The sequence below is a fragment of the Streptomyces sp. NPDC018610 genome, assembly GCF_044391765.1.
In the GTDB taxonomy this organism is placed as follows: Bacteria; Actinomycetota; Actinomycetes; order Streptomycetales; family Streptomycetaceae; genus Streptomyces.
Genome location: NZ_JBISAL010000016.1, coordinates 1 through 100,865, shown reverse-complemented (window position 1 = coordinate 100,865; position 100,865 = coordinate 1). Strand labels below are relative to the sequence as shown.

The window sequence follows — 100,865 nt, the reverse complement described above, 5'->3', positions numbered from 1 at the left end:
GGTGTGGAGGTGGACTGGTCGCGGGCGTTCACCGGAATGGGTGCCGCTCGTGTCGACCTGCCGACGTACGCCTTCCAACGCCAACGCTACTGGCTGCAGGACGGCCCCGAAGCAGCCCTGGGCGACCTGACCGCCGTAGGGATGGCCGCCGGTGCACATCCCTTGCTGGGCGCGGTGTTGGACATCGCGGGGGAGGGGAGTCGTCTCTGTACCGCTCGCCTCTCGCAGCAGGCGCAGCCCTGGCTGGCGCGGCACCGTGTCGGTGAGGTCGCGGTACTGCCGACAACGGCCCTGGTCGATCTGTTGACGCATGTCGGCGAGCAGGTCGGTGCGCCGGTGATCGGGGAACTGACCGTGTCCGCGCCGATCGTGGTCCCGGACGTCGCGGGCACGGTCGTTCAGCTCGTCCTGGACGCACCGGACACCGACGGGCACCGTGCGCTGCGGGTGCACTCCCGCACGGACGCCACCACCACCGACCCGGACGGCTGGCAGGAACACGCCGTCGGCACGCTGCTCCCCTGGGACGGCGTCACGACACTGCCGCACGACCTCACCACCTGGCCCCCGCGGGACGCCGCCGAGGTGACCGCGCCCGAGGCCGACGGCGTGACGGCCGTCTGGGCGGCCGAAGGGCGGCTGTACGCGGAGGTGGCCCTGCCGGCGACCGCCGAGGACGAGGCGGACGCCGACCGGTACGGGGTACACCCGGCGGTGCTGGACGCCGCTCTCCGACTGGCCGGGCGGCTCGACGGCACGGCGTCCGTCGCCCCCGGCGAGGGACTCCTCGGCCACTCGGTCCGCGGTGCGCGGGCCCACGCGACCGGCGCCCGGTCCCTGCGCGTGTGTCTCACCACCGTCGGCGAGGGCACGGTGGCGGTCAGCGCGGCCGACGACGACGGCTCTCCCGTGCTCGGCATCGAGGCGGTGGCGCTGCGCCCGCTGACGGCGGAGGAACTGCCCGCCGGCGAGGCGTCATTCACCCGCGACTCGCTGTTCGAGGTGGAGTGGGTGCCGGTCCAGGCCGGGCAGGCGGATGCCGCGGTCGCGTGGAGCCTGTACGACGACCTGAGCGACCTGCCGGCCGACCGGGTGCTGCCGCCGGTCGTCGTGTTCGACCCCGCCGCCGACGATGATCCGAGGCGCACCCTGCCGGAACGCGTGCACACCGTCACGCAGCGCGTGCTGGAGGTGCTCCAGGGCTGGCTGGCCGACCCGCGGACGGCGGACTCCCGGCTCGTGGTGGTCACGCAGGACGGGCCGGCGGGATCGGACGCCGAGTTGGTGGCCGAGCCGGTGCGGGGACTGTTGCGTTCCGCGCAGTCGGAGAACCCGGGACGGTTCGCCCTGCTCCAGGCCGCCGCCGATGCCGCCGCCGACGCCACGGCGACCGAGCCGGCCGCCGCGCCCATCGGCACGGAGGCCCTCCGCGCGGGTCTCGCCGCGGGCCCCGACGAACCATGGGTCGCCGTCCGCGACGGCCGCCCCCACGTCGCCCGCCTCAAGACCGCCACCACCACCGCCGCCACCGGCGCCTCCACCGCGCCCGCCCCGGCATCCGCCACGCCCGCGGCACCGGCCCCCGTATCCACCACGCCCGCCCACGCGACGGCGACTCCCGAGACAGCGCCCCCCGCGACCATCACCACGGACCTGCGGCTCTCCGGCGGCGTAGCCCTGGTGACCGGCGCGACCGGCGGTCTGGGCCGGCTGGTGGTGCGCCACCTCGCCGACGCCCACGGCGTACGGGAACTGGTGCTGGTCTCCCGCTCCGGGCGGGACCCGCACTGGGCCGACGAGCTCGCCGCGCTCGGTCTGAACGTGCGCATGGTGGCCGCCGACGTCGCCGACCGCGAGGCCATGGCGGAACTGGTGGGCTCGATCGGGGACCGGCTGACCGCCGTGGTGCACACGGCCGGCGTCGTCGCCGACGGCCTTCTGAGCACTCTCACCGCCGACGACCTGCACGCCGTACTGCGCCCGAAGGTCGACGCGGCCTGGCACCTGCACGAGCTGACCGCCGATCTGCCCCTGCGCGCCTTCGTGCTCTTCTCGTCGGCGGCCTCGGTCTTCGGCGGCGCCGGACAGGGCAACTACGTCGCCGCCAACGCCTTCCTCGACGCCCTGGCCGCGTACCGGCACGCCCACGGCCTGCCCGCCGTCTCCCTGGCCTGGGGCCTGTGGGGCCCGGAACTCGGCGGCATGGGCGGCGGCCTCGGTGAGGTCGACCTGGCCCGGATCGCCCGCGAGGGCATCCTGCCGCTGTCCGCGGCACACGGTCTCTCCCTGTTCGACGCGGGCCTGACCTCGGGACGGGCCGCTCTCGTGCCCGTGCGGCTGGACCTGGCCGCCCTGCGCGCCGGCGACCACCTCCCGGCCGTACTGCGCGGCCTGGCTCCGCGCGCCACCCGCCGCGCCGTCACCCGGCAGCGCGCGGCAGCCGCCCAGGAGGGCCCGGCCCTGCCCCGGCGCCTGGCGGGCGTCGCCCCGGCCGACCGGCACAAGGCTCTGCTCGACCTGGTGCGCGAGAGCGCGGCGCAGGTGCTCGGCCATGCCTCCGTCGAGGCCGTCGGCGCCGTACGCCCCTTCAAGGACACCGGGTTCGACTCGCTGACCGGCGTCGAGCTGCGCAATCGGCTCGCCGCCGAGACCGGCCTGGCCCTCCCGGCCACCCTGGTCTTCGACTACGCCACGCCCACCGCGCTCGCCCGGCACCTGCACGCCGAACTCCTCGGCACGGTGGACGAAGCCGCCGGGTCCACCGCCCCCGCCGCCCCCGTCGCCACCGCGGCCACGACGACGGACGACGAGCCGATCGCCGTCGTCGGCATGGGCTGCCGCTACTCCGGAGGAGCGGACTCCCCCGAGGGGCTGTGGCGCATGCTGGCCGCGGGAGACGACACGATCGTGGAGTTCCCGGCCGACCGCGGCTGGGACATCGACAGCCTCTACCACCCGGACCCGGACCATCTGGGCACGACGTACGTGCGCACGGGCTCCTTCCTGGAGGGCGCCGGCGACTTCGACCCCACCTTCTTCGGCATCGCCCCGCGCGAGGCCGTCGCGATGGACCCGCAGCAGCGGCTGCTGCTGGAGACGTCCTGGGAGGCCATCGAGCGGGCGGGCATCGACCCCATGTCGCTGCGGGGCAGCAGGACGGGCGTCTTCGCGGGCACCAACGGCCAGGACTACAGCGCGCTGATGCAGCGCTCGCCCCGGGAGTCCGAGGGCTACCTGGCCACGGGCATCGCTGCCAGCGTCGTGTCCGGCCGCATCTCCTACACCTTCGGTTTCGAAGGCCCCGCCCTGTCGGTGGACACGGCGTGCTCGTCGTCCCTGGTCGCCCTGCACCTGGCCGTCCAGGCACTGCGCAACGGGGAGTGCGCCCTGGCTCTCGCCGGGGGTGTGAGCGTGATGACGAGCCCCGGCCTGCTGGTGGAGTTCAGCCGGCAGCGCGGGCTGTCGCCGGACGGCCGCTGCAAGTCCTTCTCCGACGACGCGGACGGCACGGGCTGGGGCGAAGGCGCCGGCATGCTGCTGCTGGAGCGGCTGTCGGACGCGCGCCGCAACGGTCACAACGTGCTGGCGGTCGTGCGCGGCTCGGCCGTCAACCAGGACGGGGCCAGCAACGGCCTCACCGCCCCCAACGGGCCCTCCCAGCAGCGGGTCATCCGGGCTGCCCTGGCGAACGCACGCCTCTCGGCGTCGGACATCGACGCCGTCGAGGCGCACGGTACGGGGACGACGCTGGGTGATCCGATCGAGGCGCAGGCGCTGCTCGCCACCTACGGGCAGGACCGCGACCGGCCCCTGTGGCTCGGCTCCGTGAAGTCGAACATCGGCCACACCCAGGCCGCCGCGGGCGTCGCGGGCGTGATCAAGATGGTGGAGGCGATGCGGCACGGTGTGCTGCCGCGGACCCTCCATGTGGGGACGCCGTCGTCGAAGGTGGACTGGTCGGCGGGTGCGGTGGAGCTGCTGACGGAGGCGCGGGAGTGGCAGAGTCCCGTCGATCGTCCGCGTCGGGCGGGGGTGTCGTCGTTCGGTGTGAGCGGTACGAACGCGCACGTCATCCTGGAGCAGGCCCCGGAGACCGAGCCGGCCGAGGAGGCTGGGCCGGCGGTTCCGGTGGAGCCGGTGGCGGTGCCGTGGTTGCTGTCCGCCCGGAGTGCGGATGCGCTGCGTGAGCAGGCGGCCAGGCTGCGGGCCCACGTCGAGAGCGGCGCCGACCTGTCGCCGGTGAACGTCGGCTGGACCCTGGCGAACCGTGCGCAGTTCGAGCACCGGGCCGTCGTCGTCGGGAAGAGCCGTGACGGACTGATCACTTCTCTGGGCGACGTGAACCCGGGGACTGTCGGTTCCGGTGGCCGGACGGTGTTCGTGTTCCCCGGTCAGGGCTCGCAGTGGGCCGGTATGGGCGCGGAACTCCTCGACACGGCTCCGGTGTTCGCGGCGTGCGTCGCTGATTGCGGCGAGGCGCTGGCGGAGTTCGTGGACTGGGATCTCGAAGCTGTGCTGCGGGGGGCCGTGGGTGCTCCGTCTCTGGAGCGGGTGGATGTGGTCCAGCCGGTTTCGTGGGCGGTGATGGTGTCGCTGGCCGCGTTGTGGCGCTCCTATGGTGTGGAGCCGTCGGCGGTGGTGGGGCATTCGCAGGGTGAGATAGCGGCTGCGTGCGTGGCCGGAGCGCTCTCGCTCCAGGATGGTGCCCGGGTGGTGGCGTTGCGGTCGCAGGCGATCGCTGCGGGTCTGGCCGGTCACGGCGGCATGGTCTCCCTGGCTCTGGATGCCGAGACGGCGGCCGCACGGATCACGGCGTGGGACGGCCGTATCGAGATCGCCGCGTTGAACGGGCCGACGTCGGTCGTCGTGGCGGGTGAGCCGCAGGCCCTGGACGAGCTGATCGCCTCCTGTGAGGCGGAGGAGATCCGGGCCCGCCGGGTCCCGGTGGACTACGCGTCCCACACCTCGCACGTGGAGCGGATCGAGGGGGAGCTGGCCAGGGTCCTGGCCGAGGTGCGCCCGCAGCCGTCCGGCATTCCGTTCTTCTCCACTGTCACCGGAGACTGGGCGGATACTACGGCTCTGGACGCCGGCTACTGGTACCGCAATCTCCGCCGGACCGTCCGCTTCCAGGAAGCCGTAACCGCCCTGGCAGCCCAGGACCACACCGTGTTCGTCGAGGTCTCACCGCACCCCGTCCTGGCGATGAGCATCCAGGACACGGTCGATGAAGCGGTCGTCACCGGCACGCTGCGCCGTGAGGACGGCGGCCTGGACCGCTTCCTCACCTCCGCCGGAGAACTGTGGACGCACGGCATCGACGTGGACTGGTCGCAGGCCTTCACCGGCACCGGCGCCCACCACACCGACCTGCCCACCTACCCATTCCAGCACCGGCGTTACTGGCTGAGCGTCGATGCCTCGACCGCGGGCGACGTCGCAGCCGTCGGTGTGGCGCCGGCCGGGCACCCGCTGCTCGGGGCGGCGGTGGAGTTGCCGGACGGGGAGGGGATCGTCCTGACCGGGCGCCTGTCCGCTCGGGCCCACTCCTGGCTCGCCGGCGAGGGCGGTGGCGTGCTGCTGCCGGCGGCGGTGTTCGTGGAGCTGGCCGTCCGGGCCGGTGACGAGGCCGGCTGCGACGTGGTGGAGGAGCTGACGCTCCAGGCCCCGCTGGTGCTGCCTGAGAAGGCCGGAGTCCAGCTGCGGGTGCGGGTGGCCGGGGCGGACGAGGAAGGGCGGTGCGCCGTCGCCGTCCACTCCCGGGCCGAGGACGCCGCCCCGGGCGCACCGTGGGCCTGCCACGCCACCGGCCGGCTGGCCCGTGCCGAAGCGCCGGTGGCCGGATGGGAGCCGGTGGCCTGGCCCCCGGCCGGGGTCACCCGGGTGGACAGCGTGGACAGCGACCGGGTGGACGCTCTGTGGCGGGGTGCGGACGGTGAGCTGTTCGCCGAGGTGAGCCTGCCGGACGAGCAGCGGACCGAAGCGGCACGCTACGGCCTGCACCCGGCGCTGTGGGACGCGGCGTTGCTGGACGTGGCGCTGGAGGCCGCCCGGCACGTGTCAGCCGGCGGTGACGCGGCGGACCGGCCGCCGGCGCCGGCCGGCTTGCAGGGCGTCGTCCTGCACGCGGGCGGCGCGGACCGGCTGAGGGTACGGATCACCGGCGCCGCCGGACGGCCGCGGGACCTGACGGTGGAGGCGGCCGACCCCACCGGCGCGGCCGTCGCGACGGTGCGCCGCGTGGCGCTGGAACCCTTGGACCTTCCGGAACTCGACGGACCGCGGACGCCGGACGGACCTGCCGGGCACACCGGCCCAGCCGTGCTCGCCGGACCCACAGGCCCAGCCGGGCAGGCGGACCCCGCCGGCCCCGCTCGCCCCACGACGGCGCACCCCGTTCCGGCGCGTCGTCCCGCTCCCGCCCGGCGCCGGGCGCGGTCCGCTCAGGACGGCACGGGTCAGGGTCTCGCGGCCCGGCTGACGGGACTGGCGGAGGCCGAGCAACTGCGCCTGCTCACCGAGCTGGTGCACACCGAGACGGCCGCGGTCCTCGGACTGCCCGGCCCGGACGCGGTCGAGACGCGGCGCGGCTTCTTCGAGCTCGGCTTCAACTCCCTGCTGGCGCTGGAACTGCGCAACCGGCTCAACGCGGCCACCGGACTACGCCTGCCGGCCTCGTTCCTCTTCGAGCACACCCGCCCGGCGGCCGTGGCCGCGCACCTGCGGCAGGAGCTGACGCGGGGCGCCGCCGGGGCGGCGGGGCCGGCGGCCGGCGGCATCGAGGAGATGTTCCGCCAGTCGTTCGCCGCCGGACGGCATGTCGCGGGAAACGAGCTGATCATGGCGGCCTCCCGGCTGCGCGACGCCTTCGACGCGGAGTCGGCGGGGGAGCACCTGCCCGAGCCGGTCCCGTTGGCCACGGGCGGGGCGCGGCCCCGGCTGTTCTGCCTGCCGGCGGTGGTGGCGACGGCCGGTCCCCAGCAGTACGCCCGCTTCGCCGAGCACTTCCGCGGCCGGCGGGACGTCACCGTGCTGCCCGAGCCGGGCTATCTGCCCGGCGAGCGCATCCCGGCCGACCTGGCGGCCCTGACGGAACTGCACGCGCGTGCGCTGCGGCGGGCCGCCGGCGACGAGCCGTTCGTCCTGGTGGGCCACTCGGCGGGCGGCCAGATCGCGCACGCCGTCACCGCGCACCTGGAGACCCTCGGCAGCCCGCCCGAGGCCCTGGTGCTGCTGGACGTGCCGTGGCCCGAGGACGACGCGGACAACGCGGAGGTCGGGGCGGCGATGCTCGGCGTCGCCTTCGACCGGGAGCGGAAGCTGGGCGGCGGCATCATGAACGACGTCCGGCTGACCGCCATGGGCGGCTACCACCGCCTCCTCGCCGACTGGCGGCCGGAGCCCGTCAAGACGCCCACCCTGCAGGTCCGGGCCACCGAACCGATGCCGTCGGCGTCCGGTGCGGTCGAGGACGACGCCGTGATGCTGCGCGTCGACTGGAAGCTCGACCACACCGCGCGGGACGTGCCCGGCAACCACTTCAGCATCGTCGAGGAGCACGCCGGAGCGACCGCCGGCGTCGTCGAGGAATGGCTGGCCGGGATCGCCGTGAACGGCGTCTCCGACTGATTGTCCCCGAAAGTCACGAACAGCGAGAGCAGAGCGGAAGTCAGGACCTTGAAGAAGCACATCGCCGTCCTCGGTGCCCCGTACCACGGACATGTGAACCACACCCTGCCCGTCGTAGCCGATCTCGTCGGCCGCGGGCACCGCGTCACCTACGTCACCACCGGCCACTTCGCGCCGTCGGTGGCCGTGGCCGGCGCGACGACCGTGACCTACGAGTCCGTGTGGCCGGCCAACCGGAGCGTGCCGCCCGAGATGTCGGCCGACGAGATGGCCGAGGGACCGCTCCAGCTGCTGCGGGAGAACATGGCGCTCACGGCCGCCGCCGAGCGTGAACTCAGTGCGGATCAGCCTGACTTGGTGGTGTACGACACCCTGATGAACTTCTCCGGCCGGGTGCTGGCGGAGAAGTGGGGCAGGCCCGCCGTCCAGCTGATCCCCATGCTCGCCTCCAACGAGCACTTCTCGGTCCTCGCCGCGCTGGCGGAGGAGTTCCCCGCGATGGACCCGCAGCACCCCTCGCTGATGGAGTTCGGCATGAAGCTGGCCGAGTTCCGGATCGGCCACGGCTTGGGCGCGCCCACCCCCGGTGACATCCTCGGCGTGCCGGAGGGCCTCAACGTCGTCTTCGTGGCCCGCGACTTCCAGCCGGCCGCGGACACCTTCGACGAGCGGTACGTGTTCGTCGGGCCGGGCGCGGTCGCCGGCGGTGACGACGCCGGGTCGTGGCAGCCGCCGCAGGACGCCGGCCCGGTGCTGCTGGTCGCCCTCGGAACACTGTTCAACGAGCGGCCCGACTTCTACCGCGCCTGCCTGAAGGCCTTCGCCGACCTGCCCTTCCACGTGGTGATCGCGACCGGCGAGCACGTCGACCCGGCCGACCTGGGCGCCGTACCGGCCAACTGCGAGGTGCACCGGCAGGTGCCGCAGCGCGCGGTGCTGGCGCACGCCCGGGTCTTCGTCACCCACGCGGGCATCCGCAGCACGATGGAGGCGCTCGCGGCGGGCACCCCGCTCGTGGCCGTCCCGCAGTCGGTCGAGCTGGACTTCACCGCGCGGCGCATCGCCGAGCTGGGCCTGGGCGTGCGGGTCGCACGCGCCGACGCCTCGCCCGAGGCCCTGCGCGAGGCGGTCCTGACGGCGGCCGAGGACCCGGGGATCCGGCGGCAGGCGGCCGCCATGGCGGAGCACGCGCGCGCGGCGGGCGGCGCGGCCCGGGCGGCGGACGCGATAGAGGCGTACGCGGAGCGGTCCTGAGATGGCGCGGGAGAACTGGGCGGGCCGTACGGTCCTCGTCACCGGCGGGCTCGGCTTCATCGGCTCCCACTTCGTGGAGGAGCTGCTGGAGCTCGGCGCGCGGGTGCTGTGCCTGTACCGCCGGGAGCGCCCGGAGACGCTGGCCGAGCTGCCCGCCGGCGACCGGCTGACGGCCCTGCGGACGGACGTCCTCGACGAGCGGGCGCTGCGGGAAGCCGCCGGCGCCTTCGAGCGGCTCGACATGATCGTCAACTGCGCGACCCTGGACGGGAACATGCAGTTCCTGCTGCAGGAGTCGGGCCGCATGCTCGACGAGAACGTACGCATCGCCTCCAACGTCCTCAACCTCGCGCGTGACCGCGCCGTCGCGGACGTCGTGCTGATCAGCTCGGCCGAGATCTACGCGTACGAGGGCACGCGGCCGGCGCGCGAGGAGGACGACCACCGGCGGCGCATGGAGTTCACGCCCAACGGCTACCGCATGTCGAAGATGTTCACCGAGGTGCTCGCGGACCTGTACCGCGAGCAGTTCGGGATGAGGATCTACACGCCCCGGCCCACGAACGTGTACGGGCCGCGGGACGACTTCGCCACGACGACGAACCACGTCGTCCCCAACATGCTGATGCGGCTGGCCGCAGGGCAGGACGTGGAGATCTGGGGCGACGGCAGCCAGCTGCGGACCTTCATCCATGTGCAGGACCTGGTGCGCGCGGTGCTGTGCATGGTGCGTTCCGGGGAGCACGAGACGCTCAACATCGGGACGCCGGAACAGGTGTCCGTCCGGGACCTGGCGTTCCTCGTCGCGGAGGCCGCCGGCCAGGAGCCGAGCCGGATCCGCTTCGCCCCCGACAAGCCCGTCGGCGCGGCCCGCCGGGCCCTCGACCTCGAGAAGTTCCACAGCGTCGTCGATTTCACGCCGCGGTCGTTGAAGGACGGCCTGCGGGACACCGCGCAGTGGTACCGGAAACACCTTCAGGAGACCCAGTGAAGATCTCGTTGCAGACGTTCGGGACGCGCGGTGACGTCCATCCGTTCCTGGCGCTGGGCATCGGGCTGAGCCGGCGCGGACACGACGTCGGCGTCGCCACCTCCACGGACTTCAAGGCGATGGTCGAGTCGGCGGGCCTGGAGTTCAAGGAGATACCCGGCAAGAGCGCCGACCACTTCGCCGACCCGGACGTGATCAGGTCGATCCGCAAGAGCGCCTCGTCGCTGCGGACGGCGCTGGCGATGAAGCGGCCCACCACGGAGGAGTTCGCGCAGTCGGTGGAGCGCATGCAGGAGGCCGCCGAGGGCGCCGACTTCGTGCTCACCTCGATGATCACCCGCGGTTACGGCTTCGCCGGGGCCAGCGCCCCTTGGGGCACGGTCAACTGGTGGCCCATGACGGCGACCCGGGAGTTCCGCGCCTACAAGACGCCCGACCTCCCGCTGGGCCCCGCCTACACGCGGTTCACGCACGCCATGTCCGCCCAGCTGGAGTGGGCCGTGCACCGTCCGGCCGTCAACAAGGTGAGGACCCGGCACGGCCTGTCGCCGCTGAAGAAGTCACCGATGGGCACGCTCGGCGTCGAGCATCCCGTCCTCTACCCCTACAGCCCCTCCTTCCTGCCACCGGCGTCCGACTGGCCGCAGCGCGCCCACGTCACCGGCTACTGGGTGTGGGAGCGCCCGGAGCAGGAGCCGCCCGCGGACCTCGTGGACTTCCTGGACAGCGGGTCCGCCCCCCTGGTCCTGGCCCTCGGCAGCGCGTGGCCGGTCTACGGCGAGGAGACCTTCCGCGCCGTACGGGACGCCGTGCGCGGGGCCGGGCGGCGCCTGGTCGTGGTCGGCGGTCCCGAGGGAACCGCCTCGGACGACGTGTTCCGCGTCCAGGAGGTCGACTACGGCTGGCTGTTCCCGAAGGCGGCCGCCGTCGTCCACGGCGGGGCCTTCGGCACCACGGCCGACACGCTGCGCGCCGGCGTGCCGCACGTGACGGTCCCGTGCTGGGCCGACGGACCGTACTGGGCGGCACGGCTCACCGAAGTCGGCGTGGCGGCACGGCCGGTGGCGTTCCAGAAGATGACCGGCGACCAGTTGAGCCAGGCCGTCGCCTCCGTCCTGGACGATCCCCGGCCCGCCGAACGGGCCGCCCGCCTCGGTGAGCGCGTCCGCGCCGAGCGGGGCGTGGAGACGGCCTGCGACCTCATCGAATCGGCGGTGGCCGCGGCCGTCTGAGCCGCACCCCCGACCCCCCACCACTCAACGCTTGGAGACCCACCCCACCCATGACCACGTACGTTTGGGACTACCTCCCGGAATACCAGGACGAGCGCGCCGACATCCTCGACGCCGTCGACAAGGTCTTCTCCTCCGGGCGTCTGGTGCTCGGCGAGAGCGTCAGCGGCTTCGAGTCCGAGTTCGCCGCCTACCACGGGGCGCGCCACTGCACCGGTGTCGACAACGGCACCAACGCCGTGAAGCTGGCCCTCGAAGCGGTCGGCGTCGGGCCCGGCGACGAGGTGATCACCGTCTCCAACACGGCGGCCCCCACGGTCGTCGCCATCGCCGGGGCGGGCGCCACGCCCGTCTTCGTCGACATCCGCGCCGACGACTTCCTGATGGACACCGACCAGGTCGCCGCCGCGATCACATCGCGCACCAAGGCCCTGCTGCCGGTGCACCTGTACGGGCAGTGCGTGGACATGGCGCCCCTGAAGGCGCTCGCCGCCGAGCACAGCCTCGCCCTCGTCGAGGACTGCGCGCAGGCGCACGGCGCCCGCCACCACGGCCGTCTGGCCGGCACGATGGGCGACGTCGCCGCGTACAGCTTCTACCCGACCAAGGTCCTGGGCGCCTACGGCGACGGCGGCGCCGTCCTCACCGACGACGCCGACACCGACGCCGCTCTGCGCCGCCTGCGCTACTACGGCATGGAGAAGGTCTACTACGTCGTCCAGACCCCCGGCCACAACAGCCGCCTGGACGAGGTGCAGGCCGAGATCCTGCGCCGCAAGCTGACCCGCCTGGACGCCTACGTCGCCGGCCGGCGCGCCGTCGCCCGCCGCTACGAGGAGGGCCTCGGCGACCTCACCGGCCCCGGCGGACTGCTGCTGCCCGCCACCAGCCCCGGCAACGAGCACGTGTACTACGTGTACGTGGTCCGCCACCCGCGGCGTGACCTGATCATCGAGCGCCTCAAGAACGAGTACGACATCTCGCTCAACATCAGCTACCCGTGGCCGGTGCACACCATGTCCGGCTTCGAGCACCTCGGTTACCGCAAGGGCGCGTTGCCCGTCACCGAGGCGCTCGCCGACGAGATCTTCTCGCTGCCGATGTACCCCTCGCTGCCCCTGGACCTGCAGAACACCGTCATCGGTGCCCTGCGCGACGTCCTCAAGTCGCTGTAGCCGCCCCCGTCGAGAAGGAGTCCCCGGTGAAAGCACTGGTGTTGTCCGGTGGCATGGGGCTGCGGCTGCGGCCCTTCAGCCACTCCATGCCCAAACAGCTGATGCCGCTCGCCAACAAGCCCGTCCTGCTGCACGTCATCGAGCAGTTGCGCTCCCTGGGCGTGACCGAGATCGGCATAGTGGTCGGTGACCGGCCCGAGAAGATCAGCGAACGCTTCGGCGACGGCTCGGAGTTCGGCGTACGGCTGACCTACATCGAGCAGGACGCCCCGCGCGGCCTGGCGCACGCGGTCGCCATCGCCCGCGACTTCCTCGGCGACGACGACTTCGTCATGTACCTCGGGGACAACCTGCTGCCCGAGGGCGTCGACGACATCGCGGCCGAGTTCCGCCGGCGGCGGCCCGCGGCCCAGCTCGTGGTGCACCGGGTCGCCGACCCACGCGCCTTCGGCGTGGCCGAGGTCAACGACAGCGGGCGAGTGCTGCGGTTGGTGGAGAAGCCCGAACAGCCCGTCAGCGACCTGGCCGTGGTCGGCGTGTACTTCTTCACGGCGGCCATCCACGAGGCCGTGGCCGCCGTGGAGAGCAGCGCCCGCGGCGAGCTGGAGATCACCGACGCCATCCAGTGGCTGGTCGCCCGGGGCGAGGAGGTGCGCGCCCGGACCTACTCCGGCTACTGGAAGGACGCCGGGCAGATCGACGACGTGCTGGCCTGCAACCGGGAACTCCTGGACCGGCTCAAGCCGTCCGTCAGCGGCGAGGTCGACGCGCACAGCGAGCTGATCGGCGCCGTCGTCGTGGAGGAGGGGGCCCGCATCGTGCGCTCCCGCATCACCGGGCCCGCCGTCGTCGGCGCCGGCGCGGTCGTCGAGGGCAGCTCCATCGGCCCGCACACCTCGATCGGCGAGGGCTGCCGGCTGCTCGGCGTGCAGCTGAGCGACAGCATCGTGCTGGAGCGCGCCAGCGTGCGGGGCGTCCAGTCGGTGCGCAGCTCCATCATCGGCCGCGAGGCCAGCGTGGACGCCGTCGGCGCCGAGGGCTCCCAGCGGCTGATCGTCGGCGATCACGCGCGGGTGGAAGTGGCCGCATGAGGATCCTGGTGACCGGCGGCGCCGGCTTCATCGGCTCCGCCTACGTCCGCACCCTCCTCGACGGCGGCTACGCGGGCTACGAGGACGCGTCGGTGACCGTCCTGGACAAGCTGACCTACGCGGGCGACCGGGCCAACCTGCCCGAGCGGCACGACCGCCTGGACTTCGTCGAGGGCGACATCTGCGACACGGGCCTGCTGCGGCAGCTGCTCCCCGGCCACGACGCGGTGGTGCACTTCGCCGCCGAGTCCCACGTGGACCGCTCGATCACGGACCCGTCCGTGTTCGTCCGAACCAACGTGATGGGGACGCAGAGCGTGCTGGAGGCCTGCCTGCACACCGGCGTCGAACGTGTCGTGCACATCTCCACCGACGAGGTCTACGGCTCCATCGACTCCGGCTCCTGGACCGAGGAGTGGCCGCTGGCCCCCAACTCGCCCTACGCGGCGTCCAAGGCGGGCAGCGACCTGATGGCCCGCGCCTACGCCCGCACCCATGGCATGGACGTGTCCGTGACCCGCTGCTCCAACAACTACGGGCCGCGCCAGCACCCGGAGAAGCTCATCCCGCTGTTCGTCACCCGCCTCCTCGCGGGCGAGACGGTCCCGCTGTACGGGGACGGCTCCAACGTCCGCGAGTGGCTGCACGTCACCGACCACTGCGCGGCCGTCCAGCTGGTCCTCACCCGTGGCCGGGCCGGGGAGGTCTACAACATCGGCGGCGGGACCGAGCGCACCAACCGCCAGATCACGGACCTGCTGCTGGAGCTGTGCGCGGCATCGCCCGAGCAGGTCCGGTACGTCACCGACCGCAAGGGCCACGACCTGCGCTACGCGCTGGACGACACCAAGATTCGTGAGGAGCTGGGCTACGCCCCGCGCATCGGCTTCGAGGACGGACTGGCCGCCGTGGTGGACTGGTACCGCGCCCACCCCGACCGGTGGCGGCCGGGCCCGGCCGACGGAAAGGCGGCCGCATGAGCGCCCCGGCCCGTCCGGCCGCGCTGCGCGCCTGCGAGGACCCCGGCCTGCCCGCCCGCCTCGCCCGCTCGGCGCGGGACCGGGACGGGACGCTGCTGCCCACGGACAAGGTGGAGGTCTGGCTGGACGAGCGCCGCGAGGCGCACCCCTTCCGGGTGGAGCGGGTCCCGTTCGCGCGGGCGGACGGCTGGAGCTTCGACGAGTCCACCGGCAACCTCCAGCACCGCAGCGGACGGTTCTTCACGGTGGAGGGGCTGCGGGTGGACGCGGCATCCGCCCGGTGGCGCCAGCCCATCATCCGGCAGCCGGAGGTCGGCATCCTCGGCATCCTCACGCAGGACTTCGACGGGGTGCCGCACTTCCTGCTGCAGGCCAAGATGGAGCCCGGCAACACCAACCTGCTGCAGCTGTCGCCGACCGTGCAGGCCACCCGCAGCAACTTCACCGGCGTGCACCGGGGGGCGCCCGTGCGCTACCTGGAGTACTTCGCCGGCCCCCGGCGCGGCCGGGTCGTCGCCGACGTCCTGCAGTCCGAGCACGGCGCGTGGTTCTACCGCAAGAGCAACCGCAACATGGTCGTGGCGGTGGACGACGACGCGGAAGTGCCCCTCGCGGACGACTTCCGCTGGTTGACCCTCGGCCAGATCCACGAGCTGCTCGCCCGGGACAACACGGTCAACATGGACACGCGGACCGTGCTGTCCTGCCTGGCCCCGTTCCTGAACCCGCCGGGCCCCGCCGGACAGGCGCTCACCCCCACCGCGGAGCTGCTGGGCTGGCTGACCGGACAGCGCAGCAGCCGCGACATGGAGGTGACCCGGATCCCGCTGCGGGAGACGGAGGCGGAGGGCTGGCACCGCGGCCCGGACGGGATAACCCGCCCGGACGGCCGCTACTTCGACGTGGTGGCGGTGTCCGTGCGGGCCGGCAGCCGCGAGGTGAGCAGCTGGCACCAGCCGCTGTTCGCGCCGCGCGGCCCCGGCGTGGTGGCCCTGGTGGTGCGGGAGTTCGGCGGCGTGCCGCACGTGCTGCTGCGCGCCCGGGCGGAGCCGGGGTTCCGCGGCGTCGTGGAGCTGGGCCCCACCGTCCAGTGCGTGCCCGAGAATTACGACCCCGCCGACCGGCCGCCGCTGCTGGACTGGGTACTGTCGGCCGACCCGTCGCGGGTGCGGTACGACACCGTGCACTCGGAGGAAGGCGGACGGTTCCTGGACGCGGTGGCCCGCTACACCATCGTCGAGGCCGACGCGACGCTGCCCGCCGAACTCCCCGAGGACTTCGCCTGGTTCAGCGTGGCGCAGCTGGGCGGTCTGCTGCGGCACGAGCACTACGTGAGCGTGCAGGCCCGCACCCTGCTGGCTTGTCTGAACGCGCTGCCCTGAGCCCGCCGGCAGCGCGCCGCGGGCACGTCCCGGTCCGTGTCCTCACCCCTGCTCCCCGTCCGCCGTCCGCGCATCCGCCGTCCGCGCATCCGCCGTTCCCCGTCCGCCGCAGACCGTGCGCACGACGCCGGTCATCGTCCGCCGTCCGTCGCCCGCACATCCGCGGTCCTATGCCGTCAGAGGAGGTCGTCGTGTTGTCCGTCCGCTCCGTCCGGGACGAGTGTGTCGCGGTCCCGCTCGGTGAAGCGTTCGCCCGTGCGCGGGCAGCGGAAGCGGCCGTCGCCCTCGTCCTCCAGGGGGACGCCGGCCCGCCCGACCCACCGCACTCGACGAGCCGGCGCCCCGGCCACCAGCGCGTAGTCGGGCACGTCCCGGGTGACGACGGAACCGGCGGCGACCAGGGCCCAGCGCCCGACCGTCACCGGCGCCACGCACACCGCGCGGGCGCCGATGGAGGCGCCGTGGCGGACGGTCACCCCGACAGGGGTCCAGTCCTGCGGGCCCTTGGGCGCCCCGGCGGGGGTCACGGCCCGCGGATGGGGGTCGTTGGTGAGCACGGCGGCCGGACCGATGAACACCCCGTCCTCCACCGTGGCCGGCTCGTACACCAGGGCGTAGTTCTGCACCTTGCAGCCGTCCCCGACCGTCGCGCCGGGCCCGATGTACACGCCCCGCCCGATGTTGCAGTCGCGGCCCACGACCGCGCCCTCCCGTATATGGGCCGTGCCCCAGACGGAGGTGCCGTCGCCCACGGTCGCCCTTTCGTCCACCTCGGCGCCGGGCGCAATGCGAATATTCACCATTTCTCCTTTGCCAGAAAAACCGCGCTGCTGCCGGTATACCGTACTGCCAAAATTCAGGTGTGATGCACATCACGTGGGGGATCGCCGATGGGTCGTCAACTCGACTTGACAGGGTGTTTGTTGCTGTAATTGGGTAGTCATTGTGAATGCGGGGGCATGAAGGGATTTCCGCGATGCAGGTAAATGGTGTCTACATTGACTCACTCGGCGTACACCTTTCTGAATGGGTGTCCGTCGCCGACGCGGAGGGCCCGGGGGATTATGAACGCGGTGAGTTCGCCGCAGCCGGCCTGACCGGCACCCACGTGGCCGGGGACGTGCCGGCCGTCGACATGGCGGTGCACGCCGCCCGTACCGCCGTCGAGCGCTCGGCGGTGGACCTGTCGGCGATCGACTCGCACATCCACGGCAGCGTCTACTACCAGGTGCCCGAGGGCGCCTACGCGCCGGGCTACATCCTGCGCGAACTGGGCGCCGGCCACATTCCGTCGCTGGACGTCCAGCAGGGGTGCGACGGGGTGCTCGGCGCGCTGGAGACGGCCGCCGGGCAGATCACCGGCGTGGCCCGCAGGCAGAACGTCCTGCTGACCACGGCCACGAACTTCAGCTCGCCGCTCATCAACCGCTGGCGTGATTTCGGGACGTCCTCCCTCTATTCCGACGGCGCCCTCGCGGCCGTCGTGAACGGCCGCGGCGGATTTGCCGAGGTGCGCTCCATGAATTCCGGTACGCTGCACAGCCTGGAGCAGTGGCACCGCGGCCAGGAATCCCTGCTCCCGCCGGACGGTCAGTCCCGCAAGTATTTCAATGTGGGGGAGCGGTCGCAGTATTTCGTGGACAATGTCATGGGCTTCGCCGAGCTCTTCGAGACGTTCACGAAATTCGACCTGGGGGTCATCAACGACTCCATCATCGACGCCGGAATGACCGCGGCCGACATTTCCAAGGTCATCACGATCAACGTCGACAAGCGCATGATCGAGCACGCCCTGCTCCGGCCGCTCGGCATCCCCGAGGACCGGCTGGTCTGGGAGTACGGCGCCTCCGTCGGCCACGCCGGCGGCGCCGACATCCTCATCTCGCTCGAGCACGCCGTGCGCACCGGCGAGGTCAGCCCCGGCGACCACGTCCTGGTGACCTCGCAGGGACCCGGCTGGGTCTGCTCGTCGGCCGTCCTCACGATCCGGGAGCTGCCCGCGTGGGCGCAGTAGACCCCGCCCAGTGGTTCCACCGGTACGAACCGGCGCCGCGGGCCACCCGCCGGCTGGTGTGCTTCCCGCACGCCGGCGGGGCCGCGTCGTACTTCGTGCCGGTGGCCCGCGCCATGGCGGGCCGGACCGAGGTCCTGGCCGTGCAGTACCCGGGGCGGCAGGAGCGCCGGCACGAACCGTGCGTCACCTCCGTCGAGGAGCTCGCCCGCGCCGCCGTCGACGCGCTCGCCCCCTCGCCCGACCGGCCCCTCACCCTCTTCGGGCACAGCATGGGCGCCATGGTCGCCTTCGAGGCGGCCCGCCTGCTCGAACGCGAGGGCAAGGGCCCCCGGGCGCTCGTCGTCTCCGGCCGCCGCGCCCCCTCCCGCGTCCGCCCCGCCCAGGACCTGGTGCATCTGCGGGACGACGAAGGGCTCATGGCCGAGATCCGGCGGCTCAGCGGCACCGACGACCGGATCCTCGCCGACGAGGAACTGCTGCGGATGATCCTGCCGGCCATCCGCAGCGACTACCGGGCCGTGGAGAGCTACCGCTACCGCCAGGGCCCGCCGCTGAGCTGCCCGGTCCTCGCCCTGATCGGCGACGACGACCCCCAGGTCACCCGGGACGAGGCCCAGGCCTGGGCCGAGCACACCACCGCACGGTTCGACATGACCGTGTTCCCCGGAGGCCACTTCTACCTCAACTCGCAGGGCGAGGCGGTCATCCGGGCGATCGAGGAGCACATGTCGGCGACGGGCTCCCCGGCAGCGTGCTGAGCGGCCCGGCCGCCGCAGCACCGCGTACACACGACGGAAGGTCAACCAGAAGTGAACCCCGACCGGGACGGTATAGCCGAGGCCGTCAAGCGCGTGGTCATCGCCGAACGCGGACTCGCCCTGCGGCCGTCGGAGCTCTCCGACGACGAGCCGCTCGGCGGCGAGACGCTGCGCATCTCCTCCATGGGCCTGCTGGGCATCTTCACCCGGCTGGAGGACGAACTCGACTCCCCCCTGCCCGACGACCTGTTCGCCGGCCGCTCCTACAAGACCGTCCGCGACCTCGTCGACCTGGCGGTCGAGGGCGCCGAGGGGAGCCCGGCGCGGTGACCGGCTTCCCCGTCCACGCGGAGCACCTGGACTGCCTCCAGGCCAACCTCGCCCTGCTCGCCGACCGCCACCACGGCGCGGGCGCCCACATCCGGCTGGGCAGCGTGCTGCGCTGCGCGCCGCGCCCCCTGACCGACGGCCCCCTGGCCGGCCTGCTCACCGTCGAGCCGACCCTCGACCAGCAGCTCGCCGACGCCGCGGAACTGCTCGGCCTGAACGTGGCCGAGCGCCGCCGGCACGCCCCGGGCGAGGCGCCGGACACCTCGGGCGGCCCGCTCTACGTCGTCGCCGACGCCTACCACCTGCCCTGGGTGCCCTACCACGGGACCAAGCACGTCGAACACAGTTTCGTCGTGGACGACGACGGCGGCGACACGCTCACCATCAGCGACGCCTACCACAACGACACCCAGTGGGGCAGAGCCCGCCCTCTCCGACTGCCCTTCTCCCGCGAGGACTTCACCGCGTTGTCCAAGGCGCTGCCGGAGGGCGCGGAGAGCGTGCGGTTCGCGCCCGGCCCGCTCGGCGCGCCGCCCGGGCCCCGGGTGGCGCCCGGCCCGGCGCCGGAGTACCTGCGCGGCTACGCCGGGCACGAGGACCGGCGCGCGGCGCTGGAGGCCTTCACACTGGAGACCTGGCTGCTCGCCCGCGCCCGGCGGCTGCACGCCGCCCACCTGGAGGAGCACGGCGCCGCGGGAGCGGAGCCGGAAGCGGTGCGGGAGCATCTGCGGCAGTGGGACGGGCTCGTCGAACACGCCTACCTGGCCTTCCGCCGGGTGGACCGCGGCCGGGCCGAGCCGCCCGGCCTGTTCGAGCGGGCCGGCGAGGTGCTGGCGCGGGACTCCGTGGTGTTCGGCGCCGGGTCGGGCGTGCGCGAGGCGGCCGTGCGCGAGGTGGTCGGATCGGTCTTGGGAATTCCCGAAGCGGCTCTGGTCGACGGCAGATTGACGGACCATCCGGAATTCAACTCCATCCGGATGGTGGAAGTCGTGGAGATCCTCGAAGAACGGTTCGCCGTGGAGTTCGCCCCGGCCGACCTGGTGCCCGAGAACCTGCAGAGCATCGAAGACCTGTGCGGGCTGCTGAACCGCGCGACCGATCGTGAATAGAACGAATTACCCCGAAGGGAAAGCTCTTCCGTGGACGCCCGCTTTACCGAGATGCTCAAGCCGTTCCTGCCCTTTCTCGGCGACCAGCCCATCACCGCGGACACCCCGCTGCGCGAACTCGGCCTGGACTCCATGCAGGCCATCGAGCTGATGTTCACCCTGGAGGACACCTTCGGCGTGCAACTGCCCGACGACGCCCTGACCGAGAACACCTTCGCCACCGCGGGCAACCTGTGGGACGCGGCGGTCAAGGCCATGCCCGCCGACGCCGCGGACACGCTGTGAAGGGCTTCGACCGCACCGGCTTCGACGCCCGGGCCGTGGAGGAGGCCGTCCGCCGCGTCAGCGAGACGGCCGCCCGGCACGCGGCGGCCTGCGACGAAGCCGCCGAGTTCCCCGTCGCCGCCCTCGACGAGATGCGCCGCACGGGACTGCTCGGCCTGATGGTGCCCACCGCCCACGGCGGGATGGGCGGCGGCGTGGACGACGTCCTGGACGCCGGCATCGCCCTCGGCCGCGTCGACATGTCCGTCGCCATGATCTTCACGATGCACTGCCAGCAGGTCGCCGGCATCGTCCGGCACGCGTCCCGCCGGCTCGCCGGCGAACTCCTCCCCGAGATCGCCGCGGGACGCCTCTACCTCGCCTCCGTCACCACCGAGGCCGGCAAGGGCGGCCACCTGCTGACCTCCGCCGCCGAACTGGCCACGGACGACGGGCGGCTGGTCGTCGACCGTTTCGCGCCGATCGTCACCGGCGGCGCCCACGCCGACGGCTTCCTGATCACCATGCTCAGCCCCACCGCCCGCTCCCCGCACGAGGTCTCCCTGGTCTACGCCCACCGCGACCAGCTCGACATCGACGTCTCCGGCGACTGGGACCCGCTCGGCATGCGCGCCAGCCACAGCGTCGCCCTGAAACTCACCGGCCAGGTGCCCGGTCACCAGGTCGTCGGCGAGCACGGCCAGTTCCGCAAGGTGGTCCTGGACACCTTCGGTCCGCTGGCCCACCTCGGCTGGGCCGCGACCTGGCTCGGCACCGCCGCCGGCGCCCTCTCGCGGGTGCTGCGCACGCTGCGCAGCCCGGCCGGCCGCAAGAGCGCCGACCTCGACTCCGAACTCCTGCTGACCCGGCTCTCCCGGGCACGCCAGCGGCTGGACACCGTGCACGCCCTGCTGCGGCACACCGCCACCACGCTGACCCGGGCGGCCGAGGACGGCGACGACCTGTCCCGCCCCCCGTACCAGCTGCTGGTCAACGCGCTCAAGATCACCGCCTCCGAGGAGTGCCACCGCACCGTCGAGGACCTGATCGACGCCGTCGGCCTGCGCCACGGCTACCTCAGGGACTCGCCCACCGGCCTCGAACGCGCCCTGCGCGACCTCAGGTCGGCCGCGCTCAACTACAAGAACGACCGCCTCCACCTCGCCGACGGCAGACTCGCCCTGCTCGACGCGGAGGTGCGTCTTGTCTGACCGGCAGCCGGGGCCGCCCGACGGCGACGCGGCCGGGATCCTCGCCGAGCTGGCCGCCTCCGGCACGCTCACCGAGCTCTACGGCAAGGAGCCGACCGGCCGTCTCGACCCGCTGCTGCTGCGCCGCATCCTGCGCGAGGCGGACGCGCGCGGCCCCCAGGGCACCGTCCTCGCGCTGCTCGTCCAGCTCGCCACCGCGACACCGCTGCTCGCCGACGCGGCCGACAGCCCGGCCACCACCGAGATCCTGCGCGGGGCCCTCGACGGCACCCGGCTGCTCGCCCTCGCGGCCACCGACGCCGCCTCGGCCGGCTCCGACCTCGCCGCACTCGGCACCACCGTCGACCTCCCCGACAGCGGCAACGACGGCGACCTCGTCCTGGACGGCGGCAAACGCTGGGTGACCTCGGCCCTGACCGCGGGCCACGCCCTGGTCCTCGCCCGGCACCGCCCCGGCCGCCACTTCACCAGCTTCACCTGGGTCCTGGTCCCGCTGACCGCCCCCGGCGTGACCGTCCGCCCGGCCGACACCGAACTCTTCCTGGGCGCGGGCCTCGGACACCTGGACTTCCGCTCCGTGCGCCTGCCGCGCGCGTACGTCCTCGGCCGCCCCGGCCGGGGACTGGCCCACTTCGCCCGGCACATGGCCGTGGAACGCCTGGCCTCCGCCGCCTGGGCGGTGGAGCTGTGCCGCAGGGTCGTCGCCGACACCGCCCACCGGCTCACCACCCGCACCGTCGACGGAACGCCCCTGCGCCAGTCGCCGTCCGTGCGCCAGCGGCTCGCCGGCTGCGCCGTGCGCGTCAGCGCCCTGGACGCGCTGTGGAACCAGTCCGCCGACCCCGTCGCCACCCGGTACGACGCCACCGCCGCCGCCACGCTCAAGGCCCTCTCCGGCATGACCGTCGAACACGTCCTCACCGAGTGCGGCCACCTGCAGGGGGCCGACGGCTTCGCGCGCGACGGCGTGCAGCGGCTGCGCGCCGAGGCCGCGGTGTTCGGCATCGGCGGCGGCACCACCGAACTGGTCCTCGACACCGTGGCCGAACGCCTCGACCAGGTCCTGGGCGGTCGGACGCGATGACTCCCGCCGGCGCCGACACCACCACCGGGACCCGCCTGCACACCGAGGCGGCCCCCGGTGTCTGGGTAGCCGTGGAACCGGCCGGCGACCCGGTCGCCGACCCGGCCGGCCTCACCCAGGACGACCTGGCCGGCGCCGCACACCTTCCCGCCTGGCGCGCCCGCGAGCACCTGGCCGCACGCCGGGCCCTGCGCGCCGTGCTGGCCGCCCGCTTCCCCGAGGCCCGGCACGCACCCGTCGCCTACGACGACCGGGGCGCCCCTCGCCTCGTCGGCCGGCCCCGCATCGGCGTCAGCGTCAGCCACGACGGCGACCGGGTCGCCGCCTGCGCCGCCCTGGACCACGCCGTCGGCGTCGACCTCCAGCACCCGCCCGACACCGTCTCCGACGCCATGCTGCGCCGCTGCGCCAAGGACCACACCGACCGGCTCGCCCAGCTGTCCATGGCCGAGCGAGCCACCGAGTTCGCCTGGCTGTGGACCGTGCGGGAGGCCATCGTCAAGGCCGACGGCACCGGCCTCGCCGGCGGGGTGTGGACGGCCGACGTCACGCCCTGGTCCCGGCACGGCAGATGGGGCCGCCACCGGTGGGTCAGCCTGCGCGACCTCTCACCGCTCCCGCTGAGCTGCGCCTACACCGCCCTGCCCGCACCCACGCCCCCGACGAACGCCTCAGGAGAGAACGACAGTGAGTGAGCCCCCGGCCGAGCTGAGCTGCTACACCGCGAGCCTGGTGGCCTACCTCGCGCCCCGGGTCCCGGACATCCGCGACCGGCTCGCGGCCGCCGTCCGCCTGCGGGTGCGCACCGACCCGCCCGAGGGGCGGCTGGCCTTCTCGCACCACACCCGCGTGGACATCGACGAGCAGGGCCGCGGACTCGCCTACCGGGGCGCCGGCGACTGGCCCGCGGCCCGCGCCGCCCTCGACGCCGAACTGGCCCGGCACGGCTCCGTGATCGCCGTCGGCAACACCCGCCACATCCCCTGGTCCCCGTCCTACGGCGCGGAGGAGACCTCGCACTGGGTGGTGCTCGGCCGGCACGGCGACGACGCCTGGTCCGTGCGCGACGACTTCGACGCCCTCACCCCGCGCGGCACCCAGACCCCGTACCAGGGCGTGCTCGACGACCGCGGACTCCGCGACCTCCTCGGCCCCCTGACCCGGACGACCGCCCAGGCCGTCAGCCGCGACCGCTTCGCCCTCGGGGAGGACGCCGAGCCGGCCCCGCACACCGGATACCGCTGGCTGGAACTGGCCGACGCCCCGAACACCACCGCCGACGAAGGCACCTGGGTGGAAGGCCCGCTGCCCGCGCTGCGCCACGTCGCCGACACGGTGAGCGCCGATCCGGAGGCCCTGTCCCGCTACGCCGACGACATCTGGACCGCCGCCCGCCACCAGCGTTTCCACCTGGCCTCGCGGCCGCGGACGGCGGCCGTCGAGGAGGCCGCGGCGGCCTGGGGCAGCCTTCCCCAGGCCGTGCGCTTCGGCATCGCCTCCGCCGAGCGCGGACGCTACCGCGCGGGAGCCGTGGGGACGGCCTTCGCCCAGGTGATCAGGACCGTGGAACGTCTGGAGGACGAACCCGTGGACAGCATGGAGAACGCCGCCCGATGAACCCGCAGGACACCCTCTACGCGCGGTTCGCGCGGTCGGTCCGCCGGCACCCGGACGCGGTGGCGCTCGAACTCGACGGCGTCCGCCACACCTACGCCGAACTGGACGCACTGGCCGGGCGCCTCGCCGCCGCCCTGACCGCGGCCGGCGCCGGCGACGGCCCGCGCCGCGTCGGTCTGCTCGCCCTGCGCACCCTGACCGCCTACGCCGGCTACCTCGCCGTACAGCGCCTCGGCGCCACCGTGGTCCCGCTGCACCCCGGCTTCCCGCCCCCGCGCACCGCGGCGACGGTGAAGGCGGCGGCACTGGACTGCGTCCTGGCCGACCCGGAACACGCCGCCACACCCCTGCCGGCGCCCGTGCTGGCACCCGACCTCACCACGCCCGCCGCCGAGGCCGAGGCACGGGCCGCGGGGCCGGACGACGTCTGCTACATCCTCTTCACCTCCGGCTCGACCGGCACCCCCAAGGGCGTCCCGATCCGGCACCGCAACGTCACGGCCTACCTGGACCATGTGACCGCCCGCTACGGCATCGGCGTCGGCGACCGGCTCTCGCAGACCTTCGACCTCACCTTCGACCTCTCCGTCTTCGACCTGTTCGCGGCCTGGAGCCGCGGCGCCACGGTCGTCGTGCCCGGCCGCGGCGACCTCCTCGCACCCGCCCGGTTCGTCAACCGCGAGCGCATCACCCACTGGTTCTCCGTACCGTCGGTGATCTCCCTCGCCCGGCGGCTGCGCGGCCTGGCCCCCGGCAGCATGCCCACGCTCCGCTGGAGCCTGTTCTGCGGGGAGCCGCTGACCGCCGCCCAGGCCGCGACCTGGCAGGCGGCCGCCCCCGACAGCGTCCTGGAGAACCTGTACGGGCCGACGGAACTGACCCTCAGCTGCACCCAGTACCGGCTGCCCGAAACCCCGGACGGGACCCTGGCGAGCGACACCGTGCCGATCGGACGGCTCCACCCCGGCCTGGAACAGCTCGTCGTGGACGACGAGGGCCGCCCCGCCGACGAGGGCGAACTGTGCGTCCGGGGCGCCCAGCGCTTCTCCGGCTACCTCGACCCCGCCGACAACGCCGGCCGCTTCTGGCGGTACGGACCCGGCGACGACCGGGCCACGGCGGCCGACGCCGAAGAGGCCCCGGACGAGCGGCTCTGGTACCGCACCGGCGACCGGGTGCGCCTCGCGGAGCCGGGCCTGATCCACCTCGGCCGCCTCGACCACCAGGTGAAGGTGCGCGGCTACCGCCTCGAACTCGGCGAGGTGGAGAGCGAACTGCGCTCCCACCCGAGCGTGCGCGACGCCGTCGCGCTCACCCTCCCCGGCCCGGGCGGCGAGACGCGCCTGGTCGCGGCCTGCACCGGCGACGACGCCGATCCGGCCGGCGTCCTCGCCGACCTGCGCGCCCGCCTGCCGGAATACATGGTCCCCGACACGCTCACCGTGCTGGCGGACCTGCCGCTGAACACCAACGGAAAGATCGACCGCCGCGCGCTGCGGGACACGCTCACCACCGCGCGCGCACGCTGAAACGGGGGAACCACGCTTGAACGACCAGACCATCCACTCCCTGCTGGACACCGCCGCCCGGGAGGTGCCGGACGCCCCGGCGATCCGGGACGCCACCGGCCGCTGGACCTACCGCGAACTGGCCGAGGCCGCCGAGGCGTTCGCCCACTGGCTGCACGGCCAGGGCATCGGCCGCGGCGACCGCGTGGTCGTGCAGCTGCCGACCAGCCGGGAACTGGCCGCGATGTTCTACGGCACCTCCCGGGCCGGCGCCGTCTTCGTCCCGCTCAACCCGGCGATGAAGGAGTTCCACCTGCGGTCCGTCGTCGGCAACGCGGAACCGAAACTCGTCCTCACCGACGCCGCGGGCGCCCCCGTGCTGCGCCGCGTCAGCACCGCCCCGGTGCACGACATGGCCGACGTACGTCCCGCCCTCGCGACACCCGGCGCGCTCGACGTCGCACCGAAGCCGGTCGCCGCCGACGACCTGGCCGTGCTGATCTACACCTCCGGCAGCACCGCGGCGCCCAAGGCCGTCGCCTGCCCCCACGCCCAGGTCGCCTTCGCCTGCCGGGCCCTGACCGAGGTGCTCGGATACCGCGAGGACGACGTCGTCTTCTGCCGCTTCCCCATGTCCTGGGACTACGGCCTGTGCAAGGTCCTGATGACCTGCGTCGCGCGCTGCGAGATCGTCCTCGCCGACGGCGAGTCCGACCTCGTCCTGCTGCGGCGCATGCGCGAGACCGGGGTGACCGTCGTGCCCGTCGTGCCGTCGCTCGCCTCCATGATCGTCCGCCTGGCCGGCCGGGACGACCGGCCCCTGCCGCCCGTGCGCATGTTCACCAACACCGGTGCCGCCCTGCCGCAGAGCACCATCGACGCCCTGCGCACCCGCTTCCCCGGCGCCCGCGTGGTGCGGCAGTACGGCCAGACCGAGGCCAAGCGCATCACGGTCATGCCGCCCGAGTCCGACGAGGAACGCCCCGACTCCGTCGGCCTGCCGCTGCCCGGCACCCGGGTGCTCGTCCTCGACGACGACGGCAGCCCGCTGAAGGCCGGCGAGGTGGGGGAGATCGTCGCCGCCGGACCCCATGTGATGGCCGGCTACTGGCGCAACCCCGAGGACACCGCCCGCTCCTTCCGCCGCGACCCCCGCACCGGCGAACCGCTCCTGCACACCGGCGACTACGGCTGGCTCGACGACGACGGCTACCTCTACTTCCAGGGCCGCCGCGACGACATGTTCAAGCACAAGGGCTTCCGCATGAGCACCCTGGAGATCGAGAGCGCGGCCATGGACATCCCCGGCGTGCGGGCCGCCGCCGCGCTCCCGCCCGGCGAGCGGCACGGGCTCGCCCTGTTCGTCGAGAGCGACCTCGAGGCCCACCAGGTCGTCACCGAGCTGACCCGGCGCCTGGAACTGCCGAAGGTGCCCACCGTCTGCCGCGTCCTGAAGGAGTTCCCGCTCACGCTGCACGGCAAGAACGCCCGTCGCGAACTCGAGGCCCTGCTCGAAGGGGAAGGCGCATGACCGAGCCCGACCGCCTGCGCGAACTGGCCGACGAGTTCGGCACCCCCCTCTACCTCTACGACCTCGACCGGCTCGACGACGCCCGCCGCGACCTGTTCGGCTGGCTGCCCGAGGAGTTCGAGGTCTTCTACGCCCTCAAGGCCAACCCGCACGTGGACCTCGTCCGCGCCCTGCGCGGGGGCGAGGGCCGCACCTGCCGCGCCGAGATCAGCTCCACCGGCGAACTCGCCGCCGCCCTGGAGGCCGGCCACGACCCCGCGCGGATCCTCTACACCGGACCCGGCAAGACCCCCGGCGAACTGCGCGAGGCGATCGGACTCGGCGTCCGGCTCTTCTCCGCCGAGTCGCTCGGCGATCTGGAGCACATCGGCGCGGCCGCGCTCGCCCAGGACGCGGTCGCCGAGTGCCTGCTGCGCATCAACGACGCGACGGCCCAGGCGGCCACCGGCGTACGGATGACCGGCCGGCCCACCCAGTTCGGCATCGACAGCGAGACCCTCGCCGACCTCGCGCCCCGGCTGCGCTCGGTGCCGGGCACCTCGCTCGCGGGACTGCACCTGTTCTCCCAGAGCAACGCCACCGACGAGGACGCCCTGATCGCCGAGTTCCGGCACACCATCGACGTCGCCGCCCGCATCGAGGCGGAACTCGGCGTGCCGCTGCGCCTGCTCGACATCGGCGGCGGATTCGCCTCCCCCTACGGACAGCACGGGCGGCGCACCGCCTACCCGAACCTCCGCGCCGCCCTCGAAGCCGCGCTCGACACGCGCTTCCCGCAGTGGCGGCAGGGCACTCCCCGGCTCGCGGTCGAGTCGGGCCGCTACCTGGTCGGCGACTGCGGCACGCTGCTGGCGTCCGTCACCAACGTCAAGACCGGTCGCGGCCGCACCTTCGTCGTCCTCGACGCCGGCATCAACACCTTCGGCGGGCTCTCCGGCCTCGGCCGCATCCTCCCGGTCTCCGTCCGCCCCGGCCCCGGCGGCGCCGCCGAGACCCGGCGCGTGACCCTCGCCGGACCGCTGTGCACCCCCGGCGACACCCTCGGCAGGGACGTCGAGGTCCCCGCCGACCTCGGCCCGGGCGACCGCGTCGCCATCCCGAACACCGGAGCCTACGGCCCCACCGCCAGTCTCCTGATGTTCCTGGGCAGGCCGGCCCCGGCCGAGGTCGTGGTGCGCGACGGCGACGTCGTCTCCGTCTCCCGCATCGAGCACGTACGGACCTACCGGAAGGTGGCAGGCGAACATGACTGATCCGCGCACCGTGCGGCGGCAGACCGTCGTCGTGACCTCGATGGCCTCCGACTCGCACACCTGGAACCTGGTCTACCTCCAGCTCCTCCTGGAGGAACTCGGCCACGACGTCGTCAACCTCGGCCCCTGCGTCCCCGACGACCTGCTCGTCGCCCGCTGCGCCGCGACCGGCCCCGCGTTCGTCGTCGTCAGCAGCGTCAACGGTCACGGCCACCAGGACGGCCTGCGCGTCATCCGGAAGCTGCGGGCCCACCCCGCCCTGCTCACCACCCCCGTGGTCATCGGCGGCAAGCTCGGCGTCGACGGCAGGAGCGCCGCCCGCGCCCACGCCCTGCGGGCGGCCGGATTCGACGAGGTCTTCGAGGAGGTCGCGGATCCGGCCGCCGCCCTGGCGGCCTTCGCCGCCTCCCTCTCCCACGCGGCGCCCCGGGACCTCGGCCCGGCCCCGCTGCGCGCCGCCCGATGAGCGGCCGGCCGGCCTCGGAATTCGGCGCGTACGTCAGGGCCGCGGCCGAGGCCGACCGGCTCGTCGTGCAGCCCCGGATGGGATTCGGCGACCCCGCCCTGATGCGCTCGGGACTGGCGGCCACCCGCGGGGCGGCCGCCCGCACCGTCGGCACCATCACGATCGACGCCCACACCCGGGTCGGTCAGCTGTCGGCCGTCGAGAGCGCCCTGCGCGACGGCGTGCCGCTCAACGGCTACCCCGTGGTCAGCCACCCGGCCGCGACGACCGCGTGGGTGCTGGCCGGCATCCGAGGGCCGGACTTCCCCGTCCAGGTGCGCCACGGCTCGGCGGACCCCCTCGGCATCTTCCGGGCCATGACCGCGGTGGGGCTGGGCGCCACCGAGGGCGGGCCGGTCTCGTACTGCCTGCCCTACGGCCGCACACCGCTGGCGGAGTCGGTCGCCAACTGGGCGCGCGGCTGCGAGCTGCTCACCCGGCTCCGCGACGGCGGCGTGGAGCCGCACCTGGAGACGTTCGGCGGCTGCATGCTCGGGCAGCTGTGTCCGCCCAGCCAGCTTGTGGCGATCAGTGTGCTGGAGGCGCTCTTCTTCGCCCAGCACGGCATCCGCAGCATCTCCGTCAGCTACGCCCAGCAGACCCACCCCGGGCAGGACCGCGAGGCCGTGGCCGCACTGCGGCGACTGTGCGCGGAGCTGCTGCCGGTGCACGACTGGCATGTCGTGATCTACACGTACATGGGTCTTTATCCGCAGACCCACGACGGCGCCTACCGTCTGCTCGGGCAGGCGGCGGAGCTGGCGGTCGAGGGCGGCGCGCAGCGGCTGATCGTCAAGACGGCGGCCGAGTCCCAGCACATCCCCAGCATCGAGGTGAACGTCCAGGCCCTGGAGTACGCGGCCCGGTCGGCCCGCCTGGCCCCGTGCCGGGCGGCCGACGCCGAAGCGGACTCCGCGACCTACGACGAGGCGGCGGCTCTGGTCCGCGCCGTCCTGGACCTCGACGCGGACGTGGGCCGTGCCCTCCTGCTGGCGTTCCGCCGGGGCCACCTGGACATCCCGTACTGCCTGCACCCGGACAACCGGGGCCGGACCCTGAGCTACATCGACGAGGAGGGGCGTCTGTGCTGGGAGTCGACGGGCGCGCTGCCGCTCAAGGCGCCCCGCCGGCTGCGCAGCCGGCGAGTCACCTCGGCGGGACTGCTCGCGGACCTCTCCTACATACGCCGCAAGTTCGACATCACACAGCGCGCTCACTAGCTCGCGGTAAGTGAGGACGGGTCCCCCGTGAGAGCGACGGCGGGGGCTCGTCGCGCCGCCTTCAAGGTAAGAATCTGACTAAAGCGTTGCCAAGTCGTGGGTGTACAAAAAGCCCCATAGCACAGCAAAGGCCTGCCGTTTCTGCACAGAAGCGCGCCATCACCCTCATGTGTGACAGCCAGCACAGGCGACGGGTAAAGACCTCATCAAATAGTTTGTGATACGGTTCACGAGAACCCGGATAGAGCCGAGAACCCAAGCAAGAGGGTCCCTTGGTGCTGAAGTTCCTCAGGCCGGCCCGGGACTACGCTCGTCCATGACGACACCCCTGCCCCCCTGCGAAAGCGGAGTTGCCGCCATGCCCTCCAATGACGTCCGGAACCTACTGCACACCGCCGTGCCCACCGCGGCCGCCGGTGTGGTCGCGGTTGCGGTCAGCGGTGCGGTGGCCGGCGGCAAAGGGGCGCTCGGCGCTGCAGTCGGCGTACTGCTGACCCTTCTCTACATGGGGATCGGCCTGTACGTGCTGCAGTGGACGGCGAGGACGCTCCCGCAGCTCTTCCAGGCGATGGGCCTCATGCTGTACGTGGCCCAACTCCTGCTGCTCCTGATCTTCTTGGCCCTCTTCAAGGGCACCACGCTCTTCAGTGCGAGGGCCTTCGCGTTCTCGCTCGTCGCCGCGACCGTCGTGTGGATGGCCGCACAGATCCGCGCGCACATGACGTCCAAGATCTTCTACGTCGAACCGGACTCCGAGAAGAGTGACAAGCCCCAGAAGACAGGGCCGTCGACGTGAGGGGTAGGCCCGGGATAAAGGCATGCGAGATCTCCTGCTATCGTCCGGTGCCAACTGCGGCATCGCGGGCGCGGGCATCTGAGCTGACGCCTGCTCGATCGCGAGGCTCGATGCCCGCCCGCCGTCCCCACATCCGTAACACCAGTCCGGTGCCGACCCGCGGCTGCCCGCCGCGCCGACCCAACGAGGTTGCCGTACCCATGCGCCACGCTGAAGGAGCCCGCGGTGAGTGCTGAACAGACCACGCTCGCCTTCGACTGGAGTTGCCGCGTCTTCGCCGACAACGGCTGCGGCTTTCCGTCGCCGGGCCTCCACTCCTTCCTGTTCCAGCCGATGTTCACGGTCGGCGGCTACGACTTCAACAAGCCGATGCTGCTCGCCATCATCACGACCGTGGTCGTGATCGGCTTCTTCTGGGCCGCGTTCGGCAAGGCCAAGGTGATCCCGGGCAAGCTGCAGATGGTCGGTGAGGCGGGGTACGACTTCGTCCGCCGCGGCATCGTCTACGAGACGCTCGGCAAGCGTGAGGGCGACAAGTACGTCCCGCTCATGGTCTCGCTGTTCTTCTTCGTCTGGATCCTGAACCTGTGGTCGGTCATCCCGGTCGCACAGTTCCCGGTGACGTCGATCATCGCCTTCCCGGCCGGTCTGGCCCTGGTGGTCTACCTGACCTGGCTGATCCTGACCTTCCGCAAGCACGGCTTCGTCGGCGGTCTGAAGAACATCACCGGCTACGACAAGTCCCTCGGCTGGGTTCTCCCGCTCGTCATGCTGATCGAGTTCTTCTCGAACATCTTCGTGCGGCCCTTCACCCACGCCGTCCGACTCTTCGGCAACATGTTCGCCGGCCACCTCCTGCTCGTGATGTTCACGGTCGCGAGCTGGTACCTCATGAACGGCTGGCTGGCCCCGGCCGGCGTGGTCTCGTTCGTGATGGCCTGCCTCATGATCATGTTCGAGCTCTTCGTCCAGGCCGTCCAGGCATACGTGTTCGTCCTGCTGGCCTGCACCTACGTTCAGGGCGCTCTCGCCGAGCACCACTGAGCAAGCCCGAAACGCCCCCAACAGACGTCCGGTGGCCAACCCCCACCGGTCCTTGAAAGAGAAGGAAGAATCAGCATGGCTGCCACTGAGACCCTTGCCGCCGTCACCGGCTCCATCGCCTCCGTCGGCTACGGCCTCGCCGCCATCGGTCCCGGCATCGGCATCGGCATCATCTTCGGCAACGGCACCCAGGCGCTCGCCCGCCAGCCCGAGGCCGCCGGCCTGATCCGTGCCAACCAGATCCTGGGCTTCGTCTTCTGTGAGGCGCTCGCCCTCATCGGCATCGTCATGCCGTTCGTTTACACCTACAAGTAAACCGACGGCGGACGACCCCACCCTTAGGGAAAGGCACTGATGACATGCAGCTGACACAGCAGATGGTGCAGCTGGCGGAGGAGGGTTCGCAGAACCCCCTCATCCCGCCGGGCCCCGAGCTGGTCATCGGCCTCGTCACCTTCGCCATCGTCTTCTTCGTCCTCGCGAAGAAGCTCCTGCCGAACATCAACAAGGTTCTGGAGGAGCGCCGCTCGGCGATCGAAGGCGGCATCGAAGAGGCCGAGGCCATGAAGGTCGAGGCCCAGAGCGTCCTCGAGCAGTACAAGGCCCAGCTGGCCGAAGCCCGGCACGAGGCCGCGCGCCTGCGCCAGGAGGCGCAGGAGCAGGGTGCGACGCTCATCGCCGAGATGCGGGCCGAGGGCCAGCGTCAGCGCGAGGAGATCGTCGCCGCTGGTCACGCCCAGATCGACGCCGACCGCAAGGCCGCCTCGTCCGCGCTGCGCCAGGACGTCGGCAAGCTCGCCACCGAGCTGGCCGGCAAGCTCGTCGGCGAGTCCCTCGAGGACCACGCCCGGCAGAGCCGCGTGATCGACCGCTTCCTCGACGAGCTCGAGGAGAAGGCCGAGGCCGCGCGATGAACGGAGCGAGCCGCGAGGCCCTGACCTCCGCACGTGAGCGTCTCGACGCGCTGACGGACTCCACGTCCGCCGACGCCGCGCGGCTCGCCGACGAGCTGGCTGCCGTCACCGCGCTGCTCCACCGCGAGACCGGCCTGCGTCGGGTCCTGACCGACCCGGCACAGTCCGGCGAGGCCAAGGCAGCGCTGGTCCAGCGCCTGCTCGGCACCCAGGTCGGCGGCGCGACCGCGGACCTGGTGTCCGGCATGGTCCGCTCGCGCTGGTCGCAGTCGCGGGACCTGGTGGACGCGCTGGAGGAGCTGGCGAACCTCGCCGACCTCACCACCGCCCAGCGGCGGGGCGCGCTCGACGAGGTCGAGGACGAGCTGTTCCGCTTCGGCCGGATCATCTCCTCCAGCACCGAGCTGCGCGCCGCGCTGACCGACCGGGCCGCCGGCGCCTCGGCCAAGGCCGAGCTGCTGCACAGCCTGCTCGGCGGCCGGGCCAACCGGATCACCGAGCGTCTGGTGACGCGCCTTGTGACCGCGCCGCGGGGACGTAGCCTGGAAGCGGGACTGGAGTCCCTGTCCAAGCTCGCCGCCGACCGCCGGGGCCGCATGGTCGCCGTCGTCACCTCGGCGGTGCCGCTGAGCGACACCCAGAAGCGACGCCTCGGCGCCGCCCTCGGCAAGCTCTACGGCCGTCAGATGCACCTCAACCTCGACGTGGACCCCGAGCTCGTCGGCGGGATCCGGGTGCAGGTCGGTGACGAGATCATCAACGGCTCCCTCGCGGACCGGCTCGACGACGCCGCCCGCCGCATGGCGAGCTAGCAGCAACTCAACACGCAAGACGTACACGACGGCCCTGGTTGGGCCGTGCAGAGGATTCACCTCTTATTGGGGGGAGTCCCGAACTCGTGGAACACCCCCCAAGTGAAACTTCGGGCCCAACAAGGAGAGCAGGGAACCCAGATGGCGGAGCTCACGATCCGGCCGGAGGAGATCCGGGACGCGCTGGAGAACTTCGTCCAGTCGTACAAGCCGGACGCGGCCTCGCGCGAGGAGGTCGGTACGGTCACCCTTGCCGGCGACGGCATCGCGAAGGTCGAGGGCCTGCCCTCGGCCATGGCCAACGAGCTGCTGAAGTTCGAGGACGGCACCCTCGGCCTCGCCCTCAACCTCGAGGAGCGAGAGATCGGTGCCATCGTCCTCGGTGAGTTCAGCGGCGTCGAGGAGGGCCAGCCGGTCACCCGCACCGGCGAGGTCCTGTCGGTCGCCGTGGGCGAGGGCTACCTCGGCCGCGTCGTCGACCCCCTCGGCAACCCGATCGACGGCCTCGGCGAGATCGAGACCGACAGCCGCCGCGCCCTCGAGCTGCAGGCCCCCACGGTCATGCAGCGCAAGTCGGTGCACGAGCCGATGGAGACCGGGTACAAGGCCGTCGACGCCATGACCCCGATCGGCCGCGGCCAGCGCCAGCTGATCATCGGCGACCGCCAGACCGGCAAGACCGCCCTGGCCGTCGACACGATCATCAACCAGCGCGACAACTGGCGCACCGGCGACCCGAACAAGCAGGTCCGCTGCATCTACGTCGCCATCGGCCAGAAGGGCTCCACCATCGCGTCGGTCCGCCGCGCGCTGGAGGAGAACGGCGCGCTGGAGTACACGACCATCGTCGCCGCCCCGGCGTCCGACCCGGCCGGCTTCAAGTACCTGGCGCCCTACACCGGTTCCGCCATCGGCCAGCACTGGATGTACCAGGGCAAGCACGTCCTGATCATCTTCGACGACCTGTCGAAGCAGGCCGACGCCTACCGCGCCGTGTCGCTGCTGCTGCGCCGCCCGCCGGGCCGCGAGGCCTACCCCGGCGACGTCTTCTACCTGCACTCCCGTCTGCTGGAGCGCTGCGCCAAGCTCTCCGACGACATGGGCGCCGGTTCGATGACCGGTCTGCCGATCGTCGAGACCAAGGCCAACGACGTGTCGGCGTTCATCCCGACCAACGTCATCTCCATCACCGACGGCCAGTGCTTCCTGGAGTCGGACCTGTTCAACGCCGGTCAGCGCCCCGCGCTGAACGTCGGTATCTCGGTCTCCCGAGTCGGCGGCAGCGCCCAGCACAAGGCGATGCGCCAGGTCTCCGGCCGTCTGCGCGTGGACCTCGCCCAGTTCCGTGAGCTCGAGGCGTTCGCCGCCTTCGGTTCCGACCTGGACGCGGCCTCCAAGGCCCAGCTGGAGCGCGGTCAGCGCATGGTCGAGCTGCTGAAGCAGAACCAGTACCAGCCGATGGCCACCGAGGACCAGGTCGTCTCCGTGTGGGCCGGCACCAACGGCAGGATGGACGAGGTGCCCGTCGCCGACATCCGCCGCTTCGAGAAGGAGCTCCTCGAGTACCTGCACCGCAAGGAGCAGGGCCTGATGACCTCCATCAAGGAGGGCGCCAAGATGTCGAACGACACGATCCAGGCGATCGACGACGCCGTCGCCGAGTTCAAGAAGCAGTTCGAGACCTCGGACGGCAAGCTGCTCGGCGAGGACACTCCGGCCGCTGCCGCCAAGTGACGTAAGGAAGGGACCTGACTCATGGGAGCCCAGCTCCGGGTCTACAAGCGTCGCATCCGATCCGTCACCGCGACCAAGAAGATCACCAAGGCGATGGAGATGATCGCCGCCTCGCGCGTCGTCAAGGCGCAGCGCAAGGTGGCGGCCTCCACGCCGTACGCGGAGGAACTGACCCGCGCGGTCACGGCGGTCGGCACCGGTTCGAACACCAGGCACCCGCTGACCACGGAGGCGGACAACCCGACCCGCGCCGCGGTCCTGCTCCTCACGAGCGACCGCGGTCTGGCCGGCGCCTTCAACTCCAACGCCATCAAGGCCGCGGAGCAGCTGACCGAGCGCCTGGAGCGCGAGGGCAAGCAGGTCGACACGTACATCGTCGGCCGACGCGGTGTGGCCCACTACAACTTCCGCGAGCGCAAGGTCGCGGAGTCGTTCACGGGCTTCACCGACGAGCCGACGTACGCGGACGCCAAGAAGGTCGCGGCGCCGCTGATCGAGGCCATCGAGAAGGAGACGGCGGACGGCGGCGTGGACGAACTCCACATCGTCTACACCGAGTTCGTCTCGATGATGACGCAGACCGCGGTCGGCCCCCGACTGCTTCCGCTGCGTCTGGACGAGGTCGCGGCCGAGACGCGGAAGAAGGACGAGATTCTTCCGCTGTACGACTTCGAGCCCTCGGCGGAGGACGTCCTCGACGCCCTGCTGCCGCGCTACGTGGAGAGCCGCATCTACAACGCGCTGCTCCAGTCGGCCGCTTCGAAGCACGCCGCCACGCGGCGCGCGATGAAGTCGGCCACCGACAACGCGGGCGAGCTGATCAACACGCTCTCCCGTCTTGCCAACGCGGCCCGCCAGGCCGAAATCACCCAGGAAATCAGCGAGATCGTCGGTGGCGCGAGCGCCCTGGCCGACGCGACCGCGGGGAGTGACAACTAATGACCACCACTGTTGAGCCGACCGCTGCGGCGGGCGTGGCCACCGGCCGCGTCGCGCGGGTCATCGGCCCGGTCGTCGACGTGGAGTTCCCCGTCGACGCGATGCCGGACATCTACAACGCCCTGCACGTCGAGGTCGCCGACCCGGCGAACGAGGGCCAGCTCAAGACGCTGACCCTGGAGGTCGCCCAGCACCTGGGCGACGGCCTGGTCCGCACCATCTCCATGCAGCCCACCGACGGTCTGGTCCGCCAGGCCCCGGTCACCGACACCGGCGACGGCATCACCGTCCCGGTCGGCGACTTCACCAAGGGCAAGGTGTTCAACACCCTCGGTGAGGTGCTGAACGTCGACGAGTCCTACGACGGCGAGCGCTGGTCCATCCACCGCAAGGCCCCGAACTTCGACGAGCTCGAGTCGAAGACCGAGATGTTCGAGACCGGCGTCAAGGTCATCGACCTGCTGACCCCGTACGTCAAGGGCGGCAAGATCGGTCTGTTCGGCGGCGCCGGCGTCGGCAAGACGGTGCTCATCCAGGAGATGATCTACCGCGTCGCCAACAACCACGACGGTGTCTCCGTGTTCGCCGGCGTCGGTGAGCGCACCCGTGAGGGCAACGACCTCATCGAGGAGATGTCCGACTCGGGCGTCATCGACAAGACCGCGCTGGTCTTCGGCCAGATGGACGAGCCCCCGGGCACCCGTCTGCGCGTCGCGCTGGCCGGCCTCACCATGGCCGAGTACTTCCGCGACGTCCAGAAGCAGGACGTGCTGTTCTTCATCGACAACATCTTCCGCTTCACGCAGGCCGGCTCCGAGGTCTCCACGCTGCTCGGCCGTATGCCGTCCGCGGTGGGTTACCAGCCGAACCTGGCCGACGAGATGGGTCTCCTCCAGGAGCGCATCACCTCGACCCGCGGTCACTCGATCACCTCGATGCAGGCGATCTACGTCCCCGCCGACGACCTGACCGACCCGGCCCCGGCGACCACCTTCGCCCACCTCGACGCGACGACGGTTCTCTCCCGTCCGATCTCCGAGAAGGGCATCTACCCGGCCGTGGACCCGCTGGACTCGACGTCCCGGATCCTGGACCCGCGCTACATCGCGCAGGACCACTACAACGCGGCCATGCGCGTGAAGAACATCCTGCAGAAGTACAAGGACCTGCAGGACATCATCGCGATCCTCGGTATCGACGAGCTCGGCGAGGAGGACAAGCTCGTCGTCCACCGTGCCCGTCGCGTGGAGCGCTTCCTGTCCCAGAACACCCACGTCGCCAAGCAGTTCACCGGCGTGGACGGTTCGGACGTGCCGCTGGAGGAGTCGATCGCCGCGTTCAACGCGATCTGCGACGGCGAGTACGACCACTTCCCGGAGCAGGCGTTCTTCATGTGCGGTGGTCTCGAGGACCTGAAGAACAACGCCAAGGAGCTGGGCGTCTCCTGAGCATCGCGCTCGACGTGAGCCACCAGGCTCACACCTGAGGGGGCGGGGCGTCCCGCCCCCTCACCCACGCCCATCGCTGTATCCCCGGGGACGACCCCGGATCCCCGGCCCCGCCGGGGCGGGCCCCGGCACTTGGTGCCGGAAGGCCTACTAGACTTGTTTCCAACACCCGGTGACCCCACCGGGTGGTGACCCGAGGAGCCTCCCTTGGCTGCTGAGCTGCACGTCGAGCTGGTCGCCGCCGACCGGCAGGTCTGGTCCGGCGAGGCCACCCTGGTCGTCGCGCGCACCACGTCCGGCGACATCGGCGTCATGCCCGGTCACCAGCCGCTGCTCGGTGTGCTGGAGTCGGGCCCGGTGACCATCCGTACGAGTGAAGGTGCGACGGTCGTCGCCGCGGTCCACGGCGGCTTCGTCTCCTTCGCCGACAACAAGCTGTCGCTGCTGGCGGAGATCGCCGAACTCTCGGACGAGATCGACGTCCAGCGCGTGGAGCGCGAGCTCGAGCGGGCCAAGTCGGAGGGCGACGCCTCCGCCGAGCGCCGCGCGGACGTGCGTCTGCGGGCGGCGACGGCGGCGCGCTGAACCGAGCGCGGATGCGATGACGTCACTCAGCCGCGGCCGGTACCGGAGCAATCCGGAACCGGCCGCGGCTGAGGTGGATGTGGGTGTTTTTTCCGTTCCATTACCTAGGAGACGAGGAGGTCGGTGCCGATGGTCCTCGCTCTGACTGTGTGCGGAGTCGTGGTCGCGCTCGTGGTGGTGGGACTGTTCGTCTTCGGTCTGCGGCGCAGGCTCATCCAGCGTTCCGGCGGCACCTTCGACTGCAGCCTGCGCTGGGACGTGCCGCAGGCGTCCGACACCAGCGGCAAGGGCTGGAGCTACGGCGTCGCCCGCTACAACGGCGACCGCGTCGAGTGGTTCCGGGTCTTCTCCTACGCCCCGCGCCCGCGCCGCACCCTGGAGCGGGCGTCGATCGAGGTGGCCGGCCGCCGGCTGCCCGAGGGCGAGGAGGAACTCGCCCTGCTGTCCGACGCCGTGATCCTCACCTGTCTGCACCGGGGCACCCGCCTGGAGCTGGCCATGAGCGACGACGCGCTGACCGGCTTCCTCGCCTGGCTGGAGGCGGCCCCGCCCGGACAGAGGGTGAACGTCGCGTAGGACCCGCTGTGCACGCAGGTCGCGCTGTGCACGCAGGACCGCCACGCACGCAGGACCCGCCGTGCACGCAGGTCCCGCTGTGCACGAAGAAGCATGAAGAAGCACGAAGAAGCTCCCCCGGACGAGGTCCGGGGGAGCTTCGGTGTTTCTCGGGGGCGGGCCGTGCTTACGACAGACCGCTGCTGAGGGCGTTCACCAGCTCGCCGTCGCTGGTGTCACCGCTGAACTCCCAGAAGAAGGCGCCGCCGAGGCCCTGGCCGTTGGCCCAGGACATCTTCGACTTGATGGTCGACGGGGTGTCGTAGGACCACCAGTTGCTGCCGCAGTGGGCGTAGGCGGTGCCGGCGATGGTGCCGGTGACCGGGCAGCTGGCCTTGAGGACCTTGTAGTCCTCGATGCCGGCCTCGTAGGTGCCCGGCGCCGCGCCGGTCGCGGTGCCGCCGGGGGCGTCCTGGGTGACGCCGGTCCAGCCGCGGCCGTAGAAGCCGATGCCGATCAGCAGCTTCTTCGCGGGCACGCCCTGGGCCTTGTACTTCGCCATCGCGTCGGCGGTGGTGAAGCCGTCCTTCGGGATGCCGCTGTAGGAGGTGAGCGGGGAGTGCGGGGCGGTCGGGCCCTTCGCGTCCCAGGCGCCGAAGAAGTCGTACGTCATCACGTTGTACCAGTCGACGTACTGCGAGGCGCCGGCGTAGTCGGTGTGGTCGATCTTGCCGCCGGCCGAGCCGTCCGCCGAGGTGGCGGCGGTGATGAGCGCGGAGGAGCCGAACTTGGCGCGCAGCGCGGCCATCAGGTTCTTGAAGGCGTTAGGGCCGCTGGTGTCACAGGTGAGGCCGCAGTCGTTCGGGTACTCCCAGTCGATGTCGATGCCGTCGAAGACATCGGCCCAGCGCGGGTCGTGCACCAGGTCGTAACAGGACTGGGCGAAGGCGGCCGGGTTCTTGGCGGCGTCACCGAAGCCGCCGGACCAGGTCCAGCCGCCGAAGGACCACAGGATCTTGATGTTCGGGTACTTGGCCTTCAGCTCGCGCAGCTGGTTGAAGTTGCCGCGCAGCGGCTGGTCCCAGGTGTCGGCGACGCCGCTGACGGACTGGTCGGCGGTGAACGCCTTGTCGTAGTCGGCGTAGGAGTCGCCGATCGCGCACTTGCCGCCGGTCACGTTGCCGAAGGCGTAGTTGATGTGCGTGATCTTGGCCGCGGAGCCGGACGTCACCAGGTTCTTGACGTTGTAGTTGCGGCCGTAGATGCCCCACTCGGTGAAGTAGCCGAGCTTGACCTTGCCGCCGGTGGGCGGGGGAGTGGTGCCGCCGCCTCCGGTGGTGTGCACGGCGACGGAGCCGCTGACCGGGCCGGTCTGGTCGGCGGTGTCGCGCGCCTGCACGCTGTAGGAGTAGTCGCTGCCGGCGGTCAGGCCGCTGTCCGTGTACGAGGTCGTCGTCACGGTCGCGATCTTCTTGCCGTCGCGCAGGACGTCGTAGTTCTTGACGCCCTTGTCGTCGGTGGCCGCGCTCCAGGAGAGCTTCACCGAGGTGTCGGTGACGCCGGAGGCGGTCGGGGCGCCCGGCGCGGAGGGCGGGTTGTCACCGGGGACGCTGGGGCCGCCGTCGCAGCTGCCGCCGTTGAGCGTGCAGCCGGACGGGGAGCCGGAGCCGGTGCCGTTGAAGCCGAAGGAGACCGACGCACCCGGGGCGATGCTGCCGTTCCAGCCGACGTTCTTGGCGGTCCAGTGGTTGCCGGAGTTGGTGACCGTGGCGTCCCAGGCGGAGGTGACCTTGGTGTCGGAGGGGTAGTCCCACTCCACCGTCCAGGAGCTGATCGCCGAGGTGCCGGTGTTCTTGACGGTCCAGGAACCGCCGAAGCCGCCGCCCCAGTCGCTGGTCTTGGTGAAGGTGGCGGTGGCCGTGGACGCCGTGGCCGCCGCGTGGGCGGGGCCGGTGAGCGCGACCAGTCCTGCCATGGGGAGCAACAGGGTCGCGAACCCTGCCGCGGCTCTGTGTCGCAAGCGCATGCTGCGCCTCCCTTGTCGGGGGATGATTGTCAGGGGCATGACTGAGCCTCCATGCCCGCGGTGCTGCGAGAGTAGAAAGGTCTGGACCAGAGGTCAATAGGTCTGGACCACTCGCAGTCGCATCGGCCGGATCCCCAACTCCTGCCCCGACACGGCGCCTTGCGGCCGCGCGTACGGCCCCGCGATCCCTTGGCGGGGCGGCTGACGTGCGCTTTCGATACCGCCCGCACCACCGCCCGCCCACAGGGCGCATCCGATGCCGGAACGGTTCCTCACGGGGGCGCGAGAAGACCTCGCGCCCCCGTCGCCTTCGGGGCCGGCGGGGCCGGTCGTGCCCCCGGCGGAGGATCAGCCGCGCTCCCCGCCCGGCACCCACAGGACGTCGCCGGTCTCCTTGTTCGCCGTGCGCGCGAGAATGAACAGCAGGTCCGACAGGCGGTTGAGGTAGGTCGCGGTGAGGGGGTTCATCGCCTCGCCGTGCGCCTCCAGCGCGGCCCAGGTCGAGCGCTCGGCGCGGCGGACCACCGTGCACGCCTGGTGCAGCAGGGCCGCGCCCGGGGTGCCGCCGGGCAGGATGAACGAGCGGAGCTTGTCCAGCTCGGCGTTGAAGCGGTCGCAGTCCGCCTCCAGCCGGTCGATGTAGAACTGCTCGACCCTGAGCGGCGGGAACTCGGGATTCTCCACCACCGGCGTGGACAGGTCCGCGCCCACGTCGAACAGGTCGTTCTGCACACGGGTGAGGACCTTGACGATCGGTGCGTCCAGGCCGCCGAGCGCGATCGCCGTGCCGATCACCGCGTTCGCCTCGTTGGCGTCGGCGTACGCCGAGATCCGCAGATCGGTCTTGGCGACCCGGCTCATGTCGCCGAGGGCGGTGGTGCCCTTGTCCCCGGTCCTGGTGTAGATGCGCGTGAGGTTGACCATACGGTCAGCCTAGTGAGGGCCCGGCCGTGCGGAGGGCAGGTGTGCCGCCTGTCACGGACGGCGTCGGTGGGAGGCCGGGCGCGGCGGTGCGGGAGGGGCGGACGGGCCGCCCGTGCGCAATGCCTGACGCCCGCTCAGATCGGTCGCACACGCGGGTCGTCACGGCCGTCGCCGGCCGGGGTACGGTCAAGGCGCGCGATCCGCGCGAAACATCACGAGAGGTGCCGGAACTCCTCGACCGCATCGAGGACGTGTTGAGCGAAAAGACGCCCAACTACGCCGTCCGGGGCGCGCAGTGACCCCTGCCGGTGTGATGTCCGTCATCTGAGACGTGACGCGCGTTACTTACCGGTCACACAGCGCCGTACGAGCGCTAGGGTCCGCTCAGGAGTCGTACGAGAACAGCGTGTAAGCCGTACCGCGGTCACCCGCCGGTCGCTCGCGCAGTCGTTCACCAGTTCCTTCACAAGGGGAGTCGTCAGTGGCACGGAAGCTCGCCGTCATCGGAGCCGGCCTCATGGGATCCGGCATTGCCCAGGTCTCCGCTCAGGCGGGCTGGGACGTCGTCCTGCGGGACGTCACCGACGAGGCACTCAGGCGTGGCACCGACGGCATCAAGGCCTCGTACGACAAGTTCGTCTCCAAGGGCAGGATGGCGGCGGACGACGCCGAGGCCGCCCTCGGCCGCATCACCGCCACCACCGACCTGGACGCCGCCGCGGACGCCGTCGTCGTCGTCGAGGCCGTCTTCGAGAAGCTCGAGGTCAAGCACGAGATCTTCCGCACCCTCGACAAGCTGGTGCGCGAGGACACGGTGCTCGCCTCCAACACCTCCGCCATCCCGATCACCAAGATCGCGGCCGTGACGGAGCGCCCGGAGCGGGTCGTCGGCGTGCACTTCTTCTCGCCGGTGCCGATGATGCAGCTCGTCGAACTCGTCCGCGGCTACAAGACCAGCGACCAGACCCTCGCCACCGCGCGGGAGTTCGCCGAGTCCGTCGGCAAGACCTGCATCGTCGTCAACCGCGACGTGGCCGGCTTCGTCACCACCCGCCTCATCTCCGCCCTGGTCGTCGAGGCGACCAAGCTGTACGAGTCCGGCGTGGCCAGCGCCGAGGACATCGACCTCGCCTGCAAGCTGGGCTTCGGCCACGCGATGGGCCCGCTCGCCACCGCGGACCTGACCGGCGTCGACATCCTGCTGCACGCCGCCGGCAACATCTACACCGAGACCCAGGACGAGAAGTTCGCCCCGCCGGAGCTGATGCGCCGGATGGTGGACGCCGGTGACATCGGGCGCAAGAGCGGGCAGGGCTTCTACAAGCACTGAGACCGCACGGGCGCTACCCGGATCACCCCTTGGGGTGAATTCGGTATCGGTTAGCCAACGAACAGCAACCGCACCGCCACTCACGCAGTCAGACGTTGCACAGCCAATCGTCACCACGGAGCACGCCACCGCATTCTCGGGGAGCGCATATGTACATCAGGGGCGACCACGCCGAGGTGGTCGTCGGGGGCCGCCTCGACGTCCGCAGCGCGGCGGACGCCCGTACGGTCCTGCACTCGGCCGTGGACGACGGCGTGGGCGACCTGGTCCTCGACCTCTCCGAACTCGACTCCTGGGACGCGACCGGACTCGGGGTGATCATGGGTGTCCACCGGCGGGCGGGCCGCTGCGGCCGGCGGCTGGTGCTGCGCGACGTGCCGCCGCAGATGCAGCGCCTGCTGGTGGCCACCCGGCTGCACCGCATCCTCGCCATCGAGGGCGGCATCGGAGTGGAGTCGCTGCCCCGCGTCTGAGGGCGGCCGGGTTCCGGGCCGCCGCGCACCCGGCGCGCCCGCCGATCCGGGCCGCCGCGCACCCGGCGCGCCCGCCGATCCGGGCCGCCGCGCACCCGGCGCGCCCGCCGATCCGCGTTGCGCGGGTGTGAACCGGGCGGTGCGGGAGACCCGGGCGCACGGCACCGAACCGCACGTCGCACGCAATCCTCACGAGACCGTGATGTCTCGGGCGGCGCGGTACCCCGGACTGTCGTGGATACTGTGCGAAGGTTTAGGGTTCGGTCGCCCGCTGCCCAGCAACCCTCGAGCGGGCCCGGACCAGAAGCGACAGCGCGGTGTGCAGCAAGGCCGGGAGGGTGGGCACGGTCACCGGACTCCCGTCCGCGTGCCCTGAGCACACGACGCTTTTGGGGGCTAGGAACCTGTGGAACCCATGGACCCGAACATCCGGGAGCCCGAGGACATGGCCCACGACGGCGACAGCGACGGCCACGCATCGGACCGGCGCCCGCCCAGGGACGCCCTCGCATCCGACTTCACCCCGCACGCGCCCGCCCTGGCCCGTACGGTGCGACTCGTCGCGGGTGACTTCCTGCTCACCGTCAACCCCGTCGACGGCAGCGAGATCGAGGCCTGCCCGCCCACCGAGCGCCCCGCCCGGCCCCGCCGGCGCACCGCCGCCGAGCGCGCCGAGGCCGACCGCGCGGCCCGGCCGCCCGTGCCGCCCGGCCCCGCCCCCGCCGCCGAATCGCTGGTGGACCGCCAGGACGAACGCGAGCGGCTGGTACGGCTGCTCGCCCGGGGCCGCTCCGTACGCCTGACCGGGCCGGGCGGCTCGGGCCGCACCAGCCTCCTCGACCTCGTCGCCGAGGACTGCGCCGATCTCGCCCCCGACGGCGTGGTCCGCCTCTGCGGTCACCACCGCAGCGCCGGCGAGCTGCTGTACGACCTCTTCCACGCCGTCCGCACCGCGCCCCGGCACCGCCCCGACCGCGACGAACTCCTCGAACACGTCCGTGAGATCGGCGCCGTCGTCGTCATCGACGACCTCGAGTTCGGCGGCAGCGCGCTCGACGAACTGCTCGACGCGACCCCCGAGTGCGCCTTCCTGTTGGCCGTCACCCCCGAAGTGCCCGCGCCGTCCGCCGAGTCCGGGGTCGAAGAGGTGGTCCTCGGCGGCCTCGACCGCGCCGGTGGCGTCGAGGTCATCGAGCGCGGCGTCGGCCGTGTCCTCACCGAGGAGGAGACCAACTGGGCCGGCGACCTCTGGTTCGAGTCCGAGGGACTGCCCCTGCGCTTCGTCCAGGCCGGCGCCCTGCTGCGCCAGCGCGACCGGCTGCGGGTCGGCACCAGCGCCGTCGAGGAGTTCGGCGTCTTCGAGGACGCGCCGCCCGAGGACGCCGTCATCGACGCCGTCGCCGACGACGTACCCCTGCCCTCGCTCGGCGACGCCGCCGCGCCCGCCCCGCTGCTCGCCTCCCGGCTCAGCGCCTCAGCGCGGGCCACCCTGCGGTTCGCCGTCGCGCTCGGCGGCGAGGTGCCCCACCAGGCCCACCTGCCCGCGCTGGTCGGCGACACCCACGCCGACGCCGCGCTCGGCGAGCTGGCGAGCTGCGGTCTGGTCTCGCCGGTCGGCGCCCGCTACCGGCTCGCCGCCGGAGTCCTCACCCAGCTGGAGGCCGCGGGCTACGGCGCCGACGCCGAGGAGCAGGCCCGCGCCGCGGCCCGGCACTACTCCTGGTGGGCCGGGCACCCCTCGGTCAGCCCCGAGCGGGTGAGCGCCGAGGCGGACGCCGTGCTCGCCGCGCTGGCGGTGCTGGTGGCGGCGACGCCGATCGGCGAGGACGAGGAGATCACCGCCGTCCAGCTCGCCCGCACGGCCGCGCCCGCGTTCGCCGCCGGGCTCAACTGGAGCGCCTGGGAGCGGGCGCTGCGCTTCGGCGCCGAGGCCTCCCGGCTCGCCGGCGAGGTCGCCGAGCAGGCCTACTTCCACCACGAGCTGGGCGTCCTCGCGCTCTGCGGCGGTCTGCTGGACCGGGCGCGCGCGGAGCTGGAGGCCTCCATCGGCCTGCGCGGCGCGCTCTCCGACAAGCGGGGCACCGTCGCCGGCCGCCGTGCCCTCGCGCTGGTCGCCGACCGCTCCGGGACCGCACCGGGGCTGCTCGCCCTGCCGGCCGGCTCCGGCGCGACGGCCGAGGAGGAGATGCCGGAGGTCCGCGCCGAGGAGCCGGTCCCGCCCTCCCGGGGCGTTCCCGCGCCCTTCCCGGCGCTCCAGCCGCCCGGCGGCGACAGCTCGGCGCTGGTCACCTACCAGCCCTCGGCCGCCGTACCGCCGTCCGTCCCCCGCACCCCGCCGTACTCCTCTTCGGGGGCCCCGGCCAAGCACCGGGTGGGGCTGAAGGGCCTGGCCCGGCGCAACCTGGTGGCGGCGGGCGCGGGCGCGCTGCTCGCGGCCGTCCTCGGCACGGTGGTGACGCTCGGCGCCACCTCCCACAACGACGCCAACGACCCGTCCGACAACGTGGGCGTCAACCCGTCCACCGGTCAGGACGCCGGCGACGGCGGTCTGGCCGACGTCCCGCAGAGCGACACCGGCGGCGGCAGCGGGGGCAGCGGCGGCGGCGACACCGGAACGGCGACCAGCCGCCCCACGGACCCGGGCCCCGACGGCACGTACGGCACGTCGGACGACCCGGCCTCCACGGGCGGCGCGGAGCCGTCGGAGAGCGTCGAACCGCCCGGCGGCGGCTCCTCGTCGTCGAAGTCGCCCAAGCCCTCGGGATCGACCGGTTCGTCGGCCGGCGGCACGGCCGGCGGCGCCGGGGGCTCCACGGGCGGGCACACCGGGGGCTCCACGGGCGGTCACACGGGAGGCTCCACCGGCGGCTCCACCGGGAGCACGGGCGGTGGCGGGAGCACCGGCGGCCCGGGAGGCACCGGGAGCACCGGGGGCTCTCCCACCGGCGGCGAGACGGGCGGCAGCCCGGAGCCGACCGGCGGCATGAGCGGCAGCCCGGACCCGACCGGAGGGGCCACGGGGGGCGCCGACGGCGGCACCGAGGGCGGGAGCGCCGGGGACACGGCCGGCGGCTCCACGTCGCCGACGTCCGGCGTCTCGGCGAGCATGGCGACGCCGAGCACATCCGTGAGCGGCGTCGCCCCGGACTCGCCCGGCCCGTCCGGCTCGACGGCCGCCTGAACGGCCCACCTCACCGGGCCCACGGCGGCCTCGCCGGGGACGCGAAGGGGCCGGGCCCGTCTTCCGACGGGCCCGGCCCCTTCGTCGTGCCGCGCTCAGAACAGCCGCAGCTTGTCGTCCTCGATGCCGCGCAGCGCGTCGTAGTCCAGGACCTGGCAGCCGATGCCGCGGTCGGTCGCGAGCACGCGGGCCTGCGGCTTGATCTCCTGCGCGGCGAAGATCCCGCGCACCGGGGCGAGGTGCGGATCGCGGTTCAGCAGCTCCAGGTAGCGGGTGAGCTGCTCCACCCCGTCGATCTCACCGCGCCGCTTGATCTCCACGGCGACGGTCCGTCCCTCGCCGTCGCGGCACAGGATGTCCACCGGGCCGATGGCCGTCATGTACTCGCGCCGGATCAGCGTGTAGCCCTCGCCCAGCGTCTCGATGCGGTCGGCGAGCAGCTCCTGGAGGTGTGCCTCCACACCGTCCTTGATCAGTCCCGGATCCACGCCGAGTTCGTGCGAGGAGTCGTGCAGGATCTCCTCCATCGTGATGATGAGCTTCTCGCCCGCCTTGTTGACGACGGTCCACACGCCCTCCTCGTCGCCCGTCCCCTCCTTCAGGGCGCACGGCGGCGACATCCAGTTCAGGGGCTTGTAGGCGCGGTCGTCCGCGTGGATCGAGACGCTGCCGTCCGCCTTGACCAGGATCAGACGGGGTGCCGAGGGGAGGTGGGCGGTGAGCCGGCCGGCGTAGTCGACGGAGCACCGGGCGATGACGAGACGCATGGTCGGCAACGCTACTCGACGCGACCGTCCGCGCGCGATTCGCCCGACGGGGCTCCCGCTCCGGCGCGTGACCGCGCGCCGCGCACCGCCCCATTTTTCCCACGATCACCCGTGTTCACTCGTGGCCGATTGTGTGCCCAACCCGCCCTGCCGGTAAGTGCATTCGCCTGGTGGGTGACCGTTCAGTTGCCTACCGTAGAGAACGGGAGGTCGCGATATGTGTACGCACCGTGTTCGGTATCACGAACTCCCTCATCTGTCCGGCAACCCCTGCAACCCGGGGGTGCGAGAGGAGAACCCATGTCGCTCGACGTCTCACCGGCCCTACTCGAACAGGCCGAGCGAGGCGAGGTCGACGAAGCCGACTTCGTCGACTGCGTCCGGACCTCCCTGCCCTACGCATGGGAGATGATCAGCTCCCTGGTGGCCCAGCTGAAGGTGGACGGCGGAGAGTTCGCCGACAACCAGACGCCTCCGCCGGACGAGCACGCGCGCGGCCAGCTGCTGCGCGCGCTCGCGAGCGATGCGATTCGCGGCGCGCTGCAGCGGCACTTCGGTGTCCGGCTGGCCTTCCAGAACTGCCACCGGGTGGCGGTCTTCCCGCTGGACTCCTCGGTCGACGAGCGGCTCGCCCGGTTCACGTCGGTGCGCGCCCAGCTGCTCAACCAGTCGCCGGAGTTCAGGGACTGCTGAAGCGCAGGGCCTCTCCTTCGGATCACGCCGGGCTCGCGGGGCCCGGCACCGTTGCCCCGGGCTTCGCGCAGGGGGTGTCCCAGCCGTGCCGCGGCGGGCCGTCATGGTTCCCTCATGACGGCCCGCACCGCCTCGCGGCGCACGGTGCCGGGCCCCGCTCCCTGCCCCGGCGCGATCCGGACGGAAGATGCCGACGGTCCGCTCGCCGCCCGGCCCGAGCAAGGTGCGGGACGGGGCGGCAGGACGTGCCGTGACGCGGCTCGGTCAGCCGAGGTGGGGGAGTACCTCGGCGCCGAGCCGCCGTACGTTCTCCTCCGTCGCGGCCAGGTCTCCCGAGCCCTCGACGAGCAGGGCGAAGCGGGAGATGCCGGTCCGGTCGCTGGTCGCGGCGAGCCGGTCGGCGCACAGCCGCGGGGTGCCCACCGGATGCAGCCCGCACAGCAGTTCCACGTACGCCAGCGGATCGCGCATCCGGCGGGTCCGGCCGTCCACCGTGACATGGGCGTCCAGACCTTGTTTCAGCCAGCCCGGCATGGCCTTGAGCAGGGTCTCCGCCGCGTCCGTGCGCCGGTCGGCGATCTGGCAGACACCCGCCGAGACGTGGCCGGCGTCCCGGATCTCCTCGCCCGGCCGTCCCGCCGCCCGCGCGCAGCGCTGCCACAGGGCGACCATCTCGGCCTTCTCCTCGTCCCCGACGTGCATCCCGAGCAGCATCGGCAGCCCGCGCTCGGCGGCCAGCCGCACACTCGCCGGGGAGGTGCAGGCGACGACCACCTCGGGACCCGGCGCCTCGGTCAGCGCCTCCGACGGGCGCGGCACCACGGGCACCTCCCGGAAGGCGAATCGTTCCCCCGACGCGGACACCGAGGGCTCGCGCAGCCAGCGCCTCAGCAGATCGAGCGACTCCGGGAACCCCTGTTCGTACGCCTCCAGGCCCGCGCCGAACACCTCCAGGTCCACCCACGGTCCGCCGCGCCCCACGCCCAGCGTGAACCGGCCGCCGCTCGTCACGTGCAGCAGCGCGGCCTGCTCGCCGAGCGCGACCGGGTGGACGGTGGGCAGCACGCTGACCGCGGTGCCGACCCTCAGCCGGCGGGTGCGGCCGAGCAGCAGCGCGGCCAGGGTGATGGCCGACGGGCACGTCCCGTACGGTACGAAGTGGTGCTCGGCCAGCCAGACCGCGTCGAGTCCCGCCTCCTCGGCGACCTCGGCCGTGCGGACCGCGCGGTACAGCGCCTCGCCCTGTCCCTGTCCGGGGAACTGGGCGGCCAACACGAAGCTTCCTACGCGCATTGCTGTTTCCTGCTTCCTCGGCTCCGACACGGAGCTCCCCCACACGGCATAACCGCGCGACACGTGCCGAGGACACGGTCGGGCGAAGGGATTTCCGGATTGTCGGTCGAATGCGGCGCTCCCCGGGGGGACTTGTGGGGGTTGGTCGGGAATACGGTGGGGCACGCGTACCCCGGTCGGCGCCGCGTAGTCTGGACACGGCCCGTTCTCCCGCAAGTTCCGTGAGGTGTCCCGTGTCCCCGCGCCGCAACCGCCCCAAGGGCTCCGGCTCGTCCGGCCGGAGCGCCGAGGACGACGCCGCGAGCCGCTACGGCGGCTGGCAGTCCACGGAGAGCTGGCGGGGCGAGGAGTGGAGCGTGCGCCATGTCGCGGGCGCGAGCGCGGCGGGCAAGACGTACCGCTGCCCGGGCTGCGACCAGGTGATCGCCTCGGGCGTCCCGCACGTGGTGGCCTGGCCCGAGCACTCCGGGGTGGACGACCGCCGGCACTGGCACAAGGCCTGCTGGAACGCGAAGGACCGCCGCACCACACGGGTGCAGCGGTCCCGTAACGCCCCCAGGTTCTGAAGGCCCGGATCCTGGAAGGCCCTGTACGTCCCGAAGGGTCCTCGATGTCCCGAAGGGCCCTACACGTCCCGCTTCTCCAGCAGCGCCCAGGCGCCGGCGAAGGCGACCACCGTGGCGCCCACGATGATCCACAGCGGGTCCCAGCCCGAGGGGCCGGAGTCGGTGAGGGAATTGGAGTAGAAGACGCTCAGCTGGTTCGGGATCGAGTACTCGAACAGCGCCATGCGCACCTTCTCCAGCGAGTGCGTGAACATGAACAGCGCGATGACCAGCGGGGCGAGGACCAGGCCGATCATGATGGTGATGCCGCCCGCCGAGTGCCGCAGCACCGAACCGACCAGCAGCGAGAACAGCCCGAGCAGGGCGATGTAGAGACTGACGCCGACCGTCGCCTTGAACCACTCCGCGCCGGTGGGCTGCCGGGCGCCGCTGCCGTCGAGCATGGCCGTCTGCGCGACGGCGACCAGCGCGGTGGACACCAGGGTGATCGTGAAGGCGAGGAGGAAGAACACCAGCGCCTTCGCCAGGAGGATCCGCCCGCGCGTGGGGCAGGCCGTCGCCGTGGTGCGGATCATGCCGGTGCCGTACTCCGAGGCCGTGGTCAGCACGCCGAGCGTGATGACGCAGATGCTGCCCAGCAGCAGGCCGAAGAAGCCCAGCGACAGCGCGTTCTCGTCACCGGACAGGTCGGAGGAGGAGTCGGCTACCACCACACCCGTCAGCAGCCCGATGCCGACCACGAGCAGCACGAACACGCCGAGCGTCCACATCGTGGAGCGCACCGACCTGATCTTCGTCCACTCCGAGGCCAGCGCGTGCCCGAGATGCGTGCGGACGACGGGGATCGGCGAGGTGTAACCGGCGTACGGAGCCGCGCCGCCCGCCTCCCCGGCGGGCGGCGCGGCCTGCGGCATCGGGGTCTGCGGCGTGCTCATCGGGCGTCCTCGGACTTGGTCGTGTCGACGGCGGCCTCGGCGGAGGCCGCCTGCGGGGCGGGTGCCTCGGCGGAGGCGCGCGGGGCGGCGGGGGCGGCCTGCGCAGCGGCCGGGGCCAGGAGCGGCGGGGCGGCCGGGGCGGGCGGCGCCGCGGCCGGCTGCGCGGGCACCCGCGGGGCGGCCTGCGCGTACGGGTTCGGCGCGCCCGGGCCCGGAGCGGCGTAGGGATTCACGCCCGCGACCGGCTGCCCCTGGGGCGGGAACGGCTGACCGCCCTGCTGGGGCGGCGGCGGGGCGTACCAGCCGGGCTGGCCCTGACCCGGCACCGGCACGGGCGGCTGGGCGCCGGGCGGCAGCGGCTGCATCAGCCCGGCCTTCTGGTCGATGGTCGAGCGGTAGTCGACGGCGCCCTGCGTCATCCGCATGTACGCCTCCTCCAGCGAGGCCTGGTGCGGCGAGAGCTCCCACAGCCGTACGTCGGCCTCGTGCGCGAGGTCGCTGATGCGCGGCAGCGGCAGTCCCGTCACGCGCAGCGCGCCGTCCGGCTCGGGCAGCACGTGCCCACCGGCCTCGGTCAGCGCCGAGGTCAGCTTCTCGCGCTGCTGCGGCTCGGTCTCGGGCGTGCGGACCCGGGCGAAGTCCGCGGAGTTGGCGGAGATGAAGTCCGTCACGCTCATGTCGGCGAGCAGCTGCCCTCGGCCGATGACGATCAGGTGATCGGCGGTCAGCGCCATCTCGCTCATGAGATGACTGGAGACGAACACGGTCCGCCCCTCGGCGGCCAGCGACTTCATCAGGTTCCGCACCCAGAGGATGCCCTCGGGGTCGAGACCGTTCACCGGCTCGTCGAAGAGCAGCACCTTCGGGTCGCCCAGCAGCGCCGCCGCGATGCCGAGCCGCTGCCCCATGCCGAGCGAGAAGCCCTTCGAACGCCGCTTCGCCACCTCCTGGAGGCCGACCACGCCCAGCACCTCGTCCACCCGGCGGGCCGGGATGCCCGACAGCTGGGCCAGGGAGAGCAGGTGGTTGCGGGCGCTGCGGCCGCCGTGCACGGCCTTGGCGTCCAGCAGCGCGCCCACCTGGCGCGGAGCGTTGGGCAGCTTGCGGTAGGGATAGCCGCCGATGGTCACGGAGCCCGCGGTCGGGTTGTCCAGACCGAGGATCATGCGCATGGTCGTCGACTTGCCGGAACCGTTGGGCCCGAGGAAGCCGGTGACGGCGCCCGGCCGCACCTGGAAGGAGAGGTTGTGCACGGCGGTCTTGTCGCCATAGCGCTTGGTCAGGCCGACTGCCTCGATCATGCTCCGGTCCCATCGGAAGGTGGCCGTCCAGATTCAGGACAGCGGGGCGCACGCCCCCGTAAGGGTTAGGAGGATATCCGGGCGCTGACGGTTCCGGCCAAAAGAAAGTAAAACAGCGAGGACCTTGGGCCTCTCGTTTGGATCACGCCGGGCTCGCGGGCCATGGCTCCGCCATGACGCCCTCCTCCGCCATGACGCCCTCCTCCGCCTTGCGACGCTCCCCCACCGCCTGAACGGCGTGGGAGGGGCCCCCACCACCGGACCCCGCTTCCTGACCCGGCCTGATCCGAACGAAAGACCCTAGGCGTCCCGCCTGCGCAGCAGCGCGTAACCGCCGACGAGGGCCGCGATCACCCACAGCACCATGATCCCGAGGCCGCCCCAGGGCCCGTACGGGGTGTCGTCGCCGACCCGGGGGAGTACCCGCATGATCCGGCTGCCGGCCTGGTCGGGCAGGTACTGGCCGACCTTCCGGGTCGCCGAGACGTTGGCGAGGATGTTGGAGACCAGGAAGAAGAACGGCATCAGGACGCCCAGCGACAGCATCGGCGAGCGCAGCATCAGGGCGACGCCCATGGAGAACACCGCGATGAGGGTCATGTAGAGGCCGCCGCCGATGACCGCCCGCAGCACCCCGGGCGCGTCCAGCGTGGTCCGCAGCAGCGGACCGAGCATCGCCTGCCCCAGGAAGAACGCGGCGAAGCCGGTGGCCATGCCGACCAGCAGCGCCAGGGCGCTCGCCACGGCCACCTTGCTCGCCAGGAACGCGCCGCGCCGCGGGACCGCCGCCAGCGAGGTGCGGATCATGCCGGTGCTGTACTCGTTGGACACCACCAGCACCCCGAACACGATCATCGCCAACTGCCCGAGCGCCATGCCCGCGAAGCTGACGAAGGTCGGGTCGAAGGAGAGCCGTTCACGGGGGTCCATGGAGCCGAACTCGTTCTTCGACAGGGCCGAGATCAGCATGCCGAGGGCGATCGTGACGATGACGGCCAGGGACAGCGTCCACACCGTGGACGCCACCGACCGGATCTTGGTCCACTCGGACCGGATGACCTGCGCCGCCGCCATGCCTCAGCCCTCCGTCGGAGTCGTCGTGCCCGCGGCGGAACCCGCCGTCGTCCTCGCGGCCGACCGCTCGCCCCACGACCGCTCGGCGGGCTCCGGGCGCGCGTGGTACTCCACCGACTGGGCCGTCAGCCGCATGAACGCGTCCTCCAGCGACGACTGCCGCACGCTCAGCTCGTGCAGCACGACCTGGTGCCGCGCCGCCAGCTCCCCGATGCGCTCCGGTTCGCCGCCGTCCACCTCCAGCACACCGCCGCCGGCCTCCTCGACCGCGATCCCGGCCCCGTGCAGCGCGTCGAGCAGCCGCTCACGGTCGGGGGTGCGGACGCGGACGCGGGAGTGGGAGTTGCGCTCGATGAAGTCGGCCATCGTGGTGTCGGCGAGCAGCCGGCCCTGGCCGATGACGACGAGATGGTCCGCGGTCAGCGCCATCTCGCTCATCAGATGGGAGGAGACGAAGACCGTACGGCCCTGCGCGGCCAGCGACTTCATCAGCCCGCGGATCCAGTGGATGCCCTCCGGGTCCAGGCCGTTGACCGGTTCGTCGAACATCAGGATCCGCGGATCGCCGAGCAGGGCGCCCGCGATGCCGAGGCGCTGACTCATGCCCAGCGAGAACCCCTTCGCCTTCTTCCGCGCGACCGCCGTCAGGCCCACCGTCTCCAGCACCTCGCCCACCCGGCGGGCGGGGATTCCGTTGCTCTGGGCGAGGCACAGCAGATGGTTGCGGGCGCTGCGGCCGCCGTGCACCGCCTTGGCGTCCAGCAGCGCGCCGATGTACGTCAGCGGATTCGCCAGCTCGTGGTAGTGCCGCCCGTCGATGCGCACATCGCCGCCGGTGGGGTGGTCCAGGCCCAGGATCATCCGCATGGTCGTGGACTTCCCGGCGCCGTTGGGCCCGAGGAAACCCGTGACGGCGCCCGGCCGCACGGTGAACGTGAGGCCGTCGACCGCCACCTTCTCGCCGTACCGCTTGGTCAGCCCCGCCAGCTCGATCATGCGGCCACGCTAGATCCGGACCGGGCGCCCCGCCACCGGAGACGGACACGGACGGCGAAGACGGGCGAAGCCCCCCGCCACCGAGGTGACGGAGGGCCTCACACGATCGGTCCCGTAGAACGCGGGGCTACCGGGTCTGCTGGGCGGGCACCCCGCGGGAGGCCTGCTCGTCCTCGGCCGGCGAGCCCGCGGCGGCCACCGCGGCACCGGTGAGGGTGGCCAGCATCTCGCGCACGTTGGTCAGCTGCGCGTTGATCGAGTCGCGGCGGTTGGTCAGCGCCGCCAGCTCGCGCTCGGACTCCGAACGGATACGGTCCGCCTTGGCGTTGGCGTCGGCGACGATGTCCTCGGCCTGGCGCTGGGCGGTCTCCACCGTCTGGCGGGCACGGCGCTCCGCGTCGGTGCGCAGCTTCTCGGCCTCCAGGCGCAGCTGCTCGGCGCGGTGCTCGATCTCCGCGAGCCGCTTCTCCGCCTTGGCCTGACGGGAGGCCAGGTCCCGCTCGGACTGCTCGCGGCGCTTGGCGAGGTTGGTCTCGAAGTCGGCGGCGGCCTGCGCGGCCTTGGCGCGGGTCTCCTCGAAGAGTGCGTCCGCCTCCTCGCGCTTGGACTGCGCGTCCTTCTGCGCCTCGGCGCGCAGCTGGGAGGCGTCGCTCTTGGCCTTCTCGACGATCCGGACGCCCTCGTCCTCGGCCTTGGACTTGCGCTCCGCGGCGAAGGACTCCGCGTCGTTGCGGACCTGCTGGGCCGCCGACTCGGCGAGCTCGCGGTGCTGCTCGGCCGCGCGCCGGGCCTCCTCACGCAGGTCCTTCGCCTCCTCCTCGGCGAGGCGGAGGATCTTCTCGACGCGCGCGCCGAGACCCGCGTACGACGGCTCGGCGTCGGTGATCTGGGCCTGGGCGTTCTGCGTCTCGAGGTGCAGCTCCTCGATGCGCTTCTCCAGGGCGGTGATGCGGGAGAGAGCACTGTCACGGTCGGAGACGAGCTTGGAGATACGGTCGTCCACCTGAGCGCGGTCGTACCCACGCCGCACAAGCTCGAAGCCGTAGGGGGAAGTGTCGCTCATGGGGTTCCTGTCGAATGAGACCGGTGAGGTGATAGGTCGAATCCTAGGGGCCGAAGCGGTGTGTCATCGAGCGGATACGTGTTTGATCTGGAGAATGACACCTCTTTTGAGTGGCTGACCGCCGCGAGGCTTGCCAACGCCCCGCGCACAGCCCCCGGAGGCTCCCCCGTCAAGCCCCCGAATTCACCTCAAAGACTACCCTTCTGACGATTTGCCACCCGACCTGGGTGCGCCCACCGTCGCCCCCGCCCTGACCCCGCCGTCCTTGCCGGGCGAGGGCGCTTCGAAGGACTCCAGCGCCTCCAGCACGTCCTGGACCCGGGAGATCTCGGCGTTGATGTCCTCGCGCCGGCGCACCAGGACCTCCAGCTCGCGCTTGCCCTCCTCCACCGTGCGCCGGGCCTCGTGGACCGCCTCGGCCTTCAGCTCCTCGGCCTCCTTGACCAGCTTGGCCTTCTTCTGCTCGGCCTCCTTCAGCAGCCCCTCGGCCTTCTTGACCGCGGCGATGCGCACCTTGCCCGCCTCGGAGTTGGCGTCCGAGACGATCTCCTTGGCCTTGGCCTGCGCCTTGGCGAGCTGCTCCTCGGCGGCCTTGATCAACGCGTCGCAGCGGTCGCCCGCCGACTTCATCGTCTCGGCGGACTCGCGGCGGGCCCGCTCGTGCAGCTCCTCGATCTCGGTGGTCAGGCGCTCGCGCAGCTCCTCGGCCCGCTCCCGGATCTGGGTCGCGTCCCGGCGGGCGCCGACGAGCAGCTCGTCCGCGTCCGTACGGGCCTTCTCCACCGCGGTGTTGCCCTGCACCGTCGCCTCGGCGAGGATCCGCTCCGCCTCCTGGCGGGCCGCGCCCACCATCGTGTCGGCCTGGGACTCCGCGTCCGCCTTGGTCTTGACCGCGCTCGCCTGCGCCTCGGTCAGCAGCTTGTCGGCCTCGGCCGTGGTCTCCGTGATCAGCGTGTCGACCTGCTCGGCCGCCTCCGAACGCCGCTTGTTGGCTTCCTTGCGGGCCTCGTCCAGCGTCCGCTCGGCCTCCTCGCGAGCCGCGGTGAGCGTCCGCTCCGCCTCCGCCTCCGCCTCGGCCTTCAGCCGCTCGGACTCGGTACGGATCCGCTCGGCGCGGCCCTGCGCGGTGCCGACCGTCTCGGCCGCCTCCGCCCGCAGCCGCTCCGCGTCCCCGGTGGCGTCCGAGATCAGCTTCTCCGCCTTGGCGACGGACTCCGCGCGCACCCGGTCGGCCTCGGCGACCGCCTCGCCGCGCACCCGCTCGGCCTCCGCGGCCGTCTCGGCGCGCAGCCGGTCCGTCTCGGCGATCGTCTCGGTGCGCAGCCGGTCGGCCTCCGCGGCCGTCTCCGTCTGCAGCCGCTCCGCCTCCAGACGGGCCTCGGAGATGAGGGTGTCCGCCTGCGTCGCCGCGTCCGAGCGGATGCGGTTGGCGTCGTCACGGGCCTCGGCACGGGTGCGCGTGGCGTCCTGGTCGGCCTGCGCGATGGTGTCGGAGGCCTCGGTGCGCACCCGCTGGGCGTGCTCGGCGACATCGCCGCGGATCCGGTCGGCCTCCGCGATCGCCTCGGAGACCGTGCGCTCGGCGAGCGCCTTGGCGGCCTCGGTCTCCTCCTGCGCCTCCCGGCGCAGCCGGGTCGCGTCCTCGCTCGCCCGCTCCCGCTCGGCGTAGGCGTCGGTGCGGACCCGGTCCGCCTCCTCCTCGGCCTCCCGGCGGGTACGGTCCGCCGCGTGCTCGGCGGCCGAGCGCAGCCCGGAGATCTCCTCCTGAGCCTGCTCGTGCAGCCCGGCGACCGAGTCGCGCACCTGCTGCGCGTGCTGCTCGGCGGCCGACACCAGCTCGGTGGCGCGCCGGTCGGCCTCCTCCACCAGCCGGACCGCCTCGGCCTGCGCCTCCTCCACGCGCTTGCGCGCCGAGGCCAGCAGCTCCTCGCTCTGCTCGCGGGCCCGCTCGCGCTCCTGGTCGGCCTCCGCGCGCGCCGCACCGAGGAGTTCCTCGGCCTCGCGGCGCCGCCGGGCGGCCTCCTCCTGGGCGGCGGCCAGCGTCTCGGACGCCTCCGCGCCCAGGCGCTCCGCGGCCGCCTGCGCCTCCGCGCGGACCCGGTCGGCGGTGTCCTGCGCCTCGGTCTTCAGCCGCTCCGCCTCGGCCGCGGCCTCCGACCGCAGCCGTACGGCCAGCGCCTCGCCCTCCGCGCGGGAGGCGGACGCGTCCGCCGCGGCCTCGTCGCGCAGCCGCTCCGCCTCCGTCTCCGCCTGCTGCTGGAGCGTACGGATCCGCTCGGCGGCCTCGGTGCGCAGCCGCTCGCTCTCCTCGGCGGTCTCGCGGCGGATCCGCTCGGCCTCGGCCCGCGCGTCGGTCAGGGCCTCCTCGGCCGCTGCCAGGCGCTGTTCGGCCTCGGTGTGCAGCCGGGTCAGCTCCTCGGCGGCCTCGCCCCGGCGGGCCGTGATCGCCCGCTCGGTCTCCTCGCGCAGCTCGCGCGCGGCCCGCTCGGCCTCCGTCCGGACCGACTCCGCCTGCTCGTCGGCCTCCGCGCGGTGCCGCTCGGCCTCCTCGCGGGTGCGCTCCAGCGTCTCCTCGGCCTGCCGGCGCAGCACGGTGGCCCGCTCGATGGCCTCGGTGCGGACCTTCTCGCTGTCCGCGGTCGCCGTCTTGCGCAGCTCGTCGGCGTCCGCCTTGGCCTTGGCGAGCAGCTCCTCGGCGGACTTCGCCGCCTCCTCGATCTGCGCGACGGCCTCGCGCCGGGCCTCGGCGCGGATCCGCTCGCCCTCGGCGACCGCCTCGGAGCGCAGCTGCTCGGCCTCGCCGCGCAGCCGGCGCGCCTCCTCCTGCAGCTCGACCGTCTTGGCCCGGTACTCCTTGGTGTCGTCCTTGGCCGCGCCCTTGAGCTGCTCGGCGATGTCGTGCGCCTCGGCGCGCAGCCGGTCCGCCTCGGCCTCGGCCTCGGTGCGGATCCGCTCGGCCTCCTCGGCGGCGGCCTTCGTGGTCTTCTTGGCGTCCTCGGACGCCTTGTTCAGCACGTCCTCGGCGGTCCTGGCCGCCTTGGACAGCTGGGTGGCGGTCTCCTCGGCGGTGGCGCTGCGGGCCTTCTCCGTGGCCTCCGCGACGATCTTCTCCGCCTCGGCCCGGGCGTCCGCGACCAGCTGCTCGGCCTCCGAGCGGGTGTTCTCGGCGTCCTTCGTGGCCTCCTGGACCAGCCGGGCGACCTGCTCCTTGGCGGTGCGCGTGCGCTGCTCGTTGGCCGACTCCGCGGTCGCCAGCGCCTTGGCGGCGGCCTCCTTGGCCTCGGCGACCAGCTTCTCGGACTCGGTCTGCGCCTTGCGCAGCGCCTCCTCGGCCTCGGTCATCCGCTGCTCGGCGGTCCGGCTCAGCTCGGCGGCCTGACGGCGGGCGGCGTCCGACTCGGTCGCCGTGGTGCTGCGCAGCTGCTCGGCGTGGTCGGTGGCCTCCTGGGCCTGGGTGGAGGCGGCGTCGAGGAGCCGCTCGGCGTCCGTGCGGGCGCGGCGCAGGATCTGCTCGGCCTCCGTGCGGGCCGACTCGGCCTCGCTCTGCAGCCGCCGGCGGGCCTCGGAGGTCAGCCGCTCGGCCTCCGCGCGGGCGGCGGCCATCGCCTGCTCGGCCTCCGCGCGGGACTCGTCGAGCAGTCGGCGGGCCTGCTGCTCGGTGCGGGCGCGCAGCTGCTCCGCCCACGCCACGTTCTCGTTGACGTGCGACTCGACGGTCTGCCGGCGCTCGGCCAGCTCCTGGTCGAGCTGCTGGCGGCGGGTCACCGCCTCCTGGTGCAGCTCGGCCTGCAGGCGCGCGGCCTGCTCGGCGTGCTCCTGGAGGATGCGCTGGGTCTGCGCGCGGGCCTGGCTCAGCTCCCGTTCGGCGTCCGCGCGGATCTGGTCGGCCTGCACCTGCGCCTGACGCAGCAACTGCTCGGCCTGATAGCCGATGTCGCCGCTGTCGTAGGCGGGCCGGGTCATGATGGTCCGGCGCGCCTCGTGCAGCTTGGCGCGCAGCACCTCTACCTGGTAGCCGAGGTCCTCGGCGTGCTGGATCGCCTTCTCCCGCTCGGTCTTCAGCCGATCCATCTCGGCCTCGAACCGAGAGAGGTGGTCGACGTCAGCCGCCGGCTCTCGCTCCTGGCGTTCGTAGCCCCGCACTGCGCGGTCCCATCCGTCCCCTGGTCGCAAGCCTGTCCAAACGAGCTCCGTCCATCCGCCGGACGGGGCCCCCGGGGAATGGTGTCAGATCGACGGCGGAGCATGGGCTGCCGCCCCGTCGCCCGTCCCCCGAAACGCGGACCCCGGCGGCCTTGTCGTCAAGGTCGGCGGCGTCCGCCCCGAGGGCGGGGCAGGCGTCAGCCTTGACGGCAGGGCCGGGCCGCCCCTGTGTTCAAGGACGGCCGCCCCCAACCCTACCGGCCCTTATGTACGGAGGTCAGTGCTCGGCCGACTCAACAGGCGCCGAGGTGACCAGTTCTGTCAGGACACCGTGACAATCCTTGGGGTGCAGGAAGGTGATCCGTGACCCCATGGAGCCGCGGCGCGGCTCGTCGTACAGAACGCGTACGCCCTTCGAACCGATGTCCGCGGCGTCCGCGTCGACGTCCGCGGTGCCGAAGGCGATGTGGTGGACGCCCTCCCCGTTCTTCGCCAGCCACTTGCCGACGGCGGAGTCCTCACGGGTCGGCTCCAGCAGTTGCAGATAGGAAGCGCCTCCGTCGGAGGTCTCGTTGATCTTGAGCATGGCCTCCCGCACGCCTTGCTCCTCGTTGATCTCGGTGTGGAACACCTCGAAGCCGTAGGTGGCCCGGTAGAACTCGACGGTGGCGTCGAGGTCGTGGCAGGCGATCCCGATGTGGTCGATTCGCGTCAGCATGGTTTCAGTGGAGCGCCACGGCGGTGGTTACGCAACGTGCGCGCGATCACACCGAAAGGCCGATGACGGGTGCAGTACCGCTCAGTACATTCGGAGTAAACCCTCGTTCACTCCTCGGCTGTGCAGGCCGGTAAGGGGATCGCAGCTCATGTCTTCTGGAACTCCCGGTTCGACCAGCTCGGTGATCGTCGCGGGCGCCCGTACGCCCATGGGCCGACTGCTCGGCTCGCTGAAGTCCTTCTCCGGAGCCGACCTCGGCGGCTTCGCGATCAAGGCCGCCCTCGACCGTGCCGGGATCGGCGGCGACCAGGTGCAGTACGTGATCATGGGCCAGGTGCTCCAGGCCGGCGCGGGCCAGATCCCGGCCAGGCAGGCCGCGGTCAAGGCCGGCATCCCGATGAGCGTCCCCGCGCTGACCGTCAACAAGGTGTGTCTGTCGGGCCTGGACGCCATCGCGCTGGCCGACCAGCTGATCCGCGCGGGCGAGTTCGACATCGTCGTCGCCGGCGGCCAGGAGTCCATGACCAACGCCCCGCACCTGCTGCCCAAGTCCCGCGAGGGCTTCAAGTACGGTGCCGTCGAGATGCTCGACGCGATGGCCTACGACGGGCTGACCGACTCCTTCGAGAACATCGCCATGGGCGAGTCGACGGAGAAGCACAACACCCGCCTGGGCATCGGCCGCGCCGAGCAGGACGAGATCGCCGCCCTGTCCCACCAGCGGGCCGCCGCCGCGCAGAAGAACGGCGTCTTCGAGGCCGAGATCACCCCGGTGGAGATCCCGCAGCGCAAGGGCGACCCGGTGCTGTTCAGCAAGGACGAGGGCATCCGCGGCGACACCACGGTCCAGTCGCTGGGCAAGCTGCGCCCGGCGTTCGCCAAGGACGGCACGATCACCGCGGGGTCGGCCTCCCAGATCTCCGACGGCGCCGCGGCCGTGGTCGTGATGAGCAAGGCCAAGGCCGAGGAGCTGGGCCTGGACTGGATCGCCGAGATCGGCGCCCACGGCAACGTGGCCGGCCCGGACAACTCCCTGCAGTCGCAGCCCTCCAACGCGATCCTGCACGCCCTGAAGAAGGAGGGGCTGGAGGTCTCGGACCTCGACCTCATCGAGATCAACGAGGCGTTCGCCGCCGTCGCCGTGCAGTCAATGAAGGACCTCGGCGTGTCCACGGAAATGGTGAACGTGAATGGCGGTGCCATTGCCCTGGGTCACCCGATCGGGATGTCCGGCGCCCGTCTCGTGCTGCACCTGGCGCTGGAGCTGAAGCGGCGCGGCGGCGGCGTGGGCGCGGCGGCGCTGTGCGGCGGCGGCGGCCAGGGCGACGCCCTCATCGTCCGGGTGCCGAAGGCGTAGGCGCTCCGCGCCCCGGGCCCACCCTCCCGACCGACCCGGTCCGCACCCGACATCCGCGGACCGGGCAAGCCGATCACGTGAACGGAGCTGTGATGCAGGACGTCTCCTCTCTGGTGGCCCAGGCCAGGGAAGGCCGGCCGCGGGCCGTGGCCCGGCTGATCTCCCTGGTGGAGGGGGCGTCCCCGCAGCTCAGGGAGGTCATGGCGGCGCTCGCCCCGCTGACCGGCAACGCCTACGTGGTCGGCCTCACCGGCTCCCCGGGCGTCGGCAAGTCGACGTCCACCTCGGCGCTGGTGACGGCGTACCGCAAGCAGGGCAAGCGGGTCGGGGTCCTGGCGGTCGACCCCTCCTCGCCCTTCTCCGGCGGCGCGCTGCTGGGCGACCGCGTCCGCATGTCGGAGCACGCCTCCGACCCGGGCGTCTACATCCGCTCGATGGCCACCCGCGGCCACCTGGGCGGCCTCGCCTGGGCCGCCCCGCAGGCGATCCGGGTGCTGGACGCGGCCGGCTGCGACGTGGTCCTGGTCGAGACGGTGGGCGTGGGACAGTCGGAGGTGGAGATCGCCTCCCAGGCGGACACGAGCGTCGTCCTGCTGGCCCCCGGGATGGGCGACGGCATCCAGGCGGCCAAGGCGGGCATCCTGGAGATCGGCGACGTCTATGTCGTCAACAAGGCCGACCGGGACGGCGCGGACGCCACGGCCCGGGAGCTGAACCACATGCTGGGCCTCGGCGAGGCCCGCGGCCCGGGCGACTGGCGTCCGCCCATCGTGAAGACGGTGGCGGCGCGCGCGGAGGGCGTCGACGAGGTCGTCGAGGCCCTGGAGAAGCATCGGGCGTGGATGGAGGAGCGGGGCGTGCTCACCGAGCGCCGCCGCGCCCGCGCGGCCCGCGAGGTGGAGACGATCGCCGTCACGGCCCTGCGTGAACGCATCGGCGACCTGCACGGCGACCGCCGCCTGAGCGCCCTGGCGGAGCGCATCGTCGCCGGCGAGCTGGACCCGTACCGCGCGGCGGACGAACTGGTCGCGAGCCTGACGGAGTCCTGAGGCACCACGACGCGCAGCAGGGGGGGCGGGGACCCGGAAGGTCCCCGCCCCCCTGCTTCACGCCTGCCTCAGGGACGCCCGCGCTGCCCTCGCAGATGCTCGGCGATCGGCTTCAGGGCCTTGTCCAGCTCGGTCAGCGCCTCGGGGTCCAGCAGATCGATGAAGTGCCTGCGCACGGACGCCACGTGGTGCGGCGCGACCTTCTGCATGGTCTCCATGCCGTGCTCGGTGAGGACGGCGTACAGCCCTCTGCGGTCGGACTCGCAGTTCTCGCGGCGCACCAGGTTCGCGTTCTCCATGCGGGTGATCTGGTGCGAGAGGCGGCTCTTGGACTGGAGCGTGGCGGACGCGAGGTCGCTCATCCGCATCCGCACGTCCTCGGACTCGGACAGATTCACCAGGATCTCGTAGTCGTTCATAGTCAGGCCGAACGGCTGCAGATCCTTCTCGAGCTGGTAGGTCAACAGCCTGTTGACCTCCAAGTGGGTGCGCCAGGCGCACTGCTCCGCATCCGTCAGCCAGCGCGTGGCCGTCTCGGTCTCCATGTATGAAGTCTACCTAAGAAGTTGAAAAGCGAACGAGTGAGGGGTGTCATGACGGTGCGCACGCGTTCGAGCCGTCACACTCCGCAGACTACCGCTCACAGCCCGAAGCGACGCTGGAGGTCTCCCAGCTGTCCGGGAAGACGCGGTGCGCCGGCTTGCTGTCCGTGCCCCGCGGAACCGCTTCCACCGCCGGGTACCCCGGGCTCCCGGGGAACCGCACCCGTGGCCTGCTCGGCCATGAGCGTCTCGGTCGACTGCAGCAGGACCGTGCCGGCCCCCACGAACTCGAACTGGTGCTCCTCCCCGGAGGCCCCGCCGAGCCCCGTCATCGCACGTAGACCGCCCATTACCCCGGTCAGGTAACCGTGGTCGTAGTGATGGCACGGAGAGGGGCAGTCGGCCCAGCCGACGAGCGCCTGGGGGTCCACCCGGATCGGGGGTTCCATGAACACCACCGGACCGTTCGACGCGGCCACGAACTTTCCGGTTCCGATGAGTGTCAGAAAGCCCGGCACGATCGACTGCTTGAGCGCGAGACTTGGCTGAAAAGCAAGCAGGTTGCCCGAGCGAATGGTCAGATTGCCGTCGTCCAAGTCGTAGGAATTCACATCGAAGGCCCGGTCGGCGAGCAGCATCCTGCCCGAGCCCTCCGCCACCACCCAATCGCTCGCGTGCAGAGGCGAATGGAAGGAAGACCGCACCAGACGGTCCAGCCGGCCGTGCCCGACGCCGTTGAACTCGATCGCCCCGTAGTAGGCGATCATCTTCCCCTTCTGCAGGAACCACTGGCTCCCCTTGAGCTCCACGCAGAAGGTGTACGCGTTCACGTTGTCGTCGACCGGCAGGGTCGTCGGGTCGTACACGACGCTCACAGCTTCTCCTCCGAGGCCTGGACGTAGACGACGCCGCTGCCGCTCAGCTCCAGCTGGAACCCCTCGCCGGAACCGCGCCCCACCATCTCGCGCCAGCCCAGGGCCGTGGACAGCTTGTTGCGCACGTCGCCGTGGTGGGCGACGTAGGCCTGCGGATCCACGTGCACCGGCCGCTGCGGAGCGATCGGGATCTCCAGCACGCCCCCGTGCGCCATCACGGCGACCGACCCGTGTCCCTTCAGGGTGGTGGTGAAGAGCCCCTGGCCCGTCACCTGTCCCCGCACCATCCCCATCACCCCGCCCTGCGAGCCCATGAACATCGTGCCCTGCTGGAGGGTGCCCTCGAAGGCGAGCAGCCGGTCCGCCTCCACGTACAGCGTGTCGCCCGTCAGGGTGATGACCTGGACATGGTGGCCGCCGTGCCCGAAGAACACCGTGCCGCTGCCCTCCACGCTCATCAGGGGCGTCGCCTCGCCGGCGACCCGCCGCCCGATCATGGACATCACCCCGCCCTGACCGCCCTGGACGCTGGGCGTGAACGACACCTCCCCCTTGTAGGCGAGCATGGCCCCCCGCTGGCTGAACAGCCGCTGCCCCGGCAGGACCGTCGCCTCGATCATCTTCGAGTTGATCTCCCGGAACCCCATCTCACACGTCCCCCGCGATCGTGTTCCGCTCGCTGGGCTGCACGTACACGAGCCCGTCGCCCTCGAACCGGATCTGGAAGGCCTCCCCGCCGCCCTCGCCGAGGAACGTGCGGAAGGTCACACCGGACTGGAAGGACTGCCGCACGTTCCCCTGGTGCGCGATGTACGCGCCCGGATCGACGACGAGCGGATACCGCGGAGCCACCCGTAGCACCACCGCGGGCCCGTCCGACATGATCGCCGCCTGCCCGCGCCCCTCCACGATGGTCGTGAACAGCCCGTTCCCCTGCGAGGCCCCCCGCAGCCCGGTGAACGAGGTCCCCGTCCTGAGCCCCCCGTCGGTCGCCAGCAGATTGCTGGACTCCACGAACAGCTTGTCCCCGTGCAGCTCCACGAGATTGATCTCCGACGCCCGGTCGGCGAACCAGCACGTCCCCTGCCCCCGCACCTCCATCACGGTCATCTGCTCACCGGTGAGCCGCCGCGTCACCATCCCCCGCAGCCCCTCACCCCCGCCGGTCAGCCTCTTGAAGGCCATCTGCCCGTCGTACGCGACCATCGAGCCGTTCTTCGCCTTCACGGCGTCCCCGGTCATGTCGACGGCGAGCACCCTGCTGCCTTGAAGTCGGAACATCGCCACAGATGCGAAGGTAGCGGCCGACCCGTCACCACCGACAGAGCCCACAGGGTGGATACAACCCCGACCCGCCCCCTAGGGGCCCCGCCCGGTTTGCCACAATGGACGAAACCTTGTGCCCGCGTTCACAAACTCGGGCACGGCGTCTCTCCCACCGAAGGTGACCCGTGGACATCAAGACAGCCTCCGCCCTCCGCCGCCTCCGCCTGGTCTCCGCCCCCGAGGCGGTCAGCTTCATCCTCCTGCTGGTCTGCTCGGTCCTGAAGCGCACCACGGACTTCAACGGCGTGCCCGTGATGGGCTCGATCCACGGCATCCTGTTCGTCCTCTACGTCCTCTTCTGGGCCGACGCCTGGAACCGCGCCAAGTGGCCGTTGAAGACCGCCGCGCTCTACTTCGTCCTCTCCGTCCTGCCCACCGGCGGCTTCTTCGCCGAGCGCAAGCTCAAGCGCGAGGCCGAGGACGCGGTGATCGCCTCCCGCGCCCGCCGCGAGGGAGTGGTGAACGCGTGATCGTCGCCTTCTCCGTCACCCCCCTCGGCGTCGGCGAGGACGTCGGCGAGTACGTCGCCGACGCCGTCCGAGTGGTCCGCGACTCCGGCCTTCCCCACCGCACCGACGCGATGTTCACCTCGATCGAGGGTGAGTGGGACGAGGTCATGGACGTCGTCAAACGCGCCGTGGCCGCAGTGGAGGCCCGCGCCCCCCGCGTCTCCCTGGTCCTCAAGGCGGACATCCGCCCCGGCATCACGAACGGCCTCACCACCAAGGTCGAAACGGTGGAACGCCACCTGGCCCACCACCCCGACTGACCCCTTCTGTGCGCGCGCCCCCCGGCCCGCAGCCGCGAGACCACGCAAGCGAGGCACCCCCAGCAGGCGCGCCCCCCACGGCCCGCACCCGCGAGACAACGGGAGCGGGCCACCCCAGCAGGCGCGTCCCCACGGCCCGCACCCGCGAGACGAGGGGAGCGGGCCACCCCCCCCAGCAGGCGCGTCCCCGCGGCCCGCAGTCGCGAGACGAGGGGAGCGGGCCGTGGTGGTGCGTCCGAAGCCCGCCGCGTACCGCGTGCGGTCCCTACCTACCCCACCGACCGGAACTCAGGGCCGTACGTCCGTGTGCGGCGGGCTGGACGCACCACCGCGGCCCCGCCCCCCACACACACCGCAGGTTCCGACACGCACCGCAGGCGCCACGTGAGGTCACGTCACCCCCCACCGCCCACCAACGCCATCCCCAACGGCGTCCGCTCGTACAGCACCTGATGCCCGTACCGCCGAGAGGCGAGCAGCCCGGCCCCCCGCAGCACCGTCAGATGCGCGGACACGGACGACGGAGCCAGCCCCAGCCGATGCGCCAGCGAGGAGGTCGTGGCCGGCTCCTCCAGCGCCACCAGCACAGCCGCCCGCCCCCGCCCCAGCAACCGCGTCAACGCGGCCTCCGCCCGCGCCCCGCCCGGCTCCGCCCACAGCCCCGCCAGCCCCCGCGCCGGATACACCACCGTCGGCTGCCAGGGCGCCTCGAACCCGCTCACCACCTCGGGCCACGAGAACACGCTGGGCATCAGCACCAGCCCCTGCCCGCCCAGCTCCCGCACATGCTCGCCGTGCCAGTCGACGGTCAGCGTCCGCCCGTCCCAAGACAGCCGCCGGTCCAGCTCGGGCAGCAGCGCCCCCAGCCCCACCTCGGCCAGCCGCCGTGAGTGGAACGCCACGTCGGCCTCCAGCAGCGCCCGCAACCGGGGCCACTCCGGCTCGACCAGCGCGTGCCAGGCGGCCTCCGTCAGATCGGCCAGCTCCCGCACCGCCCGCCCGGGATCGGCGAGCCACGCCCGCCCGAGGGGGGACTCCAGCGCCCCCGGGGTGTCCGCCAGCGACAACGCGATGTCCGACCGCGCCGCCACCGGATCGGCGGCCCGCACTCCGGCGATCTCCTCCTCGAAGGTCGCGGTGGGCCCGATCGGCGGCGGCCCCAGGAAGTCCGGACTGTGCCCGCGCACCGGCATGAGGAGCCACAGGGGCGCGAGGTCGAGCCCACGGGCGGCCTCCCGGATCCGCCGCAGCCACCGCGGGTGGTACCCGTGCCGGTCCGGCCGCCCGAGCGTGCGCACGGCCTCCTGCGTCTCCCAGAGCGGCGAGACGGCGAACCGGCACCGCATGAGGTCGTCGTCCCCGAAGCACAGACGAAACGGCATGGGCGGTCCTCACGGAAGATTCGGCGACAGCCGAAACTTTAGGCCCCCCGCCACCCCGCGGGCAGTCTGCCGCCCATGCAAGAGCAAGCCCCACCCATCACCGGACCGGCACCCTCCACCGGACCAGCCCGCCCCACCGGACCAGCCCCCACCCCCGCGCCGGTCCTCACCCCCATGCCGGCCCCCGCCCCCGCACAGCCCCCGAAACCCCCCGGCTACGCCCAAGCCCTGGCCGTCCCCGAGTTCAGAGCGGTCTTCGCCGCCCACGCCCTCTCCCTCCTCGGCGTGATCGTCAGCGAGATCGCCCTCTCCGTCCTGGTCTACGACCTGACCGGCTCCCCCCTCTGGAGCGCGCTCACCCTGGCCCTGGGCTTCCTGCCCTACGTCATCGGCGGCACCCTCCTCGCCGGAGCGGCGGACCGCTTCCCCGCCCGCACGGTGCTGGTGACGTGCGACCTGGTCTGCGCGGCCTGCGTCCTGCCGATGGCGGCGTCGAGCGCCCCCATCGGCGTCGTACTGGCCCTCCGCTGCGCCCTGGCGGTCGTCTCACCGGTCTTCCAGGGGACCCGCATGGCCACGCTGGCGGACATCCTCGGCGACGGCGACCTCTTCGTCCTCGGCCGCTCCCTGCTGCGGATCGTCTCGCAGAGTTCGCTGCTGGCCGGCTACGGCCTGGGCGGCATCCTGCTCACCGTGGTCAGCCCGAGGCACGCCCTGCTGATCACGGTGGCCACGTTCCTGGCCTCCGCCACGCTGCTCCGCGCCGGCACCCGCCACCGCCCCGCACGAGCCCAGGAGGCGCCCCCGCCCACCACCGCGCCCGCCACGACGTCCCCCACCCCCCGCCCCCTGCCGGCGGCCTCCTTCCAGGGCACCCGCCAGGTACTGGCGAACCCCAGGGTGAGAATCCTGCTCCTCCTGTTCTGGATCCCCCCGATGTTCTCGGTGGTCCCCGAGGCCCTGGCCGCGCCCTACGCCGCCGCCCTCGGCACCGGCTCCACCGGCCTGGGCCTGCTGATGTGCGCCCTCCCCGTCGGCGCCATCGCCGGCGAGCTGTACGCGGGCGCCCGCCTGCGCCCCGCCACCCGCGAGCGCGTCGCCCTCCCGCTGGTCTGCCTCATGCTCCTGCCCTACCTCGGCTACGCCTGCCGCCCGGGCCTCACCGCCTCCCTCCTCCTGCTGCTGGTCTCCGGCGCCGGTTCGGCGTACACGCTGGGCCTGGACCAGTGGTTCGTGGCCGCCGTGCCCGAGGAGATGCGCGGCCGGGCGATGACGCTGCTCACGGCCGGCCTGATGACGCTCCAGGGCGTGGGCATGGCACTGGCGGGGGTCGCGGCCGAGTTCACCGGTGTGACGGCGACGGTGGCGGGCGCCGGAGCCCTGGGCACGGCGTCCTGCGCCCTGCTCGCCGTGGCCGCCCGGCGCATCGCCGAGCCGGGCACGGCGCCCCGTACCACCCCGGACACCACTCACGGAGACCGAAAGGCGAGACGGAGCTGACCGCGATATGACCGACGGGTAGGGTCTGATGCCGTGCCGAAGCCCCTCAGTCTCCCGTTCGACCCCATCGCCCGCGCCGACGAGCTCTGGAAGCAGCGCTGGGGAAGCGTGCCGTCCATGGCGGCGATCACGTCCATCATGCGCGCGCACCAGATCCTGCTGGCCGAGGTCGACGCGGTGGTCAAGCCGTACGGACTGACGTTCGCGCGCTACGAGGCCCTGGTGCTGCTCACCTTCTCCCAGGCCGGCGAACTGCCGATGTCCAAGATCGGCGAGCGGCTGATGGTGCACCCCACCTCGGTGACGAACACCGTGGACCGCCTGGTCACCTCCGGGCTGGTGGCCAAGCGCCCCAACCCCAACGACGGCCGCGGCACGCTCGCCGTCATCACCGACAAGGGCCGGGAGGTCGTGGAGTCGGCCACCCGCGACCTGATGGCGATGGACTTCGGCCTCGGGGCGTACGACGCGGAGGAGTGCGCGGAGATCTTCGCGATGCTGAGGCCCCTGCGGGTGGCCGCGCACGACTTCGACGAGTCCTGAGGCCCCACGCCGAAGAGCACCCCGGGACCGCCACCAGGCGCCGCCCGGGCACCGCTCCAGACACCCCCACCAGGCACGGCGGTCACGCATGTCACGCACGGCCGCCACGCGCCGCCGTCCGCCCCCGGGCCGCTCGCCCCGCCCCGCACCCGCACCCCGCGACCCGGGACAAGATCTCCCGGAACGGGCGGTTACGCTCGACGGCATGAAGAAGAGCGTGCTGACCCGCTACCGCGTCATGGCCTACGTCACCGGCGTGCTGCTGGTCCTGCTGACCCTCGGCGTGATCGCCAAGTACGGCCTCCAGATCGACGGGGCCGCGAAGTTCACCACCGTCATCGGCATCGCGCACGGCTGGCTGTACGTGATCTACCTGGTCGTCGCCTTCGACCTGGGCTCGAAGGCTAAGTGGCCGGTCGCCAAGCAGCTGTGGGTCCTGCTGGCCGGCACCATCCCCACCGCCGCGTTCTTCGTCGAGCGCAGGATCAGCCAGGAGCTGGAGGCCAAGGTCGCGGACCCCGCGCCCGTGGCCGCCAAGGCCTGATCACACCGGCCCCGCAGCGGGACACCGCCGTACGCGGTGACGCGTACGGCGGTCAGCCGTCGACATTTACTTGGACGTCCTAGTAAATTCGTAGGTATGGACGCTGACGCCATCGAAGAGGGCCGCCGCCGCTGGCAGGCCCGGTACGACGCCGCCCGCAAGCGCGACGCGGATTTCACGACACTCTCCGGCGACCCCGTCGAACCGGTGTACGGGCCTCGGCCCGGAGACGCCTACGAGGGCTTCGAGCGGATCGGCTGGCCGGGTGAGTACCCGTTCACGCGCGGCCTGTATCCGACCGGCTACCGGGGGCGGACGTGGACCATCCGGCAGTTCGCCGGATTCGGCAACGCCGAGCAGACCAACGAGCGCTACAAGATGATCCTCGGCAACGGCGGCGGCGGCCTCTCCGTCGCCTTCGACATGCCGACGCTGATGGGGCGCGACTCCGACGACCCGCGCTCGCTGGGCGAGGTCGGCCACTGCGGCGTGGCCATCGACTCCGCGGCCGACATGGAGGTCCTGTTCAAGGACATCCCGCTCGGTGACGTCACCACCTCGATGACGATCAGCGGGCCCGCCGTGCCCGTCTTCTGCATGTACCTGGTCGCCGCCGAGCGGCAGGGAGTGGACCCTGCCGTCCTCAACGGCACGCTCCAGACGGACATCTTCAAGGAGTACATCGCCCAGAAGGAGTGGCTCTTCCAGCCCGAGCCGCACCTGCGCCTCATCGGCGACCTGATGGAGCACTGCGCGGCCCGCATCCCGGCGTACAAGCCGCTGTCGGTCTCCGGCTACCACATCCGCGAGGCCGGGGCCACGGCCGCGCAGGAGCTGGCGTACACGCTCGCGGACGGCTTCGGCTATGTGGAACTGGGGCTCTCGCGCGGGCTCGACGTGGACGTCTTCGCGCCCGGCCTGTCCTTCTTCTTCGACGCGCACGTCGACTTCTTCGAGGAGATCGCCAAGTTCCGCGCGGCGCGCCGCATCTGGGCCCGCTGGATGCGGGACGTCTACGGCGCGAAGTCCGAGAAGGCGCAGTGGCTGCGCTTCCACACCCAGACCGCCGGTGTGTCGCTGACCGCCCAGCAGCCGTACAACAACGTCGTGCGCACCGCCGTCGAGGCGCTCGCCGCGGTGCTCGGCGGCACCAACTCGCTGCACACCAACGCCCTCGACGAGACCCTCGCGCTGCCCAGCGAGCAGGCCGCGGAGATCGCGCTGCGCACGCAGCAGGTGCTGATGGAGGAGACCGGGGTCGCCAACGTCGCCGATCCGCTGGGCGGTTCGTGGTACGTCGAGCAGCTGACCGACCGGATCGAGGCGGACGCGGAGAAGATCTTCGAGCAGATAAGGGAGCGCGGGCTGCGGGCCCACCCCGACGGGCGGCACCCGGTCGGGCCGATCACCTCCGGCATCCTGCGGGGCATCGAGGACGGCTGGTTCACGGGCGAGATCGCGGAGTCGGCGTTCCGGTACCAGCAGGCGCTGGAGAAGGGCGACAAGCGGGTCGTCGGCGTCAACGCGCACACCGGGTCGGTGACGGGGGATCTGGAGATCCTGCGGGTCAGTCACGAGGTGGAGCGGGAGCAGGTGCGGGTGCTGGCCGAGCGGAAGGCGGGGCGGGACGAGGCGGCCGTGCGGTCGGCGCTGGACGCGATGCTGGGGGCGGCGCGGTCGGGGGCGAACATGATCGGGCCGATGCTCGACGCTGTTCGGGCGGAGGCGACGCTGGGGGAGATCTGCGGGGTGCTGCGGGAGGAGTGGGGGGTGTACACGGAGCCCGCCGGGTTCTGAGGCGCGGGTGCGGCGGTGGTGAGGTTCTCGCCCCCGCCGCCCCTTCCCTTCCCGTCCCTGGGGGCTGCCGCCCCCAGACCCCCGCTGCCGGCCTGGACGGCCTCGTCCTCGGACGCCGGACGGGCTGGGAGGGGGGCTAGTCGGTGAGTGAGGCCAGGCCTGTGAGCAGGACGCGGGTGAAGCTTCTGACCCATTGCTCGTCCGCCGGTTCGGCGCTGACCAGGGTGCGGTGGACCACGGCGCCGGCCACCACGTCGAAGATCAGGTCGGCGGTGCGGGCCGCCTCGCGCGCGTCCGGCTCCGGGGGGAGCTCGCCGCGGGCCTGGGCACGTGCCCGACCCTCCAGAACCAGCCGTTTCTGACGTTCCACGATCGAGGCGCGGATGCGCTCGCGCAGCGGATCGTCGCGGGTGGACTCGGCGACGACCGCCATCAGGCCGCTCCGGGCCTCAGGGAGGGCCAGGATCGCGGCGAACTGCAGGACCACGCCCTCGATGTCGGCGGCCAGGCTGCCGCGGTCGGGCACCTGGAGCTCGTCGAACAGCTCGGCCACCGCGTCGACGACCAGCTCGTTCTTGCCCGCCCAGCGGCGGTACAGCGTCGTCTTGGCGACCCCGGCGCGGGTGGCCACGTCCCCCAGGGTGAGCTTGGACCAGCCCAGCTCCACCAGGGCCGCCCGGGTCGCGGCCAGGATCGCCGCGTCCGCGGTGGCGCTGCGGGGGCGGCCGGCGCGTACGGGCGGCGGGGTGCGGCTCTGCATGCCATGACCATAACCGGCGGTTTCCGTGCGGTCGTGAGGGAGATCACCGGGAACCTGTTTCGCGGAGGCACTCGGTGCCATTACGCTACGGGTCGTATCGAAAGCGCGGGCGAGCCCCGCGCCGAGCGACGACCACCACGCGGCGGCACGCACCGTACCGCCGCCACAACACCACATCACGCGCCGTCGGCACCAGGCGTCCGGTGGGGACCGGACACCAGTACGGTCCGGCTTTCGGGCGGTTTTCACTTCGACACGTGGAACGGGGAGGATAGACGCATGCAGCCACGGAACATGTCCATGAGCGGAGTCGTCGACCTCGCCGCGGTGAAGGCGGCCCAGGAGGCCAAGGCGAAGGCGGAGCAGGCGCGCGCCCAAGCGGCCAGGGAGGGCGGGACCGGCGCCGTCTCCCCGGCCGATCTCGTCATCGACGTCGACGAGGCCGGCTTCGAACGCGATGTCCTGCAGCGCTCCGCCGAGGTACCGGTCGTCATCGACTTCTGGGCCGAGTGGTGCCAGCCCTGCAAGCAGCTGAGCCCGGTCCTGGAGCGGCTGGCCGTCGAGTACGCCGGGCGTTTCCTCCTCGCCAAGATCGACGTCGACGCCAACCAGCTGCTGATGCAGCAGTTCGGGATCCAGGGGATCCCCGCGGTCTTCGCGGTGGTCGCCGGCCAGGCCCTGCCGCTGTTCCAGGGGGCGGCGGACGAGACGCAGATCCGCCAGACGCTGGACCAGCTGGTGCAGGTCGCCGAAGAGCGGTTCGGGCTGACCGGCCTGACCGTCGACCCGGACGCCCAGCCGGGCGGCCAGGCCCCCGCCCAGCCCCAGGCCGGTCCGTACGACGCGCTGCTGAACGCGGCGGCGCAGGCGCTGGACGCCGGCGACCTGGGCGGCGCCGTCCAGGCCTACAAGAACGTGCTGGCCGACGACCCGGCCCACCCCGAGGCCAGACTGGGCCTCTCGCAGGCCGAGTTGCTCCAGCGGGTGCAGGACCTGGACCCGCAGAAGGTCCGTCAGGAGGCGGCGGAGAAGCCGGCCGACGTGCGGGCGCAGATCGCCGCCGCCGACCTGGACCTGGTGGGCGGTCACGTGGAGGACGCGTTCGGCCGGCTCATCGAGACCGTGCAGCGCACCGCCGGTGAGGACCGGGACGCCGCGCGGCTGAGGCTGCTGGAGCTCTTCGAGGTCGTCGGGGCCGAGGATCCGCGGGTGGCGGGGGCGCGGCGGGCGCTGGCACGAGCCCTGTTCTGACCCCGGCCAGGGGCGTCGCGCCGTACGGCCGCCGGAGGGCGGGGCGTGTGTTGCCCGAGTGAAAGATCTGCCGACGGGCCACCACAGCGGCCGCGCTTTGCCAAAACTTGGTAAACGCGGCCGCTGTTACTGCGAGTAAGTCAGGGGCCGGTTCTTGCCCCCTTTCGTCCGGGAATCAACGGCCTTGTCGTGGCCTACGTTGCAACCGTGTGTCGCCGTTCGAGACCGGCGAGTCGTGTCCCGGTTATCCCGCCGTTACTAGCCAGTAACGAACCCCCTTGTGCGGGCGGCGAGAATGCACCACGATCGGCGACGCTCGGTCCATTCCCGTTCCCCGGCAGCCGGCCGGGTCACGGAGCGTGTGGGTCCCCACCGGGCAGGGCCGACGGCAGTGGCGCCGGCTCTGGGACAGGGGGGTCTTCGCCGTCCCGGTGAAGCCTGTCCACAAGGTTGTGCGTGATGCGTGTCAGGCGCGACCAGTGGTTGTCGCTCGGGGGTGATCGCCGGTGATTCGGGTGCGGTTCGCGCCACCGAGCGCGGGCGCTCTCCTTCCCGAGGACGTAGCACTTCTCCCATCCCTGCCCGGCCGAGCCGCCGAACCGGTGGCGAGCCGAGGCCAGGAGATGTACGTCCGAGAAGGAGGAACAATATGGAGTCCCAGGTGCGTGGCGGGACCAGATGGAAGCGGTTCGCTGTGGTCATGGTGCCCAGCGTCGCCGCGACGGCAGCGATAGGCGTCGCCCTCGCACAGGGTGCGCTCGCCGCGTCGTTCAGCGTGTCGGGCCAGGAGTTCAAGGTCACGGCCGACGAGCTCAACGGCACGAAGTTCACGCAGTACGGAGCGGTCGACTCCGGCTACACGCTCACGGGTGAGAAGACGGCCCACGCGGTGGCGGTGTCCTCGTTCGACACGGCGCAGATCAAGAACCTGTGCCAGTCGGTCGTCACGCCGGACATCCCGTTCGTCGGCACCGTCACCCTGAAGCTCACGGCGGGCGACAGCAGTGACAAGAGCGGGCAGGTCGCGGCCAGCAAGCTCTTCATGGACGTCTCGGACCTGAACACCACCGGCTACGCCCAGTTCGGCAACATCGACATCGGTGTGGCCGCCAAGGACACGGGCAACCCCGACGCCGGTGGCAAGGGCATCGGCATGAAGGGCGGCAAGGAGCAGGCGAACCCGTACGGCTTCGCCCAGCAGGCCGACACCGCCAAGCTGGTCGGCGTGCAGTCGACGGCGTGGGCGACCACCGCCGGCACCTTCACGCTCCCGAAGCTGCACATGTCGCTCAAGAAGGGCGACGGCAAGGGCGTCGAGTGCTACTGAGCACCCCGTGACGGGCGGGGGAGGCCCCTGGCCGCCCCCGCCCCGTCCACTCCCGAGCCGCGCTTTCCCACCCCCCACATCACCACCGCACCACAACCCACAGCAACGCTGTACCAGGGAGTTGTTTTCCATGAGCGCCGAGACTCCTGCCGTACCCGGCCAGTTCACTCGCCGGAGGCTGCAGTTCCGCGCCTGGAGGGGCACGCGGCCGTTCTGGGCCGGTCTGCTCGTCCTGCTCGGTGGCTTTCCGATCATGTACTTCCCGTACGCGCATCTCCAGGTCGGCCATCTGACGCTCGCCATGTCCACCACGGCGGGCGCGGGCTCCCTCATCATCGGCGTGCTGCTGATCGTTCTGGGCATCAGCCTCTGGTTCCAGAAGCACATCCGGGTCTTCGCGGGCGTCGCGTCGATCCTGCTGGCCCTGGTGTCCATCCCCGTGTCCAACTTCGGTGGCTTCCTCATGGGCTTCCTCCTCGCCCTCATCGGCGGGGCGATGGCCGTGTCGTGGGCCCCGGGCGTGCCGCCCGCGCCGGAGGAGGCCGAGACGGCCGGCCCGGTGGCGGGCAGTGCCCCCGAGGCCGCGGGCGACCCGGCGGCGGACGGGGCGATCGGTGGGGGCCACTCCCAGGGCGTCGAGGCACTGGGGGAGAACGACCTGTCAGGAACGAGCCCTGCCAACGGGGCGAACGGGAGGCACAGTGCCGGCTGACGAGGTGACCCGCGGGGCTGACCCGGAGGAGTCACGGTCGAGAACCGGGCCGCGTCACGCGGCGCCCAGGAAGCCGCTGTTCACCAGGTTCCACATGCCGGCCGGCAAGGCGATGGCCATGGCGGCGATGCCGACGGCGGTCATCGTGGGAATGGGCTTCACGGCTTCGCTCGCCGTGGCCGACAACAACAAGGTGTCGGCGTCCTCCGCCGAGACCATGAAGGCCGAGGACTACAAGGCCTGCGTGCAGGCGTTGGAGGACGACAAGGACAAGTCCTCCGAGTCGCCCACGCCGTCCGCCTCCGCGAGCGCGTCCGACTCCGCGAAGGAGAGCACCCCGTCGCCGTCGGCGACGTCCACCGGGACGGAGTCGTCGGACGGGACGGGCTCCGACAAGGCGTCCTCGGACGAGGTCTCTTCGGGCACGTCGGACAAGGCCGCCTCGGGCACGTCCTCTTCGTCGGATTCAGGTTCCGACGACAAGGCCGGCCCCACGGCGTCCGCCACCGCCCCGCAGGGCTCCTCGGACGGCTCCGGCGCGGCCACGCCGTCCCCGTCGGCCACCGAGAAGAAGAGCGGCGGCCTGCTGGACACCATCGGCGACACGATCGGTGACATCGGGGACGTCCTGACCGGAAACAAGTCCGGCTCGGGCTCCGGTTCCCCCGCCGGCGCGGCCCCTACGCCGTCCGCCTCCGCCTCGCCCTCGGCGAGCGCGGGCAAGGACGGCTCGGACGGCGGCGGTTCGGCGTCCTCCCCGGGCAAGACGGTGTCCGACACCGTCGGCGACACCGTCGAGAAGGCCACCGGCACGGTCGAGGACACCGTCAAGGACGTGACCGACACGGCGTCCAAGGCGGCCGAGGACACCACCAGGACCGTCAAGGACGCCACCGACGCGGCCACCGACGCGGCCACCGCCTCGCCGAGCCCCAGTGCCTCCGCGAGCCCCTCCGTGGACCCGAAGGACTGCCCGGCGGCCACCGACGCCGAGGGCGGTGTCGACAACAAGATCCCGCTGCCGGACGACCCCTGGTACCTCGACGCCAGCTCGTTGACGCTCAAGGGCGCCAGCTACAAGGGCGTCGTCGAGGTCAGGACCGCCAACGGCACCGTCAAGAAGGTCCTCAAGTACGTCATCTCGGCCGGCACCGACATCGGTGACCTGCACCAGACGGTGAAGGACAAGCAGTCCGGCAAGACGTACCACGTGCAGGCCTCCAAGGGCTCGACGTCCACCATCACCGGCGGCGACACGGTGATGTACACCGAGAGCATCTCCGGCAACCTGCTCGGACTGATCCCGATCACGTTCGACCCGGACAACCCGCCGCCGCTGGACATCCCGCTGATCTACTTCACCAAGGTCAAGGTCGTGCAGGCCGGCCAGTTCGGCGGCAACCTGCACGTACCCGGGATGCACGTCTACACGACCGACGGAGTCTGAGCCGCCGGCCGACCGAGCCCGTCCGGGAGCCGCGAAAGACCGAGGGCGCCCCCCGCTGCTGCGGAGGGCGCCCTCGGTCGTCGTACGGGAAGTGCTCCCGTGCGGGTGCGTCAGTCCCGGCCGTTGCCGCCGAGGTGCAGGACGCGGACCATGTTGGTGGTGCCGGGGACGCCGGGCGGGGAACCGGCGGTGATCACCACGACGTCGCCCTCGTTGAACCGCTTGAGCTTGATCAGCTCCTGGTCGACCAGGTCGACCATCTCGTCGGTGCTGGCGACGAACGGCACGACGTGCGGCTCCACGCCCCAGCTGAGCGCCAGCTGGTTGCGGGTGGACTCGTCGGTGGTGAACGCCAGGATCGGCTGGGCCGCGCGGTAGCGGGAGAGCCTGCGGGCGGTGTCGCCGGACTGGGTGAAGGCCACCAGGCCCTTGCCGCCCAGGAAGTCGGCGATCTCGGCGGCGGCACGGGCCACCGAACCGCCCTGCGTGCGCGGCTTCTTGCCCGGGACCAGCGGCTGCAGGCCCTTGGAGAGCAGCTCCTCCTCGGCCGCCGTGACGATCTTCGACATCGTCTTGACGGTCTCGATCGGGTACGCGCCCACGCTCGACTCGGCGGACAGCATGACCGCGTCCGCGCCGTCCAGGATCGCGTTGGCCACATCGGAGGCCTCGGCGCGGGTCGGGCGCGAGTTGGTGATCATCGACTCCATCATCTGGGTCGCCACGATCACCGGCTTGGCGTTGCGCCGGCACAGCTCGATCAGGCGCTTCTGCACCATCGGGACCTTCTCGAGCGGGTACTCGACCGCGAGGTCGCCGCGGGCCACCATGACGGCGTCGAACGCCGCGACGACGTCCGCCATGTTCTCCACCGCCTGCGGCTTCTCCACCTTGGCGATGACCGGGACCCGGCGGCCCTCCTCGTCCATGACGCGGTGCACGTCGGCGACGTCCTTGGCGTCCCGGACGAAGGAGAGGGCGACCATGTCGCAGCCCATGCGCAGCGCGAACCGCAGGTCCTCGACGTCCTTCTCGGACAGCGCGGGCACGTTGACCGCCGCGCCGGGCAGGTTGATGCCCTTGTGGTCGGAGACCACACCGCCCTCGATGACGATCGTCTTCACCCGGGGGCCCTCGACGTCCAGGACCTTCAGCTCGACGTTGCCGTCGTTGATCAGGACCTGGTCGCCGCGCGAGACGTCGCCCGGCAGCCCCTTGTACGTCGTGCCGCAGATCTGCTTGTCGCCGGGAACGTCCTCGGTGGTGATGGTGAACTCGTCACCCCGCTCCAGCTCGACCGGGCCTTCGGCGAAGGTCTCCAGGCGGATCTTGGGGCCCTGCAGGTCGGCGAGGACGGCGATGGCCCGGCCGGTCTCCTTGGACGCGGCCCGGACGCGGTCGTACCGCCCCTGGTGCTCGGCGTGCGTGCCGTGGCTGAAGTTGAAGCGGGCCACGTTCATGCCGGCCTCGATCAGCGCGACGAGCTGCTCGTGGGAGTCGACCGCGGGGCCGAGAGTACAGACGATTTTCGAACGGCGCATGGGGCGATCCTATCGGTTTGTTTCGCTGCGGAATATTCCGTCTGGCGGAAGATACAAATGGGCGCGTTCCCGCTCAGGCGAGTACCGGAATTCCGCGGAAGTTACTCAGCGGTTTTCTCCGGTGCTTCTCCACCGCTTCCCCGCCGGCGTTCCCCGGCGCCCTCACTCGTCCTTTCCGACCAGTGCGTAGGTCTGGCTGGCGATCTCCCTTTCCTCGTCCGTCGGCACCACGGCCACGGCCACCCGCGCGCCCTCGGGCGAGATCAGCCGCGCCTGATCGCCCCGGACCGCGTTGCGGGCGCCGTCCACCGCCAGGCCGAGCCCCTCCAGGCCCGCCACGGCGGCCTCGCGCACGAAGTCCGCGTTCTCGCCGACCCCGGCCGTGAAGGCGACCGCGTCCACCGTGCCGAGTACCGCGTAATAGGCGCCGATGTACTTCTTCAGCCGGTGTACGTAGATGTCGAACGCGAGCCGTGCCTGCTCGTCGCCCTCGTCCATCCGGCGACGAATCTCCCGCATGTCGTTGTCGCCGCACAGTCCGAACAGACCGCTCCTCTTGTTGAGGAGAGTGTCGATCTCGTCCATGGACATTCCGCCGACACGCTGCAAATGGAAGATGACGGCCGGGTCGACATCACCGGAACGCGTTCCCATCACGAGGCCCTCCAGCGGGGTGAGCCCCATGGAGGTGTCGACGCAGCGGCCGCCGCGCACCGCGGAGGCGGACGCCCCGTTGCCCAGGTGCAGCACGATCACGTTGACGTCCTCGGGCGCCTTGCCGAGCAGCTCCGCGGTCGCGCGGGAGACATAGGCGTGCGAGGTGCCGTGGAAGCCGTAGCGCCGCACCCGGTAGCGGTCGGCGAGCTTGGTCTCGATGGCGTAGCGGGCCGCCGGCTCCGGCATCGTGGTGTGGAAGGCGGTGTCGAAGACGGCGACCTGCGGCAGGTCGGGGCGCAGCGCCATGGCGGTGCGGATGCCGGTGAGGTTGGCCGGGTTGTGCAGCGGCGCCACCGGGATCAGCCGCTCGATCTCGGTGAGCACGGCGTCGTCGATCACCGTCGGCTCGGTGAAGAACATGCCGCCGTGCACCACCCGGTGGCCGATCGCGGCCAGCTCGGGGGAGTCCAGGCCGAGCCCGTCCCTGGCCAGCTCCTCGGCGACGGCCTTGAGGGCCGCGTCGTGGTCGGCGATCGGGCCGTTCTGCTCGCGGGTGTCGCCGGAGCCGACGCAGGTGTGCTTGAGGCGGGAGGTCTGCTCGCCGATCCGCTCGACCAGGCCGACCGCGAGCCGGCTCGCGTCGCGCATGTCGAGCAGCTGGTACTTCACCGACGAGGAGCCGGAGTTGAGGACGAGGACGCGGGTCGCGTTCACGGTGTTCGAAGCCTTCTTCCGTGGGTCAGTCGGTGGCCGGCCGGGCCTGGGCCTGGATCGCCGTGATGGCGACGGTGTTGACGATGTCCTGGACGAGAGCGCCGCGGGAGAGGTCGTTGACCGGCTTGCGCAGGCCCTGCAGGACCGGGCCCACCGCGATCGCGCCGGCCGAGCGCTGCACGGCCTTGTAGGTGTTGTTGCCGGTGTTCAGGTCCGGGAAGATCAGCACGCTGGCCTGTCCGGCGACCTCGGAACCGGGCAGCTTGGTGGCGGCGACGGACGGCTCCACGGCCGCGTCGTACTGGATCGGGCCCTCGATCATCAGGTCCGGGCGGCGCAGCCGCACCAGTTCGGTGGCCTCGCGCACCTTGTCCACGTCGGCGCCCGTGCCGGAGGTGCCGGTGGAGTACGACAGCATCGCGATCCGCGGCTCCACCCCGAACTGGGCGGCGGTGGCCGCCGACTGGACGGCGATGTCGGCCAGCTGCTCGGCGTCCGGGTCGGGGTTGACGGCGCAGTCGCCGTAGACGAGCACCTTGTCGGCCAGGCACATGAAGAACACCGAGGAGACGATCGAGGACTCCGGCTTCGTCTTGATGATCTCGAAGGCGGGACGGATGGTGGCGGCCGTGGAGTGCACGGAGCCCGAGACCATGCCGTCGGCCAGGCCCTCCTGCACCATCAGCGTGCCGAAGTAGTTCACGTCGGAGACCACGTCGTAGGCCAGCTCGGTGGTGACGCCCTTGTGGGCGCGCAGCCGGGCGTAGCGCTCGGCGAAGGGATCGCGCAGCTCGGAGACGGCCGGGTCGATCAGCTGCGAGTCGCCGAGGTCGATGCCGAGGTCGGCGGCCTTCTTGCGGATGGCGTCCACCGGGCCGAGCAGCGTCAGGTCGCACACGCCCCGGCGCAGCAGCACCTCCGCGGCGTGCAGCACGCGCGCCTCGGCGCCCTCGGGCAGGACGACCCTGCGCCGGTCGGAGCGGGCCTGTTCGAGCAGCTTGTGCTCGAACATCATCGGGGTGACCCGGTCGCTGCTCGGCGCGGACACGCGCTTGTTGAGGTCGGCGGTGTCGACATAGCGCTCGAACAGGCCGAGCGCGGTCTCGGCCTTGCGCGGGGTGGCCGCGTTCAGCTTGCCCTCCAGGGAGAACAGCCGTTCGGCGGTGGGGAAGCTGTTGCCGGTGACGGAGACGACCGGGGTGCCCGGGGCGAGCCGGGCGGCCAGGGTGAGGATCTCCTCGCCGGGCTCCTCGTTCAGGGTGAGCAGCACGCCGGCGATCGGCGGGGTGCCGGCGCTGTGCGCGGCGAGCGAGCCGACGACCAGGTCGGCGCGGTCGCCGGGGGTGACGACCAGGCAGCCAGGGGTCAGCGCCTTGAGGAGGTTGGGCAGCATGGCGCCGCCGAAGACGAAGTCGAGCGCGTCGCGAGCGAGCCCGGAGTCGTCGCCCAGCAGCACCTTGCCGTCCAGGACCTGGGTGATCTGCGCGACGGTCGGCGCGGACAGGGCGGGGGCGTCGGGCACGACGTAGCAGGGGACGGGCAGCCGGTCGGCCAGCCGCCCGGCTATCGCGTCGCGGTCCTCGGGGTCCACCCGGTTGGTGACCATGGCCAGGACGTCGCAGCCCAGGCCGTCGTAGGCGCGGTAGGCGTTGCGGGTCTCGGCGAGCACGGACTCCGCGCTCTGCCTGCGGCCGCCGACGACCGGGAGCACGGAGGCGCCGAACTCGTTGGCGAGGCGGGCGTTCAGGGACAGCTCGTCGGGGAGCTGGGTGTCGGCGAAGTCGGTGCCGAGGACGAGGACCACGTCGTAGTCCCGGGCCACCAGGTGGAAGCGGTCGACCAGGGTGGACACCAGTTCGTCGGTGCCCTGTTCGGCCTGGAGGGCGGACGCCTCCTGGTAGTCCATGCCGTAGACCGTCGCCGGGTCCTGGGAGAGCCGGTAGCGGGAGCGCAGCAGTTCGAAGAGGCGGTCCGGGCCGTCGTGGACCAGGGGGCGGAAGACGCCCACCCGGTCGACCTGCCTGGTCAGCAGCTCCATGACTCCCAGCTCGACGACCTGGCGGCCGTCGCCGCGGTCGATGCCGGTCACGTACACGCTGCGGGTCACGCGGCTCTCCGTTTCCTCGGGTTCCTCGGGCTTCTGGGGCGCCTGGGGTCCACGGCGGATCCTGGCGGGGCGGCCGGCGTGCAAAAAAAGCCCGCCGGGTCGAGCGGAGCCCTCTTGACAATACCCCCGCCGCTAAGTAAGGCGCCCGTCAAGACGTAGTCGCCGCGGGGACGTGAAACAATCGGACAGGATCACCGGTATCAACAGTGAGCAGGAGACACAGCGCGATGCGTATCGGAGTTCTCACGGCAGGCGGCGACTGTCCGGGACTGAACGCGGTGATCCGGTCGGTCGTGCACCGAGCGGTCACCACCTACGGCGACGAGGTCATCGGTTTCGAGGACGGCTACGCCGGCTTGCTCGACGGCCGCTACCGCGCGCTCGACCTCAACGCGGTCAGCGGCATCCTCGCCCGCGGCGGCACCATCCTCGGCTCCTCCCGGCTGGAGCGCGACCGGCTGCGCGAGGCGTGCGAGAACGCCTCCGACATGATCCACCGGTTCGGCATCGACGCCCTGATCCCGATCGGCGGCGAGGGCACGCTGACCGCGGCCCGCATGCTCTCGGACGCCGGCCTGCCGGTGGTCGGCGTGCCGAAGACGATCGACAACGACATCTCCTCCACCGACCGCACCTTCGGCTTCGACACCGCCGTCGGCGTGGCCACCGAGGCGATGGACCGCCTGAAGACCACCGCCGAGTCCCACCAGCGCGTCATGGTCGTGGAGGTCATGGGCCGGCACGCGGGCTGGATCGCCCTGGAGTCCGGCATGGCGGCCGGCGCCCACGGCATCTGCCTGCCCGAGCGGCCCTTCGACCCCGCCGACCTGGTCAAGATGGTCGAGGAGCGCTTCGACCGCGGCAAGAAGTTCGCCGTGATCTGCGTCGCCGAGGGCGCCCATCCCGCCGAGGGCAGCATGGACTACGGCAAGGGCGAGATCGACAAGTTCGGCCACGAGCGCTTCCAGGGCATCGGCACGGCGCTGGCGTACGAGCTGGAGAGCCGGCTCGGCAAGGAGGCCAAGCCGGTCATCCTCGGCCACGTCCAGCGCGGCGGCGTGCCCACCGCCTACGACCGCGTCCTCGCCACCCGCTTCGGCTGGCACGCGGTGGAGGCCGCGCACCGCGGCGAGTTCGGCCACATGACCGCGCTGCGCGGCACCGACGTGGTGATGGTGCCGCTGGCCGAGGCGGTCACCGAACTGAAGACGGTGCCCAAGGACCGCATGGACGAGGCGGAGTCGGTCTTCTAGAGGGCCCAGGCGGGACGGAGTCGGCCCCGGAGACGGACCGGCCCGGGGGCCCGGCCACGGCACTACGGCTGGGCCCTCGTCCAGAAGTGCTCCACGATCCGGTCGAGGAAGTCGCGCCCGGCGTCGCCCGCCTGCCGGGCGGCGCTGTTGCCGCCCCAGCTGAGCGAGGCGACCACCTGCCCCTGGTAGTCCTGGTGCAGCCGCCGGAGGGAACTCTCCAGCCGCCGCCGCTCCAGGGGCACGAGTTTGCCGACCGGGCGCACATACGCCTGCCAGCGGGTGCCGACCGCGCTGCGCAGCAGCTCGGCGAGTTCCTCCTCGCGGCCGGTGACGGCGACGAAGTCGGGCAAGGCCAGGTCGAGCACCTTCGCGAGCGCGGAGGACTGCCGCTCGGTGCCGCGCCAGCCGGCGCCGTCCTCCATCCGCTGGTAGCGCGCGAGTTCGAGCCCCACGGCGCGGGCCACCTCCTCCACCGGCAGCCCTCGTGCCACCCGGTGCTCGCGCAACGTGCGCGGCCGGCCGATCAGTTCGCCCGGCGAGCACCACAACACCCCCGCCAGCGCGGTGAGTTCGGGGCTGGAGGGGGAGGCGATCCCGCGCTCCCAGGCGGTGACGAGATCGGGGGTCACGTACGGCAGGCCGTAGGAGGCCCGCATCGTGTGGGCCACGTGTTCGGGGCCCATGCCGAGGGCGGCCCGGATCCGTCGGGCGGCGGGAGCGTTGAACGGCGGGGTGGACGCGTCGGGCTGGCTGGACGGACCGGACGGAAGGGACGGACGGGGCTGGCTCGGTGGGGCTGAGGGTCGGCGCACGGGCACAAGCTAGGGGGCCGGGGGGCCTGTGACTACGGTCCGTTCCACCAGGATCACGGCTTGTCGGAAAGTACGGTTCCGTAGGTTTCGCGGCGCTCCCACGCCGGAGGCGACCGCTCCCACGCCGTCACACCCCGAGCCGTCACGCCGTCACGGCCGCGGCGGGGCGCCCGGCCGTCGGAGGCGAGGCGTCGGGACCGGCCGCCACCCTCGGTGGCGCCCGGCCCGGCCGTCAGCGTGCGCCGCCGTCCCCGCGGATCCAGCGGTACACCAGTTCGGGCCGGCCCACCTGGCCGTACAGCGGTTTGCGGGCGGCCCGGCCCGCGTCCACCAGATGCTCCAGATAGCGGCGGGCCGTGATCCGGGAGATGCCCGCCGCCTCGGCCAGCCCGGCCGCCGTCAGGCCTTCCTCCGTCTCCCGCAGCGCGCCCGTCACCCGCTCCAGGGTCGGCGCGCTCAGGCCCTTGGGGAGCGCGGCGGGACCCGGCGCGCGCAGCGTCGCGAGCGCCCGGTCGACCTCCTCCTGGCCGCTGGCCTCCCCGGCCGCCGCGTGGAACTCGGCGTAGCGCACCAGACGGTCCCGCAGCGTCGCGAAGGTGAACGGTTTCAGCACGTACTGGACCACGCCCAGGGAGACGCCCTCGCGCACCATCGCGAGGTCCCGCGCGGAGGTCACCGCTATCACGTCCGCGTGGTGCCCGGCGGCCCGCAGCGACCGTGCCAGCTTCAGGCCGTGCACGTCCGGCAGGTGCAGGTCCAGGAGGATCAGGTCGACCGGGGTGCGCTCCAGCTCCCGCCGGGCCCGGGCGCCCGTGTGCGCCTTCCCGACGGCGACGAAGCCCGGCACCCGGTCCACGTACATCACGTGCGCGTCCGCCGCGACCGGGTCGTCCTCCACCACCAGGACCCGGATCGGCGCCCCGCCGGCCGGTCCGGCGCCGCTGCTCGAGCCGCCGCCGTTCGTCATGCCTCGCCTCCGCGCCCGGTCACCGTCACGGCCGCGTCCGGGAGCGGGACGGGCTCCGGCCCGTCCCCGAGGGGCAGCCGCGCCTCGAACACCGCGCCGCCCCCCTCGGCCGCCGTCACCGTCAGCGTCCCACGGTGGCGCTGCACCGCCTGCCGCGCCAGGGCCAGTCCCAGACCGCGCCCGCCGGACCCGGTCGGCTTGGTCGAGAAGCCGCGCTGGAAGACCAGGTCCGTGTGGGCCGGGTCCACCCCCGGCCCACTGTCCGCCACGCGCAGCACCAGCTCCGCCTCCCGCCCGCACGCGGCCACGGTCACCGTCACCCGGGGCCGCGGGCCGCCCTGGGCGGCGTCCACGGCGTTGTCGGCGAGGTTGCCGAGGATGGTCACCAGGTCCCGGGACGGCAGGGACTCGGGGAGCAGACCGTCGTCCAGGCCGCTGTCCTCGGACACCACCAGCTCCACGCCCCGCTCGTTGGCCTGCGCCGTCTTGCCGAGCAGCAGCGCGGCCAGCACCGGTTCGCTCACCGCCGAGACGACCTGGTCGGTCAGCGCCTGCGCCAGCTCCAGTTCCGCCGTCGCGAAGGCGACCGCCTCCTCGGCGCGCCCCAGCTCGATCAGCGACACCACGGTGTGCAGCCGGTTGGCCGCCTCGTGCGCCTGGGAGCGCAGCGCCTGTGTGAACCCGCGCTCGGAGTCCAGTTCGCCCATCAGCGACTGCAGTTCGGTCACGTCGCGCAGGGTGACCACGGTGCCCCGGCGCTCGCCCCCGGACACCGGCGAGGTGTTCACCACCAGCACCCGCGAGTCCGTCAGGTGGACCTCGTCCAGCCGGGGCTCGGAGGCCAGCAGCGCCCCGGTCAGCGGTGCGGGCAGCCCGAGGTCCGCCACCGACGTCCCCACCACCGCCGCCTCGGCGCCCACGCCGAGCAGTTCCCGCCCGCCGTCGTTGATCAGCGCCACCCGGTAGCCCGCGTCCAGCATCAGCAGGCCCTCGCGCACGGCGTGCAGCGCGGCCTCGTGGTAGTCGTGCATGCGGCTGAGCTGCTCGGCGTTCATCCCGTGGGTGTGCCGGCGCAGCCGGGCGTTGATGACGTACGTGGCGAGCGCGCCGAGCGCCAGGATGCCGACCGCCACCCCGAACAGCGCCGTGACCTGCTCCCGGATCCGCTCGCTGATGGCCTCCACCCGGATGCCGGCGCTGACCAGCCCGACGACCCGGCCGCCGTCGAAGACCGGGGTGACCGCGCGCACGGACGGGCCGAGGGTGCCGGTGTAGGTCTCCGTGAAGGTCTCGCCGCGCCGGGCGGGGGCGATGGTGCCGAGGAAGGGCTTCCCGATCTGCTCCGGGTGCGGATGGGTCCAGCGGATGCCGGCCGGGCTCATGATCGTGACGAAGTCGACCCCGGTGTCCCGCTGGACCCTGAGCGCGTAGGGCTGGAGGTCGGCCGTGGGGCGCGCGGTGCGGATCGCGGAGCGCACGGAGGGGGAGTCGGCGATCGAACGGGCCACCGCCGTGGCCTGCCGACGGGCCGCGCCCTCCGCCTGGCCGCGGTCGCTGACGTAGGTGAACAGTGCGTATCCGGCCACGACGAGGGCGAGCAGCACGGCCTGCATGGCGAAGAGCTGGCCCGCCAGGCTGCGAGGTCTCGGGAGGGCGGGTATACGCATGCCGCAAGTCTGCCTCCCCGCCATGGCGTGAACTAAATGAACGGAAGGGTGACCGCTCTCACAGGGCGGGAGATAGTCACGGCATCCCCGAAACTCCCGGTCGTGAGCCGCACGCCGGTGATGCCGACGACGACGTCAAGGAGGGCCCGTGACCAGCGCAGCCGATACGGCGCCTGCCGCACCCGCTGCGGGACCCGGCCCCGCAGCCAGGCGGGACCGCACCCATTACCTGTACATAGCGGTGATCGCCGCGGTGGTCCTCGGCGTGGTCGTCGGGTTCGCCTCGCCGGACTTCGCGGAGAAGCTCAAGCCGCTCGGCACGGGCTTCGTGAACCTGATCAAGATGATGATCTCCCCGATCATCTTCTGCACGATCGTGCTCGGCGTCGGTTCGGTGCGCAAGGCCGCCAAGGTCGGCAAGGTGGGCGGCCTCGCCCTCGGCTACTTCATCGCCATGTCGTTCGTCGCGCTGGCCATCGGCCTGGTGATCGGCAACCTGGTGCACCCGGGCAGCGGGATGCACCTGACCGAGGCCGTGAAGGGCGTCGGCCACGCCCAGGCGGACGCGGCGAAGGAGGGCCCGGTCGACTTCGTGCTGGGCATCATCCCGACCACGCTGGTGTCGGCCTTCACCGAGGGCCAGGTGCTCCAGACCCTGCTCGTCGCCCTGCTCGTCGGGTTCGCGCTGCAGGCCATGGGCCGCAGGGGCGAGCCGGTCCTGCGCGGGGTGGAGCACATCCAGCGGCTGGTCTTCCGCGTCCTCGCCATGATCATGTGGGCCGCCCCGATCGGCGCCTTCGGCGCCATGGCCGCGGTCGTCGGCGAGACCGGCGTCGACGCCCTGAAGGCGCTCGCCACGATCATGTTCGGCTTCTACGCCACCTGTCTGCTCTTCGTGATCGTGGTCCTCGGCGCGATGACCCGGCTCGTGGCCCGCGTCAACATCTTCCACCTGCTGAAGTACCTGGGCCGCGAGTTCCTGCTGATCCTGTCGACCTCGTCGTCCGAGTCCGCGCTGCCCCGCCTGATCGCCAAGATGGAGCACCTGGGCGTGAGCCGCCCGGTCGTCGGCATCACCGTGCCGACCGGCTACTCCTTCAACCTCGACGGCACCATGATCTACCTGACCATGGCCTCGCTCTTCATCGCCGACGCCATGGACCAGCCGCTCTCCATCGGCCAGCAGATCACCCTGCTGCTGTTCATGATGATCGCCTCCAAGGGCGCGGCGGGCGTCACCGGCGCGGGGCTCGCCACCCTCGCGGGCGCCCTGCAGTCCCACAAGCCCGCGCTCGTGGACGGCGTCGGCCTCATCGTCGGCATCGACCGCTTCATGAGCGAGGCCCGCGCCCTCACCAACTTCGCGGGCAACGCGGTCGCCACGCTGCTGATCGGCACCTGGACCGGAGAGGTCGACAAGGACCGGGTGCGGCGGGTGCTCGCCGGCGAGCTGCCCTTCGACGAGCGGATGCTGCTCGACGACGCCGAGGAAGACGTCGCCCGGACGCCGGAAGCACGTAAGGACGACGAGAAGCGGCTGGCCACGGCCTGATCGCTCCTCCTGACCGGTTCCCGCGTCCCGCGGGACCCCCGACTCCGGACGCCCGGCCTCGCCTGAACCCTGGCCGGGCGTCCGGTGACCACCGCCGTGAAGCCGCCGAGCGGCCGAGCCCGTCCCCCCGGGCCCGGCCGCTCGGCCTTTTCGTCGGACTTCCCCTCTTTCGTGGGATTCTGCCGCGTGCCGTCGGACCCGGCTTCCGTCCGGGTGCGGGCACTCGGGCCGGCCCGCGGCCCTCTGGAGGCGGATCGTGCGGCCTTCGTCCGGGCGCGGTGCGGTCAGCCGCTGAGCTTCGCCACCAGCGCGTCGGCCGGTGCGGCCGGCACCCCGGCCGCCGTCAGCACGGTCACGGCGGCCGAACGGCCCGCGTCGTGCGCCGCCAGCAGGCCGTCGTTCACGGCCTCCACCAGGGCGAACAGGATCTGCTCGTGGACGTGGGCCAGGGCCGGGGCGGGCAGCGGCGAGCTGAAGACGCCCTCGTCGAAGCCGCGCTGGAGCAGCTGTGCGCAGGCGCTGCGGACCGGGGCCAGGCGCTCGCGGATGCCCTGGGTGGTGACCGTGCGCCGGGCGAGCGCCACCAGCAGCCGGTAGCGGTCGGCGATGGGCCAGATCGCCAGCACCGAGCGCGCCACCGCCTCCGCCGGGTCCTCGACGCCCGCGCGCCCCGCCGCGTGCGCCTCCGCCAGCGCCTGCACCGCGTCGTCGACAAGGGTGCTGATCAGCGCCTCGCGGCTCGGGAAGTGGCCGTACACCGTGCGCCGTACGACGCCGGCGGCGCGGGCGATCTGGTCCATGGACGCGTCGGGGTCCCGCAGCAGCTCGGCGAGGGCGACGTCGAGGATGCGGCGCCGGTTGGTGTCGGCGCGAGTGCTGTTACCCGTGGTCATGGCTGACATTCTGCACCTCCCTGGATTTGCACAGCGCTGTGCAGCGACGTACATTGCACATGGTTGTGTAAATGCACACGCCTGTGCAATTACTGTCGCGCATCCGAGGAAGGCGACCCCTGCCCATGCGACTCGTCATGAACGAACCGGCCGAGAGGACGGACCGCCCCTACGCCCGGCGCTGGTGGGCGCTGCTCGTGCTCTGCCTGAGCCTGCTGATCATCGTGATGGCCAACACCGCCCTCACGGTCGCCGCGCCCGACATGACCCGCGACCTCGCTCTGTCCAGCGCGGACCTCCAGTGGGTCATCGACGGCTACACCGTCCCGTACGCCGCGCTGATGCTGCTGCTCGGCGCGATCGGCGACAAGTACAGCCGGCGCGGCGCGCTCGTCCTCGGACTGCTGGTGTTCGGCGGCGGAGCCGTCTTCGGCTACCTCGCCGACGGCGCCGCGACCGTCATCGCGGCCCGCGCCGTGATGGGCGTCGGCGCCGCGCTGATCATGCCGGCCACCCTCTCCCTGCTCGCCGCGACCTTCCCGCGCGCCGAACGCGCCAAGGCGATCACCCTGTGGACCGCCACCGCCGGGCTCGCCATCGCGGCCGGCCCGGTCGTCGCCGGCGCGCTGCTCAAGGACCACGGCTGGGCCTCGACGTTCCTGATCAACGTGCCCATCGCCGCGGTCGCCCTGGTCGCCGCCCTCGTCCTCGTCCCGCCGTCCAGGGCAGGCCACCACGACCGGATCGACTACGTCGGCGGACTGCTCTCCGTGCTCTGGATCGGCGCGCTGGTCTACATGATCATCGAGGGCCCGCACTTCGGCTGGGACGCCAAGGCGATCACCGCCGCGGCCGTCGCGGGCGCCGGCCTGCTCGCCTTCGTCCTGTGGGAGCTGCGCCACCCGCGCCCGATCCTCGACGTGCGCCGCTTCGGCGACCGCCGCTTCGCCGGCGCCAACCTCGCCGTCGCCCTGTTCTTCCTCGCCGTCTTCGGCGCCTTCTACTACCTGACCCAGCACCTCCAGTTCGTCCTCGGCTACGACGCCCTCGCCACCGGCGTGCGCATGCTGCCGCTGGCCGGCGCGGTCTTCGTCGGCTCCGCGCTGACCGGCTACCTCACCCCGCGCGTCGGCATGAAGTGGACCGTCAGCGCGGGCATGGTCGGCGGCACCGCCGCGCTCGCCCTGCTGACCCGGGTCGACGGCTCGTCCACGTACGGCGACTTCGTGGCCCCGCTGATCATCCTGGGCCTCGCGATCGGCCTCGCCCTGTCGCCCTGCACCGACGCGATCATGGGCTCCTTCCCGGAGTCCGAGCTGGGGGTCGGCGGCGCCGTCAACGACACCTCGCTGGAACTGGGCGGCTCGCTCGGCATCGCGATCCTCGGCTCGCTGCTGTCGACCTCGTACTCCGGCCGCCTGTCCGACGCCACCGCCGGCAGCCGGCTCCCGGCGAGCGCCCTGGCCACCGCACAGGACTCGGTCGGCGCCGGGTACGCCGTCGCCCAGGGCATCGGCGACAAGGCCCGGCAGCTCGCCGCGCAGGCCGCCCACGCGGGCGACCCCCAGCAGGCCGCCCGGCTCAAGGCGCAGGCCGCCCAGCTCTCCGGGGGCGCCCGGCAGATGAAGGACGCCGTCGGCTCCGCCTTCTCCGACGCGGTGGCCCACACCAGCCTCGCCGGCGCCGTCGTCCTCGGCGTGGGCACGCTCGCCGTGGCCCTGCTGCTGCCGCGCGGCGCCGCGCCCGAGGCGGAACCGGCGAAGGAGACGAAAGAGCTGGTGGACAGCGGGGTGAACTGAAATCCCCCGTCCGTCGTCTCTGACAGGGATGCACTACCGTGCCGTGCCGGGCAACCGGTGCGGCACGGTGGTGCCGGCACGTACGCACGACGGACAGATGGAGGCGACGGGGGATGGCGATCGACTGGGACCGGCGCACCTGCGCACGCAAGGGGCACGTGACCTACGCGCCGGACGACCCCCGGCTGCGGATCCGGCTGCACGCCGACACCGCGCTCGGCGAGGTGTGGCGCTGCCTGCGCTGCGGCGACTTCGTGCTCGGCGCCCCGCACGGCTCCGGACCGGCCGGCGACGCGCCGCTGGTGCCGCGCGGCAAGGTGCTGCGGGACCTGTTCGTCCTGCGCTTCCTCGCGATCGAGCGGGCGGTGCGCGGGGTGTTCATCGTGCTGGTCGCGGTGGCGGTCTGGAAGTTCAGCAACAGCCAGGACGCGGTGCGCCGGCTGTTCGACGAGTACCTGGACGTCTTCCGCCCGGTCTTCAAGCACTTCCACTACGACCTCGACCACTCGCCGGTCGTCGGCACCATCCAGAAGACGTTCGGCTACAAGCACTCCACGCTGCTGCTGGTGGCCGGACTGCTGCTGGCCTACGCGCTGATCGAGATCGTCGAGGCGGCGGGCCTGTGGTACGCCAAGCGCTGGGCGGAGTACCTGACGGTGGTCGCCACCGCCGCCTTCCTGCCGCTGGAGGTCTACGAACTCACCGAGCACATCAGCGCGCTGAAGATCTGCACCCTGGCCCTCAACGTCCTCGCCGTGCTCTACATCGCCGTCACCAAACGCCTCTTCGGTCTCCGCGGCGGCCGCCGCGCCTTCGACGAGGAACGCCGCAGCGCGTCCCTGCTGGAGGTGGAGGAGTCGGCGGGGGTGCTGGTCTGAGCCCGGTCGGACGAGGCGCCCCGCGGCCGGACGACGGCCACGGGGCGCCGCCGTGTTCCGGCACGCCCGGCCCTTGCCTTGACGTCGGCGTCAAGCCGTAGCGTCGTGCGTATGCGAATCGGCGAGCTGGCCGCGCGGGCCGGGACGACGACCCGGGCGCTGCGGTACTACGAGTCACGGGGGCTGTTGCCCGCGCGGCGGGACGAGCACGGACACCGCACGTACGACGAGGGGGACCTCAGGCTGCTGCGGCAGATCAGGACGCTCCAGGACTTCGGGTTCGACCTGGAGGAGACCCGGCCGTTCGTGGAGTGCCTGCGCGCCGGGCACCCGGAGGGCGACTCCTGCCCCGCGTCGCTCGTGGTGTACCGGCGCAAGCTGGACGAGCTGGACGCGCTGATCGGCGAGCTGGTGGCCGTGCGGGCGAAGGTCGGCGAGCAGCTGGCGCGGGCCGAGAGGGCGCGGGACGAGCTGGGCGCCGAGGCGCTGGTTCCGGGGGGTCCGGAACCCGTGTGCGAGCTGGGAGGGCGACGGCGATGAGCCACGCTCAGGGTGTGACCGAGGTGACCGACGCGGACTTCGCGGGGGAGGTGCTGGACGCGGACCTGCCGGTGCTGGTGGAGTTCACCGCCGACTGGTGCCCGCCGTGCCGGCAGATGGGGCCGGTGCTCGGGGCGCTGGCCGCGGAGGAGGGCGACCGGCTGAAGGTGGTCCAGCTGAACGTGGACCGCAACCCGGACACCACGAACGCGTACAAGGTGCTGTCCATGCCGACGTTCATGGTCTTCAGGGACGGCGAGCCCGTGCGGTCCATGGTCGGGGCACGGCCCAAGCGGCGGCTCCTGGAGGAGCTGGCGGACGTGCTGTGAGGCTCCGCCCGTAAGGGCTGTCCCGCCATCCCTGGCGGATCACGGAAAGAGAAATCCCCCGGGCAATTGCGCCCAGGGGATTTCTCTGCGTATATTGGGTGATTCGCGACTTCGTTTAGCAAACGGTCGCGGAGTAGTTCACTGAGCAGAGTATATCCGGGCGGGAGCGGAATTGTCAAACACCGAATTGACCGACGGTGAATTGCGACAGGAGCAGGAATTCGTCGACGGGCTGTACGCGCGCGTGGACGCCCTGCGCGGCGATGCCGAGTCCTCCGTCGCCGACGCGCTCGCGCAGGGCGACAAGCCCATGCAGGCCAGGCTGGAGCGGGACATCCTCGTCGCCGAGCGCTCCGGGCTGCTCGCCGCGCTGAACGCCGTGGACGGCTCGCTCTGCTTCGGCCGGATCGACCTGTCCGACGGCACGAGCCACCACATCGGCCGCATCGGCCTGCGCGCCGACGACGCCGAGCACACCCCTGTCCTGATCGACTGGCGGGCGGACGTGGCCCGCCCCTTCTACCTGGCCACCGGCCACACCCCGATGGGTCTGCGCCGCCGTCGGCACATCTCCTCCGAGGGCCGCCGGGTCACCGCCCTGCACGACGAGATCCTCGACCTCGGCGACGCCACCCGCACCGGCCACGAGGACCCGACCGGCGACGCGGTGCTGCTGGCCGCGCTGAACTCGGCCCGCACCGGCCGCATGGGCGACATCGTCCGCACCATCCAGGCCGACCAGGACCGCATCATCCGCGCCCCGCACCGCGGGGTGCTGGTGGTGGAGGGCGGCCCAGGCACCGGCAAGACCGCCGTCGCCCTGCACCGCGCCGCCTTCCTGCTCTACGAGCACCGCGAGCTGCTGGCCCGGCGGGCCGTCCTCATCGTCGGTCCCAACCCGGCCTTCCTCGGCTACATCGGCGAGGTGCTGCCCTCCCTCGGCGAGACCGGCGTGCTGCTGGCCACCGTCGGCGAGCTGTTCCCCGGCGTGAAGGCGACCGCCGCCGACACCCCCGAGGCCGCCGCCGTCAAGGGCCGCGCCGACATGGCCGACGTGCTCGCCGCCGTCGTACGGGACCGGCAGGCGCTGCCCGACCCGGTCATCGCCATCGAGCACGACCGCGAGGTCCTGATGCTCGACGACGGCCTGGTGAACATGGCCCGCGAGCGCACCCGCGCCGCGAAGCTGCCGCACAACGCGGCCCGCGAGCACTTCGAGGGCCACATCCTCAACACGCTCACCGACATGGTCGCCGAGCGCATCGGCACCGATCCCTACGACGGCTCCAACCTCCTCGACCCGAGCGACATCACCCAGATCCGCGACGAACTGGCCGAGAACCCCGAGGTGTGGACGGCCATCGACCGGCTGTGGCCGCGCATCACCCCCCAGCGCCTGGTCGCGGACCTCCTCGCCGAGCCCGAGGGCTACGTGTCCGACGAGGAGGCCGCCGCGATCCGCCGCCCGGTCACCCGCGCCTGGACCGTCGCCGACGTACCCCTGCTGGACGAGGCCGCCGAACTGCTCGGCGAGGACGACCGGCTCGTGCGCGCCCGCGCCGAACGCGAGCGCGAGACGCAGATCGCCTACGCGCAGGGCGTCCTCGACGTGTCCTACGCCTCCCGGACCTACGAGTTCGACGACAAGGAGGACGAGGACTCCGAGATCCTGTCGGCGCACGACATCATCGACGCCGAACGGTTCGCCGAACGGCAGGAGGAGGACGACCACCGCAGCGCCGCCGAGCGCGCGGCGGCCGACCGCACCTGGGCGTTCGGGCACATCATCGTCGACGAGGCGCAGGAGCTGTCGCCGATGGCGTGGCGGCTGCTGATGCGGCGCAGCCCGACCCGCTCGATGACGCTGGTCGGCGACCCGGCGCAGACCGCCGAGGCGGCCGGCGTCGGCTCCTGGGCCGGCATCCTCGACCCCTACGTCGAGGACCGCTGGGAGCACACCCGCCTGGGCGTCAACTACCGCACCCCGGCCGAGATCATGGACGTCGCGGCGGCCGTGGTCCGCGCGGAGGACCCGGGCTTCGTGCCGCCGAGTTCGGTCCGCTCCACGGGCGTACGGCCCTGGGCCCGCGCCACCGACGACCTGCCCGGCGCGGTGGAGAAGGCCGTCGCCGAACTCACCCCGAAGGACGGGCGGCTCGCGGTGATCGCCCCCCGCGACCTGCACCGGAGGCTGGCCGCCCGCCTGGACGGCGTCACGGCCGGCGCCGAGCCCGACCTGACCCGGCAGGTCGTCCTGCTGGACCCGCGCCAGGCCAAGGGCCTGGAGTTCGACTCCGTCCTGGTGGTCGAGCCCGCCCGCTACCCACGAGCGACCTGTACGTCGCCCTGACCCGGGCGACGCAGCGGCTGGGCGTGGTGCATGCGGGGGCGCTGCCCCCGGCGCTGGCTTCCGCGTTCGCCGAGTAGGGGCGGCCGAGGTCCGGGGGCGGCAGCCCCCGGACCCCCGCTTCGGCCTCACGGCCTCTGCCTCAGGTGCCGGACGGGTTCCTCCAGCCCCCGGAGCGGACCGGGGAGACGGAGAAAGCCCTCCGCCGGACGGGCTCGGCCATGCCCTGCCATGCCCCCCGGTTCCCTCCCGGGAGCCGGAGGAACCCTCACGCCGGCCGGAGCCACACCGTCGCCAGGGGCGGCAGGGGCAGGCGGATGCTGGCCGGGCGGCCGTGCCAGGGCTGCGGGTCCGGCTTGATCGGGTCCGGGCGGACCACGTCGCTGCCGCCGTAGCGGGCCGCGTCGGTGTTCACCACCTCCCGCCAGGCGGGCACGTCGTCGGGGACGCCGAGGCGGTAGTCGGCGCGCACCACCGGGGCGAAGTTCGACACCACCAGCAGCGGGGCGCCGTCGGCGTCGTGGCGCAGGAAGGCGAACACGTTGTCGTCCGCCGCGTCGCCGACGATCCACTGGAAGCCGTCCGGGTGGATGTCGCGCGACCATAGGGCGGGGGTGTCGCGGTAGACGGAGTTGAGGTCGCGGACCAGGTCCAGCACGCCCCGGTGATCGGCCGCCGCGCCGTAGGCCGGGTCCAGCAGCCACCAGTCCGGGCCGCGTTCCTCGGACCACTCGGCGCCCTGCGCGAACTCCTGGCCCATGAAGAGCAGTTGCTTGCCCGGGTGCGACCACATCCAGCCCAGGTAGGCGCGCAGGTTGGCGCGCTGCTGCCACCAGTCGCCCGGCATCTTCGACACCAGCGAGCCCTTGCCGTGCACCACCTCGTCGTGGGAGATCGGCAGCACGTAGTTCTCGCTGTAGGCGTACACCATCGAGAACGTCATCTCGCCGTGGTGGAACTTGCGGTGGATCGGGTCGTGGCTCATGTACTGCAGCGAGTCGTGCATCCAGCCCATGTTCCACTTCAGCCCGAAGCCGAGCCCGCCGAAGCCGCTCGGGCCGCGGTGGTGGGTGGCGCGGGTGACCCCGTCCCAGGCCGTCGACTCCTCCGCGATCGTCACCACGCCCGGCACCCTGCGGTACACGGTGGCGTTCATCTCCTGGAGGAACGCCACCGCGTCCAGGTTCTCCCGGCCGCCGTGCTCGTTGGGCCGCCACTGGCCGGGCTCGCGGGAGTAGTCCAGGTAGAGCATCGAGGCGACCGCGTCCACGCGCAGGCCGTCGATGTGGAACTCCTCGCACCAGTAGAGGGCGTTGGCGACGAGGAAGTTGCGCACCTCGCGGCGGCCGAAGTCGAACTCCAGCGTGCCCCAGTCGGGGTGCGCGGCCCGCAGCGGGTCCGAGTGCTCGTACAGCGGGCGCCCGTCGAACTCGGCCAACGCCCATGCGTCACGCGGGAAGTGGGCCGGCACCCAGTCCATGATGACGCCGATGCCGGCCTGGTGCAGCGCGTCCACCAGGTACTTGAAGTCGTCCGGGGTGCCCAGCCGGGCGGTCGGCGCGTAGAAGCCGGTGACCTGGTAGCCCCAGGAGCCGCCGAAGGGGTGCTCGGCGACCGGCATCAGCTCCACGTGCGTGAAGCCCAGGTCCGCCACGTAGGCGGGCAGTTGGGTGGCCAGCTCGCGGTAGGTCAGACCGGGGCGCCAGGAGGGCAGGTGCACCTCGTACACCGAGAACGGCGCCTCGTGCGCGGGCCGGTCGGCGCGGCGGGCGATCCACTCCTCGTCCTGCCACTCGTGGTGCGAGGCGGTGACGACCGACGACGTGGCCGGCGGAACCTCGGTGCGGCGGGCCATCGGGTCGGCGCGCAGCGTCTTCGAGCCGTCCGGCCGGGTGATCTCGAACTTGTACAGCTCGCCCTCGCCGATCCCGGGCACGAACAGCTCCCACACGCCCGTCGCGCCCAGCGAGCGCATCGGGTACGCGGTGCCGTCCCAGAAGTTGAACGTCCCGGCCACCCGCACGCCCCGCGCGTTGGGCGCCCACACCGCGAACCGGGTGCCCTCGACGCCCTGGTGGGTCGTCGGGTGCGCGCCGAGCGCCTGCCACAGCTGCTCGTGCCGTCCCTCGCCGATCAGGTACAGGTCCAGCTCGCCGAGCGTGGGCAGGAAGCGGTACGCGTCCTCGGTGACCTGCACCGCCCCCGCGTACGCCACCTCCAGCCGGTACTCCGGTACGTCGCCGACCGGCAGCAGCCCCGAGAAGAAGCCGTCGCCGTCGTGGCGCAGCTCGACCTGGAGGCCGCCGGCGACGACGGCGACGCCCAGCGCGTACGGCCTGAACGCCCGTACGGCCACCCCGCCGGGCACGGGATGCGCGCCGAGCACCGAGTGCGGATCGTGGTGCGTGCCGCTGAGCAGCCGCTCCCGGTCCAGGGTGTCGACGGCGGGGGAGACGGCCGGGGCCACTTCGGGGGGGACGAGGGAGGCGGGCAGGGCCGCCGCCCCGGCGACCTCGGGGAGCGCACCGGCGGCCGGGGCCGTGGACGCGGCCCTTCCGGCGGACGCCTGCTCGGCCGGCGCCTTGCCGGCGGGCGTCTTCCTGGCGGCGGTCTTCTTCGCCGCGGTCTTCTTCGCGGCCGCCTTCTTCACGGCGGTCGCGGTGTCGGGGGCGGACTTCTCGGCGGCGGCCTTCCTGGCGACGGTCTTCGCCGCCACGGCCTTCTCCGCGACCGCCTTCTCCGCGGCCGTCTTCCTGGCGGGTGTCCTCTTCGCGGCCGCCGTGTCCGGGTCGGCCTTCTGCGCGGCGGCCTTCTTGGTGACGGTCTTCGCGGCGACCGCCTTCCCGGCCGGCGTCTTCGCCGCGACCGCCTGACCGGCCGGTGCCTTGCGGGCGGCGGCCCTCCTCGGGGCGGTCCCGGGCGCGGCCGCCGGGTCCGTGAGCGCCTTCCGAGCGGCGGCATTCTTCGCGGCGGCCTTCTTCGCCGTCTTCCCGACCGCCGCCGGGGCGGGCGTCCCCGCGGTCGTCCTCTGCGCGGCGGGCGCCCTCGTGGCCGCCGTCGCCTTCTGCGTGGCGGCCTTCTTCGTCACCGCCTTCTTCGCCGCCGTCTTCTCGGCCGCGGCCTTCTTGGCCGCCGTCTTCTCGGCGGGCGCCTTCGGGGGCGCCTTCTTCGCGGTGGCCTTCTTCGTGACCGCCGGCTGGTCGACGCCGGCGGCCTCGGCCGTCCGCTTCGGATCCGAACCGCTGGACGGGGGGCGGGCAGTCACGGGCGGAGCCTCCTCGGCGCAGGACAGGACAGGTCGGATGCGGTGGTGCGGTGGATCAGACGGCGTCGGCCCCGGCCTCCGCCTCGGTGTCGGTGGCCAGGCGGCGCACCGCGGAGAGCGGCACCGGCAGCCAGTCGGGCCGGTGCCGGGCCTCGTAGACGACCTCGTAGATCGCCTTGTCCGTCTCGTAGGCCCGCAGCAGCACCGGGTCGGTGCGCGGGTCGCGCCCGCCGGCCTCGGCGTACCCGGCGCAGTAGGCGGCCCGGCAGGCCGCCGCCCAGCCCGGTGGGGGCGGGCCGCCGGCCGAGTGCGCCGCGTAGTCGAAGGAGCGCAGCATCCCGGCGACGTCCCGGGCCACGGGCTGGGCCATCCGCCGCTCGGCCAGCGGCTTCGCCGGCTCGCCCTCGAAGTCGATCAGCGACCACTGGCCGGAGGCGGCGCGCAGGCACTGCCCGAGGTGGAGGTCGCCGTGGACGCGCTGGGCGGTCCAGGTGTGGCCCTCGGCGGCGAGGTCGGCCAGCGCGTCGAAGGCGGACTGCAGCCCCGGTGCGTAGGGCCGCAGCGCCGGCACCGCCTGGGCGGCCGACTGGAGCCGCTCGGTCATGCCGTCGACCAGCGACTGGAGCTGGAGGTGGCCCAGGGTGACCGTGGGCAGCGCCCGCGCCAGCGCGGTGTGCACCTCGGCCGTGGCGCGGCCCAGCGCCCGCGCCTCGGCGCTGAAGTCCTCGCCCTTGGCCAGCTCGCGCAGCGCCAGCTCCCAGCCGTCGGTGGCGCCCTGCACGAACGGCTGCAGCACTCCGAGGACGTACGACTCCCCGGCCACCTCGGCGCTCATCCAGGCGGTCGGCGGCGGCACCCGCGAGCAGCCCTCGCGGGCGAGGGCCAGCGGCAGTTCCAGGTCGGGGTTGATGCCGGGCAGGACCCGGCGGAGCAGTTTGAGGATGAACGTGTCGCCGTATATCACCGACGAGTTGGACTGCTCGGCGGTCGCCATCCGGGGCACGAGATCGGGGCGTATCTCGTCGCGCCGCTCGAAACGCAGCCCGCCGATCCGGGCCCGGGTGCGCAGCGCCTCCAGGATCACCTCGGCGGGCCTTGGGTCGTACAGGGCCTCGTACACCGTGCGTCCGGCGAACGGGCCCTCGTGGACATGGCCGATCAGCGCGGGCGCCAGCCTCGGCGGCAGCGCCTCGCGCACGCCTATGAGCAGCTGGTAGCAGTCGCCGGGGTGCGGGACGGCGCCGGCCTGTCCGGGCGGCAGCGGCTGGTGGGCGCGCACCAGCAGGTGGTACAGGCCCAGCTTCGCGTCGGACGGCAGCAGCTCGGTGGCCGCGACCAGCGAGAACCCGGTGACGGGCCGCCCCTTGCCCGAGAACCAGCGCTGCCGGGGCAGCCACTCCCGCAGCAGCGGGTCCAGCGAGGTCAGCAGACCGGGGCTGCCGGTGGTGGCGGAGCGGGTGACGGCTTGCGACATGGCTTCCGACATGGCGTCGCGTCCAATCGCTGGTCGGGTGTGACTCACGCGTGCCCACAGGTGGGGCGGCGGAAACCGCCCCACCCGGGGCCTGGGGCCTTCCGTCCGGATCGCGTCGGGCCCGCTCCGGACGGTCGGCGTTCTAGACGGCGGCGTCCTTGCGGAGCCGGAACCAGTAGAAGCCGTGTCCCGCCAGGGTCAGCAGGTACGGCAGCTCGCCGATGGCGGGGAAGCGCACCCCGCCGAACAGCTCCACCGGGTTTCTGCCGTGGAAGGCGCTCAGGTCCAGTTCGGTGGGCTGGGCGAAGCGGGAGAAGTTGTGCACGCACAGCACGAGGTCGTCCTCGTACTCCCGCAGGAAGGCGAGCACGGCGGGATTGGAGGAGGGGAGTTCGGTGTAGGAGCCGAGTCCGAAGGCGGGGTTCTGCTTGCGGATCTCGA

The 100,865-nt window shown here is 72.3% G+C and carries 83 protein-coding genes and 1 pseudogene; 56 read left to right on the top strand and 28 right to left on the bottom strand.

Translation table 11 applies throughout. From position 1 onward, the window contains the following. Positions 1-36: 36 nt before the first annotated feature. From ACH5A8_RS32660 to ACH5A8_RS32625, 8 genes are read left to right on the top strand one after another with little or no spacing between them, the layout of a single operon-like run. Complete coding sequence (locus tag ACH5A8_RS32660; protein WP_399007629.1) at positions 37-7,629, top strand: SDR family NAD(P)-dependent oxidoreductase; 7,593 nt, start codon at positions 37-39, stop codon at positions 7,627-7,629. Between the two features lie 48 nt (positions 7,630-7,677). After that, the gene (locus tag ACH5A8_RS32655; protein ID WP_399007628.1) at positions 7,678-8,883 is read left to right on the top strand and encodes a macrolide family glycosyltransferase; all 1,206 of its coding nucleotides are present in this window, start codon (positions 7,678-7,680) and stop codon (positions 8,881-8,883) included. 1 nt (position 8,884) lies between these two features. Next, positions 8,885-9,874, top strand: a complete 990-nt coding sequence (locus ACH5A8_RS32650; protein ID WP_399007627.1) for an NAD-dependent epimerase/dehydratase family protein — start codon at positions 8,885-8,887, stop codon at positions 9,872-9,874. Continuing rightward, positions 9,871-11,106, top strand: a complete 1,236-nt coding sequence (locus ACH5A8_RS32645; protein WP_399007625.1) for a glycosyltransferase — start codon at positions 9,871-9,873, stop codon at positions 11,104-11,106. The genes ACH5A8_RS32650 and ACH5A8_RS32645 overlap by 4 nt, the downstream gene beginning before the upstream one ends. A gap of 50 nt (positions 11,107-11,156) precedes the next feature. After that, a complete protein-coding gene (locus ACH5A8_RS32640) occupies positions 11,157-12,281 on the top strand; it encodes a DegT/DnrJ/EryC1/StrS family aminotransferase (protein ID WP_399007623.1) in 1,125 nt (374 codons plus the stop codon). A 26-nt stretch (positions 12,282-12,307) separates the two neighbouring features. Further along, a complete protein-coding gene (locus ACH5A8_RS32635; protein WP_399007622.1) occupies positions 12,308-13,372 on the top strand; it encodes a glucose-1-phosphate thymidylyltransferase in 1,065 nt (354 codons plus the stop codon). Further along, complete coding sequence (rfbB, locus tag ACH5A8_RS32630) at positions 13,369-14,352, top strand: dTDP-glucose 4,6-dehydratase (protein WP_399007621.1); 984 nt, start codon at positions 13,369-13,371, stop codon at positions 14,350-14,352. Before ACH5A8_RS32635 ends, rfbB begins: the two co-directional genes overlap by 4 nt. Continuing rightward, the gene (locus ACH5A8_RS32625; protein ID WP_399007620.1) at positions 14,349-15,734 is read left to right on the top strand and encodes an NDP-hexose 2,3-dehydratase family protein; all 1,386 of its coding nucleotides are present in this window, start codon (positions 14,349-14,351) and stop codon (positions 15,732-15,734) included. The genes rfbB and ACH5A8_RS32625 overlap by 4 nt, the downstream gene beginning before the upstream one ends. A 176-nt stretch (positions 15,735-15,910) precedes the next feature. Here the strand turns inward: ACH5A8_RS32625 and ACH5A8_RS32620 are convergent, their stop codons facing one another. Continuing rightward, positions 15,911-16,534, bottom strand: coding sequence for a DapH/DapD/GlmU-related protein (locus ACH5A8_RS32620; RefSeq protein ID WP_399007619.1), 624 nt, complete (start codon positions 16,532-16,534; stop codon positions 15,911-15,913). A gap of 230 nt (positions 16,535-16,764) precedes the next feature. Here ACH5A8_RS32620 and ACH5A8_RS32615 point away from each other — a divergent pair, with 230 nt between their 5' ends. The 24 genes from ACH5A8_RS32615 to ACH5A8_RS32500 all read left to right on the top strand — a co-directional run bounded on the left by ACH5A8_RS32615 (position 16,765) and on the right by ACH5A8_RS32500 (position 38,986). Further along, a complete protein-coding gene (locus tag ACH5A8_RS32615) occupies positions 16,765-17,748 on the top strand; it encodes a 3-oxoacyl-ACP synthase III family protein (RefSeq protein ID WP_399007618.1) in 984 nt (327 codons plus the stop codon). After that, positions 17,736-18,506, top strand: coding sequence for a thioesterase II family protein (locus ACH5A8_RS32610; protein ID WP_399007616.1), 771 nt, complete (start codon positions 17,736-17,738; stop codon positions 18,504-18,506). The genes ACH5A8_RS32615 and ACH5A8_RS32610 overlap by 13 nt, the downstream gene beginning before the upstream one ends. 93 nt (positions 18,507-18,599) lie before the next feature. Next, entirely contained in the window at positions 18,600-18,836 is a 237-nt protein-coding gene (locus ACH5A8_RS32605; RefSeq protein ID WP_399007615.1) for an acyl carrier protein, read from the top strand. Then, the gene (locus ACH5A8_RS32600; protein WP_399007614.1) at positions 18,833-19,945 is read left to right on the top strand and encodes an acyl carrier protein; all 1,113 of its coding nucleotides are present in this window, start codon (positions 18,833-18,835) and stop codon (positions 19,943-19,945) included. Before ACH5A8_RS32605 ends, ACH5A8_RS32600 begins: the two co-directional genes overlap by 4 nt. Before the next feature lie 30 nt (positions 19,946-19,975). Then, positions 19,976-20,230 (top strand): acyl carrier protein, encoded by a 255-nt coding sequence (locus tag ACH5A8_RS32595; protein WP_399007613.1) that lies wholly within the window; start codon positions 19,976-19,978, stop codon positions 20,228-20,230. Further along, complete coding sequence (locus tag ACH5A8_RS32590) at positions 20,227-21,420, top strand: acyl-CoA dehydrogenase family protein (protein ID WP_399007612.1); 1,194 nt, start codon at positions 20,227-20,229, stop codon at positions 21,418-21,420. Before ACH5A8_RS32595 ends, ACH5A8_RS32590 begins: the two co-directional genes overlap by 4 nt. Then, on the top strand, positions 21,413-22,504 hold the full coding sequence (locus ACH5A8_RS32585) for an acyl-CoA dehydrogenase family protein (RefSeq protein ID WP_399007611.1): 1,092 nt from the start codon (positions 21,413-21,415) through the stop codon (positions 22,502-22,504). Before ACH5A8_RS32590 ends, ACH5A8_RS32585 begins: the two co-directional genes overlap by 8 nt. After that, positions 22,501-23,199 (top strand): 4'-phosphopantetheinyl transferase family protein, encoded by a 699-nt coding sequence (locus ACH5A8_RS32580; protein ID WP_399007610.1) that lies wholly within the window; start codon positions 22,501-22,503, stop codon positions 23,197-23,199. The genes ACH5A8_RS32585 and ACH5A8_RS32580 overlap by 4 nt, the downstream gene beginning before the upstream one ends. Then, the gene (locus tag ACH5A8_RS32575) at positions 23,192-24,121 is read left to right on the top strand and encodes a hypothetical protein (protein ID WP_399007609.1); all 930 of its coding nucleotides are present in this window, start codon (positions 23,192-23,194) and stop codon (positions 24,119-24,121) included. Before ACH5A8_RS32580 ends, ACH5A8_RS32575 begins: the two co-directional genes overlap by 8 nt. Continuing rightward, positions 24,118-25,650 (top strand): amino acid adenylation domain-containing protein, encoded by a 1,533-nt coding sequence (locus tag ACH5A8_RS32570; RefSeq protein WP_399007608.1) that lies wholly within the window; start codon positions 24,118-24,120, stop codon positions 25,648-25,650. Before ACH5A8_RS32575 ends, ACH5A8_RS32570 begins: the two co-directional genes overlap by 4 nt. 16 nt (positions 25,651-25,666) lie before the next feature. Then, positions 25,667-27,160 (top strand): AMP-binding protein, encoded by a 1,494-nt coding sequence (locus tag ACH5A8_RS32565; protein WP_399007607.1) that lies wholly within the window; start codon positions 25,667-25,669, stop codon positions 27,158-27,160. Beyond that, a complete protein-coding gene (locus ACH5A8_RS32560) occupies positions 27,157-28,413 on the top strand; it encodes a type III PLP-dependent enzyme (RefSeq protein WP_399007606.1) in 1,257 nt (418 codons plus the stop codon). Before ACH5A8_RS32565 ends, ACH5A8_RS32560 begins: the two co-directional genes overlap by 4 nt. Next, on the top strand, positions 28,406-28,879 hold the full coding sequence (locus tag ACH5A8_RS32555) for a cobalamin B12-binding domain-containing protein (protein WP_399007605.1): 474 nt from the start codon (positions 28,406-28,408) through the stop codon (positions 28,877-28,879). Before ACH5A8_RS32560 ends, ACH5A8_RS32555 begins: the two co-directional genes overlap by 8 nt. Continuing rightward, positions 28,876-30,138, top strand: coding sequence for a methylaspartate mutase (locus ACH5A8_RS32550; RefSeq protein WP_399007604.1), 1,263 nt, complete (start codon positions 28,876-28,878; stop codon positions 30,136-30,138). Before ACH5A8_RS32555 ends, ACH5A8_RS32550 begins: the two co-directional genes overlap by 4 nt. 358 nt (positions 30,139-30,496) lie before the next feature. Then, entirely contained in the window at positions 30,497-30,934 is a 438-nt protein-coding gene (locus tag ACH5A8_RS32545; RefSeq protein ID WP_399007603.1) for a hypothetical protein, read from the top strand. Positions 30,935-31,159: 225 nt separating this feature from the next. After that, positions 31,160-31,978: a F0F1 ATP synthase subunit A gene (atpB, locus tag ACH5A8_RS32540; protein ID WP_399007602.1), complete on the top strand. Its 819-nt coding sequence runs from the start codon at positions 31,160-31,162 to the stop codon at positions 31,976-31,978. A 75-nt stretch (positions 31,979-32,053) separates the two neighbouring features. Continuing rightward, positions 32,054-32,293 (top strand): ATP synthase F0 subunit C, encoded by a 240-nt coding sequence (gene atpE / locus ACH5A8_RS32535; RefSeq protein ID WP_351250117.1) that lies wholly within the window; start codon positions 32,054-32,056, stop codon positions 32,291-32,293. Between the two features lie 44 nt (positions 32,294-32,337). Continuing rightward, positions 32,338-32,892, top strand: coding sequence for a F0F1 ATP synthase subunit B (locus ACH5A8_RS32530; RefSeq protein WP_399007601.1), 555 nt, complete (start codon positions 32,338-32,340; stop codon positions 32,890-32,892). Then, complete coding sequence (locus ACH5A8_RS32525; RefSeq protein ID WP_399007600.1) at positions 32,889-33,704, top strand: F0F1 ATP synthase subunit delta; 816 nt, start codon at positions 32,889-32,891, stop codon at positions 33,702-33,704. Before ACH5A8_RS32530 ends, ACH5A8_RS32525 begins: the two co-directional genes overlap by 4 nt. Positions 33,705-33,845: 141 nt before the next feature. After that, positions 33,846-35,438 carry a F0F1 ATP synthase subunit alpha gene (gene atpA / locus ACH5A8_RS32520; protein WP_399007599.1) on the top strand — a complete coding sequence of 531 codons (1,593 nt, stop codon included), beginning with the start codon at positions 33,846-33,848 and terminating at the stop codon, positions 35,436-35,438. Positions 35,439-35,459: 21 nt separating this feature from the next. Beyond that, positions 35,460-36,377, top strand: a complete 918-nt coding sequence (locus ACH5A8_RS32515) for a F0F1 ATP synthase subunit gamma (RefSeq protein ID WP_399007598.1) — start codon at positions 35,460-35,462, stop codon at positions 36,375-36,377. Next, positions 36,377-37,825: a F0F1 ATP synthase subunit beta gene (gene atpD, locus ACH5A8_RS32510; RefSeq protein ID WP_399007597.1), complete on the top strand. Its 1,449-nt coding sequence runs from the start codon at positions 36,377-36,379 to the stop codon at positions 37,823-37,825. The genes ACH5A8_RS32515 and atpD overlap by 1 nt, the downstream gene beginning before the upstream one ends. Before the next feature lie 207 nt (positions 37,826-38,032). After that, positions 38,033-38,410, top strand: coding sequence for a F0F1 ATP synthase subunit epsilon (locus ACH5A8_RS32505; RefSeq protein WP_399007596.1), 378 nt, complete (start codon positions 38,033-38,035; stop codon positions 38,408-38,410). 129 nt (positions 38,411-38,539) lie between these two features. Next, positions 38,540-38,986: a DUF2550 domain-containing protein gene (locus ACH5A8_RS32500; RefSeq protein ID WP_399007595.1), complete on the top strand. Its 447-nt coding sequence runs from the start codon at positions 38,540-38,542 to the stop codon at positions 38,984-38,986. 166 nt (positions 38,987-39,152) lie between these two features. Here the strand turns inward: ACH5A8_RS32500 and ACH5A8_RS32495 are convergent, their stop codons facing one another. Both ACH5A8_RS32495 and ACH5A8_RS32490 read right to left on the bottom strand, forming a co-directional pair. Next, positions 39,153-40,991 carry a glycosyl hydrolase family 18 protein gene (locus ACH5A8_RS32495; protein WP_399007594.1) on the bottom strand — a complete coding sequence of 613 codons (1,839 nt, stop codon included), beginning with the start codon at positions 40,989-40,991 and terminating at the stop codon, positions 39,153-39,155. A 348-nt stretch (positions 40,992-41,339) separates the two neighbouring features. Continuing rightward, positions 41,340-41,915 (bottom strand): cob(I)yrinic acid a,c-diamide adenosyltransferase, encoded by a 576-nt coding sequence (locus tag ACH5A8_RS32490; protein ID WP_399007593.1) that lies wholly within the window; start codon positions 41,913-41,915, stop codon positions 41,340-41,342. 481 nt (positions 41,916-42,396) lie between these two features. Between ACH5A8_RS32490 and ACH5A8_RS32485 the strand changes: the two genes are divergently transcribed. The 3 genes from ACH5A8_RS32485 to ACH5A8_RS32475 all read left to right on the top strand — a co-directional run bounded on the left by ACH5A8_RS32485 (position 42,397) and on the right by ACH5A8_RS32475 (position 46,899). After that, on the top strand, positions 42,397-43,245 hold the full coding sequence (locus tag ACH5A8_RS32485; RefSeq protein WP_399007592.1) for a 3-hydroxyacyl-CoA dehydrogenase family protein: 849 nt from the start codon (positions 42,397-42,399) through the stop codon (positions 43,243-43,245). Between the two features lie 149 nt (positions 43,246-43,394). After that, on the top strand, positions 43,395-43,718 hold the full coding sequence (locus tag ACH5A8_RS32480; RefSeq protein ID WP_086728999.1) for an STAS domain-containing protein: 324 nt from the start codon (positions 43,395-43,397) through the stop codon (positions 43,716-43,718). Between the two features lie 415 nt (positions 43,719-44,133). Next, positions 44,134-46,899 carry an ATP-binding protein gene (locus ACH5A8_RS32475; RefSeq protein ID WP_399007591.1) on the top strand — a complete coding sequence of 922 codons (2,766 nt, stop codon included), beginning with the start codon at positions 44,134-44,136 and terminating at the stop codon, positions 46,897-46,899. A 95-nt stretch (positions 46,900-46,994) separates the two neighbouring features. Here ACH5A8_RS32475 and nucS read toward each other — a convergent pair whose 3' ends face one another. Beyond that, positions 46,995-47,666, bottom strand: a complete 672-nt coding sequence (gene nucS, locus ACH5A8_RS32470) for an endonuclease NucS (RefSeq protein ID WP_399007590.1) — start codon at positions 47,664-47,666, stop codon at positions 46,995-46,997. 300 nt (positions 47,667-47,966) lie between these two features. Here nucS and ACH5A8_RS32465 point away from each other — a divergent pair, with 300 nt between their 5' ends. Continuing rightward, positions 47,967-48,359, top strand: a complete 393-nt coding sequence (locus ACH5A8_RS32465) for an SCO5389 family protein (RefSeq protein WP_399007589.1) — start codon at positions 47,967-47,969, stop codon at positions 48,357-48,359. A gap of 264 nt (positions 48,360-48,623) precedes the next feature. Here ACH5A8_RS32465 and ACH5A8_RS32460 read toward each other — a convergent pair whose 3' ends face one another. Beyond that, positions 48,624-49,652 (bottom strand): LLM class flavin-dependent oxidoreductase, encoded by a 1,029-nt coding sequence (locus ACH5A8_RS32460; protein WP_399007588.1) that lies wholly within the window; start codon positions 49,650-49,652, stop codon positions 48,624-48,626. A 233-nt stretch (positions 49,653-49,885) separates the two neighbouring features. On the opposite strand from ACH5A8_RS32460, the gene ACH5A8_RS32455 reads away from it, so the two are divergent. Further along, on the top strand, positions 49,886-50,218 hold the full coding sequence (locus tag ACH5A8_RS32455; protein WP_399007587.1) for an ATP/GTP-binding protein: 333 nt from the start codon (positions 49,886-49,888) through the stop codon (positions 50,216-50,218). A gap of 59 nt (positions 50,219-50,277) precedes the next feature. Here ACH5A8_RS32455 and ACH5A8_RS32450 read toward each other — a convergent pair whose 3' ends face one another. The 7 genes from ACH5A8_RS32450 to mce all read right to left on the bottom strand — a co-directional run bounded on the left by ACH5A8_RS32450 (position 50,278) and on the right by mce (position 60,448). Further along, positions 50,278-51,153, bottom strand: coding sequence for an ABC transporter permease (locus tag ACH5A8_RS32450; protein WP_399007586.1), 876 nt, complete (start codon positions 51,151-51,153; stop codon positions 50,278-50,280). Further along, complete coding sequence (locus ACH5A8_RS32445; protein ID WP_399007585.1) at positions 51,150-52,454, bottom strand: ABC transporter ATP-binding protein; 1,305 nt, start codon at positions 52,452-52,454, stop codon at positions 51,150-51,152. Before ACH5A8_RS32445 ends, ACH5A8_RS32450 begins: the two co-directional genes overlap by 4 nt. Before the next feature lie 300 nt (positions 52,455-52,754). Then, positions 52,755-53,528, bottom strand: coding sequence for an ABC transporter permease (locus ACH5A8_RS32440; protein WP_399007584.1), 774 nt, complete (start codon positions 53,526-53,528; stop codon positions 52,755-52,757). A gap of 3 nt (positions 53,529-53,531) precedes the next feature. Further along, positions 53,532-54,524: an ATP-binding cassette domain-containing protein gene (locus ACH5A8_RS32435; protein WP_399007583.1), complete on the bottom strand. Its 993-nt coding sequence runs from the start codon at positions 54,522-54,524 to the stop codon at positions 53,532-53,534. Between the two features lie 127 nt (positions 54,525-54,651). Then, entirely contained in the window at positions 54,652-55,587 is a 936-nt protein-coding gene (locus ACH5A8_RS32430; protein WP_399007582.1) for a cellulose-binding protein, read from the bottom strand. A gap of 195 nt (positions 55,588-55,782) precedes the next feature. Then, positions 55,783-59,730 (bottom strand): polarized growth protein Scy, encoded by a 3,948-nt coding sequence (gene scy / locus ACH5A8_RS32425; RefSeq protein ID WP_399007581.1) that lies wholly within the window; start codon positions 59,728-59,730, stop codon positions 55,783-55,785. Between the two features lie 277 nt (positions 59,731-60,007). Next, entirely contained in the window at positions 60,008-60,448 is a 441-nt protein-coding gene (mce, locus tag ACH5A8_RS32420) for a methylmalonyl-CoA epimerase (RefSeq protein ID WP_399007580.1), read from the bottom strand. A gap of 148 nt (positions 60,449-60,596) precedes the next feature. Between mce and ACH5A8_RS32415 the strand changes: the two genes are divergently transcribed. Both ACH5A8_RS32415 and meaB read left to right on the top strand, forming a co-directional pair. Then, a complete protein-coding gene (locus ACH5A8_RS32415; RefSeq protein WP_399007579.1) occupies positions 60,597-61,805 on the top strand; it encodes an acetyl-CoA C-acetyltransferase in 1,209 nt (402 codons plus the stop codon). 92 nt (positions 61,806-61,897) lie between these two features. Then, positions 61,898-62,854 (top strand): methylmalonyl Co-A mutase-associated GTPase MeaB, encoded by a 957-nt coding sequence (meaB, locus tag ACH5A8_RS32410; protein ID WP_399007577.1) that lies wholly within the window; start codon positions 61,898-61,900, stop codon positions 62,852-62,854. 68 nt (positions 62,855-62,922) lie between these two features. Here meaB and ACH5A8_RS32405 read toward each other — a convergent pair whose 3' ends face one another. From ACH5A8_RS32405 to ACH5A8_RS32390, 4 genes are all read right to left on the bottom strand, one after another. Further along, a complete protein-coding gene (locus ACH5A8_RS32405) occupies positions 62,923-63,399 on the bottom strand; it encodes a MarR family winged helix-turn-helix transcriptional regulator (protein WP_399007576.1) in 477 nt (158 codons plus the stop codon). 95 nt (positions 63,400-63,494) lie between these two features. Next, complete coding sequence (locus tag ACH5A8_RS32400) at positions 63,495-64,271, bottom strand: AIM24 family protein (RefSeq protein WP_399007575.1); 777 nt, start codon at positions 64,269-64,271, stop codon at positions 63,495-63,497. After that, positions 64,268-64,918 carry an AIM24 family protein gene (locus ACH5A8_RS32395; RefSeq protein ID WP_399007574.1) on the bottom strand — a complete coding sequence of 217 codons (651 nt, stop codon included), beginning with the start codon at positions 64,916-64,918 and terminating at the stop codon, positions 64,268-64,270. Before ACH5A8_RS32395 ends, ACH5A8_RS32400 begins: the two co-directional genes overlap by 4 nt. 1 nt (position 64,919) lies before the next feature. Next, complete coding sequence (locus ACH5A8_RS32390; protein ID WP_399007573.1) at positions 64,920-65,552, bottom strand: AIM24 family protein; 633 nt, start codon at positions 65,550-65,552, stop codon at positions 64,920-64,922. A gap of 170 nt (positions 65,553-65,722) precedes the next feature. On the opposite strand from ACH5A8_RS32390, the gene ACH5A8_RS32385 reads away from it, so the two are divergent. Both ACH5A8_RS32385 and ACH5A8_RS32380 read left to right on the top strand, forming a co-directional pair. Further along, positions 65,723-66,067, top strand: a complete 345-nt coding sequence (locus tag ACH5A8_RS32385; protein WP_399007572.1) for a DUF3817 domain-containing protein — start codon at positions 65,723-65,725, stop codon at positions 66,065-66,067. After that, the gene (locus ACH5A8_RS32380) at positions 66,064-66,366 is read left to right on the top strand and encodes an MTH1187 family thiamine-binding protein (RefSeq protein WP_399007571.1); all 303 of its coding nucleotides are present in this window, start codon (positions 66,064-66,066) and stop codon (positions 66,364-66,366) included. The genes ACH5A8_RS32385 and ACH5A8_RS32380 overlap by 4 nt, the downstream gene beginning before the upstream one ends. Positions 66,367-66,761: 395 nt before the next feature. Here the strand turns inward: ACH5A8_RS32380 and ACH5A8_RS32375 are convergent, their stop codons facing one another. Continuing rightward, positions 66,762-67,748 (bottom strand): DUF5937 family protein, encoded by a 987-nt coding sequence (locus ACH5A8_RS32375; RefSeq protein ID WP_399007570.1) that lies wholly within the window; start codon positions 67,746-67,748, stop codon positions 66,762-66,764. 174 nt (positions 67,749-67,922) lie between these two features. On the opposite strand from ACH5A8_RS32375, the gene ACH5A8_RS32370 reads away from it, so the two are divergent. From ACH5A8_RS32370 to ACH5A8_RS32355, 4 genes are all read left to right on the top strand, one after another. Then, positions 67,923-69,248: an MFS transporter gene (locus ACH5A8_RS32370; RefSeq protein WP_399007569.1), complete on the top strand. Its 1,326-nt coding sequence runs from the start codon at positions 67,923-67,925 to the stop codon at positions 69,246-69,248. A 33-nt stretch (positions 69,249-69,281) separates the two neighbouring features. Then, complete coding sequence (locus ACH5A8_RS32365; protein ID WP_399007568.1) at positions 69,282-69,791, top strand: MarR family winged helix-turn-helix transcriptional regulator; 510 nt, start codon at positions 69,282-69,284, stop codon at positions 69,789-69,791. Between the two features lie 205 nt (positions 69,792-69,996). Further along, complete coding sequence (locus ACH5A8_RS32360) at positions 69,997-70,335, top strand: DUF3817 domain-containing protein (RefSeq protein ID WP_399007567.1); 339 nt, start codon at positions 69,997-69,999, stop codon at positions 70,333-70,335. Between the two features lie 96 nt (positions 70,336-70,431). Continuing rightward, positions 70,432-72,132: a methylmalonyl-CoA mutase gene (locus tag ACH5A8_RS32355; RefSeq protein WP_399007566.1), complete on the top strand. Its 1,701-nt coding sequence runs from the start codon at positions 70,432-70,434 to the stop codon at positions 72,130-72,132. 136 nt (positions 72,133-72,268) lie between these two features. On the opposite strand, the gene ACH5A8_RS32350 is transcribed toward ACH5A8_RS32355, so the two are convergent. Then, positions 72,269-72,892, bottom strand: coding sequence for a TetR/AcrR family transcriptional regulator (locus ACH5A8_RS32350; RefSeq protein ID WP_399007565.1), 624 nt, complete (start codon positions 72,890-72,892; stop codon positions 72,269-72,271). Positions 72,893-73,171: 279 nt separating this feature from the next. Between ACH5A8_RS32350 and ACH5A8_RS32345 the strand changes: the two genes are divergently transcribed. The 4 genes from ACH5A8_RS32345 (at position 73,172) to ACH5A8_RS32330 (ending at position 77,629) form a co-directional block, all read left to right on the top strand. Beyond that, positions 73,172-74,143 (top strand): tetratricopeptide repeat protein, encoded by a 972-nt coding sequence (locus ACH5A8_RS32345; protein ID WP_399007564.1) that lies wholly within the window; start codon positions 73,172-73,174, stop codon positions 74,141-74,143. Positions 74,144-74,792: 649 nt separating this feature from the next. Next, entirely contained in the window at positions 74,793-75,470 is a 678-nt protein-coding gene (locus tag ACH5A8_RS32340) for a DUF6230 family protein (protein ID WP_399007563.1), read from the top strand. Between the two features lie 130 nt (positions 75,471-75,600). Next, entirely contained in the window at positions 75,601-76,182 is a 582-nt protein-coding gene (locus tag ACH5A8_RS32335; RefSeq protein WP_399007562.1) for a DUF6114 domain-containing protein, read from the top strand. Continuing rightward, a complete protein-coding gene (locus ACH5A8_RS32330) occupies positions 76,172-77,629 on the top strand; it encodes a hypothetical protein (protein WP_399007561.1) in 1,458 nt (485 codons plus the stop codon). The genes ACH5A8_RS32335 and ACH5A8_RS32330 overlap by 11 nt, the downstream gene beginning before the upstream one ends. Before the next feature lie 110 nt (positions 77,630-77,739). Here ACH5A8_RS32330 and pyk read toward each other — a convergent pair whose 3' ends face one another. The 3 genes from pyk to pta all read right to left on the bottom strand — a co-directional run bounded on the left by pyk (position 77,740) and on the right by pta (position 82,648). Continuing rightward, complete coding sequence (gene pyk / locus ACH5A8_RS32325; protein ID WP_399007560.1) at positions 77,740-79,170, bottom strand: pyruvate kinase; 1,431 nt, start codon at positions 79,168-79,170, stop codon at positions 77,740-77,742. A gap of 162 nt (positions 79,171-79,332) precedes the next feature. Next, on the bottom strand, positions 79,333-80,541 hold the full coding sequence (locus tag ACH5A8_RS32320) for an acetate kinase (protein WP_399007559.1): 1,209 nt from the start codon (positions 80,539-80,541) through the stop codon (positions 79,333-79,335). A gap of 25 nt (positions 80,542-80,566) precedes the next feature. Continuing rightward, on the bottom strand, positions 80,567-82,648 hold the full coding sequence (gene pta / locus ACH5A8_RS32315) for a phosphate acetyltransferase (protein ID WP_399007558.1): 2,082 nt from the start codon (positions 82,646-82,648) through the stop codon (positions 80,567-80,569). 227 nt (positions 82,649-82,875) lie between these two features. On the opposite strand from pta, the gene ACH5A8_RS32310 reads away from it, so the two are divergent. Continuing rightward, on the top strand, positions 82,876-83,901 hold the full coding sequence (locus tag ACH5A8_RS32310) for an ATP-dependent 6-phosphofructokinase (RefSeq protein WP_345672661.1): 1,026 nt from the start codon (positions 82,876-82,878) through the stop codon (positions 83,899-83,901). Between the two features lie 62 nt (positions 83,902-83,963). Here ACH5A8_RS32310 and ACH5A8_RS32305 read toward each other — a convergent pair whose 3' ends face one another. From ACH5A8_RS32305 to ACH5A8_RS32295, 3 genes are all read right to left on the bottom strand, one after another. After that, positions 83,964-84,713 carry a helix-turn-helix transcriptional regulator gene (locus tag ACH5A8_RS32305; RefSeq protein WP_399007557.1) on the bottom strand — a complete coding sequence of 250 codons (750 nt, stop codon included), beginning with the start codon at positions 84,711-84,713 and terminating at the stop codon, positions 83,964-83,966. Positions 84,714-84,945: 232 nt separating this feature from the next. Further along, positions 84,946-85,680, bottom strand: a complete 735-nt coding sequence (locus ACH5A8_RS32300) for a response regulator (protein ID WP_399007556.1) — start codon at positions 85,678-85,680, stop codon at positions 84,946-84,948. Next, positions 85,677-87,347: an ATP-binding protein gene (locus tag ACH5A8_RS32295; protein ID WP_399007555.1), complete on the bottom strand. Its 1,671-nt coding sequence runs from the start codon at positions 87,345-87,347 to the stop codon at positions 85,677-85,679. The genes ACH5A8_RS32300 and ACH5A8_RS32295 overlap by 4 nt, the downstream gene beginning before the upstream one ends. Before the next feature lie 148 nt (positions 87,348-87,495). Here ACH5A8_RS32295 and ACH5A8_RS32290 point away from each other — a divergent pair, with 148 nt between their 5' ends. After that, positions 87,496-88,899, top strand: coding sequence for a cation:dicarboxylate symporter family transporter (locus ACH5A8_RS32290; RefSeq protein ID WP_399007554.1), 1,404 nt, complete (start codon positions 87,496-87,498; stop codon positions 88,897-88,899). A gap of 284 nt (positions 88,900-89,183) precedes the next feature. Here ACH5A8_RS32290 and ACH5A8_RS32285 read toward each other — a convergent pair whose 3' ends face one another. Then, a complete protein-coding gene (locus ACH5A8_RS32285; protein ID WP_399007553.1) occupies positions 89,184-89,801 on the bottom strand; it encodes a TetR/AcrR family transcriptional regulator in 618 nt (205 codons plus the stop codon). Between the two features lie 116 nt (positions 89,802-89,917). On the opposite strand from ACH5A8_RS32285, the gene ACH5A8_RS32280 reads away from it, so the two are divergent. From ACH5A8_RS32280 to ACH5A8_RS32260, 5 genes and pseudogenes are all read left to right on the top strand, one after another. After that, positions 89,918-91,591 carry a DHA2 family efflux MFS transporter permease subunit gene (locus ACH5A8_RS32280; protein WP_399007552.1) on the top strand — a complete coding sequence of 558 codons (1,674 nt, stop codon included), beginning with the start codon at positions 89,918-89,920 and terminating at the stop codon, positions 91,589-91,591. A 113-nt stretch (positions 91,592-91,704) separates the two neighbouring features. Then, entirely contained in the window at positions 91,705-92,469 is a 765-nt protein-coding gene (locus ACH5A8_RS32275) for a DUF2127 domain-containing protein (RefSeq protein WP_399007551.1), read from the top strand. A gap of 111 nt (positions 92,470-92,580) precedes the next feature. Further along, positions 92,581-93,009, top strand: a complete 429-nt coding sequence (locus ACH5A8_RS32270; RefSeq protein ID WP_399007550.1) for a MerR family transcriptional regulator — start codon at positions 92,581-92,583, stop codon at positions 93,007-93,009. Next, complete coding sequence (locus ACH5A8_RS32265; protein WP_399007549.1) at positions 93,006-93,338, top strand: thioredoxin family protein; 333 nt, start codon at positions 93,006-93,008, stop codon at positions 93,336-93,338. Before ACH5A8_RS32270 ends, ACH5A8_RS32265 begins: the two co-directional genes overlap by 4 nt. A 154-nt stretch (positions 93,339-93,492) precedes the next feature. Beyond that, positions 93,493-95,765, top strand: a pseudogene (locus ACH5A8_RS32260) (HelD family protein). A gap of 188 nt (positions 95,766-95,953) precedes the next feature. Here the strand turns inward: ACH5A8_RS32260 and glgB are convergent. From glgB to ACH5A8_RS32245, 3 genes are all read right to left on the bottom strand, one after another. Further along, on the bottom strand, positions 95,954-98,950 hold the full coding sequence (gene glgB / locus ACH5A8_RS32255; RefSeq protein WP_399007548.1) for a 1,4-alpha-glucan branching enzyme: 2,997 nt from the start codon (positions 98,948-98,950) through the stop codon (positions 95,954-95,956). 55 nt (positions 98,951-99,005) lie between these two features. Beyond that, on the bottom strand, positions 99,006-100,424 hold the full coding sequence (locus tag ACH5A8_RS32250) for a maltokinase (protein ID WP_399007630.1): 1,419 nt from the start codon (positions 100,422-100,424) through the stop codon (positions 99,006-99,008). 142 nt (positions 100,425-100,566) lie between these two features. Further along, on the bottom strand, positions 100,567-100,865 hold a 299-nt coding region (locus ACH5A8_RS32245; protein ID WP_399007547.1), incomplete at its 5' end, for an alpha-glucosidase C-terminal domain-containing protein.

Excerpts from the sequence above, each read along its gene's own strand:
- ACH5A8_RS32660 (WP_399007629.1), top strand. The coding sequence starts at position 37 with ATGGGTGCCGCTCGTGTCGACCTGCCGACGTACGCCTTCCAACGCCAA.
- ACH5A8_RS32650 (WP_399007627.1), top strand. The coding sequence starts at position 8,885 with ATGGCGCGGGAGAACTGGGCGGGCCGTACGGTCCTCGTCACCGGCGGG.
- ACH5A8_RS32640 (WP_399007623.1), top strand. The coding sequence starts at position 11,157 with ATGACCACGTACGTTTGGGACTACCTCCCGGAATACCAGGACGAGCGC.
- rfbB (WP_399007621.1), top strand. The coding sequence starts at position 13,369 with ATGAGGATCCTGGTGACCGGCGGCGCCGGCTTCATCGGCTCCGCCTAC.
- ACH5A8_RS32625 (WP_399007620.1), top strand. The coding sequence starts at position 14,349 with ATGAGCGCCCCGGCCCGTCCGGCCGCGCTGCGCGCCTGCGAGGACCCC.
- ACH5A8_RS32580 (WP_399007610.1), top strand. The coding sequence starts at position 22,501 with ATGACTCCCGCCGGCGCCGACACCACCACCGGGACCCGCCTGCACACC.
- ACH5A8_RS32570 (WP_399007608.1), top strand. The coding sequence starts at position 24,118 with ATGAACCCGCAGGACACCCTCTACGCGCGGTTCGCGCGGTCGGTCCGC.
- ACH5A8_RS32560 (WP_399007606.1), top strand. The coding sequence starts at position 27,157 with ATGACCGAGCCCGACCGCCTGCGCGAACTGGCCGACGAGTTCGGCACC.
- ACH5A8_RS32555 (WP_399007605.1), top strand. The coding sequence starts at position 28,406 with ATGACTGATCCGCGCACCGTGCGGCGGCAGACCGTCGTCGTGACCTCG.
- ACH5A8_RS32550 (WP_399007604.1), top strand. The coding sequence starts at position 28,876 with ATGAGCGGCCGGCCGGCCTCGGAATTCGGCGCGTACGTCAGGGCCGCG.
- ACH5A8_RS32545 (WP_399007603.1), top strand. The coding sequence starts at position 30,497 with ATGCCCTCCAATGACGTCCGGAACCTACTGCACACCGCCGTGCCCACC.
- atpE (WP_351250117.1), top strand. The coding sequence starts at position 32,054 with ATGGCTGCCACTGAGACCCTTGCCGCCGTCACCGGCTCCATCGCCTCC.
- ACH5A8_RS32530 (WP_399007601.1), top strand. The coding sequence starts at position 32,338 with ATGCAGCTGACACAGCAGATGGTGCAGCTGGCGGAGGAGGGTTCGCAG.
- ACH5A8_RS32525 (WP_399007600.1), top strand. The coding sequence starts at position 32,889 with ATGAACGGAGCGAGCCGCGAGGCCCTGACCTCCGCACGTGAGCGTCTC.
- atpA (WP_399007599.1), top strand. The coding sequence starts at position 33,846 with ATGGCGGAGCTCACGATCCGGCCGGAGGAGATCCGGGACGCGCTGGAG.
- ACH5A8_RS32515 (WP_399007598.1), top strand. The coding sequence starts at position 35,460 with ATGGGAGCCCAGCTCCGGGTCTACAAGCGTCGCATCCGATCCGTCACC.
- atpD (WP_399007597.1), top strand. The coding sequence starts at position 36,377 with ATGACCACCACTGTTGAGCCGACCGCTGCGGCGGGCGTGGCCACCGGC.
- ACH5A8_RS32500 (WP_399007595.1), top strand. The coding sequence starts at position 38,540 with ATGGTCCTCGCTCTGACTGTGTGCGGAGTCGTGGTCGCGCTCGTGGTG.
- ACH5A8_RS32495 (WP_399007594.1), bottom strand. The coding sequence starts at position 40,991 with ATGCGCTTGCGACACAGAGCCGCGGCAGGGTTCGCGACCCTGTTGCTC.
- ACH5A8_RS32490 (WP_399007593.1), bottom strand. The coding sequence starts at position 41,915 with ATGGTCAACCTCACGCGCATCTACACCAGGACCGGGGACAAGGGCACC.
- ACH5A8_RS32480 (WP_086728999.1), top strand. The coding sequence starts at position 43,395 with ATGTACATCAGGGGCGACCACGCCGAGGTGGTCGTCGGGGGCCGCCTC.
- ACH5A8_RS32475 (WP_399007591.1), top strand. The coding sequence starts at position 44,134 with ATGGACCCGAACATCCGGGAGCCCGAGGACATGGCCCACGACGGCGAC.
- nucS (WP_399007590.1), bottom strand. The coding sequence starts at position 47,666 with ATGCGTCTCGTCATCGCCCGGTGCTCCGTCGACTACGCCGGCCGGCTC.
- ACH5A8_RS32465 (WP_399007589.1), top strand. The coding sequence starts at position 47,967 with ATGTCGCTCGACGTCTCACCGGCCCTACTCGAACAGGCCGAGCGAGGC.
- ACH5A8_RS32460 (WP_399007588.1), bottom strand. The coding sequence starts at position 49,652 with ATGCGCGTAGGAAGCTTCGTGTTGGCCGCCCAGTTCCCCGGACAGGGA.
- ACH5A8_RS32450 (WP_399007586.1), bottom strand. The coding sequence starts at position 51,153 with ATGAGCACGCCGCAGACCCCGATGCCGCAGGCCGCGCCGCCCGCCGGG.
- ACH5A8_RS32445 (WP_399007585.1), bottom strand. The coding sequence starts at position 52,454 with ATGATCGAGGCAGTCGGCCTGACCAAGCGCTATGGCGACAAGACCGCC.
- ACH5A8_RS32440 (WP_399007584.1), bottom strand. The coding sequence starts at position 53,528 with ATGGCGGCGGCGCAGGTCATCCGGTCCGAGTGGACCAAGATCCGGTCG.
- ACH5A8_RS32435 (WP_399007583.1), bottom strand. The coding sequence starts at position 54,524 with ATGATCGAGCTGGCGGGGCTGACCAAGCGGTACGGCGAGAAGGTGGCG.
- ACH5A8_RS32430 (WP_399007582.1), bottom strand. The coding sequence starts at position 55,587 with ATGAGCGACACTTCCCCCTACGGCTTCGAGCTTGTGCGGCGTGGGTAC.
- mce (WP_399007580.1), bottom strand. The coding sequence starts at position 60,448 with ATGCTGACGCGAATCGACCACATCGGGATCGCCTGCCACGACCTCGAC.
- ACH5A8_RS32415 (WP_399007579.1), top strand. The coding sequence starts at position 60,597 with ATGTCTTCTGGAACTCCCGGTTCGACCAGCTCGGTGATCGTCGCGGGC.
- meaB (WP_399007577.1), top strand. The coding sequence starts at position 61,898 with ATGCAGGACGTCTCCTCTCTGGTGGCCCAGGCCAGGGAAGGCCGGCCG.
- ACH5A8_RS32405 (WP_399007576.1), bottom strand. The coding sequence starts at position 63,399 with ATGGAGACCGAGACGGCCACGCGCTGGCTGACGGATGCGGAGCAGTGC.
- ACH5A8_RS32395 (WP_399007574.1), bottom strand. The coding sequence starts at position 64,918 with ATGGGGTTCCGGGAGATCAACTCGAAGATGATCGAGGCGACGGTCCTG.
- ACH5A8_RS32390 (WP_399007573.1), bottom strand. The coding sequence starts at position 65,552 with ATGTTCCGACTTCAAGGCAGCAGGGTGCTCGCCGTCGACATGACCGGG.
- ACH5A8_RS32375 (WP_399007570.1), bottom strand. The coding sequence starts at position 67,748 with ATGCCGTTTCGTCTGTGCTTCGGGGACGACGACCTCATGCGGTGCCGG.
- ACH5A8_RS32370 (WP_399007569.1), top strand. The coding sequence starts at position 67,923 with ATGCCGGCCCCCGCCCCCGCACAGCCCCCGAAACCCCCCGGCTACGCC.
- ACH5A8_RS32360 (WP_399007567.1), top strand. The coding sequence starts at position 69,997 with ATGAAGAAGAGCGTGCTGACCCGCTACCGCGTCATGGCCTACGTCACC.
- ACH5A8_RS32355 (WP_399007566.1), top strand. The coding sequence starts at position 70,432 with ATGGACGCTGACGCCATCGAAGAGGGCCGCCGCCGCTGGCAGGCCCGG.
- ACH5A8_RS32350 (WP_399007565.1), bottom strand. The coding sequence starts at position 72,892 with ATGCAGAGCCGCACCCCGCCGCCCGTACGCGCCGGCCGCCCCCGCAGC.
- ACH5A8_RS32345 (WP_399007564.1), top strand. The coding sequence starts at position 73,172 with ATGCAGCCACGGAACATGTCCATGAGCGGAGTCGTCGACCTCGCCGCG.
- ACH5A8_RS32340 (WP_399007563.1), top strand. The coding sequence starts at position 74,793 with ATGGAGTCCCAGGTGCGTGGCGGGACCAGATGGAAGCGGTTCGCTGTG.
- ACH5A8_RS32335 (WP_399007562.1), top strand. The coding sequence starts at position 75,601 with ATGAGCGCCGAGACTCCTGCCGTACCCGGCCAGTTCACTCGCCGGAGG.
- pyk (WP_399007560.1), bottom strand. The coding sequence starts at position 79,170 with ATGCGCCGTTCGAAAATCGTCTGTACTCTCGGCCCCGCGGTCGACTCC.
- ACH5A8_RS32310 (WP_345672661.1), top strand. The coding sequence starts at position 82,876 with ATGCGTATCGGAGTTCTCACGGCAGGCGGCGACTGTCCGGGACTGAAC.
- ACH5A8_RS32300 (WP_399007556.1), bottom strand. The coding sequence starts at position 85,680 with ATGACGAACGGCGGCGGCTCGAGCAGCGGCGCCGGACCGGCCGGCGGG.
- ACH5A8_RS32295 (WP_399007555.1), bottom strand. The coding sequence starts at position 87,347 with ATGCGTATACCCGCCCTCCCGAGACCTCGCAGCCTGGCGGGCCAGCTC.
- ACH5A8_RS32285 (WP_399007553.1), bottom strand. The coding sequence starts at position 89,801 with ATGTCAGCCATGACCACGGGTAACAGCACTCGCGCCGACACCAACCGG.
- ACH5A8_RS32280 (WP_399007552.1), top strand. The coding sequence starts at position 89,918 with ATGCGACTCGTCATGAACGAACCGGCCGAGAGGACGGACCGCCCCTAC.
- ACH5A8_RS32275 (WP_399007551.1), top strand. The coding sequence starts at position 91,705 with ATGGCGATCGACTGGGACCGGCGCACCTGCGCACGCAAGGGGCACGTG.
- ACH5A8_RS32270 (WP_399007550.1), top strand. The coding sequence starts at position 92,581 with ATGCGAATCGGCGAGCTGGCCGCGCGGGCCGGGACGACGACCCGGGCG.
- ACH5A8_RS32265 (WP_399007549.1), top strand. The coding sequence starts at position 93,006 with ATGAGCCACGCTCAGGGTGTGACCGAGGTGACCGACGCGGACTTCGCG.
- ACH5A8_RS32250 (WP_399007630.1), bottom strand. The coding sequence starts at position 100,424 with ATGTCGCAAGCCGTCACCCGCTCCGCCACCACCGGCAGCCCCGGTCTG.